94 protein-coding genes and 8 pseudogenes (2 of these 102 cut by a window edge) are annotated in these 115343 nt (G+C 45.7%); 42 read left to right on the forward strand and 60 right to left on the reverse strand.

From position 1 onward, the window contains the following. The 5 genes from D0A37_RS21515 to D0A37_RS21530 form a co-directional block, all read right to left on the reverse strand. On the reverse strand, positions 1-164 hold the 5' end (the start) of the coding sequence (locus D0A37_RS21515) for an ISAs1 family transposase (RefSeq protein ID WP_242716910.1). It extends 1096 nt beyond the left edge of the window; only the first 164 of its 1260 coding nucleotides appear in the window; it begins with the start codon at positions 162-164; the stop codon falls past the left edge of the window. 94 nt (positions 165-258) lie between these two features. After that, on the reverse strand, positions 259-459 hold the full coding sequence (locus D0A37_RS29550) for a helix-turn-helix domain-containing protein (RefSeq protein ID WP_445242556.1): 201 nt from the start codon (positions 457-459) through the stop codon (positions 259-261). Positions 460-586: 127 nt separating this feature from the next. Continuing rightward, the gene (locus D0A37_RS21520; protein ID WP_445242426.1) at positions 587-712 is read right to left on the reverse strand and encodes a winged helix-turn-helix domain-containing protein; all 126 of its coding nucleotides are present in this window, start codon (positions 710-712) and stop codon (positions 587-589) included. Positions 713-775: 63 nt separating this feature from the next. Then, positions 776-1180 (reverse strand): response regulator transcription factor, encoded by a 405-nt coding sequence (locus D0A37_RS21525; RefSeq protein WP_242717396.1) that lies wholly within the window; start codon positions 1178-1180, stop codon positions 776-778. 85 nt (positions 1181-1265) lie between these two features. Continuing rightward, the gene (locus D0A37_RS21530; protein ID WP_242717398.1) at positions 1266-1838 is read right to left on the reverse strand and encodes an ATP-binding protein; all 573 of its coding nucleotides are present in this window, start codon (positions 1836-1838) and stop codon (positions 1266-1268) included. A 223-nt stretch (positions 1839-2061) separates the two neighbouring features. Here D0A37_RS21530 and D0A37_RS21535 point away from each other — a divergent pair, with 223 nt between their 5' ends. Further along, complete coding sequence (locus D0A37_RS21535) at positions 2062-4467, forward strand: NACHT domain-containing protein (protein ID WP_242717400.1); 2406 nt, start codon at positions 2062-2064, stop codon at positions 4465-4467. Between the two features lie 169 nt (positions 4468-4636). On the opposite strand, the gene D0A37_RS21540 is transcribed toward D0A37_RS21535, so the two are convergent. From D0A37_RS21540 to D0A37_RS21550, 3 genes are all read right to left on the reverse strand, one after another. Continuing rightward, a complete protein-coding gene (locus D0A37_RS21540) occupies positions 4637-5242 on the reverse strand; it encodes an anti-sigma factor family protein (RefSeq protein WP_242717402.1) in 606 nt (201 codons plus the stop codon). Positions 5243-5382: 140 nt separating this feature from the next. Then, positions 5383-6042, reverse strand: a complete 660-nt coding sequence (locus D0A37_RS21545) for a sigma-70 family RNA polymerase sigma factor (protein WP_006631278.1) — start codon at positions 6040-6042, stop codon at positions 5383-5385. A gap of 115 nt (positions 6043-6157) precedes the next feature. Continuing rightward, positions 6158-6649 carry a molybdenum cofactor biosynthesis protein MoaE gene (locus D0A37_RS21550; RefSeq protein WP_242717404.1) on the reverse strand — a complete coding sequence of 164 codons (492 nt, stop codon included), beginning with the start codon at positions 6647-6649 and terminating at the stop codon, positions 6158-6160. A 633-nt stretch (positions 6650-7282) separates the two neighbouring features. Here D0A37_RS21550 and D0A37_RS21555 point away from each other — a divergent pair. After that, on the forward strand, positions 7283-7684 hold the full coding sequence (locus D0A37_RS21555) for an SH3 domain-containing protein (RefSeq protein ID WP_242717406.1): 402 nt from the start codon (positions 7283-7285) through the stop codon (positions 7682-7684). Between the two features lie 244 nt (positions 7685-7928). Here the strand turns inward: D0A37_RS21555 and D0A37_RS21560 are convergent, their stop codons facing one another. Continuing rightward, positions 7929-8909 (reverse strand): aspartate carbamoyltransferase catalytic subunit, encoded by a 981-nt coding sequence (locus tag D0A37_RS21560; RefSeq protein ID WP_242717408.1) that lies wholly within the window; start codon positions 8907-8909, stop codon positions 7929-7931. A 653-nt stretch (positions 8910-9562) separates the two neighbouring features. On the opposite strand from D0A37_RS21560, the gene D0A37_RS21565 reads away from it, so the two are divergent. Next, entirely contained in the window at positions 9563-9781 is a 219-nt protein-coding gene (locus tag D0A37_RS21565) for a DUF4327 family protein (protein ID WP_006631282.1), read from the forward strand. Between the two features lie 167 nt (positions 9782-9948). On the opposite strand, the gene D0A37_RS21570 is transcribed toward D0A37_RS21565, so the two are convergent. The 11 genes from D0A37_RS21570 to D0A37_RS21620 all read right to left on the reverse strand — a co-directional run bounded on the left by D0A37_RS21570 (position 9949) and on the right by D0A37_RS21620 (position 23569). Next, positions 9949-11190 (reverse strand): protein kinase domain-containing protein, encoded by a 1242-nt coding sequence (locus D0A37_RS21570; protein ID WP_242717410.1) that lies wholly within the window; start codon positions 11188-11190, stop codon positions 9949-9951. Positions 11191-12003: 813 nt separating this feature from the next. Then, on the reverse strand, positions 12004-14310 hold the full coding sequence (locus D0A37_RS21575; protein WP_242717412.1) for a serine/threonine phosphatase: 2307 nt from the start codon (positions 14308-14310) through the stop codon (positions 12004-12006). A gap of 617 nt (positions 14311-14927) precedes the next feature. Next, positions 14928-17483 (reverse strand): single-stranded-DNA-specific exonuclease RecJ, encoded by a 2556-nt coding sequence (locus tag D0A37_RS21580; protein WP_242717414.1) that lies wholly within the window; start codon positions 17481-17483, stop codon positions 14928-14930. Positions 17484-17691: 208 nt separating this feature from the next. Beyond that, positions 17692-18507 (reverse strand): PD-(D/E)XK nuclease family protein, encoded by an 816-nt coding sequence (locus D0A37_RS21585; RefSeq protein ID WP_242717416.1) that lies wholly within the window; start codon positions 18505-18507, stop codon positions 17692-17694. A 47-nt stretch (positions 18508-18554) separates the two neighbouring features. Next, a complete protein-coding gene (locus tag D0A37_RS21590) occupies positions 18555-18707 on the reverse strand; it encodes a hypothetical protein (protein ID WP_242717418.1) in 153 nt (50 codons plus the stop codon). Next, positions 18704-19066, reverse strand: a complete 363-nt coding sequence (locus tag D0A37_RS21595) for a ribbon-helix-helix domain-containing protein (protein ID WP_242717420.1) — start codon at positions 19064-19066, stop codon at positions 18704-18706. The genes D0A37_RS21590 and D0A37_RS21595 overlap by 4 nt, the downstream gene beginning before the upstream one ends. A 71-nt stretch (positions 19067-19137) precedes the next feature. Continuing rightward, positions 19138-19506 carry a DUF433 domain-containing protein gene (locus D0A37_RS21600; RefSeq protein ID WP_445242427.1) on the reverse strand — a complete coding sequence of 123 codons (369 nt, stop codon included), beginning with the start codon at positions 19504-19506 and terminating at the stop codon, positions 19138-19140. A 121-nt stretch (positions 19507-19627) separates the two neighbouring features. Next, positions 19628-20296 carry a Uma2 family endonuclease gene (locus tag D0A37_RS21605; protein ID WP_242717422.1) on the reverse strand — a complete coding sequence of 223 codons (669 nt, stop codon included), beginning with the start codon at positions 20294-20296 and terminating at the stop codon, positions 19628-19630. 215 nt (positions 20297-20511) lie between these two features. Beyond that, positions 20512-20772: a hypothetical protein gene (locus tag D0A37_RS21610; RefSeq protein WP_242717424.1), complete on the reverse strand. Its 261-nt coding sequence runs from the start codon at positions 20770-20772 to the stop codon at positions 20512-20514. Between the two features lie 321 nt (positions 20773-21093). Then, positions 21094-21678, reverse strand: coding sequence for a PAP/fibrillin family protein (locus tag D0A37_RS21615; RefSeq protein ID WP_242717426.1), 585 nt, complete (start codon positions 21676-21678; stop codon positions 21094-21096). A 214-nt stretch (positions 21679-21892) separates the two neighbouring features. Beyond that, the gene (locus D0A37_RS21620; protein WP_242717428.1) at positions 21893-23569 is read right to left on the reverse strand and encodes a glycosyltransferase family 4 protein; all 1677 of its coding nucleotides are present in this window, start codon (positions 23567-23569) and stop codon (positions 21893-21895) included. A 411-nt stretch (positions 23570-23980) separates the two neighbouring features. Between D0A37_RS21620 and D0A37_RS21625 the strand changes: the two genes are divergently transcribed. The 4 genes from D0A37_RS21625 (at position 23981) to D0A37_RS21635 (ending at position 26769) form a co-directional block, all read left to right on the forward strand. Next, positions 23981-24220: a DUF3134 domain-containing protein gene (locus D0A37_RS21625; protein WP_006631296.1), complete on the forward strand. Its 240-nt coding sequence runs from the start codon at positions 23981-23983 to the stop codon at positions 24218-24220. A 130-nt stretch (positions 24221-24350) separates the two neighbouring features. Next, positions 24351-25466 (forward strand): phospho-N-acetylmuramoyl-pentapeptide-transferase, encoded by a 1116-nt coding sequence (gene mraY, locus D0A37_RS21630; protein ID WP_242717430.1) that lies wholly within the window; start codon positions 24351-24353, stop codon positions 25464-25466. Between the two features lie 11 nt (positions 25467-25477). Further along, positions 25478-25609 carry a hypothetical protein gene (locus D0A37_RS29150; RefSeq protein WP_278187098.1) on the forward strand — a complete coding sequence of 44 codons (132 nt, stop codon included), beginning with the start codon at positions 25478-25480 and terminating at the stop codon, positions 25607-25609. 197 nt (positions 25610-25806) lie between these two features. Continuing rightward, the gene (locus tag D0A37_RS21635; protein ID WP_242717432.1) at positions 25807-26769 is read left to right on the forward strand and encodes a glycosyltransferase family 2 protein; all 963 of its coding nucleotides are present in this window, start codon (positions 25807-25809) and stop codon (positions 26767-26769) included. Positions 26770-26927: 158 nt separating this feature from the next. Here D0A37_RS21635 and D0A37_RS21640 read toward each other — a convergent pair whose 3' ends face one another. After that, positions 26928-27863: a DUF4214 domain-containing protein gene (locus tag D0A37_RS21640; RefSeq protein ID WP_242717434.1), complete on the reverse strand. Its 936-nt coding sequence runs from the start codon at positions 27861-27863 to the stop codon at positions 26928-26930. A gap of 569 nt (positions 27864-28432) precedes the next feature. Here D0A37_RS21640 and D0A37_RS21645 point away from each other — a divergent pair. The 5 genes from D0A37_RS21645 to D0A37_RS21665 all read left to right on the forward strand — a co-directional run bounded on the left by D0A37_RS21645 (position 28433) and on the right by D0A37_RS21665 (position 34829). Further along, positions 28433-30292 carry an NAD(P)H-quinone oxidoreductase subunit F gene (locus tag D0A37_RS21645; RefSeq protein ID WP_242717436.1) on the forward strand — a complete coding sequence of 620 codons (1860 nt, stop codon included), beginning with the start codon at positions 28433-28435 and terminating at the stop codon, positions 30290-30292. A gap of 104 nt (positions 30293-30396) precedes the next feature. Beyond that, entirely contained in the window at positions 30397-31116 is a 720-nt protein-coding gene (locus D0A37_RS21650; RefSeq protein ID WP_242717438.1) for a carbonic anhydrase, read from the forward strand. Between the two features lie 233 nt (positions 31117-31349). Then, a complete protein-coding gene (locus tag D0A37_RS21655) occupies positions 31350-32903 on the forward strand; it encodes an NADH-quinone oxidoreductase subunit M (protein WP_242717440.1) in 1554 nt (517 codons plus the stop codon). A 177-nt stretch (positions 32904-33080) separates the two neighbouring features. Continuing rightward, entirely contained in the window at positions 33081-34403 is a 1323-nt protein-coding gene (locus D0A37_RS21660; protein WP_242717442.1) for a CO2 hydration protein, read from the forward strand. Between the two features lie 219 nt (positions 34404-34622). Beyond that, entirely contained in the window at positions 34623-34829 is a 207-nt protein-coding gene (locus D0A37_RS21665) for a hypothetical protein (protein ID WP_190739154.1), read from the forward strand. Here the strand turns inward: D0A37_RS21665 and D0A37_RS21670 are convergent. Both D0A37_RS21670 and D0A37_RS21675 read right to left on the reverse strand, forming a co-directional pair. Beyond that, positions 34826-35044 carry a type II toxin-antitoxin system HicB family antitoxin gene (locus tag D0A37_RS21670; protein WP_242717443.1) on the reverse strand — a complete coding sequence of 73 codons (219 nt, stop codon included), beginning with the start codon at positions 35042-35044 and terminating at the stop codon, positions 34826-34828. The genes D0A37_RS21665 and D0A37_RS21670 overlap by 4 nt on opposite strands. 317 nt (positions 35045-35361) lie before the next feature. Continuing rightward, a complete protein-coding gene (locus D0A37_RS21675) occupies positions 35362-35832 on the reverse strand; it encodes a hypothetical protein (protein WP_242717444.1) in 471 nt (156 codons plus the stop codon). A gap of 181 nt (positions 35833-36013) precedes the next feature. Between D0A37_RS21675 and D0A37_RS21680 the strand changes: the two genes are divergently transcribed. The 3 genes from D0A37_RS21680 to D0A37_RS21690 all read left to right on the forward strand — a co-directional run bounded on the left by D0A37_RS21680 (position 36014) and on the right by D0A37_RS21690 (position 36853). After that, positions 36014-36226 carry a helix-turn-helix domain-containing protein gene (locus D0A37_RS21680; protein WP_006631307.1) on the forward strand — a complete coding sequence of 71 codons (213 nt, stop codon included), beginning with the start codon at positions 36014-36016 and terminating at the stop codon, positions 36224-36226. 78 nt (positions 36227-36304) lie between these two features. Further along, positions 36305-36517, forward strand: coding sequence for a helix-turn-helix domain-containing protein (locus D0A37_RS21685; protein ID WP_242717445.1), 213 nt, complete (start codon positions 36305-36307; stop codon positions 36515-36517). 192 nt (positions 36518-36709) lie between these two features. Further along, positions 36710-36853 carry a hypothetical protein gene (locus D0A37_RS21690; RefSeq protein ID WP_242717446.1) on the forward strand — a complete coding sequence of 48 codons (144 nt, stop codon included), beginning with the start codon at positions 36710-36712 and terminating at the stop codon, positions 36851-36853. 125 nt (positions 36854-36978) lie between these two features. On the opposite strand, the gene D0A37_RS21695 is transcribed toward D0A37_RS21690, so the two are convergent. The 3 genes from D0A37_RS21695 to psaA all read right to left on the reverse strand — a co-directional run bounded on the left by D0A37_RS21695 (position 36979) and on the right by psaA (position 44242). Further along, positions 36979-39207 carry an NACHT domain-containing protein gene (locus D0A37_RS21695; protein WP_242717447.1) on the reverse strand — a complete coding sequence of 743 codons (2229 nt, stop codon included), beginning with the start codon at positions 39205-39207 and terminating at the stop codon, positions 36979-36981. A gap of 401 nt (positions 39208-39608) precedes the next feature. Further along, positions 39609-41837: a photosystem I core protein PsaB gene (gene psaB, locus D0A37_RS21700; RefSeq protein ID WP_242717448.1), complete on the reverse strand. Its 2229-nt coding sequence runs from the start codon at positions 41835-41837 to the stop codon at positions 39609-39611. 110 nt (positions 41838-41947) lie between these two features. Beyond that, positions 41948-44242: a photosystem I core protein PsaA gene (gene psaA / locus D0A37_RS21705; RefSeq protein WP_242717450.1), complete on the reverse strand. Its 2295-nt coding sequence runs from the start codon at positions 44240-44242 to the stop codon at positions 41948-41950. Positions 44243-44884: 642 nt separating this feature from the next. On the opposite strand from psaA, the gene D0A37_RS21710 reads away from it, so the two are divergent. The 3 genes from D0A37_RS21710 to D0A37_RS21720 all read left to right on the forward strand — a co-directional run bounded on the left by D0A37_RS21710 (position 44885) and on the right by D0A37_RS21720 (position 48898). Next, positions 44885-46510 (forward strand): hypothetical protein, encoded by a 1626-nt coding sequence (locus tag D0A37_RS21710; RefSeq protein ID WP_242717452.1) that lies wholly within the window; start codon positions 44885-44887, stop codon positions 46508-46510. Between the two features lie 86 nt (positions 46511-46596). Continuing rightward, positions 46597-47565 (forward strand): arsenosugar biosynthesis arsenite methyltransferase ArsM, encoded by a 969-nt coding sequence (arsM, locus tag D0A37_RS21715; protein WP_242717454.1) that lies wholly within the window; start codon positions 46597-46599, stop codon positions 47563-47565. A gap of 175 nt (positions 47566-47740) precedes the next feature. Continuing rightward, a complete protein-coding gene (locus tag D0A37_RS21720) occupies positions 47741-48898 on the forward strand; it encodes a DNA cytosine methyltransferase (protein WP_242717456.1) in 1158 nt (385 codons plus the stop codon). Here D0A37_RS21720 and D0A37_RS21725 read toward each other — a convergent pair. Together D0A37_RS21725 and D0A37_RS21730 are read right to left on the reverse strand one after the other, a co-directional pair. Beyond that, a complete protein-coding gene (locus D0A37_RS21725; protein WP_242717458.1) occupies positions 48861-49610 on the reverse strand; it encodes a hypothetical protein in 750 nt (249 codons plus the stop codon). The genes D0A37_RS21720 and D0A37_RS21725 overlap by 38 nt on opposite strands. Next, positions 49588-49839, reverse strand: a complete 252-nt coding sequence (locus tag D0A37_RS21730) for a helix-turn-helix domain-containing protein (protein WP_242717460.1) — start codon at positions 49837-49839, stop codon at positions 49588-49590. Before D0A37_RS21730 ends, D0A37_RS21725 begins: the two co-directional genes overlap by 23 nt. Before the next feature lie 211 nt (positions 49840-50050). Here D0A37_RS21730 and D0A37_RS21735 point away from each other — a divergent pair, with 211 nt between their 5' ends. Beyond that, positions 50051-51691 (forward strand): thioredoxin-like domain-containing protein, encoded by a 1641-nt coding sequence (locus tag D0A37_RS21735; protein WP_242717462.1) that lies wholly within the window; start codon positions 50051-50053, stop codon positions 51689-51691. Between the two features lie 337 nt (positions 51692-52028). On the opposite strand, the gene D0A37_RS21740 is transcribed toward D0A37_RS21735, so the two are convergent. Further along, positions 52029-52829, reverse strand: a complete 801-nt coding sequence (locus tag D0A37_RS21740; protein WP_242717464.1) for a circadian clock KaiB family protein — start codon at positions 52827-52829, stop codon at positions 52029-52031. Between the two features lie 61 nt (positions 52830-52890). Continuing rightward, positions 52891-54165, reverse strand: coding sequence for a type IV pilus twitching motility protein PilT (locus tag D0A37_RS21745; protein ID WP_242717466.1), 1275 nt, complete (start codon positions 54163-54165; stop codon positions 52891-52893). 306 nt (positions 54166-54471) lie between these two features. On the opposite strand from D0A37_RS21745, the gene D0A37_RS21750 reads away from it, so the two are divergent. Next, positions 54472-55869 carry an amidase gene (locus D0A37_RS21750; RefSeq protein WP_242717468.1) on the forward strand — a complete coding sequence of 466 codons (1398 nt, stop codon included), beginning with the start codon at positions 54472-54474 and terminating at the stop codon, positions 55867-55869. A 37-nt stretch (positions 55870-55906) separates the two neighbouring features. Here D0A37_RS21750 and D0A37_RS21755 read toward each other — a convergent pair whose 3' ends face one another. After that, entirely contained in the window at positions 55907-56203 is a 297-nt protein-coding gene (locus D0A37_RS21755) for a hypothetical protein (protein WP_242725866.1), read from the reverse strand. On the opposite strand from D0A37_RS21755, the gene D0A37_RS21760 reads away from it, so the two are divergent. Beyond that, entirely contained in the window at positions 56202-58142 is a 1941-nt protein-coding gene (locus D0A37_RS21760) for a cation:proton antiporter domain-containing protein (RefSeq protein ID WP_445242428.1), read from the forward strand. The two genes, D0A37_RS21755 and D0A37_RS21760, sit on opposite strands and share 2 nt — an antisense overlap. A gap of 531 nt (positions 58143-58673) precedes the next feature. Then, positions 58674-60332, forward strand: a complete 1659-nt coding sequence (locus tag D0A37_RS21765; RefSeq protein ID WP_242717472.1) for an alpha/beta hydrolase — start codon at positions 58674-58676, stop codon at positions 60330-60332. Positions 60333-61286: 954 nt separating this feature from the next. Here D0A37_RS21765 and ilvC read toward each other — a convergent pair. Both ilvC and D0A37_RS21775 read right to left on the reverse strand, forming a co-directional pair. Then, positions 61287-62285 carry a ketol-acid reductoisomerase gene (gene ilvC, locus D0A37_RS21770; RefSeq protein ID WP_242717474.1) on the reverse strand — a complete coding sequence of 333 codons (999 nt, stop codon included), beginning with the start codon at positions 62283-62285 and terminating at the stop codon, positions 61287-61289. An 87-nt stretch (positions 62286-62372) separates the two neighbouring features. After that, the gene (locus D0A37_RS21775; protein ID WP_242717475.1) at positions 62373-62570 is read right to left on the reverse strand and encodes a hypothetical protein; all 198 of its coding nucleotides are present in this window, start codon (positions 62568-62570) and stop codon (positions 62373-62375) included. A 74-nt stretch (positions 62571-62644) separates the two neighbouring features. Here D0A37_RS21775 and gloA2 point away from each other — a divergent pair, with 74 nt between their 5' ends. Both gloA2 and D0A37_RS21785 read left to right on the forward strand, forming a co-directional pair. Beyond that, positions 62645-63031 carry an SMU1112c/YaeR family gloxylase I-like metalloprotein gene (gloA2, locus tag D0A37_RS21780; protein WP_242717477.1) on the forward strand — a complete coding sequence of 129 codons (387 nt, stop codon included), beginning with the start codon at positions 62645-62647 and terminating at the stop codon, positions 63029-63031. A 43-nt stretch (positions 63032-63074) separates the two neighbouring features. Further along, a complete protein-coding gene (locus tag D0A37_RS21785; protein ID WP_242717478.1) occupies positions 63075-64367 on the forward strand; it encodes an endonuclease/exonuclease/phosphatase family protein in 1293 nt (430 codons plus the stop codon). Here D0A37_RS21785 and D0A37_RS21790 read toward each other — a convergent pair. The 4 genes from D0A37_RS21790 to D0A37_RS21805 form a co-directional block, all read right to left on the reverse strand. Next, a complete protein-coding gene (locus D0A37_RS21790) occupies positions 64334-66016 on the reverse strand; it encodes a dynamin family protein (RefSeq protein WP_242717479.1) in 1683 nt (560 codons plus the stop codon). The genes D0A37_RS21785 and D0A37_RS21790 overlap by 34 nt on opposite strands. Positions 66017-66030: 14 nt before the next feature. Beyond that, entirely contained in the window at positions 66031-68109 is a 2079-nt protein-coding gene (locus tag D0A37_RS21795; protein WP_242717480.1) for a dynamin family protein, read from the reverse strand. Positions 68110-68142: 33 nt separating this feature from the next. Further along, positions 68143-68475, reverse strand: a complete 333-nt coding sequence (locus D0A37_RS21800) for a hypothetical protein (protein WP_242717481.1) — start codon at positions 68473-68475, stop codon at positions 68143-68145. Positions 68476-68681: 206 nt separating this feature from the next. Next, positions 68682-69203 carry a pentapeptide repeat-containing protein gene (locus D0A37_RS21805; protein ID WP_242717482.1) on the reverse strand — a complete coding sequence of 174 codons (522 nt, stop codon included), beginning with the start codon at positions 69201-69203 and terminating at the stop codon, positions 68682-68684. A gap of 227 nt (positions 69204-69430) precedes the next feature. On the opposite strand from D0A37_RS21805, the gene D0A37_RS21810 reads away from it, so the two are divergent. After that, on the forward strand, positions 69431-70969 hold the full coding sequence (locus D0A37_RS21810; RefSeq protein WP_242717484.1) for a SagB/ThcOx family dehydrogenase: 1539 nt from the start codon (positions 69431-69433) through the stop codon (positions 70967-70969). 90 nt (positions 70970-71059) lie between these two features. On the opposite strand, the gene D0A37_RS29155 is transcribed toward D0A37_RS21810, so the two are convergent. Beyond that, entirely contained in the window at positions 71060-71185 is a 126-nt protein-coding gene (locus D0A37_RS29155; RefSeq protein WP_278187099.1) for a hypothetical protein, read from the reverse strand. Between the two features lies 1 nt (position 71186). Here D0A37_RS29155 and D0A37_RS29160 point away from each other — a divergent pair, with 1 nt between their 5' ends. Further along, the gene (locus D0A37_RS29160; RefSeq protein ID WP_278187100.1) at positions 71187-71309 is read left to right on the forward strand and encodes a hypothetical protein; all 123 of its coding nucleotides are present in this window, start codon (positions 71187-71189) and stop codon (positions 71307-71309) included. After that, positions 71288-71410, forward strand: coding sequence for a hypothetical protein (locus D0A37_RS29165; protein ID WP_278187101.1), 123 nt, complete (start codon positions 71288-71290; stop codon positions 71408-71410). The genes D0A37_RS29160 and D0A37_RS29165 overlap by 22 nt, the downstream gene beginning before the upstream one ends. Before the next feature lie 214 nt (positions 71411-71624). On the opposite strand, the gene mnmE is transcribed toward D0A37_RS29165, so the two are convergent. Then, on the reverse strand, positions 71625-73010 hold the full coding sequence (gene mnmE / locus D0A37_RS21815) for a tRNA uridine-5-carboxymethylaminomethyl(34) synthesis GTPase MnmE (protein WP_242717486.1): 1386 nt from the start codon (positions 73008-73010) through the stop codon (positions 71625-71627). A 108-nt stretch (positions 73011-73118) separates the two neighbouring features. Next, positions 73119-73271 (reverse strand): hypothetical protein, encoded by a 153-nt coding sequence (locus D0A37_RS21820; protein WP_242717488.1) that lies wholly within the window; start codon positions 73269-73271, stop codon positions 73119-73121. 372 nt (positions 73272-73643) lie between these two features. Here D0A37_RS21820 and D0A37_RS21825 point away from each other — a divergent pair, with 372 nt between their 5' ends. Continuing rightward, positions 73644-75842, forward strand: coding sequence for a tetratricopeptide repeat protein (locus tag D0A37_RS21825; RefSeq protein ID WP_242717490.1), 2199 nt, complete (start codon positions 73644-73646; stop codon positions 75840-75842). After that, a complete protein-coding gene (locus tag D0A37_RS21830; RefSeq protein ID WP_242717492.1) occupies positions 75799-78213 on the forward strand; it encodes a serine/threonine-protein kinase in 2415 nt (804 codons plus the stop codon). Before D0A37_RS21825 ends, D0A37_RS21830 begins: the two co-directional genes overlap by 44 nt. 87 nt (positions 78214-78300) lie before the next feature. Here the strand turns inward: D0A37_RS21830 and D0A37_RS21835 are convergent, their stop codons facing one another. The 3 genes from D0A37_RS21835 to D0A37_RS21845 form a co-directional block, all read right to left on the reverse strand. Continuing rightward, a complete protein-coding gene (locus D0A37_RS21835; protein ID WP_242717494.1) occupies positions 78301-79728 on the reverse strand; it encodes a protein adenylyltransferase SelO in 1428 nt (475 codons plus the stop codon). Between the two features lie 320 nt (positions 79729-80048). Then, positions 80049-82505, reverse strand: coding sequence for a GH116 family glycosyl hydrolase (locus tag D0A37_RS21840; RefSeq protein ID WP_242717496.1), 2457 nt, complete (start codon positions 82503-82505; stop codon positions 80049-80051). A gap of 340 nt (positions 82506-82845) precedes the next feature. Next, positions 82846-83403, reverse strand: a complete 558-nt coding sequence (locus D0A37_RS21845) for a gamma carbonic anhydrase family protein (protein WP_242717498.1) — start codon at positions 83401-83403, stop codon at positions 82846-82848. Between the two features lie 102 nt (positions 83404-83505). On the opposite strand from D0A37_RS21845, the gene D0A37_RS21850 reads away from it, so the two are divergent. Together D0A37_RS21850 and D0A37_RS21855 are read left to right on the forward strand one after the other, a co-directional pair. Then, entirely contained in the window at positions 83506-84015 is a 510-nt protein-coding gene (locus D0A37_RS21850) for a TIGR02652 family protein (protein WP_242717500.1), read from the forward strand. Positions 84016-84230: 215 nt separating this feature from the next. Further along, positions 84231-84668 carry a VOC family protein gene (locus D0A37_RS21855; RefSeq protein WP_242717502.1) on the forward strand — a complete coding sequence of 146 codons (438 nt, stop codon included), beginning with the start codon at positions 84231-84233 and terminating at the stop codon, positions 84666-84668. A 294-nt stretch (positions 84669-84962) separates the two neighbouring features. On the opposite strand, the gene ctpB is transcribed toward D0A37_RS21855, so the two are convergent. Continuing rightward, positions 84963-86282 (reverse strand): carboxyl-terminal processing protease CtpB, encoded by a 1320-nt coding sequence (gene ctpB, locus D0A37_RS21860; protein ID WP_242717504.1) that lies wholly within the window; start codon positions 86280-86282, stop codon positions 84963-84965. Between the two features lie 196 nt (positions 86283-86478). On the opposite strand from ctpB, the gene D0A37_RS21865 reads away from it, so the two are divergent. Beyond that, entirely contained in the window at positions 86479-87324 is an 846-nt protein-coding gene (locus tag D0A37_RS21865) for a hypothetical protein (RefSeq protein WP_242717505.1), read from the forward strand. Positions 87325-87436: 112 nt separating this feature from the next. Here the strand turns inward: D0A37_RS21865 and D0A37_RS21870 are convergent, their stop codons facing one another. Beyond that, the gene (locus D0A37_RS21870; protein WP_242717506.1) at positions 87437-88006 is read right to left on the reverse strand and encodes a pseudouridine synthase; all 570 of its coding nucleotides are present in this window, start codon (positions 88004-88006) and stop codon (positions 87437-87439) included. 208 nt (positions 88007-88214) lie between these two features. On the opposite strand from D0A37_RS21870, the gene wecB reads away from it, so the two are divergent. Beyond that, the gene (gene wecB / locus D0A37_RS21875) at positions 88215-89327 is read left to right on the forward strand and encodes a non-hydrolyzing UDP-N-acetylglucosamine 2-epimerase (protein ID WP_242717507.1); all 1113 of its coding nucleotides are present in this window, start codon (positions 88215-88217) and stop codon (positions 89325-89327) included. 110 nt (positions 89328-89437) lie between these two features. Here the strand turns inward: wecB and D0A37_RS21880 are convergent, their stop codons facing one another. The 7 genes and pseudogenes from D0A37_RS21880 to D0A37_RS21910 form a co-directional block, all read right to left on the reverse strand. Then, positions 89438-90358, reverse strand: coding sequence for a TPM domain-containing protein (locus tag D0A37_RS21880; RefSeq protein WP_242717508.1), 921 nt, complete (start codon positions 90356-90358; stop codon positions 89438-89440). 432 nt (positions 90359-90790) lie between these two features. Continuing rightward, positions 90791-91312 carry a hypothetical protein gene (locus tag D0A37_RS21885; RefSeq protein ID WP_242717509.1) on the reverse strand — a complete coding sequence of 174 codons (522 nt, stop codon included), beginning with the start codon at positions 91310-91312 and terminating at the stop codon, positions 90791-90793. A gap of 8 nt (positions 91313-91320) precedes the next feature. Further along, positions 91321-91818: a TIGR00725 family protein gene (locus D0A37_RS21890; RefSeq protein WP_242717510.1), complete on the reverse strand. Its 498-nt coding sequence runs from the start codon at positions 91816-91818 to the stop codon at positions 91321-91323. A 414-nt stretch (positions 91819-92232) separates the two neighbouring features. Then, a complete protein-coding gene (locus tag D0A37_RS21895; protein ID WP_445242429.1) occupies positions 92233-96246 on the reverse strand; it encodes a S8 family serine peptidase in 4014 nt (1337 codons plus the stop codon). A gap of 225 nt (positions 96247-96471) precedes the next feature. Then, positions 96472-96669 (reverse strand): annotated as a pseudogene (locus D0A37_RS21900) (SLOG cluster 4 domain-containing protein); the annotation flags it as partial. A gap of 415 nt (positions 96670-97084) precedes the next feature. Next, positions 97085-99445: a pre-peptidase C-terminal domain-containing protein gene (locus tag D0A37_RS21905; protein ID WP_242717514.1), complete on the reverse strand. Its 2361-nt coding sequence runs from the start codon at positions 99443-99445 to the stop codon at positions 97085-97087. Between the two features lie 619 nt (positions 99446-100064). Continuing rightward, positions 100065-100949, reverse strand: coding sequence for a 4-hydroxybenzoate solanesyltransferase (locus D0A37_RS21910; protein ID WP_242717516.1), 885 nt, complete (start codon positions 100947-100949; stop codon positions 100065-100067). A 209-nt stretch (positions 100950-101158) separates the two neighbouring features. Here D0A37_RS21910 and D0A37_RS21915 point away from each other — a divergent pair, with 209 nt between their 5' ends. Next, positions 101159-102775 carry a Ppx/GppA phosphatase family protein gene (locus tag D0A37_RS21915; RefSeq protein WP_242717518.1) on the forward strand — a complete coding sequence of 539 codons (1617 nt, stop codon included), beginning with the start codon at positions 101159-101161 and terminating at the stop codon, positions 102773-102775. Between the two features lie 562 nt (positions 102776-103337). Here the strand turns inward: D0A37_RS21915 and D0A37_RS21920 are convergent. The 4 genes and pseudogenes from D0A37_RS21920 to D0A37_RS29555 all read right to left on the reverse strand — a co-directional run bounded on the left by D0A37_RS21920 (position 103338) and on the right by D0A37_RS29555 (position 107030). Beyond that, positions 103338-103760 (reverse strand): calcium-binding protein, encoded by a 423-nt coding sequence (locus D0A37_RS21920; RefSeq protein ID WP_242717520.1) that lies wholly within the window; start codon positions 103758-103760, stop codon positions 103338-103340. A 213-nt stretch (positions 103761-103973) separates the two neighbouring features. Beyond that, positions 103974-105070, reverse strand: a pseudogene (locus tag D0A37_RS21925) (ISAs1 family transposase). Between the two features lie 207 nt (positions 105071-105277). Then, positions 105278-106277, reverse strand: a protein-coding gene (locus tag D0A37_RS21930; RefSeq protein ID WP_242717522.1) for an IS630 family transposase whose coding sequence is annotated in 2 segments (ribosomal slippage) — positions 105278-106228 and positions 106230-106277 — 999 coding nt in all. Because the reading frame shifts where the segments join, the coding sequence is not laid out codon by codon here. A gap of 75 nt (positions 106278-106352) precedes the next feature. Next, positions 106353-107030, reverse strand: a complete 678-nt coding sequence (locus D0A37_RS29555) for a calcium-binding protein (protein ID WP_445242430.1) — start codon at positions 107028-107030, stop codon at positions 106353-106355. Positions 107031-107112: 82 nt separating this feature from the next. Between D0A37_RS29555 and D0A37_RS29560 the strand changes: the two genes are divergently transcribed. Both D0A37_RS29560 and D0A37_RS21940 read left to right on the forward strand, forming a co-directional pair. Continuing rightward, positions 107113-107994 carry a hypothetical protein gene (locus D0A37_RS29560; protein ID WP_445242431.1) on the forward strand — a complete coding sequence of 294 codons (882 nt, stop codon included), beginning with the start codon at positions 107113-107115 and terminating at the stop codon, positions 107992-107994. Between the two features lie 86 nt (positions 107995-108080). After that, a pseudogene (locus tag D0A37_RS21940) lies at positions 108081-108507 on the forward strand (IS1 family transposase); the annotation flags it as partial. Between the two features lie 37 nt (positions 108508-108544). On the opposite strand, the gene D0A37_RS21945 reads toward D0A37_RS21940, so the two are convergent. Further along, positions 108545-109615: an IS630 family transposase gene (locus D0A37_RS21945; RefSeq protein ID WP_242717524.1), complete on the reverse strand. Its 1071-nt coding sequence runs from the start codon at positions 109613-109615 to the stop codon at positions 108545-108547. A 98-nt stretch (positions 109616-109713) separates the two neighbouring features. Between D0A37_RS21945 and D0A37_RS21950 the strand changes: the two are divergent. Then, positions 109714-109993, forward strand: a pseudogene (locus D0A37_RS21950) (IS1 family transposase); the annotation flags it as partial. Here D0A37_RS21950 and D0A37_RS21955 read toward each other — a convergent pair. Both D0A37_RS21955 and D0A37_RS29565 read right to left on the reverse strand, forming a co-directional pair. After that, a complete protein-coding gene (locus tag D0A37_RS21955) occupies positions 109972-110247 on the reverse strand; it encodes an Ig-like domain-containing protein (RefSeq protein WP_242717526.1) in 276 nt (91 codons plus the stop codon). The pseudogene D0A37_RS21950 and the gene D0A37_RS21955 overlap by 22 nt on opposite strands. Positions 110248-110307: 60 nt before the next feature. Beyond that, positions 110308-110427: pseudogene (locus D0A37_RS29565) on the reverse strand (Ig-like domain-containing protein); the annotation flags it as partial. Between D0A37_RS29565 and D0A37_RS21960 the strand changes: the two are divergent. From D0A37_RS21960 to tnpC, 3 genes and pseudogenes are all read left to right on the forward strand, one after another. Beyond that, entirely contained in the window at positions 110410-110805 is a 396-nt protein-coding gene (locus tag D0A37_RS21960) for a helix-turn-helix domain-containing protein (protein WP_242717528.1), read from the forward strand. The pseudogene D0A37_RS29565 and the gene D0A37_RS21960 overlap by 18 nt on opposite strands. A 135-nt stretch (positions 110806-110940) precedes the next feature. After that, positions 110941-111683 (forward strand): annotated as a pseudogene (locus D0A37_RS21965) (IS1 family transposase). A gap of 17 nt (positions 111684-111700) precedes the next feature. Next, positions 111701-113135: pseudogene (gene tnpC, locus D0A37_RS21970) on the forward strand (IS66 family transposase); the annotation flags it as partial. A 186-nt stretch (positions 113136-113321) separates the two neighbouring features. On the opposite strand, the pseudogene D0A37_RS21975 reads toward tnpC, so the two are convergent. Then, positions 113322-114170 (reverse strand): annotated as a pseudogene (locus D0A37_RS21975) (IS630 family transposase). A gap of 67 nt (positions 114171-114237) precedes the next feature. On the opposite strand from D0A37_RS21975, the gene D0A37_RS21980 reads away from it, so the two are divergent. Together D0A37_RS21980 and D0A37_RS21985 are read left to right on the forward strand one after the other, a co-directional pair. Further along, positions 114238-115122, forward strand: coding sequence for an IS4 family transposase (locus tag D0A37_RS21980; protein WP_242717530.1), 885 nt, complete (start codon positions 114238-114240; stop codon positions 115120-115122). Next, positions 115123-115343: the 5' portion of a hypothetical protein gene (locus tag D0A37_RS21985; RefSeq protein ID WP_242717532.1), read on the forward strand. The gene runs 4 nt beyond the window's last position; 221 of the gene's 225 nt are visible here — the first part of the coding sequence; it begins with the start codon at positions 115123-115125; its stop codon lies off the right edge, out of view.

Consider the following 115343-nt stretch of genomic DNA (forward strand, 5'->3'; position numbering starts at 1 on the left):
AGTTGATGTTTCTTAGTTCGCTCGACTCTGGGGTCTTTAATATCTGCAAAATGTGCTACTAAACTTTGTTGAATATCTTGAATCTCTGCTACTTCCCGGAGCGGTAGTTGAGGAAGAGAGCTTTTTTTGCCAGAGGTAGATTTAATCTCAAAACCCTGAGACATAAAATGTATTCCTAAATATTTTATTGGGTGGCATTGTTGTCATCTCACTTATTTGACTCATTGTCAAGTACAATTTATACCAAATTAGATGAGCTTACCCTGCCTTAGCACCTCTTCCTGGTTTATTATAAAGTCCTATCATTCCCTTTAATTCCCACCGATTGAACCAGTTGTAGAGTGTCTTATAACTTATTCTAAAAATATTCATTAACTCTCCTTTTTTTACTCCTTGCGAAGCTAATATGAGGCAATGTGCTCTCTGACGTACCTGATGATGTCGGCTTTGGCGATGAATTCGAGTCGAGCAATTTAGACGAAAGAGGATTTATTTCCCTGATAAACAGCATATGAAATTCTAATTAACTCATAATTTTGCTGGGAATATCATTTTACTATGTATTTGTGTAATTAATTCTGTCTAACTACTTAACAACTTTCTGTTCTCCTGTGTCCTTGCAGTTCCACCCCCAACTTTTTTCGATTAGCTGTTGGCGACTCCAAGATTGACCAGAATGACTTGCCAAAAAATACAAGATATTAAATTCCAAGGCTGTTAACTTGATAATGCGATCGTTGAATGTTGCTTCCCGGCGCGCTGAATCGATCGCGAATTAATCGAATACAATACGTGATGAAGTGACAGGCCTCATCCGTCTCAACACAACTTCTATACGCATTGCCAACTCTGCCAAACCAAAGGGTTTACAGATATAGTCATCAGCACCTGCAGACAAGACTTTAAGTTTATCAGCTTCGTCTGTCCGGCTGCTTAGCATGATCACAAAAACATTAGTACGGCGTTGCATTTCCTGGCAGAGGTGATAGCCTGTAGTATCCGGTAAATTCCAATCGAGAATTACTAGCAGTGGCTTGAATTGCTCAAACAATTCTAAAGCCGACGCGCCATCGGCTGCCGAATCTACTTGATATTTCTGATTTAAAAAGCGATGAACTAGATTGCGGATGGCTGGGTCATCATCCACAACGAGAATCTTGGGAGTAGTATCAGTAGTCATCACAAAAAAGTTTATTTTTCTTGTCAATTTAAAGCTGGCAATTACAGCACAGCTTTAGTGAAGCGTAAATCCGACATCGTTCCAACTAATACAGATTTTTTTCCGGCAATTCTTCTTTCAACTTCGCTTGAATGTCAAAAGGCTCTCCCCAATCCCAAATTTTTACTTCTAGGTGTTCGTTAAATATCCTTATTTCAAGCTCTATCGGAGTTTCTAATGGCAGATTTTTGTGAGCGTGGCGCACAGCATTCGTAAACCCTTCAATCACAGCAAGTTTACACTGATGCAAAACGACTAGGGGAAGTGGTAGAGGATCTAACTGTTCAACCCACGATAAAACTTGAGCAACAGCCTTGATATCAGTATTTACTTGAAGGTTAATTTTGTGAAAATGCTGGTTACAAATTGGCTCGGAGTCGGGAACTCGTTGCTTTGGAAACCAGAAATTAAAGCTGGTTAAAACATCGAGCGCCCGCTTAAAAAAACCAGGGTGACTGCTGTCTTGGGATGGTACTAGACTAGGCTGCTGATAATATTTTACAATCAACAGACAGTTTCGACCGTCAGAAGTGCGGGTATAACTTAGCTCATCGGCAATTTTGCCAATAATTTTTATACCTATCCCACCTGACGGAATTTCATCTATGTTATCTATCATGGTGCTATCCTTTGTCATCATTTAATGTGTACTTTTTTACCTAAAAAAGAGAGTGGCATTCTAAACGATTAAGTTTGCATGATTTATGCCTGACTTTTCCCGTATGCCGTGCAGTTGTTGTCCTGATCATTTTCTCTTTTTTGCTCGGGTCTTGACAAACTCAGTTTGCGATCGCTAAACTGAGCGAAAACTGACATTGACAATTCGATAAGTAAATTATATAATGACCACCCTCAAAGCCTCTGAGGAGGGATTAGTAAAAATTAGGCAAGCTAGAAGAGAAAAGGGATCGACTATAGAAGACCCCAGATGGCTAGTAGAAGCTAGTCAAACATTAGAGCCCGATCGAACTTGGACAGAGGCCGGGCCTTATGCCGATGGCCTCTCGCTGCCGACTTGGAGGCGTTTTTTACGAGGACAAGAACCTATTAAAGCCAATGCTTTCAAGGCTTTCTGCACGGTTTTGCAGTTGAATTGGGAAGAAATTGTCGATCGTCCTCCTTTAGCCCCCCCTTACCAAGAGGGGGTTGGGGGGGTTAGAGATTTTTGTCAACAGCCTATTGATTCGGTAGTCGAAGAGATACGGCAAAAATGCCACAGCAAAATCCAACAGCTTTACAGCAAAATGCAACTGTTGGATATTGCACAGCCCGTTGATGTCAGCAACCTCTACGTTGAAGTCAACATTTTGGAGGAAATTAGCAGTTGGCAGCCGGGAGAAATTAGCGATTTACTGAGAGACTTCAACCCAGATGCGGATAACTTTAACCGCTTGGGTTTAGGCAAAGTACGCCAGAAACGAGTATCAGGATTGGATGCGGTGAAATCTCACTCTAAACTAATGGTACTCGGCAAACCTGGTTCCGGTAAAACTACTTTTTTGAAACACATCGCCATTCAGTGCGATCGCGCCAAATTTGAAGCCAACAAAATACCGATTTTTATCTCTCTCAAAACCTTTGCGGAAATCGCTAATGTTGACTTATTAGAATATATCAGCGACGAATTTGCCAGTTGCGGAGTTGAGGCGCGAGCGCAAACTGAATTCGTACTCAGTCAAGGCAGAGGCTTGATTTTATTGGACGGCTTAGATGAAGTGCCAGAATCAGATAGCGATGCAGTCGTCAGACAGATTCGTCAGTTTGTCCAAAAGTATTACAACAATCAGTTTATTATTACCTGTCGAATTGCCGCTTCTAAGTACAGATTTCACGACGAAGCCTTTACTTGTGTTGAGGTAGCCGATTTTAATAATAAGCAAATCGCTGCCTTTGCTCACAATTGGTTTGTGGCTTTTTCCCATAATCGGGAGGCAGGTAAAGCTTTAGCATCTCAATTTGTAGAGAAGCTAAAAATGAATAAAAATCAGCAAATCCGAGAACTGGCCGTAACGCCTATATTGTTGAATTTGACTTGTTTAGTATTCCAAGCCAAAGCAGATTTTCCATCCAACAGAGCCAAGTTGTACGAGGAAGGACTGGAAATTATGCTCAGAAAATGGGATGAAACCAGAGGCATTCAACGGGATGAAGTTTATCGCAACTTAAATTTTTCCCACAAGCAACATTTACTTGCTTTTGTGGCAGCTATTACTTTTGAACGGGGCGATTACTTTTTTGAAAAAAACACAGTTCAACAATTGATTGGCGACTATCTAGCTAACTTGCCCGATGGCACAACTGACCCCGTTAAGTTCGAGATCCATAGTGAGGTTGTGCTGAAGGCGATCGAGGCACAACATGGATTATTAGTGGAGAGGGCAAGAGGGATTTATTCGTTTTCTCATCTAACATTTCAAGAGTATTTCACTGCTACAGAAATAGTTAACAATTCCCCTCCACAAGCTTTGAGAAAACTCGTCAGCCACCTAACCGAGAAGCGTTGGCGAGAAGTATTGTTCTTAGCAGTTGGGATGTTGCCAAAAGCTGATGACTTGTTACTGTCAATGAAACAGCAAGTGGATGGACTGGTCGCTGAGGATGAGCAGTTGCAGCAGTTCCTAAGGTGGGTAAACCAAAAATCCCTTTCTGTTGATTTTCCTTACAAACCTGCGGCCGTGAGATTCTTTTACTTTTCCCTTCTTCCATCCCTTGAGCTTGCTCTTCATCGTAACCCTGAAAGTTTCCTTGACCCAGCCCTTTACCTTGCCGTTAAACATACCTTTGATCCTGCTATTGAAATTAGCCTGGATCTTGTTCTTGACCTTGCCATTTTGCCTGTACTCGACGGTGCTATTGACCCAGCCCTTAGTCTTGCCCACGACATTCTTCTTGTCCCTCTTGTTGAACCTGAATTAATGCAAGCACTGCAAGAACTTAAGAAACAGCTACCTCAGCCAGATGGTGACAAGGAAATATTTAGGCAATGGTGGCAAGCTAACGGACAAGTCTGGACTAGCGAATTAAGAAAAATCATCATTTCCTATCGCAATATAGGTCACGATTGGCAATTTACCGAACAGCAGAAGTCATTGCTAAGGAAGTATTACGATGCTAATAAAGTGCTGGTATATTGCCTCAATAGCGGTTGTAATGTATCTCCTGCTGTGCGGCAGGAAATTGAGGAGACATTGCTGTTACCGATCGCAAATCTGCAAAAAATCGGTGACAAGTGTGATCGCCCGCTCTAATTCCACTCGCTACCTACTCCGATATTAAGATGCGATCGCCCCACAATTCGTCATTCAAAGCCAGGAAAGTGCCAAAGGATATACCCACCTTGAAAAACTGGGAAAAACAGCAAAAAGCCCCCTTTTTTAGGGAGCTTAGCGACTTCCGTTATTGCTCAAAACAGAAATTCTACTGCGCCTTTGGCAATGACTTTTGAGGGGTTGCTACACCAACTTTGGGAATATCCATTATCGGTGCATTTACCCCAAGCATCAAATCGTTGGGATTAACAATCTCCACCAGAGGCTCGTTTAAAGCCATAATCAAACCGTCAGATTCAGCAGGAACAGGCGATCGAGCAAACTCGGGAGCAAACAATTGGCGGCCGCCACCGACACCAGACACCACCCCAATTAACAAAGCTGCGATCGCACCTCCACCCAACATCCAAGTTTGTTTCGGCTTGCGTTCCACCCGCTGCAAAACCTTCGTTGCCAACTCCTGTGCCGATTGTTCCGCAGCAGGCACCGGCATTGCCTGAAAACTCTGCTGCATCATCAGCAGTCGCGAGTACAAACGCTTCGTAGTGGGGTCATTTTTCAGCCATTCCTCAACTTGCCGGCGTTCTGCCGCCGTCACTTCGCCATCGAGGTAAGCACTCAGCAATTCAAATCGATCGCGCATCATAGTAGTTACATTCCCCTGGGGATAATTGTTGTTAGCTTGAGTTTCAGCGAGTGAATCCCCGATACCTTGCTGATTCTGATTTTTATCCGATTCAAAGTTATAATTCATATTTCAAAATTGCTTTAATTGGAGAAAGGACGCACCCGCGATTAGAATGATTTACTGCTTTTTTATATTTTAAAAGAGAAGTTTTGATGTGACAGCAAACATCACCAAATCTTCTTGCTCTGCCTCTAAAAGCACTATTGCTAATTACCATCGAGATATTTTTGCAATTCCAACTGCAATCTTTGGCGAGCTCTAGCAATTCTCGACTTGACAGTTCCCAGAGAAACTCCGGTCATTTCGGCTATTTCCTCATATGCTAAACCTTCTATTTCTCTTAAAACAATTGTCGTGCGGAATACTTCCGGCAAATCGGCGATCGCCACCCGCAACTGATCGTAAAATTCTCGAGTCGTCAAATCTTCATCAGGCCCCGGACTGTCGGCCGGAATTTCCCAATCTACCTCGCCATCTTCCAGAGCACGGGGTACGTCCAGCGACAGCGGAGTTCGCACCCGCTTGCGCTTCCGCAACTCATCGTAAAACAAATTAGTGGCGATGCGACTCAGCCAGCCCCGAAATTTAACCGGCTCTTGCAAGCGGTTAATATTGCGGTAGACCCGAATCCAGACTTCCTGAGCCAAGTCTGCTCGGTCTTGCCAGTCAGGGGCCAAGTGATAGAGTACCCTGTCTACGTGGGACTGATACCGCTTCAACAGTTCTGAAAAGGCAGTGCTCTCAGGTCGATTTCCTTCCTGACAACGCAATACCAAGTCATAATTAGAGAGTTTTTCGGCTGGCAATTGCACTCTTTGAACGGTCGCCACAACCGCAGACCAGGACACGGAAATAAAGTCGCTCATCGGTGGAATTGGCTCATCGAACATTCCACATTTGTTGACGCTAGCAGATCCCGATGGGTTCCCGCACTCGGAAACTGCGATCGGCTTGAGTCATCCGACAGTCAATGACTGCTTACTAATGCCCGACAACCTCGCACGCTCCTATACTAACCCAACTGCTAGACCCGTCGGCCCAATGTTCCTTTTTCCAAATCGGTACATTGTGTTTGAGCGTATCTATGGCGTACTGGCAAGCTGCAAAGGCCTCCCCCCGGTGGGGACAGCCAACAGCCACCAGTACGCTGATTTCGCCCACCTGCAAGTGTCCGACGCGGTGGTGAATCACGACCCGATTGACATCGATCCACTGGCGGCGGATTTCCGTAGCGATTTGCTGGAATACTCGCACGGCCATGGGTTCGTAGGCTTGATATTCTAGGGAAACTACAGCTTGACCGTCAGTTTGGTTGCGGACTGTACCGCTCATTATTACCACGGCTCCGTTCGCGGGGTCATCTGCCAAAGCGTATATTTCCTCTACAGACAACGGCGCTAAGGTAATGGCGAAGCTGTCTGATTCATGGCGTTGAGGAATTGTGCCGATCGAAAGTGCAGCGCTAGAGTTCATTGCCAAACAAGTGGTGGTGGAGAAGTTAATTGATCTTGACACAAATCCAGTCGCGATCAATCTTGCATCTTGGTTCGGGAAAGGGGGTGGCTAATGTTGAGACCCATCTCGTAGCACGGGCGAGAATCCGACGCCATTGCCCCGAACTTCTGCACAAGTGCGATCGGCTACAATATAACTCGCCCGAACCAAATTAAGAGCGTGATTGAAGACGAGCAGGATGCTTGTTAGATAAAATTAACTGCCGATATTGCTGTAGCAACTCAATAAATAAGCACACGCAAATAAGTAGTGTCATTGGCAACTCAGTATAATAAATCTCACACCCCAAGCGATTACTTTGTTCTTTTTTGAATGACACAGTTAACTTTAATTCTGGCCTTTTATCTTATCGGCGTCGCCAAAATTTTTAGCAGCAGATGTAAACTTTATTTATTTTTTTGTTCCGGAAAGCTACTTAGATGACATGATATACCTGTGCAGGGTTAAGGCAAATTGGCGGATACTAGGCAAAAGAAAACCGTAACGCCCTCATGTGCCTTTTATGAAACATAAGTTAATAGTTTGGTCTGTTAATTGAGGTTTCGACCTGAGTCTGCACCAATAAATGTTAAAAACAATTACGAGGAAACTATGGAAGCACTAGCATTGAGCCACTCTTTTGTTGCTTATGAATCTCCAGAGTCCGAACTCCAAGTCAAGTCCTTAGACGAGCTGGGCTTGAAAATTCCTAATTCTGCATGGGTAGGCGTTGCAGGTCTGGCAGTAGCTCTATCTGTTCTGGGTGTCGGTGGTGAAGCGCAAGCCGCAAGTTGCTACTCCCGCTGCGCCAAGAAAAGCCATCACGCCCATCACACCTACGCCAAAGTTGTTACGAATGGCGGCCGACTGAATATCCGCAAACACCCCGATAGCTGTTCTCATGTAATCGGCAAGTTACATTATGGCTCCCACGTCAAATTGACCGGTCGTTACAAAAACGGTTGGGCCCAAGTCAAAGGTGGCGGCTGGGTGTCTGCGTCCTGGCTTTCCTAACTCTTAACTAGAGCACTTTACATTTCTAGAAAGAGTTTTAATCGTTACCCGGCAATACTGGGTAACGATTATTTTAAAGAGATGATAGAGCCTGAAAATAATTGAATATCCGAAATTCATGACTAATATCGTTTCCTGTTGCATCGGAATAATAAAATCTAGTCAACCGTCAACAGTCAACCGTCAACAGTCAACCGTCAACAATCATGAGGATTGCAACCGGAATTGATAAACAACTAACAGCCTAAACTTTACCACCGCCGATCAGATAAAGTAATGCCATCCGCACCGCCACGCCGCTGGTAACTTGCTGAGAAATCAGGCTAAACTGGGCATCGTCCATCAAATCCGAACTAATTTCCACGCCGCGGTTAACCGGGCCTGGGTGCAACACCTTCACTTCCGGCTTGCAGAGTTTCAGTCGATCGCGCGTAATCCCGTACAAAGAATGGTACTCTCGTAAACTCGGCAGCAAATGCTCGCTCATCCGTTCCTTTTGCAGTCGCAAAGTCATCACAAAATCAGCATCGGCCAAAGCAGGTTCAAGCTGCCAGTGCAAAAATAATTTCCCTTCCCTACCATCGCCACACTCAGCAAACAACAGCGGCAGCAAAGTTGGCGGCCCGGCCAAATGAACCTCGGCCCCAGAAGCCGTTAGGCTCCAAATATTAGACCTAGCCACCCGCGAATGCAAGATATCCCCCACCACAGCAATTTTTTTGCCCGCTAAAAGTTCCAGCCGCGGACTTTCGCCATCTAAAAGAGAACAAATAGTAAATAAGTCTAGCAAACCTTGCGAGGGGTGTTCGTGCTGGCCGTCCCCAGCATTGAGAACGCTGACTCTCGAACCCAAGCGATCCATTTCCGAAGCAATCGTGCTGGGAACTCCAGCTTGTTCGTGCCGGATCACCATCAAATCCGTTCCCATCGCCAGATAAGTCTTAGCCGTATCCAGAATAGTCTCCCCCTTCGTCAGAGAAGAACTTCCCGGGGTAAAATTTAGCGTATCCGCTGACAGCCGCTTCGCCGCCAACTCAAAACTATTGCGCGTGCGGGTAGAAGGTTCAAAAAACAAATTCGCGACCACTTGACCCTGCAGGGCCGGCACTTTCTTCGTGCGGCGGCCGAGCACCTCCCGAAAACTGGCTGCTGTTTGCAGCACCGTATCGTATTCGTCCGAGGTAAAATCAGCCAGAGTGAGAATGTGTCGCCTTGTCCAAGTCATACAATTTTAGATTTTAGATTTTAGATTTTAGATTGACTCAATCAGGACGGACGATGGGTTTGGAACTTGCTTGTACGCCCGCTCTGCTGTCGCCTTTGAATGTTCGATCGACATTTAGGGATTGCGATCAACAGTATCCAACAATTTTTGATCGCTTTTGCGGTCAGTAGAGTTATAATCAGTTTATGTAGCTCAGATCCCAGTCTCACAGCGAACCCAGCGTCGAAGGTGAAACAGGTGTGGTTTACCCGCAGGAAAGCGGAAATTACGCTGTAGCAGCGAAAGAGCAGTAGTTGCAGTTTCTCCTACGCAAACTCAGCCTTGTCAAGAACAAGCCGAACGCAGCCCTTGCATCTACCACTATGTGGAAACAACTATGTGGAAACAATCGCGGCGGCCAACCTCCCACTGTCGATCGACAGCATATAGCGGGACATTTCAAAGATGATTAATTCTTTGAAGTCGGTCTTGACTCTTCAGTCCTGCTTATAGGCCCTTGTCAAAACGAACTCTGTTAAGATACAAGTTGAATATGTGGCTTCCCGACAAAAATCTACACGTATCTTGGCGAGACTGTTCTTGGCGAAACTGCGGTAAAAAGTGAGAGCTCGGAAGTGGTAATTACACAAGATTTAAACAATTCAAGAGGTATTATGAGCCAGCAGGTTATACAGCCGATGGTTAAGTTCCAACGTCAGGTGCATTCTCTCGTCACGTCTGACATTATCAAGCCGACAGACAGTATTTGGAAAATTGCTTTGCTTTACGGCGACGAATGGCCGTATTGGAAACAGCAATTGCTAGAGTTTGATTTTTCTATGCAAGACCCCGTGAGCGAGTTGATAGCTGTAGAAGCTTGGGACGAGGAATAACAGAGAAGACGGAGGACTGGGGTGTCGGAGAGAAATTTCGAGGCGATGGGCTTGCATTGTCTTTCATAAATTTTCCGTTGCTAACTTCTTCCCTCTTCCTTGTTCCCTCTTCTCTCTTCCCTCGTGCTAATGACGAATGACGAATGACTAATGACTTCTTCCTTTTGTTAAAGCGAAGCTGCTAAAGCTCGAGCTAATTGTGGAGCAGTTTGAAAGCGATCCCCAGGCTTAGCTGCCGTGGTTCGCAAAATGGTCTCCCGCAGCTTGGGGGCGATCGTCGGAATATTTTCGATCTTAAATCCGTAACCTCCAGCTATTTTCCCGTAAAAGTTTTGAGGGCTTTGGGCTGTCAGCAAAAAAATCAAAGTAGGCCCAATAGCATATAAATCCGACTGAGGGAGAGGCTGTCCACGGTCTTGTTCTGGTGCGGTGTAGCCTTCAACGCCGATGCGAGTGCCCGGAGGAGTGCCGATTTCTTTAACGGCACCAAAATCCAGCACTGTAATGCAATTGTCGCGGTGGCGCACCAGCAAATTAGCAGGTTTAATATCCCGGTGGACGATCGGGGGTTTTTGAGAGTGAATGTAGTCCAAAACGTCACAGGTTTGGATCATCCACTCTATTGCTTGTTGGGGAGCAACAGGGCCGCGGTTGTAGATGCGTTTTTCTAAATCCTCGCCGTGGAGCATTTCCATCACCAAGTATTTTTTGCCGCCTTCCACAAAAAAGTCAAAAAACTGAGGAATGCCCGGATGGTGGAGGGCCTTGAGAGTTTTAGCTTCACGTTCAAACAGTTCTTGAGCTTTGGCGATTTGAGCCATATCAGCATTCATTTCCTTGAGGACTACCAGAGATGCTGCGGGGGAACTTCCGGGTTGTTGAGCTTTCGCTTTATCTCGATCCCAGGCTAAAGTCGTTGTTCCCATACCGCCTTGGCCCAAAGTTCTCAGCACTTGGTAGTGGCGCACCGTGCGATCGACTTTAATCGGTTCGCCGCAGTGGATGCAGAATAAATTCCCCGGCGGGTTTCCCGCATGGGTACACCTGCGAGCAGCGAGATTGACGGTGGGGTTCGCCTCAATCTTGCCGCCGAGTTCAATAGTAATAACTTGGAAATGCAGAATTGGGCCGCCCCGCGCCAACTGGATCATGGCACCGTCGGATATCCAACCCTGGGACATGAGAATACCGTTAACCAAAGTGCCATTTGTCCCGGAATTGACTAAGTACCACTGACTGGATCTCCCGCTATTAACTCTTTGCAATTCCAGATGCTGCCGCGACACTAGAGAATTGGGTATCACAACGTGATTTTCAGGAGAGCGACCGATGCGAATAATGGACTCGCTCTCGAAACTCCACTGTTGTAGGGGGGTCTGTTTGTCTGGATCTAAAAGAGTCAGCAGCATTTTCGATTGATGTGGTTGAACTCCCTGATTTGGCAGTGAGAGTTGGCGGGAATTTACAAATTTGGGGCGTAGGGCTTTGAAAAATTAGCAATTAAAAATTAGTTATGAGCTTCACAGGGGAGTTTCACTAAAACTTTATAATATCCTGATTGTGATTAAAGATTGCATAAACAATTAAGTTATAAATAGTTTTGGGGGAACAATTATCCGTAAAAATTGACAGGGGTCGATCGCTCCTCCAAACACAGTCGATAGATTTAACAATTGCAACGACAAAAACTAGGTAAACAATCGCTAAACTTTTACGTAAATTTGATGTAGCAGCAGATTTTAATCTAAGCCCCACATATATATTTAGGGCGGACACTTCCCACCTATGCCCACCTTGCCCGGATAGCGATCGAGTATAAAACAGATTTCGCATCAACCTGCCTGCTGACTCACTTCATTTTAGTTGATTTTTTTTTCATTAGACTAACTATTTTTGTAATTGAAAGCTCTTTCAACTATGATGAATCAACTTACTATCAAGCCACTTTTTTCGGTAGATTTTCCGAAGCGAGTCTCAGAATTAAAGCTACGGATAAATGGTTGTTACTCCAAAGCTTTTCTGCAATCCTATGGGTCTGCAATCAGTTTTTGAGCAATCCCACCGAAGCTGTTTCAACACCGGATACCTAATAACAGAGCCAGCAGTAAAGCCTTGCCCGGAAACGGCAGAAGCTGTTTCCTTTCTCTGCAACAATTACAGGTTTAACCCAGGCTGTCACGGGGGAAAGCGCCACTTTTAAAAAAGTTGGCAGCATCCAAATTCTAAAATCGAAATGCGCCTACCTGTGCCCGAATGATAATTGCGGTGATATTGTCGTGACCGTTACGTTTGTTGCCCAGTTCAATCAACTGGGCAACTCCCTGGTCGAGATCAGCTTGGGCATTGAAAAGGGGTTCGAGAGTGTTCTGCCAGTGAGTTTCCAACAAATCATTATCTGTCAGGCCGTCAGAAGCCAAAATTAATAAGGTATCTTCGCACAAGTCTAAAAACTGCACGTCGGGCTTGAGAAAATTACTGTCTCGCGGGCCGAGTGCTTGAGTTAGTTGATAGGCGTCGGGACGGGCATAAGCAGTTTCCGGGTCAACCCCGCGCTTAATTTCGCGCTGACCTACTTCGTGGTCTGAGGTGATTTTTTCTAGGGTTTGTCCCTTTCTCAGTCGGTAGAGGCGGCTGTCGCCGACGTGGGCAACGGCGAATTGGGTGTCTTGAACTAAGACTGCGACTAGAGTTGTACCCATGCGGGCGCTGCCGGAGCGTCCGTCCTTTTGATTGATTTCAAAGATGGCTTTGTTGGCTAGCAGGACTCCCTCGCGGATGGTGTCTGCCGGAGGTAGTTGATTTTCCCAACGGGTTTGAAAGAATTCTCTGAGAGTTTCAGCCGCTAGTTGACTGGCTACTTCTCCGCTGTCGTGTCCCCCCATGCCGTCGCAGAGAATGTAAAGCCCTTTGGTTTTAAAGATGCGACCGAAGGAGCTTTCGAGTTTGTTGAGCTGAGTCCAGATGCTGAAGAAGTCTTCGTTGTGGTCGCGCGTGCGACCGACATCGGTGAGGCCTGCGTCCTCTAAGCTGTAAATTTGGAGTGGCATGGGCTGGGTTAATACTTCGCCAACCTCGGGGGGCGACTCGTGGGGGCCGCGGAAAGGCCGGCGCGTCGGGGTTGAGCTTGGTGAAGGTGCGGGTTGGAGTTCGAGGGGAACTGTTTCTAGGCGCGATCGCAATTCTTCGATTGTGTTAATCTCGCCTCTGTACATTTGTTGCAGCAGTTCGAGCAAGGCGCCAAAGTGAGTGCGATGATGATCGGACTGGCTAAATATCACCTGCCACAGTTGCCCTAAATCTACCAGTTGCAGGTTTGAGCCGGCGGGTTCGGGATAGAGGTATTGCAGCCGCAAAGAAGCTAAGGAAAAGGAAGAGTCGGGGTTGACTCGCAAATTTGTCAGTTCCAACAAGCTTTGCCGACAGCGCCAGGGTTCTAGGGCAGCCCAGAGTTCTGTCATTTCGTGGAGCCAGTATAAAATTTGCTGGGTGGAAGTTTCGGGTTGAATCCACCGTTCTACCAGCAGCGGCCATTGGGAGCAGTCTTCTAGCAGCAGGACTGCCTGTTCGTTGTCTGACCAGCTATCGTGAATGACTGGCAGGTTTTGAGAGAATTGCCACCGCAGTGCCAGATAAGGTTCAGCTATGCCTTGGCAAAGCTCTGCTAAGGCGGAATTGGTTGAATTTTCTCCGCGTTTGATTGCTGCGCTATAGGGGGATGTTCGTCTGGCGACGCTGGCAGAGTTGGCTGCTAGCATGGCTTTGAGGGGTGACATTTCCAGCGGCTGACAGTCCAATACTGTTACTGCTACTGTGTCTGAGCGTTTTCTCGGTGGCACGGTTTCTAGGAGTTGGTAGCGCTGCTGAGTGTCTAAATAAGCTCCGGCTGGCTGGGAAGGGATTAAATATTCTGAATTGGGGATGGGGAATTCTGGAGATGGAGGGGAGGTGTCAGCTATGTTTGGGCTGTCGGGGTTTTCGGTTGCTTCCTGGATTTGTTTAGGCTGTGGTGCGGTTGTAAAATTCTGCTCAGATGGGGTTATTTCGCGCTCGGGTGCTGTAGTAGAGCTTTTTTCTGTTGTTTGAAAGGAGGCTGGTGCGATCACCCGCACGGCTACCACAGAGTCTATTTGGGCGCTGCTGAATTCGCCGTTGCTTGGCTGCGGAGAAGTTGCTTCGACTGCTGTTGGGGGTTCGGCTGGGGTGGTGATTTCTGTTTTAATGGCGTCTGTGATTGCTTCAGGAGAGTTTTGGCGCGATGCGGTTTCTGGAACTATGTCTGGTTTTTGCCCAAACGCGGCTGGGGGTATGGTTGATTCGTCTGGCTCGACTGCTGGAAAATTCGATCGACCGCAGATAATGGCCCGCCACACTTGACCTGTTGCGACGCCGCAATTCTGACATTCTTTGGCGCTAAAAGCGACTTGGGCACCGCATTCGTGGCAAGGTTTGTAAATTAGGGAATTTCCGCATTGTTGACAAAACTTGTTTGGATTGGGATTTTCAAATTGGCAGCGGGGACAGAGAAGCATAGGGGTTTTAAATTGGAGATTGGCGATCGACGAGTTTGGCGGTGGGGAGTTTTGGGTTTTGGCCTGTGAGTTCGGAGTTATGAGTATGTGGCCTGACTCGCAACGGATAACTCCCATTGCCCTATGCCTTATTTTATCGGGATGAATTCAGAACTAAGATATTTCTTAGAACTGAGATATTGCATCCGTGTCGGGAATAAGCCCAAAAGCCAGATCCACAAAAACCTCTCTTGCTTCACAGGGTAAACAGCCAGCCCCACCGGTGGCAAGAGCGTGCGGGCCCAAGAAAAGTCAACTGATGACTGAAACTAATATTGTGCGTTTAATTCAGAATGATGGCAGATATTCAGTTAGAACTCACGCCCCGAGCACCATTCTGGCTTAACAGGCCTTTCGGGACTGTTCCACAAAGAGTAGATTTTCTTGTGGGCCGTTGCTCTTCTAGCCCGCCCATAAAAACCTTATTGAGAATTGTGTTAGATATCAGTTAGAACTCATATGTTGCACCATTCTCAATCAGAACAGGCAAGATGCCTGTTCCACAAGTGGATTTTCTTGTAGGGTGGGCCCCAGAGCCCGCCCATAAAAATCTTATTGAGAATTGTACAACATCTCAGTTAGAAGGGATTTGCTGTAGAATCTTCTTGGAAAACGGTCTCTCTGGCGATCGATTGAATGGTACAGAGGGGTACTTCACAGAAATATTTCCGCCGGAATTGTTCTTCGGAGACTGCTGCTAGGAATTGCGCTGCAAAACGCGCGGCAATCGGGGAATTTGGCACTGAGAATTGAATGGATTGGCTATCTAATAAGGGTTTGGGGATTTGTTCTGGCGCGTCTTCATGGTGTGGGGTTTCGGGTTGTCTGGCGATGTGGAAAGCTCGATCGCGATAATTGATTTTGAAACCGAGATATGTTAGGGTTTTGAACCCCAGTTGCAGCGATGTGTCGCTGATGCCGAGTTTTTGGCGGAGTTGTTGTCTGGTGACGGGTTTGTTGGTACGGCTGAGGTATTTGGCGATGCCGATTAGCTGTTGGCAGATTTGCTGTGGGGGTACGAGTGGGGGTAAAGTATAGGCGATCGCAAGTTTTTTCTGAGTGTGCTGTGCTTGCCGAAACCAGATCCGCAGTTCGTCCCAGCTTGCGGGGCATTCTTTGAGGACGATCGAGTTTTCGCGATCGACCTTTTCGGAATTGTAAACTAGATTGTCGATCGGCATTTGAGATTCTAAGTTTGTGCTAGCGCCTAATAACTCTTCCTCGTTATTTCTATTGCGCCAGTCTACAATCCAATCTATTTGAGTCTGAGAATTTATTGGGTTGTCTTCCGTGCGTTCTTGCACTGATACGAGGCGCACTTCATAGCGCGATTTGTAAGTATTAAAATCGAGTTCAACGGTGACATCGCAGCGGCCTTGGGGAACTTCATTTTGATTGTGTCCCCACCAAATGCCGGGAAATCCCGTATCGCTAGATTCATCCCTAATTGTAAATTCTGTTTTGATATATTCTACTTTTTGCCCTTTCAAATCCTTAATTTTTTGATTCCACAGATTGTCAAACCAGCAGTTTTCCATCAGCAATTTGGGAACCGGGTTGCCCATGCCACAAGGTTCGAGCAATTTTAATTCTTGAAATAAGTCTTTGCCTAATTCGGAGACAGTAATTTTTAGGTCGGCTTGAACGGGGGCTTTTGTTAAACTATCGATGCTGTATTGTTGTCGCAGTTGCTGATTTACCGCATCTGTAAATAGGGGGATATTTTCAACGGGAAGACTCAATCCGGCGGCGAAGGGATGACCGCCAAATCTCTGCAATAAATGCGCTTGGTCTTTGACTAATTGGTAAAGGTCAATTTGATTTGCGGAACGCGCCGAACCCCTGGCAATTTTGGATGGGGAAAGTGTTGGTGATTCTGAATCTAAGAAAGAGGTAAATTGCGTTTCCGGGGTATTTTCGTTAATTTCTTCGCTTCCTTCTGTGCTGAATAAAATCACGGGGCGGCCGTATTCTTGGGCGATTTGTCCCGCTACTAATCCTAATACTCCTACCGGCCATTGGGGGTCGCTGAGGACGATGACGCTAGTAGTTGAGAGGTCGAGTTTGGGTAATTTGGCGGCGGCATCTTTGGCAACATCTTTTTGTAAAGATTTGCGCCGGGAGTTGGCAATTTCGGTTAAATTTGCTAGTTCTTCGCAGCGTTTTTTGTCGCGGCTGGTGAGGAGTTCTACGCAGAAGCTGGCGTCACCTTGAATGCGGCTGACGGCGTTGATTCGGGGGCCGAGCCCGAAGGAAATGTCGGTTGGGCGATCGCCCGATCTTTTGCAGAGTTCGAGCAATTTTGCAACTCCCGGGCGGGTGGGATTTGCGATTTGTTTTTGCAGTTGTTGGATGCCGATTTGTGCTAGGTAGCGGCTGTCTCCTGTAAGTTGGACTAAATCGGCAATTAAGCCGATCGCTACTAATTCTAATAAATCTGCGATCGGGCGCTGCGGAATATCCGGTAATGTGTGATATAATGCTTCAACTAATTTGTAAGCTACTCCAACTCCTGAAAGGTTAAATAGTGGGTGGTTTGGCGGAAAGTAGCGGGGATTGATAATGGCTGTAGCTGGCGGGCGATCGTCGGGTAATGTATGATGATCGGTGATAATTGTATCGATGTTTAAGCTACTCGCATATTCGATTTCCGCGATGTTTGTACTGCCGGTATCGCAGGTAATAATTAAGCTAATTCCAGATTGTGCTAAGGCATCTATTCCCGGGGTATTGAGTCCGTGAGATTCGGTTAAGCGGTTGGGAATGTAATAAATTAGTTGGTCATTTTGAGCCAAAAATTCTCCCAGTCCGTCCCAAAGTACGGATGTTGAGGTAATGCCGTCGGCGTCGAAGTCTCCCCAAATTGCGACTTTTTCGCCGCTGTTTCGTGCTTCCTTGATTCTTTCTATCGCCCAGTTCATTTCTAGCCCGAATTCAAAGGGACTTGCTGGTTTGTAAAGTTTGGGATTTAAGAAACCAGGTATTTGTTCGGGATTTTGAATTCCTCTATACCAGAGAAGTGCAGCGGCATAGTTTCCGGGGAGTTCTGGTGCGTGGTTTCTGACAGCTTCGATCAGCCAATCAGGGGGTTGTGGTAAGGGTTGATTTTGCCAGTTGTGAGCGGTTTCTGTCATTCGATTTTAGATTTTAGATTTTTACCACAGATGAATCCGAGGGGGTTTTTGTATGTTAAATAAAACTTAAGCGAGTCACTGGTTCCCCGGCTCTGCGGGGGAACCGATTTCCCGATACTCTGCCTCGCTTACGAGCGGGAAAATTTCCGTATTGGCGTTACCAGGCAGAGCCTAGTAACGACTAAAATTTGGGGGGCTTGTTTATATATTAAATAAATATTTCCTCGATTATAGCAAGATTGGGCAGCCAATTGACGGGAGTTTCTGCAGACAGATTGGGTGAGAAAGCTGTGTTGTCTGTTGTGCGGTTGCAGCGAGTGGCAAATTGACAGGAATCGCAAAGATTGGAACTAATTTCTACTTGGGGTAAGAATTCGCCGCCTTCGGTATAGCGCTGTCGCCAGTCGGTTAGCTCCTGCAATAGGTGGGTTAAATCTTGTTTTGTGCGATCGTGTTCTGTTTGGTTGTAATAAAATGTGAGTTTTTGCGGCGGTTCTTCTCCTTGCAATTGTACAAACCAGTATGTCATGGAAACTTGTTCGGGGGAATAGTCGCTGGTTTCTACTAAGACGTATAAATAGAGGCGAGTTTGCCAACTTTCGGCTATCCATTTTGATTTTTGAGGGCGGGGATAGGTTTTCCAGTCGAGAATTTGGGCGGCGTTTGGTTCGGCTATTAGCAAGTCATAGATAACGGTGAATAGGTAGTCTTGGAAAATTAGGGTGCGGGGGTGTTCGGCTTGGCGAAAAATGTTGTCGCTCTTTTCTGAATCGGCGAAAAGTTCGGGTGCGGTGTTGATAAATGCTGCCACACAGCGTCCCAGTTCGGGGTCTTGTTGGATGATAAATTCAATGGGAAGTCCGAGTTCTCGCTGCTGCATTAATAGGTGAAAGTGGCTTCCCCAGGTGAGTTTTTCTTTGTGTTCTGGGGAGGCGGTGGTGGCTAGGAGTTCTAGGTAGCTGTGTTGGAATTTGCGGGGGCATTCTTCGAGAATTTTGAGTTGGGTTTGGGAGAGTCGGAGCATTTTTTGCGTGTGATATTGTTGGTTTTTGGTAGGTTTGGTGATACTGATTATTGCAATAAAACACGGCGATTCAAACCGCTACTATACAAACGAAGTTTCTCTCGCTTGAGACTAAAAAATAAAGATTGACGAGCGATGTAGTCGGCAATTTGCTCGATGTCTTGAATTGCGGGTTCGGTGAGGCGAAATTTGGGAGTCATGCTTCTGATGAACTGTAGCGTGATCGCAGGTTGGCGCGGATTTGTGACATTGCGATTGCACCGTCTACGACTTCACCACGTTGGGATGCTTGCTGGCCAATCAGTGCGTCTCGTTGAAGTTCTTGCAGTCGTCCTTGATAAATGTCTTCCTGTTGTTCCAAGAGTTGAAGGGCTGCGAGGATTACTTCGATCGCACTTTTGTATTTGCCAGTCGTGAGTTGACGCTGCACGAGGGCTTCGACTTCAGGTGACAAAACAATTTGCATGGCGCTTGAGAGGAGAAGTGTTGATTCTATTGTAGGCGATCGCACTTCAGTTAGATTTTTCGGATGAAAGGGCGATCGCCCTACACTTAGCATTATATAATTATCAATACCGTTAACGGCGAAGCGAATGCGTTTTGATACCTATATCCAGTCAATAAGGACATTCATATTGTTTGTCGCTGCTGCTTGTAGCTATAATCTTCGTCGCAGTCAATAGTACCGAACAATTCCAATACTTTTAGTTGTTTTCTCATGGCAGCTTTAACAAGAGGATGAATCAAGTCTTCAGGAATTCGATTGCGCTCAATATAAGTATTTATTTCTTCCTGGTTATCCAAATAAAAGCTCAGCGCGTCAAAAATTTGAGCTAATTTCAGGTGAGGTAAGTGCATCGGGATTTCTTCAGGAGTAATACCCAAACGCCACAATTCCACGATCGCCCGAACGGAAGTCCTCGTTCCTACGATAATTGGTTCGCCTTGCAAGATTTCAGGATGACTTGTGACATAACGCGAAACAGATTGTACAGTCATGGCAGATTAACAGGGCAGATATATTTTTATTATATGTTATGATTGAGGCTATAACTGTGTAAAAAATTAAGAGCGATTCCCTACGGGATAGCTACGCTTCACGCACTTTTCGCCAACCTTTCTACAACTTCCCAATTTGTTGAGCAAACCACATCGCTGCCGTCCCATTTCCCTCATTTAAAAGTTTCAAAGTCTCCGATAGTAAAGCAATTGGCAATCCCTCAAGTGCTCCGGAAATTTCGCATTCCTGATATTTCCCGTTTTCCTGCAAGCGAAATGCCAAAACTCTCTCGCCCTTAATATCTACTACCCAATACTCAGGAATTCCCAACGCAGCATACAACCGCTTTTTTTCATCTAAATCGCTGGCCAAAGTAGTATCGGCTATCTCCCCGACTAAATCGGGAACTCGCGACTGATTCAGATTAATTCGGCGAGGTTCCCCTTTTTGCCATTGGTGGAAATCTCCGCCGATGTATAAAACTTTATCTGGTGCACCCGCTCCCACTTTAGGTTTCTCAATTACACAACCGCTGAGAGAATCAAAAGTTTGTCCTATTTTGGTAGTAAACCACACAAAAAATATGATAGTAAACAGATCGTTAAATCTGGCGTGCTGAGGCCCTTCATTACCCATGTCTATCCAAAGATATCCTTCATAAAAAAATATTCTGGCTTCCTCCAAAGATGGATCTTCGCAGGCTGCTACATAATCTTCCCACGTCGCGGCTTGTGATTGGGGAATTTCACCCACTTGAGACACGATGAATTTTGCAGTTGTAGAAGTCATGATTTAAAAGCAAATTGACGATATTTTTATCCTAACTTAAGTCGCTATTTATAGCCGAAGGAAGAAGGAAGGCACTACACGGATACACGCATGAATTATCGAGTCTGAGTCATTCTTAAAAAGGAAGAAAATACAAGAAAGATCGACTTGCAGTCAGACGAAGGGGGCGGGCACGGGGGCACCGCCCCTACAAATGGCGATCGCAATCCTTGTGCTTATCGAATTGCTGTGGGCGCCGCAATTGGTACTTCTAAGTCTGGTTGCAAGTCAAAGACTACGACAAGCGTTGCTTGAGGCATCAGTTGACGCAGACACAGCAAGTGCCCGTCAGCATCTGATCGACTGCGAAATCGCCCCACAATCGCCTGCTGCATACTGGGCATGAGTTTGGCGATCGCCCAAGGGTAAAGGCGTTTTTGGTACGCGATCGCCCCAGGATTCGCTGCGAATCCCTGTTGATAACCGTTTTGTGGCATAATCGTGTTGTATTCGTAAGGAGTACACAAAAGGCGTTAGTAAGTTTCTTGGCGGGAATGTACTAACGCCTTTTCAATTAAAATTCAAGCATCTATCACAATAATTGTCAATTGTCAATTCTTAACGCTAAGTTTTAACGGTTATCCTATCTGAAGCTTTTATCGGCTATGGATTTGAGGGTTTTAGTAAGTGTTGAATTGTTGGCAAAAGTGATATATTTTTGATTTTTTACCGCAGATGAACGCGGATAAACGCGGATGAAAGAAAGATAAATTGAGAATGAGTTAAGGGGCGATCGCACTTAATCACAGCTCACAAAATCACTGTTTTGTCAAGACAAAAACACTTTCTTTATTCCCCCGTCCAATCCGCAAATCCTTATCCAAATAAGTAATATCCAGCCATCCCTGCTGTTCGCGAGTATCCAGCCCGAAATCTACAGCAGCGAACTTTTTCCCCGACTCAATCTCATTGATAAACTTCCCCGGAAATTCATAGCCAATCAACCTGCTTAAACCGAAAATCGCCCGCTCAAACTTGATCTGCACTCGACGTTCGGAAGTTGCCTCAAATCTCGCCGCTACACTGACAATTCCTTCCAAATAAGGCAAGCCGTAAAGTTCGCCAATGTTGTAAACTTTAGATTCTTTGACGCGGATAGATTGATAAATTTGACCCAATTTCACTAAGGGAAAACTGTCAAGATTCAGCAGTTCGCGGCTGGTGGTGTACAATAACCGCCACTCACCATTTAAAAGCTCTGCGGCTTCGACAGGGCGTGGTGTGGGGTTGTAATCTTCCAATTGGGCGATCGCGCTTAAAATCGCTTGTTGGTCGGTGGGAGTAGCCAGCAATCCTCGATTCTTACCAGCAATAATCTCTAAGAGTGCAGATTTTCTAAGCATGATTTTTTAAGAAGTAATAAGGAAAAAGGAAGGGGAAAGAAGGAAGAAGCAATTTGTTATTTGTAATAAGCTGTCTGGCATCTTGCACTGGATTTTTCAGGCGGGCGGGACGCCCAACCCTACTCCCCACAAGAATTTCATCAAACTTGACTGTAAAATTTAGATGCGACTGGGCTTAACCAATCACCAATAACTAATGATTAATGATTAATGATTAATCACTAATCACTAATATATCAAATTTCACCAAATAGAGTAGAGTCCGATAGAGGTCGGCTAATTCTTGCTCGTTTTTAACGTAGCGTCGGATAATTTCCCCCACGCTGATCGCACCTTCCTGCTTAATTGTATCCAATATCTCCATCTGAATGCTAACAGATCTTCTCCTATCCTCACCAAAACTGGTAAACCTAATTGTCTGTACCTGCTTTAAAAGTTCTGGTGTGGCGATCGCACCCAGACTCAGCATCATCTCATTGCTTAAACTTCTAGTCGCATAATTACCCAATACCCGAAACGGATCATCGCCTAGGGGATAAGGCGGTTTCCCGGGTTTTAAAGGTGCTGACTCCGGTGCCGCCAGGCGAATTTCTGCTAATTCCTGCCACAATTGTTCGTAAGCAGCAATTACTACTTTCCAATCATAAATTTCCCTCGCCCTTTGTCTCGCATTTTCCCCCATCCGCTTTCTCAATTCTGGGTTTTCAATTAATTGGCACAAGGCCAGGGTGCAAGCCTCAATGTCAACTGCTGTGGCGAGGGAAGTGTGACCCATGTAAGTCGGCCAATTTAAGCTGCCGTCAAGATAATTTAGGGCTAAATCTAAACAAGATTCTGGGGGCGGAATGAGTGTGGGAATGCGGAAGCCGTCTATTTCGTGGCGTACAGATTCTTTGTATCCGTTCCAATCGGAGACTATGGCCGGCAGTCCGTTCGCCATGGCTTCTATTGGTGTCAGTCCAAAGGATTCTTGAATGTTGTCGGAAAGCGAAATGAAAATGTCTGCCGCCGACCAAATATTTACTCTAATTTCCGGCTGTCTCCCATCTAAAAAAATAGCATTCACCGAGGGACAAAATATTTGCGCGCTAGTTTTAAAGTCGGGTTCTTCTCTCGGATCTTCGATCCAACCGGCTTGAATTAAATGGATTTTGGCTTTTGTGTGTTGTGAGGCCCGTTCTAGGGCGATGTACATGGGTACCGGATGAGCTTTTGCAGAAAAAGTCAATCGACCCACAAATAACACAACAATATCTTCGGGAGAAATGCCGAGTTCTTGCCGCAGTTGGTGGCGACTCTTAACTGCTTCCACACCCTGCGGAAACGCGCTGAAATCCACTCCTAGGGGAATAACGGGGAATTTGACCAAAATTTCCGGTTTACCGCCGTTACGCTGCGCTAAATATTCAGACCACTCCCTCATAACTCCCTCTACTGCTGTTTTCACGGCTGTAGAGGTGCAGATCAGGGCGTCCCAAGGCTGCATGGGTGCGGTTATCAAATCGCCGATCGCCCCCATGATGTATTTTGTACCGATCGTGTGAGTAACGCCACAAACGCTGTAGGCCCGCTGATCCACAAATCTGCGCGCCCAAACCATCTGTGACAGAACCGGATCGGGTCGGTAAATTGTGCCCGGTTGAGATAGCAAATCCGGTCGTTCCATTGGAATCCAGCGGACTTTCCGAGCTTTTTGCAGCCAAGGTTGGATGTGCGAACAAAACTCCTTAAAGGTTGTTTTGCTATCGGCGCAACAATAGAGAGAGTTAGCGGTTCCGTGTTGGACTAAGCTTTTGAGAAACCCTTCTCCGGCTGAATGACGCCCCAGAAGTTTTTGCCCTCCGGTGTGGTAACCCTCTTTGTTGTATAAAACCGCTGCCGTTGTATCCATTCTGAGATTTATTGCTTGAGAGTTGACTGAAGAAGCCAGAGGGCTTTCGGGATAAGGCTTTGATGAAAAATCAGGAGACTATTCTGAATCAATCGGTTGGAGTTAGGCAAGCTTGCAGAATATGATCGCGGCGTGTCCGGCGATATCTTAAAGACGATCGTCTCAGATTACAATGCTTACGGCTAAAGAAGGATTGGCAAGAGCGGATTTTAGTGTTATTCTGAGGCCCATGCTGGGGGCGATCGCCTTTTCGGTCTCCCATCTTATCCCATCCGGAACCAAACGGAGCCTGTGGTATAATGCTTTAGCCTTGCTAAATGCCCGATTTGCAAGTGCTTGATCAAAGGATCAGTTCGTCGGCAAAACGTTACCTCTACTCGATCGCGTCTTTGTCTTTAAAAACCGAGAATCATGTACAACCCATCTCTGCGTCAAATACCTCGCCACTTGCCTGCGGATGTAATTCCATTAAAGCAGCAATCTTCTCTTTTAGACTGGTTGGAATCTAACAATCGCCTGTTAGCAAGGGATGTCCAAGAACCCGACTATCTGCACGAAGAAGAAATTTCTGAACTGATGGCAGTTGACGACAGTCCTTACGATGATTTAGAAGAGGAAGTAGAAGAGGATGTGAGTGTAGGCGAAGAATAACTGGTAGAAGGGTGAAGGAATCAACCGGAAACAGGGAAGAAAAACTAAGAGATTTCTCAATCTCCTGTATCGCACCCTATTCCCCCATTTTCAATTGCTTATTCTCAAATAGTGTGTGGTGAGGAGTGTTATGGATAACTTTTTGGATGAGAAAATCCCTTTTAGTCTGCCCTTCAAACTTACAGGCAAGAATTTATTCCTGCTGCTAAGTTTGGGGATCGGCATTGTGGCGATAGGTTTAGATGGAGCAGCGGGTAGATTTTTGAATTTACCTGCATCCCTATTTATGCCGCTAGTTGTTTGTGCTTTAGTTGCGGCGGGGTTGGGCTATGCAGTTGTGCCCGTACTCCAGCAACTAAAAGCAGGACAAATAATTCGCGAAGACGGCCCCCAAGCTCATTTAAAAAAGGCGGGAACGCCGACAATGGGAGGCATCTTTTTTGTACCCGCAGGGGTCGCAGTTGCTTTGCTTTGGTCTAGATTTAACTCAGATGTTGTTGCCGTATCGGCTTTAACTTTAGCTTACGGTTTCATTGGCTGGATCGATGACTGGCAAATTCTGCGCCTCAAGTCGAATAAAGGTATTTCACCTCGGATGAAATTGGCTTTGCAAATAGGTTTTGCAGCTCTATTTTGTCTGTGGATGATGTTTCGTGAACCAGGTATTTCTACCAGCATTGCTTTGCCTTTCGGTTGGGTATTGCCTTTAGGTTTTCTGTTTTGGCCGCTGGCGGGTTTTGTGCTGGTAGCTGAAAGCAATGCTACGAATATTACCGACGGCGTTGACGGGTTGATGGGAGGTTTGGGGGCGATCGCACTTTTGGGATTGGGTGCATCTGTAGCCTCTACTTCGCCAGAATTAATGATATTTTGCGCCTGCACCAGTGGCAGTTGTCTCGGTTTCTTGGCACACAACCGCAATCCAGCCAAGGTGTTTATGGGTGATACAGGTGCTTTAGCTTTGGGTGGTGCGTTGGGTGCGGTAGGTTTATTAACAAATAGCCTTTGGATATTATTAATCATCAGCGGGATTTTCTTTATTGAAACGCTGTCAGTAATTGCTCAAGTAGGTTATTACAAAGCTACAAAAGGCCCGGATGGCATTGGCCAACGTTTGTTAAGAATGGCTCCGCTGCACCATCATCTAGAGTTGTGCGGCTGGTTAGAAACTCAGGTTGTTGGCATTTTTTATATAACTAATGGGGCGTTAGTGTTAATGATTTTGATGTTGACTAGCAACAGTTGAGAAGGGATTGCGTGACGGATTGTACAGGGGATGTAAGAGATATTTTCTACTACTTGAAAGAAACAGGCAAGATGCCTGTTCCACAAGAACTGAATGAAGTTGTGGAACAGGCATCTTGCCTGTTTAAGGCTCGGAACTTATAATTTGGAGAATTGATATCCCCAGTTAATGCAATGGAACTTAGTAACGCTTTTTAATTATTTGAAGAACCGCGAAGAGGGTTATAGGACACAGGAAGAACTACATTTGCTTATTTATCTTCCTTAGCCTCCTTAGCGCCTTCGCGGTTCGTTTAATCTTACTCAATATTAGTTATGCTATCGTTTACGGTTGTTTGTGAATGACTAAAACGTTTTTACCGGAGGTTTCGGTGGTTGTGCCTGTTTACAACGGCGAGATGGATTTGCCGCCGTTGATCGAGTGCCTGCGATCGCAAACTTATCCACCACACAGAGTAGAATATCTATTAGTAGACAACAACAGCCGCGATCGCACTTCAGCAATCATCGAAACAGCAGCTAAGTTCGATAAAATAACCATTCGCCACCTCAGTGAAAATCAGATTCAAAGTTCCTACGCCGCCCGCAATCAAGGAATTCGCGCATCAACAGGCGAAATCATTGCATTTACTGATGCAGACTGTCGCCCGGAATCTGACTGGCTGGAAAATTTAGTTAAGCCATTTATTGACTTAGAAATAGGAATTAGCGCTGGGGAAATACTCGCATTGCCCGGTAAAACTATTTTAGAACAACACGCCGATCGCCAAAATACTTTATCTCAAAAACATACTCTCGCTCATCCTTTTTCTCCCTACGGCCAAACCGCCAATTTAGCTGTACGGAGGCTCGTTTTACAACAAATAGGATTATTTCGCGCTTACCTCACCAGCGGCGGCGATGCTGACTTGTGTTGGCGGATTTTGCGGCAAACATCCTATAAATTACATTTTGCCGAAAATGCGATCGTCCGACACCGCCACCGTTCTACAATAAAACAGTTACAAAGTCAATGGTATCGGTACGGGGAATCTAATAAATACTTGCACGAACTCCACGGTGTCGATTTGATGCGAGAATTCACAACACAGGAATATTTTTACCGGCTGGCTAGGTGGCTGTTAAAGGAATTTCCGGTTGCGGCTGCCAAAAGTGCGTTAGCGAAGCCCTCGAAGAGGATCGACCGAGCGGACCTGGTAGATTTGTTTAATACGCCGATCGGTCTTTTGAATGTTAGGGCAAGGTCGATCGGACAGCGCCAAGCCAAACTTCCTTTAGCAGCTTGGGAAATCCCACAATTATAACTGTGCGTCCGTTATGCTTACATTTGTAGCGCTTAAATTTGTGGCAATTGAGACTGCCTTTCCTTGCCAGGTATCTGCTGGAACTGTTGCTCGTTACCAGGCTAGAGCCTGGTAACGCATATAGGCGAGGAAGAGCCTCCTTTTTAAATTTGTTGCGCTTAAACTTGTTGCAATTGAAACTGACCTTGCTGTGGAGATAGCGGGAACTGTGCTAATGAATTTGATATTCCTTTCCGCTTAGCTCTCAGGTATAATGCTGTTTGATAAAGTTCCAAATCTTCGCGATTGAGATGTATTAGCTCATTCATAATATGGCTGTCATACATGATACTTTTTACCACAGAGTTATAGCCATTATGCTTGTTTGTGTTTTCATAGGTTATTGAGATTTCTGGCCAATTTAACATCTCGCCCAGCTCGGTTAAATCATCTTTAAAAAATCCTTGGATTCCCACAAAATAAAAATCTGTGAGATTGCGACCCCCAACATATTGAGACATTTCATTGCGGAGCTGAGGAATCTTGGCAAATTCCACCAGATCTAAGTTTTTTTCTTGTACATAATTGTGCAAACTCTCATCTTCAGTACGGGGAAGACTTTTCCAAAAGAGATACAAGGAAATTAACCGCCGAATAGGATCTCTCAACCAGATTATTTCTTTTACTTGAGCAGGAGAGAAATATTTTCTCGAAGGAACATGACCGTGTATTACTTTTATTGTTTGCGGATCTACACCTTTACTTACTGCTAACGATTCATCCAAAAAACCAGCAATTTTATCTAGACCGTAAACCTGTGTTAAAGCTATAAAAAAAGTTGTTCCTGCCGTTTTTGGTATGTGGTATGACATTATCTCCAAACTTGGCAATCCTAAAATACTTTTTTGCCATTCACTTATAAAATTAAATTCCCGTGACTGCAAAAATGAGCTGAGGATTTCCGGCCGTGTAAGTTCGCCGTTTTGCAATTTATGAAGAAAGAAGCTTTTACCATAAGCGTCAGAATCGCGTTTCAAATAAACGCGGTAAACTTCTTCCACAAATGCTTCATTATCAAGTGGCTCAGTTCTTTGCAAAAAATACTTTTCGTTCATTGTTAGATCGTTATAAACTTTAGTAGGGTCAAAAAATAACCCCAAACATAGTATAAGCTGTGATCGTTTGTATTCAAGCGCGATTCATAAGTTTACGTATTTTAAGTGTTATTACTTATTAGGTTATCTGGTTAGTCGTTATTACTGGTTACCAGACTGGAACCTGGTAAAGCAGAGGGGCGAGCCCGATCCTCCTTTTTCGCTTTTATACAAGCGCTATTCATCAGTTTAGCTGTTTTAAGTATTATTACTTATTAAGTGTTCCTGTTACTCGTTACCAGGCTGGAGGCTGGTAACGCAGATAGGCGAGGAAGAGCCTCCATTTTCGCAAGCGAGGCTCTTCCTCTGGAGCTGGGTTCCTAGGCTCCAGCCTGGAAGTTAAATTTACTCCCTCTTAAGTATTTTTACTTATTAAAGTATCTTATGTATCGAATAACATAGTCGATAATTATTAACGCAAAACTTAATCTAAAATTAAGAACAATATTCCGATCGCGCCCGGTTAAACGACGATAACTCAGGCGGATTCTCAGAATTTTAAATTTTTGTAACCTTTACAGGTAATGCCAATGGCTCAAATCTTACTCCAGACCGTTTGGTTTATACCTTGCTATCCACTCATCGGCGGAGTTCTGTCGATGCTGTGGTTTCCGGCTGTTACCCGCCGCACCGGGCCAAGACCATCCGGTTATGTGAACGCCATATTAACCTTGTTTGCTTTCCTACACGGCGTCATCGCCCTGACAGCTATTTGGAACCAACCGGTGCAACACCAGTTGATTCCCTGGCTGAACGTAGCAGGTTTAGACTTAACCATTCCCGTGGAAATCTCTCCTGTCACCGTCGGGGCGACTGTTTTGATTACCGGACTGAACTTACTGGCGCAGGTTTATGCTTTCGGTTACATGGAAATGGACTGGGGCTGGGCTAGGTTCTTTTCCCTGATGGGGCTGTTTGAAGCCGGGATGTGCGGGTTGGTACTGTGCAATTCCCTGTTCTTCAGCTACATGATTTTGGAAGTTCTGACTTTGGGCACTTACCTGCTAGTCGGGCTGTGGTTCAATCAGTCTTTGGTGGTGACAGGAGCCCGCGACGCTTTCTTAACAAAGCGGGTGGGTGACTTATTCCTGCTGATGGGAGTAGTCGCCATTCTGCCGCTGGCTGGAACTTGGAATTTTGACGAGTTGGCGGTTTGGGCCCAGACTGCAAAACTTGACCCGACTGTAGCGACGCTGTTGACTTTAGCTTTGATTGCTGGCCCGATGGGTAAGTGCGCTCAGTTTCCCTTGCACCTGTGGCTGGATGAGGCGATGGAAGGCCCGCTACCGGCGACGATTTTGCGGAACACCGTAGTTGTGGAAACTGGTGCTTGGATTTTGATTAAGTTGCAGCCAGTGATTGCTTTGTCGCCGATCGGACTGAAGACAACTATTATTGTAGGCGCTGCGACGGCGGTTGGTGCTTCATTAATTGCGATCGCCCAAATCGACATCAAGCGCACGCTTTCCTATATAGTCAGCTCATACATGGGCTTAGTATTTATCGCCGTCGGCACTGGACAAACCCAAACAGCCCTGACATTGATATTTGCCTACACCTTGGCAATGGGTTTGCTGGTGATGAGCATCGGTTCGGTAGTTTGGAACAGCATCACTCAGGATGTCCGAGCTCTCGGCGGTTTGTGGGGAAAGCGGCCGATATCGGCGATATCGTTTATTGTCGGTAGCGCTGGATTGGTGGGACTGCCGCCCTTCGGCTGTTTCTGGGCTTTAGAAGACTTCACATCCGGGCTTTGGCAAACTCACCCTTTCTTGTTAGGAATAGTGCTGTTTGTAAACGGCGTCACTGCTTTTGGCTTAGTGCGGGTTTTCGGTTTAGTTTTTGGTGGCAAACCAAAACAAATGACCGAACGCTCGCCAGAAGTTCACTGGCCTTTCATCTTGCCGATGACTGTTTTAATGGGCTTTACTTTGCACGTCCCGCACTTACTGGCGACGTGGCAGTTATTGCCTGGGGCGAGTTTGAATTATACCGCCAGTGGACTGCTAGTTTTGTCAACGGCGATCGGTATCGGTGCAGGAGCATTTGTTTACCTGAACGAGAAATGGGAAAAACCGGTGCGAATTGGTTCTCAAGCCCTGCAAGACTTTTTTGCCTACGATTTTTACACTGCCCAACTTTACCGCGTGACAGTGATATTTGCAGTTGGTTTGGTTTCGCAAATCATCTCCTGGGTCGATCGCAATATTGTGGACGGATTCGTGAACTTAATCGGTTTTGCAACAGTTTTCGGCGGGCAAAGCCTCAAATACAACGTTAACGGTCAAACTCAGTTTTATGCCTTGACAATTCTGTTCGGAGTGGCAGTTTTGGGACTGCTCATAAGCTGGCCACTGCTAGGTCGCTTGTCGCTGATTGTAGGCGGGTAAAGAAATATAAGCTTGAAGATTTTAGGTGACAGTTTTAATCTAAAATCTAAAAAACCTGAAGTCTTGAACAAAGATTTCAAACTCATTCAAATAACGCAGCCTAAATGAACTCAAACAACAGACAATTCAATCTTTCCCGGCGCAATTCACTCAAATTTGTCGCAGGTGCTATTGGTACAGGGATACTCGCAGCACGAGCAGGGGCTGATTTGGCTGCACCCGAACCAGCAATTGCTCAAAATGACTTGGCTCCCGATGCAGCTCTGCAAAAGTTAATGGACGGGAACAAACGGTTTGTTGACAAAAAACGCCAAAGTCCCAACCAAGACTTTGGGCGCCTCACCGAAGTTGCCAAATCTCAAAAACCCTTTGCTGCTATTCTCGGCTGTGCAGATTCCCGCTTTCCTTCGGAAATTATCTTCGATCAAGGATTGGGAGATTTATTTGTCTGTCGCGTGGCCGGAAATGTGGCTACCCCAGAAGAAATTGGCAGCCTGGAATTTGGCACGCTGGTATTGGGAGCAAAAGTGCTTGTGGTAATCGGGCATAAAAGGTGCGGTGCGGTAGACGCAACCATCAAAGGAGCTCAAGTTCCCGGTCAAATTGCCAGTTTGCTAGACGCCATTAAGCCGGCTGTAGAAAGCTCGAAAGACCAAGCGGGCGACCGACTAGAAAATGCCTGTAAAGCGAATGTTAGGCTGCAAGCTAACAAATTGATAGCCTCTCCAGTAATCTCTAAATTAATTGAAGAGAATAAACTGAAAGTTGTTGGTGGATATTACGATTTAGACACGGGCACAGTCACTATTCTTTCTGAGTCTTGAGGGAATTTGGGATTGATAATTTGAGAGTTTAACATCTAATATCAAGTCCAGGTTCATTATTCCTCGAACTCTCGGCGATTGAAATCGCGTATTATACACAAACAAAGTCCGGATGGTGCGCGGACTAAGAGTAAGGGGAATCTTTAATCCGGATTTGCTATAAACTCTCAAATTATCAAAGAAAAGACAAGAGCCTGCAAAATAGATTCTTTACTCTTCACTCTTCATACATTATGCTTAGTGCCTTGCTCTGGTTGCCCGCGTTGGGCGCTGCGGTAGTCGGTTTCCTGCCCGGAAATATCAATGGGATGCGTCTGCGTTCAATAGCCTCGGCTTTTGCTGCTGCTATTTTCCTTTTGAATATCTGGCTTTTGACTCAATTCGCTCCGGCCAATTCGGGATTGCAATTTCAAGAATATTTGCCTTGGATTCCACAATTAGGTTTGAGCTACAACTTGGGCATTGACGGCTTGTCCTTGCCGCTGCTGGTTTTAAGTGCTTTGCTGACGCTATTAGTAATTTACGGCACTGGCGAAAAGATGGAGCGCCCCCAGCTTTACTATGCTTTGATTTTGCTGATCAATGCTGGTATTGCCGGAGCTTTGATGTCTCAAAATTTGCTGCTGTTTGTACTGTTTTACGAAGTAGAATTAATTCCTTTTTACCTGTTGATTGCGATTTGGGGCGGAAAGCAGCGGGAATACGCTGCCATGAAGTTTTTGATTTACACGGCTGTTTCGGGACTTTTGGTTTTAGCTGCATTTTTGGGTGTGGCTTGGCTGAGTGGTTCTTTAAATTTCGATTACAGTGCGATTACCACTCAAGAATTGCCATTGAGAACGCAGTTAATCCTGCTAACAATTCTGCTAATTGGGTTGGGAATTAAAATTCCCTTGGTGCCGCTGCATACTTGGCTACCGGATGCTTATGTCGAAGCTTCGCCAGCAACAGCAATTTTGCTGGGAGGGATTTTGGCGAAGTTGGGAACTTACGGTTTAGTACGGTTTGGCTTGCAGTTGTTTCCCGAAACTTGGTCAATTCTAGCCCCGGCTTTAGCGATAATCGGCACAGTGAGCGTGATGTACGGCGCTTTGAGCGCGATCGCCCAAAAAGACATCAAGCGCATGGTAGCCTATAGTTCGATCGGACATATGGGCTACATCCTCGTTGCCTGCGCCGCAGGTACGAAACTCGCCTTAATCGGCGCTGTGGGGCAAATGGTAAGCCACGGCTTAATTTTAGCTTTGCTATTTTATTTGGTAGGCATCATCGAAACCAAAGTTGGCACGCGGGATTTGGATGTACTCAACGGTTTGATGAACCCGATGCGGGGTTTACCCACTGCCAGTTCCCTGTTAGTTTTGGGCGGCATGGCAAGCGCCGGAATTCCGGGTTTGGTGGGTTTTATTGCCGAATTCTTAGTGTTTCAAGGCAGTTTTTCGATCTTTCCAATTCCAACTTTACTCTGCATTTTAGCTTCTGGTTTAACAGCAGTTTACTTTGTAATTCTGCTCAACCGCACCTGTTTTGGGAAGTTGGACAACGCCACGGCTTACTACCCTCCAGTTACGTTTGGTGAAAATATGCCGGCGCTGGTTTTGGCGGGCATAATTTTTGTGTTGGGAATTCAACCTGCTTGGCTGCTCAAGTGGAGCGAATCTACTACAAATGCGATCGTTGCTACTCTGCCGGCGGACAGAAATACCCAAGTTGCTATTAGCTATCCCCTAGAACGCTCGGATATGGAAATCGCGTCTACACAAACGAAGTCCGCCTCTGCAGACTAAGAATCTACTCGTTACCAGGCAGAGCCTGGTAACGCAGATCCGGAGGCTCTGCCTCCAATTTTACGGCTAGCGGGCCTGGATATCGGTTCCCAGGCTCTTCCTGGGAACCAGTTAAAGAATCGCAGCTTTTTGCAATAATTCAAAATATTTAGATTCACTCAATCAAAGGAAGAAACAATGGTACATACCCCTAATAAACCAGCAACTAAACTACCTCCTTCCAAACATGAATTTGCTGAGGTAATTCACAGACTAGAAGCCGGGGGAGCGATGATTCCAGATACGCCGGAAAATCTGATGCAAATCATCGCTATTTGGAAAGCTTACGCAGTGCCGATGGATTTCTACTGGCGGGATTTGCTTTACATCGCCGAACGGGTATTTTTACACCCGCTTCCTTTCTTTAAATACTTCTTGCCCCAGGAGTATTTAGACTTGCAAAATCACTATGCAGGCGACGGTGCAGATTTGCGGATATGGCGCGGGACTGGAAGCGCTCACCCTGAACTTTTGGAGTTCATGGAGAAGGGTGAAACTGGTAAAAGCCCGCGGCTGTTTCACCATTTGTGGCACGATCGCATTAACATGGAATTTGCCGAAGAGTGCATGAGGTCAATGCTTTGGCACCGGGGCTTGTACGTGCCGACCAATCAATTCGATCCTTATTTGGACAGTGAGGAATATAAGGCTAATGCCGATCGGGCAATTAAAGCTTACTTCAAAAAAAACCCGTTCATGCTGGGACTTCACAAAGCATTTCCAGAAATGTTTTTAGAACAATGTCGCCAAATGTCTTATTACAGCAATCTCGGTTTATTCTGGGAAGTCATGGCGCCGGTGTTTTTTGAGGTTTCCGACTTGTACGACGAAGGGAAAATTACGACAGTCCCTCAAGCTATGGATTTCCTAGTAAATGGCATATTTGCGATCGCCGGTCGTCCCATTTACCACCACGTTCAAATCGACGGCGAAACCTACGAAATCATCCCGAAATCTAAAGGTTTCACTTGGCTTTATGAAGCAGCGTTACCTTACGTGGAAGCTGTATTTTATCGCACTTCACCGTTCCGAGGAACCAAATCTTACAACGCTCAAGCTAAGGAAGTTCCTGACGACCAAAAAGACTTCCACTACGGAGTGCTTTATGCGGACAAATTCCCGGTAGGTACGGCGGGCATTCCGCCGACTTTGCTAGCACAAGATATGCTGCATTTCCTGCCGCCTTATTTGATGGATTTCTACAAACAGCGCTGTCGCGGCGAAGATGATATCCTCAATCAAATTGGGGTGACATTTCAGCGATCGATGTATTGCGTAACTTCGGCAGTGTTTCAAGCGTTGCGGACGGCTCTTTTGTATCCTTTGGATGACCCCAATCCGAAGCATTTGAAGGCAAATAGGGCATTCTTTGAGGCTCAGATCGATCGCTTCTGTCGCCCGGAATACGGCATGAAATATGCTGCGAAGCTCAAGAATATTCAGACTTCGGATTACAGGTAAAGGATGTTTTCGGGCGGGCTCTTCGGCCCAACCCCTACTCCCCACAAGAAACCGGATGTTTTGTGGAACAGGCATCTTGCCTGTTCTGAAGAAGAGTTCAAAATATCGGTTAAAAGCGACAGGAAAAAATGAGGTTTTTTTAAAGGGATTTCAAAATTAGCATAATACCAGTCCACCTACCAACAGATAACAAATAACAAATAACAAATAACCATAACTATGGACAGCAAAGATCTAGCCAAATATATCGAAGCAAAGGACGGGATTTCCAAACCTTGGCTGTTGGTGCAACTGCGGCTGAAAAAATTGCAAGAAAGGCGATCGGAGATTTCTGCTGAAGAGTATATGACAGAACTTACGGACATTCACAAAGATTTAATGAATCTGGGGGAATGGTGGCTGGGTATCGAGGATGAGGTTTTCTAGGCGATTTGAAGAATGCTAGGTGCGGGGATGGGTTCACCTTCTTCCTGCCAAGCTTCTAGATACATTTCGAGCACTTCTTCGCCATGTCGGATGGCTTCTTCGCGGGTTTGGCCGTGGGTACAGGGCATGACAACGCGATCGGCAAACTCTGGAATCGTCACGAGGAAAAGTTGATCCTCGTCAGACCATTGGACGATCATACTGTATCGATTCATGAATCTTCCTCCTTTAACTCGTCGAGTTCGGCTAACAATATTGCCAACTGCTTCTCTCTCATAGCGTGGCACATCATCTCCGTCTTTGCCTGGAATTGTTAATGTCTTCCCAATCAAAGGATGCTGCCATCTCTCATAGCTGCCTTATCCGCGTTTTGGCAAATAAATAAAGCCCTCACGGGTAATCTGAGCTTTTAACTCGCGAATTTTTCTAGGCATGGTGATTGTCCATTTTCTACCTCCATTTTCTCACTTAGCCATTTATTTTAATTTTTCCTTGGCCCATTCTGGCAGTTGGTTGCCCGGGCGATCGCACTTTAAAATTTCTCCATCAAATCTTTTTCTTGGGCATAGACATCTCGTAGCTGTTGCAGCGCCGCCCCAGAAATGACGGATTTAACAGTAGCCACCAATTGGCCCCACTCTAGCAATCTGTCAACTGAAACTGCTTTTTTGAACTTGTAGGTGTAGAATTTAGTCCAAAATGCTGGTGCTTGCTTGCTTTTCCAGCGTTTGTACCATCTGCCAAAATCTTGAGGTGCGATCGCATTTACTCCGACAATCGGCGGAAAATCGGCGTAGCTGACAAACCGGCTGATGCCTTTGGCGTGCACGTACACCATGTACCGACAGCATTCGATCCGGTAAATCTCGTCTGTTGAGATATTGAACAGGAGTGCAACTGTTTCTTCTGTGACAAATCTCGCCAGCGGATGCAGGATGGGAGATTTATGAATTATTCTCGATTCTGCGATCGTCCGCGATTTTGCTGGAGTTTCTGATATCATGGCTAGTACACCTCTGGATATGGTTAGTAGACTTCTGGATAAGGCAAATGCACTTTTTGATAGAAAGAAATAATCTGTCCAGATGAGGTTTTACAGACGATCGCCCTTTAGTTTTCCAGGCCGGGGGGCGATCGCTCTTTACATATAAAATTGTACGACGCAATTGCATCAACTGTCAAGCATGGGTTTAGTCAGGCTAAAAATTCGGGAACTAGCGGCGGAGAAGGGCTGGACGCTTAAGGAAGTATCCGATCGTTCCGGGGTAATTTATAGCACTGTCAGAAGCTATGCTCGTCGTCCTGAAATGGCAATGGTTGACTTTACTTGCCTGCGGAAGTTAGCTCGGACTTTTGATGTGATGATTGAGGATTTGGTTGAGGTTTTGGAGGAGTAGGTCGATCGGCCTTGAGCATTCTTTGCCAAAGTCATCTATTCTTAATGAGAAACCACGCAACTGTATAAACTATCAAGCATGGGTTTAGTAAGAATTAAAGTCAGAGAACTAGCCGCAGAGAAAGGTTGGACATTCAAGGAAGTTTCAGAACGTTCTGGGGTAATGTACAACACTGTCAAGCATTATGCCCGTTGTCCAGGGCTGACAACGGTTGACTTTACTTTGCTGCGGAAGTTAGCTCGCACTTTTGATGTGATGATTGAGGATTTGGTTGAGGTTTTGGAGGAGTAGGTCGATCTGCCTTTCCACATTTCCACTATAAGCCTTGTGTTTCGTCTTGTCAAGACGCGCTTAAGCATTTTGCATCGCAGCTAAAAGCTCAGCTTAAAGGTGCTAAGATTTAGTCAAAGTTGTTAATCTCCCGTTACCTTTGTGACTAGAGCCAGTACCGCCATCGGGGTGAGCCCCATAATTAAGGAACTTGTGCAGAAAAAGGCGCTTGCAACCCGACTAACGCTGAAGGAAATCATCTATGTCGGGATGCTGGCGATTGACGAGTTGGACGAAAAGCGCTTGCAAGAGTTGGCAGATAAAGTACATCAGATGCAGGTCAATGGCGAGATTTGAAGCTGAAGAAAACCAGGTGGGTGTCCAGAAACCGGGTTTTTACGAAAATCCTTCGTCGCAGTCGTCAGATTCAGCAAAAAACCCGGTTTCTTTGGTTGGAGTGCGTCCAGGACAGATCGAGAATCTCAAATGGTAGAATTCTCTGGAACTAACAACATCCGCGATTCTATTTCTTCCCAGGTTTTTGCTGATATTCTCACTGCTGCTTCTTTGCATTCGATGATGAGATGATTTGCAGATAAATAATCTCCCAGCGCCTCTGCTTCTTCCTTAGATAATTTGACTATTTCTGGATTGAGATGGAGTGCATGACACCAGGTATCTACAAGGCGATGGGCAAATGCTAAGTGTATTTGTTTATGCTGCTCACGATCGGGCAATTGCTTCTCAAGTTCTCTCAGTTGAGCAATTAGTTCAGTCCAGTTCACCTCCTTGAAGATTTTAAATTTTTTAAGTTCTTCGGCCAACGCGATGGCCAACGCGTTGGCGTCGGCGTTGGCGTCGGCGTTGGCGTAGGCGAGGGCGTTGGCGTAGGCGATGGCGAGGGCGGCGATGGCGGCGTTGGCGTTGGCGAGGGCGGCGTGGGCGATGGCCTTGGCGTTGGCGTTGGCGGCTTTGGCGGCGTGGGCTATGGCGTAGGCGGCGTAGGCGTAGGCGGCGTAGGCCTTGGCCTTGGTGTTGGCGTAGGCGAGGGCGTAGGCGATGGCGAGGGCGTTGGCGTAGGCGATGGCGAGGGCGATAGCGTTGGCGATCGCCACAGCACGTTTACCGACAGGCTTAAAATCACCTTCCGAGCCATTAGTCGCTGCCTCTGCCCATTGCAATAGCCCTTGCAACTTCGGCGTGTTAATGTACTTTTGAGCCTCTTTTTCCATTAACAGCAGCAAGTCATCAGCCCCATTTTTTGAACGCACCAACCCCGCTACCAACAAAAACACCTCTCGCCAGCGTCGATCGGAAAGATGATCGGTAACTAACTGCTCAATTAAATTATTATCAGCAATATATTGCGCCGTGAGATATTCCTGAAGCGTCAAGTGCGAAAACGAGTACACATCCTCAGCTCGTTCTACCAAAATCCCCTGTTGAACAGCAATAGCTTTCAGAACCGCCTCACCGTCTAAATGCTTCGGTGCATTCAAATTGCCTGCTAAAAAAGTTTTGATTTCCTCAACCACTTCTCGCTGCGAAAAAAACAGCTTATCAGTGTCAAAACCAGTATAAGCAATCTCCGATAACAAACTCTCCTCTAACTCCGTGCTGAGTCCTTGATAAATTTCATCTCGCAGAATCCGCTTTTCCGCCGCCCATTCTTCCAACAATATCCGCAAAGCGGATTTGTAAAGAACACTGCGATTATTAGGAAAATTTTGCGATCGATCGTAAGTCAGGCAGAGGAAAGTTAGCAATAATGGCGTGTGGGCTAACTCTTTAGCTGCTGCATATTCTGGCTTTTGCAATAACTCCCAACATTTTTGAGCCGTTCCCGCTTGTTTATCAACCTCAGACTGAAACCAGTTACCAATAAATTGCTCAATTTGAGTATCGTCAAAGTCTGCAAGTTTTACATCAGTAAAGCGTTGAAAGTTGTTTCTGTAAGCGGCTGTGCGACAAGAGACAATGAAGCTATTTTTATCATAGCGGTCAACAAAATTTTGAATTTTACTAATGACCTCATTTGTGTTGACTGTCGGCACTTCATCCAATCCATCCAGCAAGATTAACAGTTTTCCCTGCTCTAATGCCTTAGCGATAAATTGCTCAGAAGAGGGAAAGCCACAAATGCTAAACTCTTCAACAATTAATTTTTCTATGTCTATCTGGCTAGATGTAAAGCTTTTAAGTTCGATAAAAACAGGAATGCGATCGTGCTTAAATCCGCCTTTTTTGCCCTTCAGTGCTTCGAGTCCTATTTTCCGCAAAAATGTAGATTTTCCGGCTCCGGGCTGCCCTAAAACCATCAAATATTGCTTCTGATTAGCAATTTTTAGCCCTTCTTGCTTCTGGCAATCTTGCTGCTGAAAACTTCGCTTGTTTGCTTTGCGGTAAGCTTCTTCTAAATTTTGGATTGATTCAAAACTGCGGATTTCTTGCTCATCCAAAAACTGCACAGCAGTATAAACCGATTCTAATGGCACAGCCTCCCGCATTCCCAATGCTTTCAGAATGCCGTGACGCTTGAAGTAGCGTTTGCCGTATTCCCCTGATGCCGTGTAAATTAGCTGTTTAGTTTTCTCATCTAGCTTTTTCCCCATCGAGCCGAGAAACTTGCCACCAGTTTCAAAGACTGACTGGAAAATGGGGAGGGCGATACCGCTAACACAACTTATAGCAAAGGGTTCAATTCCTGTCATGGCAGTATTAATGAGGTTTTTATGATGGGACTTAGGCTCGTCGAGGTCAGAAACCGGGTTTGTTTATAGATCTCTAGTTTGACGCATCCAGCGCAGCTTGTCCTTGCTCAATGCTGCGATACACTAAATCCAGCACAGCAGAGGAGACTGGCCCAGTCTCAGCAATCCGCCCCAACGCAGAGTGTATTAGGACTTACGCATGGGGCAGAGAAACCGGGTTTTTTACGAAAAGAGGCGTTGCAGCCCGCAGATTAGGAAAAAAACCCGGTTTCGAGGAGTCGGAGTGAATATGTCCTGCCATACAAACTTACTCCTGCCCTTTCCATCAACCAAAATACAAAAAAATCCCCCGCCAGAAGGCGGGGGATTTTAGTTAATTACCTAGAAACCAGAGTTCAGAGTTACCCGAATTTCCCGGCCGTCGAGGCAATTACAAAGGCGGCGTAAGTGAGGATGTATCCCACAGTAAAGTGAGCCAAACCAACAACACGACCTTGGAGGATGGACAAAGCAACAGGCTTGTCTTTCCAGCGAACCAAGTTAGCCAAAGGAGTGCGCTCGTGAGCCCAAACCAAAGTCTCGATCAACTCTTGCCAGTAACCTCTCCAAGAGATCAGGAACATGAAACCAGTTGCCCAAACAAGGTGTCCGAATAAGAACATCCAGGCCCAGACAGACAAGTTGTTAGTACCATACGGGTTGTAACCGTTGATCAACTGAGCAGAATACAGCCAGAGGTAATCGCGGAACCAGCCCATCAGGTAGGTAGAAGACTCATTGAACTGAGCCACGTTACCTTGCCAGATGCCTAGGTGCTTCCAGTGCCAGTAGAACGTTACCCAACCCAGGGTGTTCAGCATCCAGAACATAGCCAGGAAGAAAGAGTCAAACGCAGCGACATCGCAAGTACCGCCACGGCCGGGGCCGTCGCAAGGGAAAGCATAGCCGAAGTCTTTCTTGTCCGGCATCAGCTTAGTACCGCGAGCGTCGAGAGCTCCCTTGACCAAGATCAATGTGGTGGTGTGCAAGCCTAGTGCGATCGCATGGTGAACCAAGAAATCGCCAGGTCCGATCGCCAAGAACAGAGAGTTAGTACCGCTGTTAATCGCATCCAACCAGCCTGGGAGCCATACGTTGCCGTAGTTCGGCCAAGCGGTAGAAGCAAGGCTGTCAGGGTTAGACAACAGCACGTCCATGCCGTAGAGAGCTTTTCCGTGAGCAGCTTGGATGAACTGTGCGAACACTGGTTCAATCAAGATTTGCTTTTCAGGAGTTCCGAAAGCGACTACAACGTCATTGTGAACGTACAGGCCGAGAGTGTGGAAGCCCAAGAACAGCGACACCCAGCTCAAGTGAGAGATAATCGCTTCTTTGTGCTGCAACACGCGATCGAGCACGTTGCCTTTATTTGCTTCAGGATCGTAGTCCCGCACCAAGAAGATAGCTCCGTGGGCGAAAGCGCCGACCATGATGAATCCAGCAATGTACTGGTGGTGGGTGTAAAGCGCAGCCTGAGTCGTGAAGTCCTTCGCCATGAAAGCGTAGGGAGGCATCGCGTACATATGCTGTGCTACCAAGGAGGTAATTACGCCCAAAGCAGCGAGGTGAATTCCCAGTTGGAAGTGCAGCGAGTTGTTGTAGGTTTCATACAACCCTTGGTGAGGCAAGTTGAACTGTCCTTCACTCTTGCCGCCGACCAAACCAGCCTTAGAATCCAACATCTCTTTGATGCTGTGACCGATACCGAAGTTAGTCCGGTACATATGACCGGCAACGATAAACAGAACTGCGATCGCCAAGTGGTGGTGAGCGATGTCTGTCAGCCACAGGGATTCTGTTTGAGGGTGGAAGCCACCCAAGAAAGTCAGAATTGCGGTTCCAGCGCCTTCGGAAGTACCGAAGACATGGTTCGCTGCATCTGGATTCTCGGCGTATACGCCCCAGTTACCACTGAAGAACGGAGCCAAACCAGCCGGGTGAGGCGGGGTTGACAGGAAGTTTTCCCAACCTACGTGCTGTCCGCGAGATTCGGGGATAGCAACGTGAACCATGTGACCAGTCCAAGCCAAAGAGCTGACACCGAACAAACCAGCCAAGTGGTGGTTGAGGCGAGATTCAGCATTTTTGAACCAAGACAAGCTAGGGCGGTACTTGGGTTGGAGGTGCAACCAACCTGCGAACAGGAAGACAGCGGCCAGCAGTAACAAGAAGATAGCTCCTTGATACAGGTCGGCATTTGTCCGAATCCCTTGGGTGAACCACCAATGGTAGACACCGGAGTAAGAGATGTCTACTGGGTTAGAAGCGCCCCCTTGAGTGAAAGCTTCTACTGCAGGAGCGCCGAATTGCGGGTCCCAAATCGCGTGAGCGATCGGGCGGACGTTTAGGGGGTCTTTAATCCACTGTTCAAAGTTACCTTGCCATGCTACGTGGAACAGGCTGCCCGATGTCCACAAGAAAATGATTGCTACGTGGCCGAAGTGAGAAGCAAAAATCTTTTGGTAAAGATTTTCTTCGGTCATGCCATCGTGGCTTTCAAAGTCGTGTGCTGTGGCAATCCCGTACCAGATCCGCCGTGTGGTCGGGTCTTGGGCAAGGTCTTGGCTAAATTTTGGAAATTTCGTTGCCATAAGCCTTGATTAATCCTGAATCCTGAACAAAATTGAAGGGATTCGGTTCGGAGTTTGGATTCAGGGTTTGAGATTCCTCCCAAATCCCGAATCCAAAACCTAGGGGTAGTTTACCCTACCGAAATGATTCGCGCTAGGAAAAATGCCCACGTAGTGACAATTCCTCCTAGGAGGTAGTGAGCTACACCCACAGCCCGACCCTGAATAATGCTCAGGGCGCGAGGCTGAATTGACGGAGCTACCTTGAGCTTGTTGTGAGCCCAAACAATCGACTCAATCAGTTCTTGCCAGTAGCCGCGGCCGCTGAACAGGAACATCAAGCTGAAGGCGAACACAAAGTGTCCGGCTAGGAACATCAGACCGTAGGCCGACAGTGCCGAACCGTAGGACTGAATTACCTGAGAAGCTTGCGCCCAGAGGAAGTCCCGCAGCCAGCCGTTAATCGTGATCGAACTTTGTGCGAAGTTGCCGCCGGTAATGTGAGAAATTGTGCCGTCTGGCGATACTGTTCCCCACACGTCCGACTGCATTTTCCAGCTAAAGTGGAAAATCACGATCGAGATGCAGTTGTACATCCAGAACAAGCCTAGGAACACATGATCCCAACCCGAAACTTGGCAGGTACCGCCACGGCCGGGGCCGTCGCAAGGGAACCGGAAGCCCAAGTTGCCTTTGTCAGGAATCAAGCGAGAACTGCGTGCAAACAACACGCCCTTCAAGAGAATCAGGACTGTAACGTGAATTGTGAAAGCGTGGATGTGGTGGATCATGAAATCCGCCGTACCCAACTCGATCGGCATCATCGCTACTTTGCCGGCGACTACTACTGCACCGCCACCAAAAGCGTGGCTTACGATGTCCGTAGCATTAGGCGCTGTTGTGCCCGGAGCCAAGGCGTGGATGTTTTGCACCCACTGGGCAAATATCGGACGCAACTGAATCCCGGTATCCGAGAACAAATCTTGAGGACGACCGAAAGCCCGCATCGTGTCGTTGTGAACGTACAAACCGAAGCTGTGGAAGCCCAAGAATATACAAACCCAGTTCAGGTGGGAAATGATCGCATCTCTATGACGGATCACACGATCGAGCAGGTTGTTGACGTTGCCGCTCGGTTCGTAGTCCCGCACCATGAAGATTGCCCCGTGAGCGGCTCCTCCAACGATCAGGAATCCGCCGATCCACATGTGGTGGGTGAAGATGGACAACTGAGTCGGGTAGTCGGTCGCGATGTACGGATACGGAGGCATCGCGTACATGTGGTGAGCCACGATGATGCTCAGAGAGCCCAACATTGCCAAGTTAATCGCCAGTTGCGCGTGCCAAGAAGTAGTCAGAATTTCGTAGAGACCTTTGTGACCTTCACCAGTGAAGGGGCCTTTGTGGTTCTCTAGAATTTCTTTCATGTTGTGGCCGATGCCCCAGTTCGTCCGGTACATATGACCAGCAACGATGAACAGCACTGCCAAAGCTAAGTGGTGGTGTGTTGTATCAGTCAGCCACAAACCGCCTGTGGTGGGGTTCAGACCGCCTTTGAAGGTCAGGAAGTCTGTGTATGCGCCCCAGTTCAGGGTGAAGAAGGGGGTTAAACCTTTAGCGAAACTCGGGTAGATGTCAGCCATCAAGCCCGGTGTCAAAATCCACTCGTGCGGCAGGGGGATGTCGGCAACTGTTTTGATCAGCTTGCCGCCGACTGTCAGCGGTGAACCTGCATCGATCGCGTCCATGCAAGCGTTGATCGGCAGCGAAACGTGAATCTGCTGTCCCGCGTAGCCCAAGCAGCCGCAGCCCAACAACACTGACAAGTGGTGGTTCATCATCGATTCCACGTTCTGGAACCATTCCAGTTTCGGAGCGCGGACGTGATAGTGGAACCAACCGGCAAACAGCATCAAAGCTGCCATTACCAGGGCGCCGATCGCAGTGCAGTATAGCTGGTATGAGTTAGTGATGCCGTTGGCGTGCCACCACTGGAACAGACCAGAGGTGATCTGAATCCCGTGAAAGCCGCCGCCTACATCTGCATTTAAAATTTCTTGACCAAAAATCGGCCAGACCACTTGAGCGCTAGGCTTGATGCCTGTAGGATTTGTCAGCCAAGCTTCGTAGTTGGAAAACTTCGCGCCGTGAAAGTACGCCCCGCTGATCCACACGAAGATTACTGCCAAGTGGCCGAAGTGAGCGCTAAAAATTTTGCGCGAAACATCTTCTAAGTCGCTGGTGTGACTGTCAAAGTCGTGAGCGTTAGCGTGGAGGTTCCAAATCCAAGTGGTGGTTTTTGGCCCCTTAGCTAGAGTGCGATCGAAATGACCTGGTTTTGACCACTTCTCGAAAGAAGTTGGAACCGGATTCTTATCGACTACTACTCTAACTTTTACCTCTCGCTCTGGAGGACTAATGGTCATGAAGACTCTCCTCTCGGTAAGACAAGGAACGAGAACTGAATACTGTACCTGACACTCCCCGCGCTTGATTAGGCGGGGGATTCTCGGGAAAGCCGACACTGCAATGCACTTCACTCTTTGCAGAGTTAGACGCAGGTGCATCGTCTACCCAAGCATTTTGCTTCTTTGAAGAAGCCAGTTTCCCAGTGTCGCTAACAATGTCCCTGGGTACTGCCAACTCTTCTCGCCAGATGAGCTGCCGATCTCGTCCTTGATCCAGACTTGATGCGACTGCTCCTTTTGAGGGAGTTTTATGAATTATAAGCTTGCTAGAGGAGTATTAATCGCTTGTTAACAATACTTAAAAAAGCCTCTATTCTTGATGTAATAACGCCTTTAAATCCCACAGTCCCTAAAAAAAGTCAAGGGGTACTGCCATTAACTTTACAAAACTCAAAGATAAGCTAATGGAGGAATACTTTTTTGTAGAGAGATGTTTCAGAAAACGGCAGCGGGGTTTATTAGTCCCAGAGGAGTAGTTGCCCGATCGGCCTCAATCCGGGGTCATACGGGCCTAGCGAATGCCCGATCGGCAATTCCCAAATACTCAATTCGGTTTTGGGCTATAGTTCCCTATGAGAAGGCTTCTAGGAGTATGGTTGCGTGATTGGCATCAATTGGCACAGAACGGTTGCGGGCAGGCTGCTGGCATTGTTGGCAGCAGTATTAATTTTGGGTTTAGCAAGTTGTGGCGCGGGCCATCCCGAATTGCCCAAATCAGCGAACAAGAGCGGCTCAGCTACCGCCCCGGTAAACAGGATCTCAGAGGTTTCTCCCCCAGAAGCCATTCAACAACTGCGTAAGGCTCTAGAAATCTACCAGCCTCAAATTAGTATTTTGAATCCATTACCTGACGAAGTGCTTCAGGATATAGATGTGTCTGTTCAGTTCCAAGTTAAGGGCTTGCCCATTTTCAAAGATCCAAACTTGGGTTTGGGTCCCCATCTGCAAGTTTTATTAGACAACCAACCTTATGCAGCAGTTTACGACATCAACCAACCTTTAACGCTGTCGAATTTACAACCCGGAACCCATACCCTGCAGGTGTTTGCCGCTCACCCTTGGGAAGAAAGCTTTAAAAACGAAGGTGCCGCGGCTCAAACCACCTTTCACGTTTTTACCAAAACTGACGACAATAATCCCCATCGAACATTGCCCCTATTAACGTACAACAGCCCCCAAGGCAGCTACGGCGCAGAACCCATCCTGCTCGACTTTTACTTGACAAATGCCCCCCCGCACCAAGTGGCGCAAGAAAATTCCCAAGATGAAATACTCGATTGGAAAATTAGAGCCACAGTCAACGGCGAAAGCTTTACGATCGACAAGTGGCAACCTATATATCTTAAAGGATTCAAATCAGGGAAAAACTGGGTACAGCTAGAATTAATTGACGAACGCGGAAATATCGTCAAAAACGCCTTTAATAATACAGCCAGACTGATCAATTACCAACCGCTCGGCCAAGACACTCTTTCAAAATTAGTGCGGGGCGAACTAACAACATCAGAAACTCGCGCTATAGTCGATCGTAGCTACCAAGCCCCCGAACCCGCACCAACCCCAACCCCGGAACCGACACCGACACCTGCATTAGAAAAAACACCAGTTGTCCAACCCTCACCAGCGGTTCCAGAAACCCCTGTTACCCCACCGACCTTAGAGCCCACAGTCGCTCCCGAAGTTGCTCCCATTCAAGTAATAGAACCGACACCGACAGCCACCCCCCAACTCGAAGCGCCCAAAATTGTAGAACCAGTTCAAGTAATAGAACCGACACCGACAGCCACCCCCCAACTCGAAGCACCGAAAATTGTAGAACCAGTTCAAGTAATAGAACCAACACCGACAGCAACTCCACCTTTACAAACCCCGGAAGTTGTTGCACCCGTTAAAATAATAGAACCGACCCCAACAGCATCTCCCCAAACAAAAAAACAGGAATATAAAGGATACTACAATCGGTTCCGCAACTTCTTGCGTGAAGATCCCCAACCTGCTACTCCTTCATATCCGCCAACCCTGCCAGAAATAACAGAAAAAGCTCCAGTACCAAAAGTAGTCGCTCCCGCGATACCAGAAGAGTCTCCCAATCTTGTACCGCCAACGCCACCAGTTGCCGCTGAAACTCCTAGCCAGCCAACCACCCAATTAGCCACTCCTGAAACAACAGTTTCCGAACCCGAAAATCAGCCAAAATCCGAACAAAAAGTCGAATTTGCCACCTAACAAAATCTTTCTGGGCTTCTTCGTGGCATGGGCGTCCCGCCCGTGCTCCATCTGCGGTCAAAAATCAAAAATTAGGACACTAAAAAATGACCTACCTCGAAACAGCAGCCAAATTCTACAGCGATGTGGCCGAAACACCCCAAATCGGACTTTGCTGCGTCCAAAGCAGTCCCTTGCAATTGCCAGGATTAAAAATTCCCGAACAAATGCAAGAAATGAATTACGGCTGCGGCACAACCGTTCACGCCGCCGAACTTGTCGGCAATCCCTTCGTGCTTTATGTAGGCGTCGGCGGCGGCTTGGAAGCACTACAATTTGCATATTTTTCGAGACACAAAGGAGCGGTTATTGCCGTCGATCCTGTTCCAGCAATGCGAGAGGCGGCTGCACGAAACTTGCAAATTGCCGCCCACGAAAATGATTGGTTTGATGCTAGTTTTGTGGAAATTATAGAAGGCGATGCTTTTGCGTTGCCGGTGCCGGATGCTTCTGTAGATGTTGTCGCCCAAAACTGCTTGTTTAATATCTTTGAACCGGCGGATTTAGCTAAAGCATTAAAAGAGACTTATCGGGTGTTAAAACCGGGTGGCAGGTTGTTGATGAGCGATCCGATCGCAACTCGACCAATTCCCCAGCATTTGAAAGAAGACGAACGCTTGCGGGCCTTGTGTTTGTCCGGTGCTTTGACATACAAAGAATATGTTCAACACCTTGTAGACGTAGGTTTTGGGCAAGTGGAAGTTCGGGCGCGCCGTCCTTACCGACTGCTGGACAAACACAATTATCAGTTAGATGCGGATTTGCTGTTAGAAAGCCTGGATTCGGTGTCTTTCAAAGTGGATGTACCGGATGACGGAGCTTGCATTTTCACTGGCAAGACGGCGATTTATACGGGATCTGAAGACCTGTTTGATGACGGGGCGGGTCACGTTTTGCAGCGAGGAGTTCCGGCGGCGGTGTGCGATAAAACTGCTGGGAAGTTGGGGGGATTAATGCCGGATAAGGTGTTAATTACGGATTCGACTTGGCATTATAACGGCGGCGGTTGCTGTTAGATTTTGTGTGGGTGAAGTCGATCGCAACTGCGATCGACCAGAATAAAATTAACGGTGTATTGGTTATTTGGGAAAATAATTGCATGGAAAAGCAAGCATAAAATTTAGCAGAAGCAAGAGACGCCAATTGCTGAAGTTGGTTGACAATAGCTTCCTAATACTATAGTATTCGATTATGACATATAAGACTCTTGACTTATTTTCTGGTGCGGGTGGCTTGACTACAGGATTTCACCTGGCTGGTTTTGAATCTTTATGTGCGATCGAGCTGGATGCGAAAGCTCTCGCGACCTATAAGCATAATTACCCAAACACCAAAATTGTTCATCAGGATATACGTGAGGTCAATCCTTTAGATTTGCGATTATGTTTGGGTTTGCAGAGAGAGGAACTAACAGCGTTGATAGGCGGCCCCCCATGCCAAGGATTTTCAAGAAATATTCCTGCTGACTATCGCTACCTCAGCGACTCTCGGAATCAGTTATATCGGACATTTTTAGAATTCGTAAAGGAATTTAGACCCCTTTACGTTGTTATGGAAAACGTACCTGAAATCTTGAAAGCTTATGGTGGTGTAGTTAAGAATGAAATTACACAGCAACTTGAGTCCCAAGGTTATAAAGTCACTTATGGTTCACTAAACTCCGCGCATTATGGAGTACCGCAGACCAGATCAAGGGCTTTTTTCCTGGCTAGTTTAGATAAACTACTTCAATTCCCTGAACCTACACACGCTGGCGAGATTAGAAGCGATTACAGAGCTACGAAATCTTGTTACCAACTTAGTCTCCTAAAATCAAACATTTCTTCAGTCATCACAGTTAGAGATGCGATTGGAGATTTGCCGTCATTGAACGCAGGAGACGAATATAATGCTGAAGTTTATCCTTTTCCACCCCAAACTGCGTACCAAGCAATGATACGTAATGGAAGTACGAAACTTTTCAATCACGTTGCTCGTGCTTTGAGTCCAATTCAAATGTCAAGAGTGCGTCTTCTTAGGGAAGGGCAAGATGCTAGAGACTTGCCACCGGAATTAGCTCCTAAAAAGCACTATAGCGGTGCATATGGAAGGCTGTACTGGGACAAACCAGCAAGAACTATCACAAGGTGGGTTTTCCATCCAGGATCTGGCAGGTTTTTTCATCCAACCCAGGATCGGACAATTACAATCCGTGAAGCTGCAAGATTGCACTCTTACCCAGATAACTTTCACTTTCTAGGAACATACACGGATATGGCTTCTCAAATAGGAGAATCAGTACCCCCACTTCTAGGTAAAGCAATAGCTGCATCTATTCTCCAAGTTCACTGTCAAAAGACTGTGTACTGAGTTGATCTTGCAAAGCTGAGAGAATAGTTTGCACATATCTATCAAGTGTAATACGAGTTCGCTTAACCCTGATGTGAACTGCTTCTGCAGGAATGGTTCTAGCTCTAAAAAGTTGCTTTTGATTCTTGTACCACACTAACTCTAGCTTACCTGCAACATTGCCTTGTAGGCCTGCTCCCGATCTTCCAGTAACTCTATCCACTGTCCAAGCCCAAGAAAAAGCATTTGGGTCAAGTGGATTAAGAGGGAATTCACAGTAAATATATTCATATCCTCTAATGGTTTTCAGCAGTATGCCTTCATAGCTATTGGTAATGCTCTGCGCTGCTTGACTCGATATAATTTTCTCGTTCCAATGCTGAACAATAGCTGCTCCGAGTTCAGCAGGTGAGGATTGTTCGGTCAAACCAGGAAAACCAAGTTTGGCAGCCTTTTTGATAACATCTGCTCTCTGAATGACAAACAAAAATGTATTGACAACAGTAAGACTATTCAGTTGAACAGATTTGAGTGACCAACCAGTTGCAGTCGTGGTGTCAACAGCATCATAGAGGAGTTTGCTACGTCCTAATGCTGGATCTGATAAAGGAATATGCTTGACATAATGAAAAATAGCTTCCCAAGTATAATCCTCTATCGAGCCTATAACTGGAGATGCAATGGTAGCAATAATGGCTTGCCTCAATCTTTCAATCTCGTTTTCCGTCAGCATTCAAGAGTTCCTCTACAACTCGTAAAAATTCACCCATTGTTATGTCCAGAGCATTTGTAATGTGACTAAGAACTCTAACAGATGGACTTTTCAGCCCTCGCTCAAGCTGGCTGATATAGGTTCTGTGCAGACCTGTGACTTCTCCCAGATATTCTTGTGACCAACGTTTCTCTATGCGACGACGTTGTATTTCTAGTCCTAAAGTTTGGTCTAATTTGCTAGGCTGCATAGAGAGAAATAGTAAGGTTTTGAATACAAAAGTTCTACAGACTAAAGTATTCAAGGTGACATATGAGCACTGAACTCACTCCCCTCTACTGGTAATGGCATCTTGGCTGTCTCCAAAAGCCCCGGTTTAGTAAGCTTTCTTCCCATCCTGCGAAACTTCCCGCTAAATTAAAGAAGTAAAAAAATCACTCACGTCCTACCCAGGAGATGCCATGCCTCGCGTCAGAGCACCAGAATTCCCCGGAAACTACCCCTGGCTAAACACCGAAAAACCTTTATCCATTGAATCCTTAAAAGGGCGCGTCGTCCTCCTTGACTTCTGGACATACTGCTGCATCAACTGCTTGCACGTCCTGCCCGACTTAAAATACCTCGAACAAAAATATAAAGATTCCCTCACGGTTATCGGCGTTCACTCGGCCAAATTTGAAAACGAAAAAGAAGTAGAAAACATCCGCCAAGCTATCCTCCGCTACGATATCGAACATCCTGTAATCGTTGACAGTGGCATGAAAGTTTGGCAAAACTATGCCGTTCGCGCTTGGCCGACTTTAATGGTGATCGATCCTGAAAGTTATGTCGTTGGGTTTGTTTCCGGCGAAGGCAATAGAGAAGCACTTGACGAATTAGTTGGCAAGTTAATTGCTGAATACAAAGATAAAAATGCGCTCAACTTTAAACAACTCCGTTTTAGCTTAGAAAAACAGCGCAAACCTGTATCAACACCGCTGGCTTTTCCCGGTAAAGTGCTGGCATTTGCGATCGGTGCAACGGAGGCAAAACAGCTTCACCCACAGGTTGCGCTTTTGGGCGAAATGAGTCAGGAAAATCAATCTGTAGATGAAACTGTATTGCCCGGGCCTGCTAATTCAGTCATACAAAACTTAGTGGGTTCTTGCTTATTTATTGCCGATTCCGGACACAATAGGATTGTTGTCAGCACCCTCGAAGGTGAGGTGCTGCACGTCATCGGTAGTGGCAAACCCGGTTTAACTGATGGGGACTTTGAAGAGGCTGAGTTTTTTGCACCTCAAGGTATGGCTTTTGATGCAGAAAGTCAAATTCTATATGTTGCTGATACGGAAAATCATGCTATCAGAAAGATTGATTTTACGACTCAACGGGTGGAAACTTTTGCTGGTACCGGCGAACAAAGTCACGAAATTTCACCCCGCAGCGGCAAGGGTTTAGAAACGCAATTGAATTCGCCTTGGGATTTAGAAAGAGTTGGAAATAGACTTTTTATTGCAATGGCGGGTTCCCACCAAATTTGGGAAATGCAGTTAGACACTGGCATGATTGGCACTTATGCGGGTATTGGCCGAGAGTCCTGTGTTGACGGCAATCTTGCAGAATCTGCTTTTTCTCAGCCCAGTGGCCTGTCTACCGATCGCTCGGAGTTGTTTGTTGCTGACAGCGAAATTAGTTCGATTCGCGCTGTGGGTATAGATGAAGACCCGAAGGTTCGCACTGTTTGCGGTAGCGGTGAATTGTTTGGTTTTGGGGATAAAGATGGTCGCGCTGATGAGGTAAGGTTGCAGCATTGTTTGGGTGTTGAATACGCTCAAAATTACCTATGGGTTGCTGATACTTACAATCATAAAATTAAGCGGATCGACCACCGGGGCGGTACGTGCAGAACTATGATTGGAGAGGGTAAAGCGGGTTTGGTTGACGCTAAAGGCCTTAAGGCTCGATTTTTTGAACCCTCAGGGTTGAGCGCGATCGGGCCTCACTTGTTTGTTGCTGATACCAACAATCATGTAATTCGGAGAGTTGAGTTGGATACGCTGGAAGTCACAACTTTGGATTTCCCCAATTTGTGCCCTCCCGATGTTTGTTTGCCTGAGTAAGCCGATCGACCTTTTTGACATCAGGCACGGTTTTCAATTCTCCTGATTGCCAGATTGATTGTGGTAAAGTAGGGTGTTCTTCGGCGCACCTTACCACAATTTTCAAGCCACGTAAGTTACCCTAATTATTCGCGGTGAGTGCATTGCCTTACCCGCAATTCACTCCTGGATGCAGAACCTCTATCTTTAGGATGTACGACCCAAGAATACCTGACCGATAAAGTAGAACGTCAAACCACTTTTTGCGTCCCTGACGGAATTACTAAATTTGTTAATTCCATCGCTACTAAAACCGCGATCGCCCGTATGAAATAATCGCAAAAATCCTCGCCCCAATCTAAAATTCCGAATAACTCAGCAGCCGCACTATTTTTTCATCATCATTCAATTCGCCAACAATTCGTCGCACGGGTTTCGGCCAGATTTTAATCAAAGTAGGAGTTGCTGAAATCTGATCTGCCTCAGCTTGGTCTGGATGTTTCAAAACATCAATTACTTTTAAAGTGTAGGGACGATCGAGACATTGCTCTAAAAACTGGTGCAAAGTTTCGAGGGTGCGTTCGGTGCTGGGGTTGCTGCCGGAAACAAACAGACGCAAAACGTACCCTTGAGTTTGTGGCGGTGGGGTGAGTGCTGTTGGTTTCACAAGCGGAGTCTGCTGCGATGGCGGGAAGTACAACGGAGGTACTATCGAAGCGATCGAGTCCGATCGACCTTCGGGGCTGGCATACTGTACAACTAAGTCGTGATTTTCCCAAAGTTCGGGGAATTGTTGGTGATAAGTAGCGATTGCCATCGGTTCGCACATTTCTTCGCTCCGGGGCTCCCAAACTAAGTCGCCAGTCCCAAAAATGGCATTCAGCAGCGTTTGATGTCGCAGCACGGGCGGGTAAGCCTCGGCAGCAACCCGCACCTGCCGATCGCCTGGATCGAGCCAGCAGTCAACGGTTGCCGTGTAGCAAGGTATCAGAAAATGCGGCGGTTCTGACAAACCGAGCATCTCCTGTAGAGCTACGCACAACTGCAAATGCCACCGAGTTTGCTTGCGGGGATCTATGCAATAGATTAAGTCTCCCCCTGGTGTAAACAGCGCAATGCCTTTGAAAATTTCTGGCAAAATCGGGCGATCGACTTTCAATTCAGTACACCAATAAAAGTTAACAGTTAACTGTTAACAGTTAACTGTTAACACTCCCCCTTTAGACTCGACCTCGAAGCATCTGAGCCATTTCGTTCGGGTACGGCGAGTTTTCTACACAAAGTTCTTCAGTAATCCGACCTTCTTGATAAAGGCCATAGAGCGACTTATTCATCGTCGTCATGCCTTCATAAGTATCTTTGATCATAATTTGATTAATTTCCTCATTCTGGCCCTTCAGAATGTATTCCTTAACCACGTCGGTATTGATCAAAACGTCGTGGAAAGCAGCCCGCTTCCCGTCTGTGGTTTTGCACAGCAGTTGAGCAATAATTGCCACTAGGGATTCGGAAAGTGAAACCCGTATGGCCTCCTGTTCTTCAGGCCCGAACATATCCAGAATCCGGTTCAGAGTTTTAATCGCACTGTTGGTGTGCAGGGTTCCTGCAACTAAGTGACCGGTCTGAGAGGCTTTGAGGGCGATTTCCACCGTCTCTCTGTCCCGAATTTCTCCTACTAGCATCATGTCCGGGTCTTGCCGCAGAGCGCCTTTGAGAGCGTTCATAAACTTCAGGGTGTGCCTGCCCACTTCCCGGTGCTTGATCAAGGATTTTTTGCTTTCGTGTACGAATTCTACCGGGTCTTCGATCGTGATGATATTGTAGGCTTTATTCTTATTGATGTAGTCGATCATCGCAGCCAAGGTGGTAGACTTACCCGAACCTGTCGGGCCCGTCACCAAAATCAGCCCTTTGTGGTAGCCGGATATTTTCTTAAAGACCTCCGGCAGCTTCAATTCCTCCAGTGTCATTATTTTGGCAGGAATTAGCCGCAGCACCATCGCCGGCCCGGCTAAGGAGTCCATGCAACTGATCCGAATCCGCACGAACCCGAAGTCGAAAGCGCCGTCAAAGTCTAGGGTTTTTTGGAAAATTTCAATTTCTTCATCGCTCATGCACTCGCGCAACCAGCCAAAAAACGTATCTAAATCGGTCGGTGGATAGCCGATGTCGGCAATTTCGCCTCGCGTGCGGAAGCGGGGCACTTCGTTTACGCCGAGGTGAAGGTCGGATACTCCTTCGTCTTTGGCTCGGAGGACGAGCTCTTTCAAAGTCGGAGGGCCGCCGTTGCTAGAGATCGGGTTTTTAGGTGTGGCGAAGGATTGCGGCGGCGGTGCTGGTGCTGGTGCTGGTGCTGGTGCTGGTGCGGGCGGCGGTGCGGGCGGCATTCCTGCTGCTCTGGGGGGCATCCCGGGAGCTGGAGGGCGGGGCATTCCTGGCGGTGGGGGAGCTCCGGGTACAGGCGGGCGAGGAGCTGGCGGATGCTGCTGTGTCATATGCGCTACCTTAAGTTGGTGAGAAGGCTGACTCGAACAGATGATTTGTGGGAGTGGGACAATCCCGATCGCCCGAAGAGCGTCTCTTGCACAAAAGCTTAACTGTTGTTCTCAGTCTATCGCAAGATCAGGTTCTACTGGTGCAATACCAAGGAAATATTCTGCCAATAGGAGGATGCGCTCACTTTCTATCTACGACCAAATAGGGATTTTCCACATTTTTGGATAATTTTTTTAATGGAAAGAGTTTTCCGCACTAACGCAGTATAAATTGATACTTCATCCAACTATTAAGGACTTAAACCGATGAATTCTGTCGATCGGGCTTTTACTCCAGCTCTGGAGTTGGCGGAGTCGATCCGCGCTCTGGAAGTGTCGCCTTTAGAAATTGTCAATCTGTACTTGGAACGGATTGAGCGATTAAACCCTGAGCTGGGCAGTTATTTTACAGTAACGGCCGAGCGGGCGATCGCCCTTGCTAAATCTCAAACCGAAAAACTAGCTGGATTAAACAAGCCACAGGAATTACCACCTTTTTTCGGAGTGCCGATCGCCATTAAAGACTTGACACCAGTTACGGGCGTTGCCTGTACCTACGGCACTCAGGCTTTGCTGGGCAACATCTCTGCCTACGACGAGTCAGTAGTATGGCGGATCAAAGCAGCAGGATTTAACATTCTGGGCAAAACAGCCACTTCTCAAATTGGCTCATTACCTTACACCGAACCAGAAGGTTTTCCACCCGCCCGCAATCCCTGGAATTTAGACTATACGCCGGGAGGTTCCAGCGGCGGCTCAGCGGCCGCTGTAGCAGCGGGTTTGTGCGCGATCGCCCAAGGTTCAGACGGCGGCGGTTCGATCCGAGGCCCAGCTTCCTGCTGCGGTTTAGTAGGCATTAAACCCTCGCGGGGGCGAGTTTCCTGGGCACCTGTCGGAGATTACCTCAGCGGCATTTCTGTCAACGGCCCCCTGGCGCGAACTGTAGCTGACGCCGCCGCACTTTTGGATGTGATGTCAGGCTACACAACAGGCGATCCGTACTGGGTACCAGATTCAAATCCGACGTTTTTAGAGGCTTCCCGTCAAAAGCAGGGCAAACTGCGAATTGCCTTTTCTACGACTATTTCCCCTGTGGGCGAGGCGGAGGCTATCTGCCAACAAGCGGTACTCGAAACCGTAAAATTATTGACTGATTTGGGTCACGATGTCGAACCTGGATGCCCTGATTTTACGGGTTTAATCGAACCGTTTATCGCAATTTGGCAGTCTGGGGCGGCGGCAAGCGGCATTCCAGGCCCTGCTTTGGAACCCATGAATCGCTGGCTGTTAGAAAGAACTATTTCGGCTGGGGAATATTTGCGGGCGGTGAATCAAATGCAGGTTATTTCACGGCGGATTGTGGGATTCTTTGAAAAATTTGATGTGTTAGTTTTGCCGACTTATATGCACTCCACAATCCGGGTTGGCGAGTGGGCTGATTTGAGTTTTGAAGAAACTTTGCAGCGCATCATTAATTGGATTGCTCCTTGTCCGCCATTTAATGCTAGCGGTTTGCCTGCGATCGCACTTCCTGCCATTTTAGATAACAACGGTTTGCCGGTGGGAATTCAAATTATCGGGCGGCCGGCTGCGGAAGCAACTTTAATTGCTTTAGCGGCGCAGATGGAAGCGGCGAAACCTTTCCCTGTTTTAGATTTTAAATAGGGAAGTGCAAGGGATAAAAGCACGTTTCCCTTTTTTATTATGGATATGCCAAATCATGACTTGTGCGCGGGGAACAAGAAATCCGGTTTATTGCCGCAATTTCTAGCCATCCCACCCATATTTGACCAATAAACCGAGTTTCTCCCGCCCAGTCATACTTATTACCAATTACGCTGTAATTAATTGAGAATACCTCTTTAGATTGATAGATATTTTGGTGATTTTCTTTTAAAAATGGTAGCAGTTCGCTGCCAATATTTAGGGTGAAATTTATGTTAACTTCCGGGCCGATTACCGCTCCCGTTCCCGTTTTCCTGGTTCTTTTAGCAATCATGCTACTTGCGCCACTGTTATTTGAGCGCTTGCGATTGCCGGGAATAGTCGGTTTAATTATTGCTGGCGTAATTGTTGGGCCCAACGGTCTCAATTTGTTGCAACGGGACGCTACTATTGTTTTGTTAGGTACTGTAGGATTGCTGTTTTTGATGTTCCTAGCGGGACTGGAAACTAGCCTCGATGACCTCAAACTCAATGCAGACAAAGCTGTCATATTTGGGTTGGCTACTTTTTCGCTACCGATGATATTGGGGACAGGAGCGATGCTGCTGTTGGGATATAGCTGGCTGGCTGCAATTTTAGTCGCTTCTTGTTTTGCTACGCATACACTTTTAGCGCTGCCAATTCTCACCAAATTGGGATTGATGCGAACTCAGACTATTACGGCGACTTTGGGGGGGACGTTAATTACGAATGTGTTGGGACTGTTGGTGCTGGCAATTGTTGTCAAAGCTTTCAAAGGAAATCTCACTCTCGATTTTTGGCTGTTTCTAATTCCATCTCTTGCTATCTACACTTTTGCTACTTTGTGGGGCGTCCCCAAAATCGGTCGCTGGTTTTTTAAGAAATTCGGACACGACGAAAATGCCGAATTTATATTTGTATTGGCGACCCTATTTCTAGTTTCTTACGCAGCCGAACTCATTGAAATTGAGGCAATTATTGGTGCCTTTTTATCGGGAATTGCCATAACTCAAATTATTCCAAAAATGAGTCCGCTGATGAATCGGATTGAGTTTATTGGCAATACGCTGTTTGTGCCGTTTTTTCTGATTTCGGTGGGGATGTTAATTGACCCGCTAATTTTGGTAAAGCAGCCGCAGTCTTTGTTGGTGGCGGCGGTGATGATTTTAGCAGAGGCGGTGAGCAAGTTTTTGGCAGCTTGGATACCGGGGAAATTATTTGGTTTTGAGTTTCCGAACATTATGGTAATGTTCGGTCTTTCTGGTGCTCAAGCTGCTTCTACTTTGGCTGCGATTACGGTTGCTTTTGAAATTAAATTGGTCGATCGCGTAACGGTGAACGGCATCATTGCCATGATTTTAGTAACTTGTGTCGCTTCTCCTTGGATTGTATCTCGGTGGGGTCAAGAAATGCAGCAGCCGGGGTCGAGTTTGCCGACTGCTACTGCGGGAAAGCATTCATGGGGAGAACGAGTTTTAGTGCCGGTTGCTAATCCCAATACGGAAGATAATTTGCTGCGCTTGGCTTTGATTTTAGCAAAAACATCTCAAGGAACTTTGCTGCCGCTGCATATTTTGTCCGATCGCGGGGAAGCAATTTCGCCCGCAGATAAAATGCAACAAACTCAACTTTTGACGGCTGCGGAAACTGTGGCCCATGCGGCTGCTTGTGCGGTTGAACCGATCGCAAGGATAGATGATGCGATCGATCGCGGAATTCTGCGGAGTGCAACCGAACGCGAGGCTAGTTTAATAGTTTGTGGTTGGAAGGGATTTTCTACGACACGCGACAATTTTTTTGGCAGCATCATTGACACTGTGATCAGGCGAGCGCCCGTACCCGTACTGATTGCTCGATTTCCCGATCCTCTCCAGAATACAGCCAGAATTATTTTGGCGGTAACTGACAGCGAGTTGACTCGGTTTGGATTTCAGGAAACCGTGGATATTGCTAAGAGTTTGGCCGAGGAACTCAAGGCGACTTTGCAAGTCTTGTTGGTGGCGACACAACGGGAAAAAAGCAAGAAAAGTGCGGCGGAGGTGGAAATTCTTTCTGAGATACCAGTAAATCGGGTGCGGGGAAATTTTATCAAGCTAGTTTCGCAGAATTTGTTAGAACACGATTTGCTGATTTTAACAACAATTTCTCACCAGAATTTGTGGGAAAAACCGGGAACTCTTAAAGAACCGGAAGCGATCGCCCGGATTCACCCAGATACTTCGATGCTTGTTGTTTATTTTCCTGTATCTTGAGGAATATTTTAATCGCAGATGATGTTATGAATCTGCATTCATCTGCGGTTAAGATTTAACCCTAATCCAACGGAATTGCTAGAACAAATTTCGCACCTCTTCCCGGTTCGGAAATACACTCGCTCATCCCACCGTGTTTTTCGGCAACACTTGGATAGCCCATAGATTAAAGCAATTCGGTATTTTTCCCTTACCACAATTGGGCTTCGTGCCTTAAACCAAACGCTCATCTTTGCTTGATAATTATGGCTAATAAGTTATCGCAGTCTAGATTTAATTGTAACTAGCCAATATAGCAATCCTCGCATCATTTGTGAATTTCTTACTTTCTCACAGTGGGTTCGGGGAGGGTTGGGGTGGGGTAAAAAATTTACGACTCCTGCAAGGATTGCTATAGAAGCATTATTATCGATCGGCAAGTAAATATGCCCAGAGGCCTTGACGATCGCGCCTCAAGCTAGACAATTTCTCGGCATCGGGGAGAATTTTGAGAATATGGTGATATATCTCCTCTCGTTCAATAACGTAAAAATGAGCATCAGACCAAATTTCAGATGGTTTTCTTCGGTGGCGAGTGTTTTGGGTTCGATCTCGATTAATCCTTTCAGCGACGGGACATCCCCTGTAAAAGCTGCAGAAACGGTTGTTGTCCGCAAAGGTATTTTAGAATCCTCGATATCGGTTGCAGATTTGCGGGAACTGGCAGAAACAGGAGAAGTCCCCACCAGGCTGCAAGCGTACGCCAATCTGCTGTCTGAGGAACAGCGGAGTAAAATCTTTAGGGCGCTGCAGGCGAAAATTCCCCTAAATGTAGTCGGTCTGAGCAACTTGCTAAATACGGGCATCGGCACTGCCATCCTGACGGATTTGACTACAGTGATACCCAGGCGCGACGGTGGGGGTGTGGAAGCGCTGCGAGCCGCTCTGCTGCTGGGAGCAAACGCGCCGGAAGGCTTATCGGTATTGAGTTTTATTGAATCTTATCCGAGCTCGCGGGTAGTTGTGGATCTCGATCGAGCTTTCACAGTTTTGGGAAATATGAACGCAAGTTTTTGGCAAACTCAGCGCTTTATGGCGGCGATCGCACCTCAGTTAGCACCAGTTAAACCCGCGTTTAACCTGTCTTTCGATCCCACCCAGCCCGGCCCTAATTTCGTGCAGGTACGGGCGCTAGATTTGAACGATAGCGCCCGCAATCGACCGATTGCAGTTGATGTGTATTGGTCGGAAGCTGCGACAGCCGACAAACCGACGATCGTCTTTTCTCACGGGTTGGGTTCTGTCCGCACGGATTTGCGCTACTTAGCCGAGCATTTGGCGTCTCACGGCTATGTGGTAGCAGCTTTAGAACATCCGGGAAGCAACGAGACGAATACCAATGCTGCGATGGCGGGTCAGTCTCCGTTGCTAGCTCCTCAAGAGTTTTTAGACCGTCCCAAAGACATCAGTTTTGTGCTCGACGAACTGACAAAATTGAACCAAACTGATGATAACTTGCAGGGGAAAATGGCGATCGACCCAGCCGTAATAATTGGCTATTCCTTTGGCGGCGCTACAGCCTTGTCCTTGGCGGGTGCCGAACTGCAATTGAGCGGACTCAAACAGCGGTGTCAGGGAGATTTGATTGGGTTCAGCTTAGGCGAAGGCATTCAGTGCGCGGCGGCCGGATTGCCCGAAGAACGGTATCAATTGCGGGATGGGAGAATTAAAAGGGCGATCGCCATGAATCCCATAACATCATTACTCTTTGGAGAAACGGGTTTGAGTTCAATTCAAATTCCCACATTAATAGTAGCATCTTCTGCCGACAAAACCACTCCCGCCTTAGCAGAACAAATTGCCGGATTCCCAAATATTCCCTCTCCCAAATGGCTAGTCGGTTTTGTAGGAGGAACCCACTTAAGTGTCAAAGATCCGAGTACAACTTTAGACCAACTTCGCAGACCTAGCACAGTAATTACAGGCGATGAAGTTGTTGGCGACCAAGCTGCTAGCATACGCAATTATATTAAAGCTGTAAGTTTGGCCATGGCCGCTCAACTGACTCCAGAAGCTGACCAATATGCAGTTTTTCTAACGCCAGAATACGCGCACTTTGCTTCGACATCGGCAATCCCGGTGCGCCTGGTAACAGAAATTTCCCCGGAGACTAATGCAGTAGTGCAAACTTTTATTCAACGGAATAAGTAGTCATTAGTCATTAAGTAGGTAAGCGCAAAAAAACCATAGTATCTTGTACACTCCTCGACCTCGAACATAATTATGTAGGGTGCGCCTAGCGCACCTTGTCGCTATAGCAATCATCGCATCATTTGTGAATTTCTTACGGACTCAGAGCGGGCTCGGGGAGGGTTGGGGTGGGGTAAAAAATTTACGACTCATTTAAGATTCCTAGATTAGTCATTAGCTAATAATCGGATGTCCGCTCCAACACCTATAATAAAGGTGTTTGTAGTGGTAGTTAGAGGGAACATCCTATTGCGACTAGCAGCCTTTTCTTTTGTATGCGCGGCCCCTTAGTTCCCAGGGGTGTATTTTTCTTCTTAAGCTGTTTCTGATATTTTTTGTCCGTGCCAGGGCAAAATATAACCAAGCGCTTTCACAAACTCTACTCCCGAACTGCCATGCCAAAAAAAAATCTTATCCCGCTATTGCTGCTGTTGGTAGCCCTGTTTACCCTTTACGGTGACACTTTAACTTTTCTTCCCAAACCTGTAAGAGATAGTAGCGTGGCAAGCCGAAAGTTCTTCGTGGGGTTGTGGCCAGATTGGTTGAGGCCGAGAGATTTCAACGAGAAAAGGCAAGAGGATATTGAAAAATTGCAAAAAAGTCCTAGTCCCCGTCGATAGTTTTGACCTACCAGCGAGAAACTCGGTTTCTCTAATAATACTTAGCCATTTTCTTGTAGGTTGGGTTAAGCGGAGCGAACCCTACGCTTCGCTTCGCCCAACAGTACGATTTTAGATTTTGGATTTTAGATTAGAGATTTTTTATCCACTCTCTAATCTGTAATCTATTAAACTTGAGATTTGAGATTTTCCTACAAGCGGTAAGGTGTGCAGTGCACACCCTACATAATTAGGTTCTGCGTCGAGGACTGTTTTAGATTGGTTCTCCCATCTAAAATCTCAAATCTAAAATTGATTAAGCGTGCTTTTTCAACCAGCTAAACATAGCTCGCAAATCTTTACCAACTTCTTCAATAGGATGTTCTGCTTCCTGACGGCGCATGGAGGTAAAGCCTGGTTTGCCTGCTTGGTTTTCCAGAACGAATTCGCGGGCAAATTGACCGGATTGAATTTCGCTGAGAATTTTCCGCATTTCGGCGCGGGTTTGATCCGTGACGATGCGGGGGCCGCGAGTTAAATCGCCGTATTCTGCGGTATTGGAGATGCTGTCGCGCATTTTGGCGAGGCCTCCTTCTACTACTAAGTCAACGATAAGTTTAACTTCGTGCAAACATTCAAAATAAGCTAATTCCGGTTGGTATCCGGCGTCAACTAAAGTTTCAAATCCAGCTTTAATTAATGCGCTCAAACCGCCGCACAAAACTACTTGTTCGCCAAAAAGATCCGTTTCTGTTTCTTCGCGGAAAGTGGTTTCCAGAATGCCGGCTCTGGTGCCGCCGATACCTTTAGCATAGGCCATTGCCCGATCGCGCGCTTGACCGGAAGCATCTTGATATACTGCAAACAAACTCGGAACACCTTCCCCTTGTTCGTAAGTCCGCCGCACCAAGTGTCCGGGGCCTTTGGGGGCAACCATTACTACGTCTACATTGGCAGGGGGAACAACTTGGCCGAAGTGAATGTTAAAACCGTGAGCAAATGCTAAAACATTTCCTTCAGAAAGGTGCGGTTCGATTTGTTCTTTGTAAATAGTTTTTTGAACTTCATCGGGCAATAAAATCATGATGAAGTCAGCGGCGGCTGCTGCTTTGTCTACCGGGTGAACTGTTAAGCCCGCGTCGGTTGCTTTGGCGGCGGATTTGCTACCGGGATACAAACCAACAACGACATTCATGCCGCTGTCTTTGAGGTTGAGGGCGTGGGCGTGTCCTTGGGAACCGTAGCCGATGATAGCAATCGTTTTGTTGGCTAAGAGGTCTAGGTTCGCGTCGGTGTCGTAATACATACGGGCCATAATCCTTGTCTCCTGAGATGCAAATTGGGTGATTGACTGCAAAACTCTCATTTTATCAAAGTAGGGTGCTTTTTTTGCAGAAATTTTTCAGATTAAGATTTGGGCGAGGGAAAATAAAGGTCGATCGCGCTGAATTTCCCAGGGTTTATCGCCGAGTCTGCGATCGTCAAATATAATTGTTAATAGCGTGCTGTGCATTTGAAAAAACCTCACATCTTGCACGAGTCTCAAGAACAGGCAAGATGCCTGTTCCACAAGAAAATTCACTCTTTGTGGAACAGGCATCTTGCCTGTTCCTAAAAAGCTTATTGAGAAGGGTGCAACATCTCAGAAAAACGCAACTAACTAACTTTTTTCAAATGAAAATAAAAGCAATACATCATGTGGCGATTATTTGCTCGGATTACGAAGCCTCGAAAAAATTTTATGTAGAAGTATTGGGATGTTCCATCATCAAAGAAACTTTCCGAACCGAGAGGAATTCTTACAAACTAGATTTGGGAGTCGGAAACGGCGACACTATTGAGCTTTTTTCATTTCCCGATCCTCCTGAAAGAGTTAACAATCCTGAAGCCTGCGGTTTGAGACATTTAGCTTTTGCAGTTGAGGACATAGAAGCATCCGTTGCTTACTTAAAATCTCAACAAGTAGAAGTAGAAAATATTCGCCTTGACGAGATTACCGAAAAACGGTTTACATTTTTCCGAGATCCCGACAACTTACCGTTAGAAATTTATGAAATTTAGACCCACATTACCCTCGGAAAAAGTTTAGCAGAAAAGATAAAAAATGGACTATATCATTAGAAACACAATCACGGTCGGATTGCCGACTTTAATGCTCTTTATCGCCATATTAGCTACAGGTAAAACAGGTAACGCCGCCGTTTGGTCGGGTTTGGTCAAAGTCGGCGGATCTTTTGGTATGCTGATTGGCTTATGTGTGTTGGTATTTATAGGATTTGTTGCCAATTCTGTTAGTTATTTTGTCGTAGATACCTTGTTGGTGAGATTTTATCAAAAGCGGCGAGAGTTGGAACAGCCAGAAGAACTGGTAATAGAAATTGATAAATTGCCGATTACCAACGACCTTAAAATCAAGCTCAAATGGGCGGTGATGCACAGCATCCCTCACAAAAACCTTAGTTTGAAGCACATAATCTTACAATGGTTTATTATCGCAGCAATTGTAAATGCCCTATTTTCCCTAGTCGGTTATTTAGGAAAATTCAACATTTTTTTTGAATTGAGTTCTCATTTTAAACTACAATATCTGCTGGTTGGTTTCTCTACTTTTATATTTTTCGCTCTGGTGCGCTCAAAAAAAAGATGGTTGTTAGTGAGCGCCTTTTGCATTGTTATTAATTTAGCGGAAATTGTTCCTTGGTATTTTCCAGCGCCAGCAGTTGCCGCAGCTACTCCCGGACACAACTTGCGGATTTTGCATTCAAATGTTTTAAGGAGTAATCGGCGATATTCTGAGGTGATCTCGCTGGTTAAAGCAGAACAACCTGATATCGCGGTTTTTGTAGAAGTCAACTCAACTTGGGCAAAACAGTTATCGGTTTTAAGCGAGATTTTTCCTTACTCTTCCAAGCAGCAAGAATCTGAGAGATTTGGCAGTGCAATATACAGCAAGCTGCCTTTAGAAAATTCCTCTGTTAAAGCCTTTTCAAATCAAAGAAAGAGCTTGTCGGCGGATGTTAAATTTCAAGGTAAAATCATTACTCTGATTCTTGCTCATCCGACTGTGCCAATCAAACCGGAGAGTTTTATCAATCGTAATAAACAGCTAGCAGCCATCGGCGAGTATGCAGCCCAAGTCAAAAATCCGCTGATTGTGGTTGGGGATTTAAATACCACAATGTGGTCGCCGTTCTACAAAAATATGGTAAAAACCGGAAATTTGCGAAATGCGCGATCGGGCTTTGGCATTTTACCGACTTGGCCGACTTTTATGCCGCTGGCTTATATTCCGATCGATCACTTTCTAGTCAGCAAAGAAATTGGTGTTTTAAAGATTCGTACTGGCCGCAATGTCGGTTCGGATCATTTGCCGTTAATTACAGATTTGGTCATTTGAAGGGATGATTCGATATTTTCTAACAAATTATTGATTAACTGTATCTGATATTGCTGAATATTTGTCTGTAGCGGCTCTTTGCTGTCTTGAAAACAGATAACTTTTCCGGCGATTTCCTTGTAGTGTTGCAGCATGGAAAAAGTATCGGTGCTGAAGCGAGCGAGATAGTTTTTAGCAGCCTCACTGCAAATTTCCTTTACTTGATTGAGATAAGCTTCTGACGATTCAGGCGGCTTTTCATACCCAGTTCTTTTATTCAAAATATAGCTAGCACCGCCGACTACTGCGGCTCCCACAGGCCCGCCCAACAGCCAACCTAAGCCGGTGGCGATCGCCACTGGAGCCACTTCGCCCTGGTTCGACTTTTGAGCTGGAGGTGGTGGCGGCTCTGGTAAACTAACTTGCGGGGATGGAGGAAACGAAATCAAAAGTGCGATCGGCTGTTCTTTCTCAAAGAATTCGCAAGCTTTATTTACCCATTCTGCGATGGTTTGCTGCTGATGTAAGACCTCTCGCTGAAATTTTAGCTTCCACGCATCAAAACTCCCTTCCTGAAGCGACAGCGCCATTTCCGATTGATAGCGCTGCAAAAATGTGGGCTGGTAAAGCCAAATCTCGAAGTCAGAAACGCTGGCTGAAAATCCTTTTGATATCAATTTTTCGGCTTTTTGTTTAATTTCAATTTTGTCTTTGTGCTTTTTTTGAGCTGCGGCTATTTCGGCAGCGACACTCTCAGCTTTCGCTCGGAGAGATTGGCAAATTTTAGTAGCTATAGTTTCAACTCTGGGCAACTTAACGGCTAGTTGTTCCTGTTGAGCTGCCACAATACTTTGCAAAGCCGATTCAAACATCGCAATTCCGGCAGTTTGGGCGGCCGCCACATCTCCTTTCAGTCTCGCCCTCAAAGCCGGCAAAGCATCAACGCGGTAGATATTGCTGATATTGTTCGGCAAATTGGAGCGAAAACTTTCGGCAACAAACAACAACCGATTGTAAACTTGTTTTTGGTCGTCTGGTTCGAGTAGATTGAGAAAATTGGCAACAAAGACGACAGTGTTGATGTTGCGATCGCTCAACCAATCTCTCAAGTTCTCTCGTTCGCCTAAAGTCATCAATTTGCGAGCATCTAAAACCTGCACAACTAAATCAGCCGTTAGCAATTTATCCCGAACCAAATTATCCTGTTGTTCCCGGTCATTGGTTCCCGGCAAATCCAGCAATTCCACACCTGTTTTCAGGAATGGATGGGGACAGTAAACATTAACGGCCGCCACATCATCCCGCATTTGTCTCGCGTCGTCAAGGATGGCATAGCGTTTCAAAACATCAGTCCCCGGTTCGCTAATTTCTGTGCCGTCTTTCAGGGTAATTTTTGCGTGCAATTCCTCGCCGTAGTTGACATAAATGGCAGCACCTGTAGTGGGCACGAGGTCGATCGGCAAAGCACGATTTCCAAGCAAAGCATTGAGCAAAGTTGACTTGCCGTAATTAAACGGGCCAAAGACAGCAATTTGAAAAGTTGGTTTGGCGAGATAGTCGCAGATTGAGGTTGTATCTCGATAAAGTTGGGAGTTTTTGTCAAGTTCGAGAATACCGAGTGCTGATTGGAGATTGTGGGTCAGGTTTTGATAAATTTCGGGTTGTTGCATATTGTTGTTTTATTTCATTTAGCGGATGCTAGGAAACCTTGATATAGCGATTCTATACTCTGCGACTGGGCAGAAACATCAGCATCCAATTTTGTCAACCGCTCAGATTCAGCCTGACAATTAATCTCGCGAGATTCCTTTTGCTCCAGCAAATTATCTAACTCTGCTTTCCGAGAATTAATATCAGCATTCATCCGAGCGCTCACTTCCCGCCCGTAAACATCAAAACACTCTTTTACAGCATCGTGAATCGGCTGCCACTGCTCTTGAGCCACCTGCGGCAGATATTTCACCAACTCTTTTTTCGCCGCTTTCACCAACTCTTTGCGAGCTCCGTCTGCTTGCAAAACCCCAACACCCATCCCCAACAAAGCCAAGTACAGCGGCCCTAAAACAATCCCCGTAAAACTAGCAAGAATCGTACTAACGCTTAACACAGTGATTAAATTCAGCAGGATATTTTTCCAATCAAAACCCGCTCCTGCCATTGCTACGCCCGCCAGATTTCCGGTCGTTAACGAGAACAATCCCATCGCCCATTTTGCCCAAGCTGGCGAGTTATCTTCGTTCGAGTTGCTGACTGCTGCTGGTATTTTTTGCCCGGTCAGTTTTTCGGTGATTTTTTCAGTCACTTTCGTGTAAGATGCTCCGTAATTTGCCGCACTTTTCGATAGCTGCGAAAATGCTGAATTCATCTCTTGTTCTGCCGTGAGAGTCCAAGCTGCTAGTTTGTCGTTGATGTACTGCTCTAATGCTTGTTTGAGCGATGCTTCAAAAGCTTCTCGCTTGCCTTGGCTGAAGAAATCGAGAAATCTCAGCTCTGGTTGATACCGCAAAAAGTCTGTTTCAAAGGTATTTTCTAATTTGAGAACGTAGGTGCGGAAAGAATCGGCGATCGCCCGCGATTTACTATCTCTAACTCCGATAATTTCTTGTTGAAAATTATCGCGAATGTGAGTCAGTTTTTTAAACTCCGGCTCAACTGAATTAATCTTTTCCTTCAACTCATTGACATCGCGATCGAGTAATGGTAAACGGCGCCCAACAGCTTCGCGGACGCGAGCAGAAATTTGACGCGCCAAAGTCCTCGCCGGACGCAATTCCGAAATCGCCCTTTCTTGCGTCAAAAACGTATTGAGGGCCGCCATAAACTCGGGAAAGCCAGTTCCTGCCAAATCCGCATCCGGGTTTTTCATCCGCAACCTGAGTGCCTTAAGTGAGGTAATTGGAAACACTCGCTCGTCGTAAATATCATGTCCTTCTGTTAAACAATATTCAGCCAAATTAACTTGGAAAACGCGCCGCAGTTTCGCTTCTGCTTCTGCCATTTCTTCAGGATCGTCCGGGTCAATCAAACTTTCCCGTACCTGATCCCAAGCATTGATCAGAAAGAAAATGCTCAAGCCGCGATTTTTGATGTAATTTTCTAGATAGCGTCTTTCCCCCATTGTGCAAGGCTGAGTTGCCCTGAGTACAAACAAAATAGCGTGGCAGTTGTTGATGTAACCCAGAGATAATTCATTGCGGGCTTCTGTATCGTTCAGTCCGGGACTGTCTACTATTTCTATCCCTTTTTCTAGCAAAGGTAAGGGATATTCTACTACGGCGCAGTCGATATCAGGAAATGCTGGTTTCTTTTCTTCTTCTAAGCGTTTTGCCTCAGCGGGGTCAATTGTGTAGTTCTGTTTAAAACTTTTAAAATCTAGCTGTTTTGGGCTTTTGCCGTCATTGAAATAAACGGTGACTTTTTTTTCTGAACCATAGCGCAAAATCGTCAGCAAAGCTGTACAGGGATTTACATCGCTGGGTAGTAAGTTTTCGCCGATTAACGCATTGAGAAAAGTGCTTTTTCCGCGTTTCATGTCGCCTAGCACTAGCAGCCGAAAGACTCCTTGGCGCAAGTTTTTACTGGCGACATCAATGTCAGCGTTGTCTGTTTCTAAACCGAGTTTTCCCGATGCTTCTCCTCCGGCTAATTCTGATTGGTTGATGGCGGTGGCGATGTTGCTGAGGCGAGTGGCAATGTCTCGGCGGACGGCGGCTACGCGCTCTAAATCGTTGAGAAAGTTGCTAGTTTCTACTTTAAGGTTCATGGGTGTTTCCTGATAGTTTCGTGCTTGAGCTTTTCAACTTCTGTCTTCTTCAATAAACATTTTGTAAGCTATCAAAGCAATTCCTCCAACTATCAGCGCAGTTGCCAGCCAAGATGCTATGCGAACTGCAACGACAACAGCAATGACAATGCCTGTAAATTGAGCGGCTGCTATAATTTTTCGGCGCCACTGTTTGAGTTTGCCCTTAGCTTGGCTGTCTGGTTCTTCGTACTTGCTCGTCCGATGTTCGGGCACTGAGCGGTCAATTTCGGATTCTAGTTCGCGGAGCCGAATTTCTTGTTCTCGTTTCCGCAGTTCTTGTTCTTTGTGCCGAAGTTCTCTTGCTTTTTTGTCGGGAGAATTCATAAATTTTACCCGGTTTGCCGGTGGCAAAGTGTGTTATTTATTGTCAATGTTGCGGAGGGATAAGTTTTTTACAACTGTAACTCACATTTTCCCCTGTGTCGATAGATGTTAAGAAATGTAAAAAAAGGCGATTCCCTACGGGATAGCTACGCTTCACGACCTTTTAAGCCGATCGCCCTCCGCCCTAAACGAGCCACTGCAAATCATCAATAGCCTTCGGGCCCGATAGTAGTGCGATCGCACTCCGCTTCCGACAAATCAACCAAGCGCGATCGAAATAAGTTGCAGCCCGCTAATTGAGCTTTGGTTAACTTTGCTTTCTCTAAATTAGCTCGGCTCAAATCCGCATATCTCAAATCGGCATTCGTTAAATCTGCATTGTACAAATCCGCACCTTGCAAATTGGCTTTCTGCAAATTCGCACCTTGCAAATTGGCGTGACGTAAATTTGCTCTTGATAAATTTGCTCTTGATAAAGTTGCTTCCGACAAGTTAGCTTGATAAAGTTGAATGTCGCCCAATTCAGCATCTTGCAAATCAGTTTTATAAAGATTGGCTTGACTTAAATTTCCGTAGGGCAAATAAGCTCGCTTCAGAACGCTACCAGAAAGATTTATTTCCGCCAAATCTGCTTGAAACAAGTTATCTTCACTTAAGTCAACGGCGTTAAAGTTTCGCTTGCCCTCAGCATACTGAGCCAGCAATTCCTCAGCGCTTAGCTTTTGCATTTTCACTCCTCATGACGACAGCTACTGCAGCCAATCCATAACAGTAATTAATGGTTATTATTCTGCGTATTTATACTTAGGCATATTCTTATGTTAAGCTTGTGTAACAACAGTCGCATTTTTTCTAAGATTTTTTTTATATTTGTAGATTTCTGCCTTGCTCGACCAGTAAGCGGTTAGTAAGGCCAAGATCGATCGAGAAACCAAAGCCAATCCTCTACTGAAATATGCCAGAACTTCCTCTCTCCATTGCTGAGCACTACCACGAACGGACAAAATACGACCCTGAAACCATTGCTGCTAAAAGCAAACAGCTAGATTGGACAGAGCAACCTGTGCCTTTCAAGGAATATAAAATTGGAGCGTATTTTGACCTCAAGCCCTATCTAAAAGACCCCTCGGAGGATGCCGATGCCGATCCCGATGCCGGTTGGTGGCATCGGTTATCCAGCTTGTTGCTGTGCAGCTACGGGTTGACGGCGAAAGTGCAGACGGTAGACGACAGCTACCTGTATTTGCGATCTGCACCGTCGGCGGGTGGACTCTACCCAGCAGAGGTTTATTTAATCTCCCGTGGCACTGCCCAGTTGCCGGCCGGACTCTACAACTATCAGTGCAGAACTCATTCACTTGTTCATTTTTGGGACAGTCAAGTTTGGCCGGTCTTGCAAGCCGCTTGTTTCCAGTCGCCAGCGCTAGAAAATACCCAATTGGCGATCGCCATTACCACTGTTTTTTTCCGTTCTTCTTGGCGTTACGAAGACCGAGCTTATCGGCGAATTTTTCTAGACACCGGCCATTTATTGAGTAATATCGAGTTAGCTTGCGCCGTCAACGATTACCGACCTCACCTGATTGGAGGATTCGCCGACGAAGCTGTCAATGAATTACTGTACATCGACTCGGAGCAAGAAGGAGCGATTTGTGTACTTGCTTTAGCCGACTTGCTAGATATTGACCAAAACTTGCCTAAATTTAAAACCGCTTTGCCCGGAAACACCACGACCGATTACCCGCAAATTTCCGAAGGTCAACTGTTAAAATACCTCCACAAAGCCACGCATTTAGAATCAGATCCTACCACAGTGGACGGCTGGAAAATTGATGAAAGTGAAGGGGAATTAGAGGATAAATACAATTTTCCCTTTTGTACTAAAGTTTCGACGGTCACTCCTTCGATTCCTTGGGGAGTGAACCTGGAAAGTTTAGAAAACACTATGCTCAAAAGGCGTTCGACCCGTGCTTATACAGGTGCTTCTTTGAGCTTGGGCGAACTGCTAGCTATGCTCGATTTTACTTACCAGCCCCAGCACTATATCGACCAAGGATTAGACGGTTATCCAGACTATTTCGATCTAAGTTTGATAGAAACTTTTATTGCTGTTTCGGGAGTGAATGGGTTAGAAGAAGGCTGTTACTATTACGCTCCGAAAGCTCAAGAATTACGGCAAATTCGGTTTAAAAATTTCCGCAGGGAGTTGCATTTTTTGTGCTTGGGGCAAGACTTGGGCAGAGATGCGGGGGCGCTGTTGTTTCACACGGCGGATTTGAACAGGGCTGTAGCAAAATATGGCGATCGAGTTTACCGCTATTTGCACATGGACGCGGGTCATTTGGGCCAGCGGTTGAATTTAGCAGCTATGCAACTGCGTTTGGGTGTCAGCGGTATCGGGGGCTTTTTTGACGATCGCGTCAATGACGTTCTCGGTATTCCTGCGGGTGAAGCTGTACTCTATATTACAAGTCTGGGAAGACCTCGATCGTGAGAATGACTTAGTTGTTATTTGTCAGTAGTATTGCTTCACTAAGCCCAGGCGCATCTAAATTTTACAGTCAAGTTTGATGAAATTAACATCTTACACCATTCTCAAGAACAGGCAAGATGCCTGTTCCACAAAGAGTGAAATTCGGTGTTCCACAAAGAGTGAAATTATTGTGGGGTGGGCGTCCCGCCCGCCCAAAAAATACAACAGAACAGGCAAGATGCCTGTTCCACAAAGAGTGAAATTTGGTGTTCCACAAAGAGTGAAATTATTGTGGGGTGGGCGTCCCGCCCGCCCAAAAAATACAACAGAACAGGCAAGATGCCTGTTCCACAAAGAGTAAAATTCGGTGTTCCACAAAGAGTGAAATTATTGTGGGGTGGGCGTCCCGCCCGCCCAAAAAATACAACAGAACAGGCAAGATGCCTGTTCCACCAAGAGTGAAATTCGGGGTTCCACAAAGAGTGAAATTCTTGTGGGGTGGGCGTCCCGCCCGCTCAAAAAATACAACTTAACAGGCAAGATGCCTGTTCCACAAAGAGTGAAATTCGGTGTTCCCCAAAGAGTGAAATTCTTGTGGGGTGGGCGTCCCGCCCGCCCAAAAAATACAACTTAAATGCGAGACAGCTTACCTATTTAATTTACTCTTTTTCTCTGACTATTTGCCAATGCAAAACCTGCTAAATATTCTGTCGAGCACTGATTCTGTGACTTCTTCGCCCGTAACTTCCCCCAATGCTTGAATTGCCCCGCGCAAATCTATTGTCCAGAAATCTAAAGGCAATTTGTTGCTAATAGTATCCGTGCATTGTTCTAGAGAAATTTTAGCTTTGGTTAAGGCTGCTGCTTGCCGCTGGTTGATTGCTAAATCTGAGTTTGCTGCTTGCAAATCTCCCGCACTGACGGCATCTAAGATTGCTGTTTCTAAGTCTTCTATGCCTCGATCGAGGGCGGCGGCGGCGGTAACTAGGGGGTGAATTTCAGGGGAAAAAGGTAATTTGGGGATGGTTTTTACTAGGTCGATTTTGTTGATAATTATAATTAGCTGGCGGTGCTTTACTTGTTCGTAAATTTCCGAATCTTCTTCTGTCCAACCAGATTCCGCGTCAATTGTCAACAACACTAAATCGGCTTGTTTTGCTGCGGCGCGCGATCGCTCAACGCCAATTTTTTCTACCTTGTCTTCGGTTTCTCGAATGCCCGCAGTATCGAGCACCTGCACCGGAATGCCGCCCACAACTAGCTGCGACTCTACCACATCCCGCGTCGTACCGGGCAAATCCGTGACGATCGCCCGATCGCTCTTACTCCACGCATTCAACAAACTCGATTTTCCCACATTCGGCCGCCCGACAATCGCTACTTTCAAACCAGTTCTCAACAATTCTCCACGATCTGCCGTTGCCAAAATTGTTGACAATTCCTCCAAAACATGATTTATTTCCAAAGAAGTTTTAGCTTCATCTAAAGGCGGCAAATCTTCCTCAAAATCAATTCTTGCCTCAATTTCTGCCAGCACGTCCAAACAAGTTGTTCTCAATTTGCGAATTGGCTGCGCTAATTTTCCTTGCAAACCAGCCAAAGCACTTTGTGCAGCAGCGGGCGATTTTGCTCCCACCAAATCAGAGATACTTTCAGCTTGAGTTAAATCGAGCCTCCCGTTCAAAAAAGCCCGCAGCGAAAACTCTCCCGGCCCCGCCAATCTCGCCCCATTTTCTAAACACAACTGCAAGACTTGCTGCACTGCCATAATACCGCCGTGACAGTGAAATTCCACCACATCTTCGCGAGTAAAAGAACGCGGTGCTTTCATGATTAGCAGCAAAGCTTCATCAACTAATTCTTGAGTTTTGGGGCGGCGGATGTGACCGTAAAGAATGCGGTGAGACTCCCAAATTTGCCGTCCTGGGGCGCAAAACAAAGTTTCGGCAATTTTTAAGGCTGCGGAACCGGAAACTCGCACAATGCCGACGCTGCCTTGTTGGGGAACTATGGCGGTGGCGATCGCTGCGATCGTTCCTCCTTTTGTTAGTGATTCAGACATTTTTATTATTCACACATTTAAAACTTCTCTCAATCTCCTGTTTTTGAGTATCAGGCAATTGCTTCTATGTCTTCGAGAGGAGAAATCTCTGGTTCCTCATTCAAAAAACTAAAATAGCCGCCAGGAAAGGGCAAGCTGCACGAGTTTCTGGGTCGGAGGGCAGGGAATATTTGGTAATATTTTTCCTAACCTCGGTAATTGCTCGTCGGCTGCCAGCGGTAAGATAACTTGAATTAAGGATTCAACCAGTTGTACCTTCATTTGACTGACCTCCCGATTAATTGTTAAATTATACATATCTCATTGACAGAATAAACAATTTCAGCGATTTTTTTGTAAGATATTAGAAGAGCGTAGCCACAGCGCTGGACTTGGCTCGCCCATCCGATCGCCCGTTTGCTCAGTCAGTCGATTTTAGATTTTAGATTTTAGATTTTAGATTAACTCCACAGATGAATCGGGGAGCTTCAACTCGGGTCTAAAATTTTGGGAGGCTAACGACTCCTGTGGGAAAGCAACTATCCGTTTTTGGGTGGGAGTCACGGCTCGATCGCACTTAAATTACTCAGCCACATATTTTGGCTATTCTGATTTCATGCGATAATGGAAAATTGATAGGGTAGAGGGCAAAGCATGATTGGTCAACTTCTAGACAGACGTTACCGCATCATTAAAGTCACAGACTCAAGTGAGGTGGGAAAAACTTATCTAGCAGCAGATACTCACCGTCCCGGGTATCCGCAATGCACGGTTAGAGAAATGCGGCTACCCGGCACAAGTTCACAAACTCCAGAATTAGTCAAAGTTATATTTCAAAGAAACGCCGAAATAATTGAAAAATTGGGAAAACACGACAAAATCCCGGAATTATTGGCGTATTTTGAGGAAAATCAAAGTTTATACTTAATTGAAGAATTTATTGCCGGCTCACCTTTAAGTCAAGAACTAATACCCGGTCAACCTTGGGAGGAAGACCAAGTAATTTGTCTGCTATCAGAAATATTAGAAATTTTGGTGTTCATACACGAAAAAGGTTTCATTCACCGCAGAATTCAACCAGACAGAGCGATCCGGCGCGAGTCAGACGGCAAATTTGTATTGGTAGACTTTAGCTTAGACAAAGAAATTAACCCGGAACTGGCTAACTGTCATTTGTTGTCGCAAACTTCCCCGAACTCTGTTAAACGGCATGAGGCAAAAAAACCGGATTTGGTGGCCCAGGAGTTATACGTGCCGATCGAGCAATTGATCGGCAACCCCCGGTACAATAGCGATATTTACGCTCTAGGTACGATCGCCCAGCTTGCCGTCACGGGACTCTCACCCAACGAACTGAGTGCCTTAAAAAACAACAAAAACGAAATTCCCTGGCGAAACCGGGCAACTTGTTCGCCTGCCCTAGCAGATATTATTGATCGAATGGTGCGCCCTGACTGCGAGGAACGCTATCAGGAGGCCGCCGAAGTTTTAGCAGACCTCAAACAAATCGCCGTAAAATTCGAGGTTGAGCCGCCGCCAGCCACAATCATCACGGACGCTATGAGTAAACCGCGAAGACAAAGCCCAACCAAACTGCTGCTGTTGGCTGCAACAGCCGCAGCTTTAATCTTGACGGCACTGATAATTTACTTGTGGCAGAGTCAAAGTCCGGCGAGGGCAAAAGAATTGTTAGCCCGCGGCGTTACCAAGGCGCAGCAAGGTGACACAACAGGCGCGATCGCCGATTATACTCAAGCGATCGCCTTGAATGCCAGCGATGCGGAAACTTACTACAAGCGGGCAAACGCTCGCTACGACATGGGCGCAACCGAGCAAGCAATACAGGATTACACGCAAGCAATTAAAGTCAATCCTAGCCACACCAAAGCTCTCTACAATCGAGGTATGGCGCACCTCGACATCGGCGACAAGCGGGGGGCCGTGGAAGATTTCACCCAAGTAGTGCGACTCAATCCCAGCGACGGTGAGGCATACTCTCAGCGGGGTTTAGCCTACTACGATTTGGGCGACTACCGCACGGCAATGGAAGACTACACTCAAGCAATTCGGCTCAGTCCCAACGATGCTACAGCATACAGCAATCGGGGTTTAGCTCGATCGGCCGCAGGCGACAAAACAGGAGCAATGGCTGATTTTACTCAAGCCCTTCAAATTAGCCCCAAACAAGCTGGCGTATACTACAGTCGTGGTCGAGCCAGGTTTAATCTGGCAGATTATCAAGGAGCGATGGAAGATTATACTAGGGCGATCGAATTGCAACCAGATCTCGCTGATGCTTATACCAATCGGTGCAGCGCTTACTTGAATTTGGCCACCTACGACAAAGCGATTGCAGATTGCACCGAAGGAATTCGCCTCGCTCCAAAAGATGAAGCAGCTTACAACAACCGCTGCATTGCTTATCTGAATTTAAAACAATATCAAAAAGCCAGCGAAGATTGCAGTTTGACGATCGGACTCAACGCCAACAATCCCAAAGCATACAGCAATCGAGGATTAGCTCGATCGGCTTCGGGAGACAAGCAGGGCGCTGTGGAAGATTTTACTCAAGCAATTCGGCTCAATCCCAGCGATGCAGTAGCTTACAGCAATCGCGGTACTATTTACTCAGAACTAAAAAATTACCCTTTAGCGGTTGAGGATTTCGCTCACTCGCTGCGGCTCAACCCCAAGAATGCTAGCGCTTTTTACAGCCGAGGCCTCGTCCGCCGCCAACTCAAAGACCGTGCTGGGGCGATCGAGGATTTTCAGAAAGCTGCAACGCTGTTTCTTGAACAAGGAAGAGCCGATGGTTTCCAAAAGGCACAAGCACAAATCAACGATCCTAAATAAGCTATTAATCACCAGTCAGATGTTAAAAAAAGAAGAAAAAAGGAACAAGGAAGAAGGAAGAAGGAAGGAGGAAGAAGGAAAAATTACCAATTCCCCGTTACCAACTCCCCGTTACCAACTCCCCGTTACCAATTCCCCATTACCCCCTCCCCGTTACCAATTCTCAATTCCCGATATGAACATGGTTGGTCAACTTTTAGACAGGCGTTATCGCGTAGTGCAAATTCTCAGTTCAGGAGCTTTTGGACAAACTTATTTAGCTGTCGATACTCGCCGTCCTGGCCACCCTCAATGTGTAGTCAAACAACTGCGTCCTCCCAGCAACACTTCCACAGTTCTTAAAACAGCTTACCGCTTATTTAAACAAGAAGCAGAAATATTAGAAAAGCTGGGAAAACACGATCAAATTCCATTTTTACTCGCTTATTTTGAAGAAGGCAATCAATTCTACCTCGTGGAAGAGTTTGTGCCCGGACACGCCCTAAATAGAGAAATTGTCGCCGGTCAACCTTGGCGGGAAGAACGAGTGCTGGATCTGTTGGAAGAAGTGTTACAACTTCTCGCCTTCGTACACTCTCAGGGAGTGATTCATCGCGATGTTAATCCCTCCAACTTAATCCGCCGCAAACCAGACGGCAAATTAGTTTTAATTGACTTCGGCTCGGTTAAAGAAGTTGCGAATCACGTCAGTGACTACGATACAGAATTTCCGCGCACCATTGCTACTGGAACTCCGGCTTATATGCCGATCGAACAATTTCAAGGCAACCCGCAATTTAGCAGCGACCTCTACGCAGTCGGGATGATGGCTGTCCAAGCTATTACGGGTTTGCCTGGTACGGATTTGCCCAAATTGCAAAATCCGAGTCCTTCTCACACGGGGGAAATTGTTTGGCGAAACCGAACTCAATGTTCTGTGGCACTAGCAAATATAATTGACAAAATGGTTTGTCACCAATTTGGCAAACGCTATCAATCTGCGGAGGAAGTGTTGGCAGGTCTCAGCAAGTTGAGAAACCGCCAAGAACCGATGAATACCGCTCAAAAGAAAAGTATTTCTCCCCTATTAGTTTCTTCTGAGAGTTTTTATTCACGTTTGGGAAGTCGATTTTGGTTGCTGATTGGGGCGGGCGTCGGGGCGGCAATACTTCTGATATTTCTGTTTAATTATAGGAGCAGACCGAATCCGACTAAAGCTAGGGAATATTACGAACAGGGAGTAGAAAACTCTCGCAATCAAGATGCGGATGCAGCTTTGCAGGCTTTTAATAAGTCCATTCAATTGAATCCTAAAAATGCTGAGAGTTTTTACCAGCGCGGTAATGCTAATTATGATTTAAAAAAATATCAAGAAGCAATTGCCGATTATTCTCAGGCGATCGCTCTCAATCCTAAATATGTTCAGGCTTATTTTAACCGTGGGCTCGCCCGTAACGATTTTAACGACAAGCGCGGGGCGATTGAGGATTACACTCAAGCTTTGAATCTCCAGCCCAATGATGCTGATACATATTATGAAAGAGGAATTGCTTATTTAGAACAGCAGGATTACAAGACGGCTATTCAGGATTTTAACGCAGTAATTCGGTTGCAGCCGAACCTTGTTAAAGCTTATCATTCGCGAGGGTTGGCTCGTGCTGGGAGCGCAGATTTGCAAGGAGCGATTGGAGATTATACTGAAGCAATTAAACTCGATGCTCAGAATGTTGATGCTTTCTACAGTCGAGGGAGAGCTCGCTTTCACTTAGGAGATTATCAGGGAGCTTTGGCGGATTATTCTCAGGTAATTGCGATCGATCCCAAGAGTGCAGATGCTTACGCTAATCGTTGTAGCACGCAGTTGAATTTGGGAGCGCATCGAGCGGCAATTGACGATTGTACTCAGGCAATTTCGCTGAGCGATGAGGATGGGGTTCCTTACAACAATCGCTGCATTGCTTATTTAAATTTGAAGGATTATCCGAAAGCAATTGCCGATTGTACTCAAGCGCTGAAAGTGAATCCGAATGATTATAATGCTTATAACAATCGTGCTTTAGCTCGCAGCTCAGGGGGTGACGCGCAGGGGGCGATCGCAGATTTTACAGCAGCAATCGGGTTCAATCCCAACAATGCTGAAGCTTACGCCAATCGCGCTAAGATTTACCAGCAGTTAAATAATTACAACAGTGCGATCGCCGATTACGTCCAAGCTATTCGGATCAATCCGAATTATGCTGCTGCTTACTACGGTAGAGGCATGGTTCGCCGCTCCTTGGGAGACAAAGCAGGAGCGATTAGCGATTTAGAAAAAGCCGGCAAAATGTTTCTAGATCAAGGACTTACCGGCGGTTACAAAGATGCACAATTTGAAATTGAAAAGCTCAAGTAGTCAGTTGTTAGTTGTTAGTTGTTAGTTGTGAGTCAACAGTCAACAGTCAACAGTCAACAGTCAACAACGCCCCATACCCAATTCCCTTTAAGAGTTTTGAAGTCTCTTCACCAACTCATAAAACGGTTCCCAATTATCATCAATAGCTATGGGTTCCCAAACAGCCTCAATCGTCGGCCTCAACAGCGATTGTTCGGGATTGTGCTTCCGCAACCTGTCCGCCATTTTGTCCATATCATCCGCCGACAAACTTTGCAAAACGTGATAATAAAACTCTCGCCAAGGTGCTATCAAGTCGGCCGGTTCCGCCTCAGCAAAAATTAGACTAGCATCATCTCGCCAAGCGCGATCGAACTGTCTTCGCAGTTGAAAAAAGAAATCGTGATACTCAACTTGAGACTCCGCCAGCATTTTAATTGTCACCTTCAACAACTCATCTCCCTCAGCTTCTGGCAAATCCTCAAATCCCAATCTATTGAGCATCAACCGCCGATAAGCTGCATTATAATAATCGCCAAACTTTGCCAAAGCCGCATCCATATCAACTTGAGGAATCGCCGCTGCTAGCGGTTCCTGGAGCTTCTGTAAATTCTCCCTACAAATAAACGGTTGATTGCCGTAACAATAAAGACCCGAATAGTCAAAATAAGCTGCTGTAAATTGCGGCTTGTAAGTGGGGATAAAAGCGAAAGGCCCGTAATCGAAACTTTCTCCCGTAATCGACATATTATCAGTATTTAGCACTGCGTGGCAAAATCCTGCCGCCATCCACTGAGCAACTAATTCAGCTACTCGCTGGACTAAATCTGCATAAAATAGCGCATACTTTTCCGGCGCTGAAAAACCAGCCTTGCTTGCTTCTAAATGCAGTTCTGGATAGTAATATTCAATAACAAAATCTAAAAGTTTTTTAGTTAAATCCGGGCGGCGGATATAGTACAATCTTTCAAAAGTTCCAAACCGAATGTGAGAATGACTGAAACGCACCATTACGGACGATCGCGTCGGAGATGGTTCGTCGCCTCGCCACAAATCCTCCCCAGTTTCAACTAAACTAAAACAGCGAGATGTCCGCACTCCCAACCGATGCAAAGCTTCGGCGGCTAAAACTTCGCGAATTCCCCCTTTGAGAGTAAGTCTACCGTCACCGCCCCGCGAGTAGGGAGTGCGGCCTGAACCTTTAGTGCCGAAGTCGTAAAGTCTGCCGTCAGTCCCGCGAACTTGGCCGTATAAGAAGCCTCTACCGTCACCTAAATTGGGGTTATATGCGTTGAATTGATAGCCGTGATAGCGGAGTGCGAGAAAGGGGCGGACACAGTGAAATTCGCCGAACGCTTCGATGAAATCTTGGTCGGTTACTTGTGCGGGGTCTAAACCCAATTTCGGCAATAATTCGTCGTTGCGGAACCGGAGAATGTGTTGCGGAAAATCGGCAGCAGGGACTTCATCAAAATAGTCGCCACCGAGGGATTCGATGGCGGGTTCGTAGTTGAGGGAAAGTAAGGGATTTGACATTTTTCTATTTTATCTTGAAATTGGCTATCACTCCAAATTATATACGGGTAAGGTGCGGACTGCATTGGTGTCAACAATCCCCTCAAACCCTTTATCTCTCTCGTTTATAGCCGAGTTCGTTCTCCCTCGCATCCCAGGGCTGTTTCATGCTCAAATTTTAGCCAAGCTGAAGTTTGAGCATGAAATATTAATGTCTTCCTCGAAGGTAAAAACTTTTTACGGTCAATTTTATTGATAGTTTAATTAACCGTTTTCCTTGCTAAAAAGGGAGTTTAAGGCTTAAATTTTAGTCGGATTCACCAGCTAATATACATTTTGCCCTATTTAAAATTCGTCAACACCCCGTAAATTGCCCAAATTGCCATCGCCCGCAAATAGTGACTCGCCCGAAAAGTCCCCCCCGCCGTAATCGCTTCCGGCGTGCGAAACTGCAACCCATTTTCATAAATCTGCTTCACCACCGCATCCGTCAATTTAAACGCTTTCTCCTCCATCCCCATCTGTACCAAAAAAGCAGCTAACCCAAAATTAATCCCTGTCCAAACTTCCAAAGGATGAGTCGCATTCGGATTTTCCGGCGAACCATTCAGCATCACCCCATTCGCCGCACCGAACTCGCCATCGTTGAACTTCAAAAAGCAAGAAGCGTACACAGTTTCTAAAGCACTGACTGCACATTCGGGCGGCACAATATCCGGCAATCCTAACAGTTTCGCGTAAAATTGACCGCACAGTTGGTCTGCCATCACCACTTCGGAATTACTCTCGCTGTCCAGACGGTAATATTGACCGTTCCACAGTTTTTCTTGATAGCTCGGTCTTGCTTGTAGCAGCCAACTGTGATATAATGCAATCTTTGCTTGAGGGTTAGGAATTATCTCCGGTGCTGCATCTTCCAAGATTTCGCCGATCGCGATCGCAGCCTCCAGCGCCGCCAACCACAAACCCCCGCAATATGCACTTATCCCCCGCATTTGCCAATCATCAAACGTCTGATCCGGTGCTCCAGAATTCTCAGGAATTCCGTCCCCATCCTTATCAAAAGTTTTCAGATAAGCCAAAGCCTCAACAATTGCCGGCCAACACTCTTGCAGAAACTCACAATCTGTGCCACCAGTCAATAGGAAATCCCGATAAACCTGCAACACAAAATCGCAAGGTAAATCCTTCCACAAATTGCAATCTTGATAGCTAGTATAATTCGTTTTCTCCCAAGGATGTTCGTTAGGAGCACCCAAATCGTGTGGCGTCGCACCGACAGCTTTTCTAATAGCCGAAGCTTGATTCCAGCCAATAATTCTCGGCGTATCGTCTCCCGCAGAAATTGCCCTAGCAAACGCTAAAACTACCGACTTTTCTAAATCCGGCCACAGCATCAACAAAGCAAAAGAACCGTAAAGCCGCACATCCAAACTTTCGTACCAGCGGTAATCAATACACTCCAAAACCGCAAATTGACCCTTGGGATCGCGTTCGTCAGCCGCACTCCAAAGAGTACCGCCGTCTGTCAGGGCGTATAACTCGTTAAACAAAGCCATTTTAAAACTATCTGACAAATCTTTCCGTTCTAAAATGGGTTTTTGCCAAGCTTCAATATTTTCGCGCCAAGTATCCGAATGCTTCATTGCAGTGCGAATAATCGGCCAAGCATTTTTGCCGTTGCGGCCAAAGAAATCCGTATAGCGGCGGTAGTACCAAACTCCCGATGCAAACTCAGTAACGGGCAAATCCCAAGCTATAATAAAGGGAATTTTGCGAGTTTTTCCCGGTCGAATAGTAAAGCGAACTGCGATCGCACAAGCCAACTGTTCTCCGGCTGCTGCGGCTGTCTCGTCATTGTCATCCAACAAGAAACCTTCAGCAGAAAAGTTGCGCCAAATATCGTCGCCGTTCCCCGCCGGGTTCCAGCGAGTTTGATAGAATACTTCTACCGCCGGATTAGTAATAGTTGCGATCGCCCATTGTCCATCCCCCTCTTGCGGTTCGTCCTCAGCAGTCAACCGCGTCATCACGCAACCTATCCGGTGAAAATCTTCCACCAACAAATTCAAATTTCCGGCACTTTCTCCCCACCGGGGTTGATAGTCATAAAATGGACTACCATCATCTCGCACCCTCACTTCCGGGGACTTATTAACATTAGTAAACCAACCGACAATATTCTCCCAAGTCAACATGATGCTGAGAGTTATCGGCGCATCTGTAGGATTGTGCGCCACCCATTCAAACATTGCTACTGGGTAACTGCTTTCTTGATAATTGTTCGGCAAAATTGGCGAAAACTGCTCGCAGCTTAATTGAGCCTGAAATACATTTTCGTAAACAAACCAACTGCGCGGATACAAAGCATGATAACTCCCTGAAGAATTAGACTCTTCCCCGGTTTTTTCTCCTTCTTCCCTTCTTCCTTCTTCCTTCTTCCTTCTTCCTTCGCAAGGATACCATTTCCAACTAGATAAACTGCCATCTGTAGGCGGTTCAGTGGACAGTGCAAAAGCTTGTTTCTTGCCTTGAGTTTCTTCAAAAACGCTGAACTGACAAGCGGGCAAACTGCGAAAAATGTGTTCGCCGCCGTCAATGTGCCAGAGGTTGAAGTCGCCACGGGACGATCGCCCGATGCAGCCGGCACCGAACCCGCCCAGAGGCATTCCGTGCCAGGGCCCGTCATCGAGATTGCTTGCGTAGCGGACTGTATAGGGATTCTCCCAACCGAGACCGATGGGACGTTTCCAGGTGTGCGGGGGGATGTTTGAAGTAGATGTGCGATCGTTATTCATGTCAATTGATTTTAGATTTTAGATTATCGATATAGGAATCTTTCAAAGATTAGGAGTTTTTTTGCGGTGTAAGCAATTATAAATCAATACTTTTTTGCTTAATTTTAATTACTCTAGTTTAGGATTTATGAGATGGTTCGATACGCTTAGAATGACAGATTTGCCCTGAAATGTGTAAGTATTGTACCTCAACAAAACTCATTAAGAGTAAGTCTTATAGTCCTGGACACACGGGCGATCGGAAACCAGGTTTTTTTCAGAATACTTCGTTACAGCCCGCAAAAACCGCAAGAAACCCGGTTATGAAGGTTTTTATGCGTCCAGGATAGTCCTGAAAACTTTATTCCTTCACCTCAGCAAATCCCAAATCAGTTCCTTTCCCCGCGTGTACCAAAGCCAACTTTTCGTAACGCTTAGCGTGTTCCACCAACTCCGCAGCTTCTTCCTCAGAGACATCCCGCAGGCGTTTGGCAGGCACTCCCGCAACTAGCGTGTGAGGGGGAACGTCCTTGGTGACAACCGCCCCTGCACCGACGATAGAGCCTCTGCCCACCCTCACTCCATCGAGGACGATCGCCCCAATCCCGATCAGGCAGCCCCGTTCAATGTAAGCTGAGTGAATCACGGCTCGGTGTCCCACTGTCACGAAATCTTCCAAAACAGTCGGTTTCCCCGGATCGCCGTGCAGAATGGCTCCATCTTGGATATTGGTACTTGAGCCGATCGCAATTCGCTCTATATCCGCCCGCACCACCGCCCCGTACCAGATACTAGCGCCCGCAGCCACCTCTACCCTGCCGATCACAACAGCGCCTTCACCGACAAAAGCCGCTTGGGATAGATCTGGCCTGGGCCAATAGGAAGGAAGTGCAGACAGAGATTCGTTGAGATTGCTCATTTGCGATCGTTATACTTCTAGCAGATTAGCTGGTTGTTGATACGGGATATAATAAATAGTATTTGGCACTTTTGCAGAGAAAATATGCTGGGACGCAAATAAATGATTGAAGTTGCCTTGCAATACCCGATGTTTGGCCCGGAAATTCAGTGTCCCCACTGTCGCCAAACAATTCCGGCTCTAACGCTAACGGATACCTATTTGTGTCCGCGTCACGGGGCATTTGAGGCAGATCCAAAAACGGGGGAACTGGTTCACCTTCAGTCTGGGCGGCACTGGCGCCGCTGGGAGAATGAATGGTATCGCCAGCACACGCACCCGGACGGGATTCGGTTTGAAATTCACGAAGCGCTCGATCGACTCTATACTCAAGGCTACCGAGCAACTCGCGTGATCGTTGCTCAACGCTATCGCGACTTAATCAGCGCTTATTTGGAACGCAGCACGCCTTGGCGCGGCCAAGCGGAATCGCCCCGGCCGAGACTGTACGGTTTGCCTGTGGATTTTAGCCCTGAGCCCCAAGAAGACCCTTGCTGGGAAGTGATTAATTTTGATTTGGAAAAAGAGCCGGGAGTTCCGATTAGATATCCTTATTTTCGGTTGTTTGAATAAGTGAAGGAAGAGGGAAGAAGGAAGAAGGAAGAGGGAAGAAGGAAGGGGGAAGAAGGAAGAAGGAAGAAAAAACAAGGCTCTATTACTTTTGGGCAACAGAGGCGATGTTTTTAATTCCGAGTTCCGAGTTTACCCTCTCAAATATAAAATCTCAAATCGCAATTCCTACTTCCCAGTCTAAAATCTAAAATCTAAAATCTAAAATCTAAAATCGAATGCACCACGCCTCGATTCGCACTGCTAACATACACCGAGCGATCGCCTTTTACGAACAGTTGGGATTTACTGTGAGCGATCGCTTTACCACAGGTTACACCCTAGCCTGTTGGATGGAAGGTCTCAACGGACGCATTGAACTAATTCAAATCCCGGAACCAAAACCTGCACCGGATGCTTTCGGAGACGAGCATTATGTTGGATATTATCATTTATCTTTTGATTTAACTGAGGCGACAACTGACTTGCCTAGCTGGTTGGAGTCTATGAAAGAACGTTTTGAGGAAGCTGCTAAAGACCAACCCAATCAGTTTCAACCTTTGAAAGTTTTATTAGAACCGACTCAACAGGCGATCGGGCAAAATGTTTACGAAGTAGCTTTTATTGCCGATACTGATGGTTTGCCTTTAGAGTTTATCCGGCGCATGAATGACTAATTAAGTCAGAGGTAAACACTTCAGAAATCCCATCAGCGTGCATCTGTGTTCATCTGCTGATATCTGCGGTTAAAAAATGCCAATCCCACTAATTTGCTTTAATCATGATATCAATTAACCAATAACTAAGTAGAAGAAAGAAGGAACAATGCTCATATAGCAAGCTTTTTAGCCATCTGTATCTTACGTTTAATTAGGTGGATTTACTTAAGAACCAATAAGTAATTAATAAAAACAAAACCCGCACCAGCGGGTTTCATCTTAAAGCTAATTGTTAATAAGTGCTAATTTCAACTACTTCTTAGGAACAACAACCTCATTAGCAGCAACGGGACGGGTCGAGGAAGCGGTAGTTTTCAAAAGTGCGATCGCCTGCGCGTAGCAAGGATCGTCCTGAGTCGCCACCAACATCGGTTTGTTAGCTAATTTCAGCTTTTGTTCGTCGGTGACTTCTACCTTAATATCGGGAGTAACCCCCTTTTGGCTGATATCGGTACCGCTGGGAGTATAGTAGTGCGCGATCGTCACCGCCAATCCCGAACCGTCAGCCAAAGAATGCACCGACTGCACCAAAGCTTTGCCAAAAGTTTGGCCGCCCATCACAGTTGCGCGTTTGTTGTCCTTCAGAGCACCGGCCAAAATCTCGCTGGCGCTGGCCGAATTGTCGTCCACCAGCACCACCAAAGGCTTATCAGTGATTGCAGTGCGGTTTGCCCGCATTTCCTGAGAATCACCCGCGCGATCGACTGTGCGGACGATCGCCCCTGTATCCATCCACATCCGAGCGATATCAATGCTCACTCGCAGCAACCCGCCGGGATTCCCCCGCAAATCCAAAACAAAAGCGTCAGCTTTCTGATCCGAGAGCTTTTTAATCGCCACCTGCATTTGTTCCCCGGCGTGGGAGCTAAACTCTTGCAAACGGATGTAACCGACATTCTGACCGCCTTCATTCTTGAGGCTGTAGCGAACCGCTGCTACCTCAATTCTCGCCCTAGTCAGAGTTATATCAAACTCGCTTTTGCCCTCACGAGCAATCCGCAGCGTGACTTTTGTGCCTTCGTCGCCCCGAATTATCTGAGCCGCATCCGAGACAGTCATGCCTTTGGTAGTTTTGCCGTCTATCACCAAAATTTTATCGCCCGCTAGAATCCCCGCCTTCAGGGCGGGGGAATTTTCCATGGGCTCGACTACGGTAATCACTTTCGTTTTCTCGTCTTCTTCGAGCCTCATCCCCACCCCTGTCAGTTCCCCAGAGGTTTGATTCGTCAGCGCTTCGTACTGCTTCGGGTCCATGAAGCGCGTGTACTGATCGTTTAATTTCTCTAGGGCTTTGCGGAGAGCGGTGTAGGCAGCTTCGCGAGAGGTATAGTTTTTGCTCAACAGTTCTTGGCGGGTCAATTGCCAGTCAGTCTTGTTAAAGCTGCCATCAACATACTCTCGGTTGACAATTTGCCAAGCTTCGTCTAAGACAGCTTTGGGGCTATCTTGAAGCTCGGCGCGGACTGATTGGCTCAGGCCGGGAACGAGTAAAGATATCGAAGCGGTTGTTGCCATCGCCCCACTGAACAGGGCTGCCTGTAATTTAGAAAAGCGTCTGCGGGCTTGATTCATTGAATTTGGCTCAATTCGATTTTAGATTTTTGATTTGAGATTTTATATTGCTAAAAAATCTCACACTACTACTTAAACTATTGTGTGGAGGCTCCACCATCCCTGTGGACAGTTTAACGAGATTTATTGTCGATCGCCAACCAATTATTACTCTCTTTCAATAAACTTAATTTAAAACTTGGATTTATAAAGTGCCGTGGAAGCTAAAATCGAACAATTTTCGCGTAAGTGGTTGAGCCTGCTCGTTAATGGAGTTATCGGTCTAGCAGCCCTGGCGGGCGTCGTCGCCATGCAGTCTAGCGGCCAGTTGGGCGGAATGTCCCCAGTTCGTGTTCAGGGGCAAAAGCCACTCTCTGCAATGTCTGCTGCCAGTTTCAAGCAAGCCGCACAGCAAGAAGCGCAGCAAGAAGCCTTGCGGCTGAGAATGCTCAAAGCTGTCCCTAGTTTTGGGTTTGATAATTTAATTGCAGATTGGACATTTCTCAAATTTTTGCAGTATTTTGGCGACGACGAAGCCCGAGATGTGACGGGCTACAACCTGAGCCAAGATTATTTTGACATAGTTACGCAGCGCGACCCGCGGTGGGCTGACATCTACCTGTTTCTTTCCACAGCTATTTCTTTTTACCAGGGAAAGCCTGAAACTGCGGTTAACTTTATAGAGCGTGGTACTAGGGCCCTTGCCGTTTCGCCGCAACTTCATTCCCAATCCTGGATAGTGTGGCGAACTAAAGGTCTTGATGAGTTGCTGCTGTTGGGGGATATTCCCGACTCAATTCGCTCCCACGAAATGGCCGCTGATTGGGTGGAAGGAAGCCCGGAAGGGCCGAAATTCGCGCCGATGTTTCGAGCAACTGCTGAGTATTTGCGCCGAGATCCCGATAGCGTGCCGGTGCTGTTTAAGGCTTGGAGCACAGTTTATGCTCAAACAACTGATAAGTTGGTGCGTCAAAGGGCGAAACAAGCTCTTGTCAAGTTGGGAGCTCAGGTGCAAAAAGATCAGGATGGAAACGAGAGTTTTATTTTGCCGCCTCGAAAGTAAGCAGAAGGAAGAAGGAAGAAGGAAGAAGGGAAATACAGCCGCAGTAATAGTTTCAGCTATCAAGAATGTCCTAAATGTCAAGACGGTTGACTGTAATTCCCCAATCTAAAATCTAAAATCTAAAATCAGCTTGAGTTAGTTCGCGCCATTCACCGGGTTTGAGGCCTTCCAGACGCAAATGCCCGATCGCACATCTGACTAGCCGCAGCGTCGGAAACCCTACTGCTGCGGTCATCCGGCGCACTTGGCGGTTGCGGCCTTCTGTGAGAGTCATTTCCAGCCAAGCTGTGGGCACGTTTTTGCGAAATCTAATCGGCGGTTCGCGGGGCGGCAAAGGTGGTTCTTCTAACAATAATTGCACTTTTGCCGATCGAGTCCGATAATCTTGAATTGTGACACCTGTCTGCAAAGCGGAGATCGCACTTGCATCGGGAATTCGTTCAACTTGCACCCAGTAAGTGCGGGGATGAGCGAATTTCGGGTCACTGAGGCGGTGCTGCATTTGTCCATCATCGGTTAGCAGCAACAAACCTTCACTATCGCGATCGAGCCTTCCTACTGCATAAATGTTAGGAATAGGAATATAGTCTTTGAGAGTGCTGCGTTTACTCTCGCTGGAGTTGTCAGTGAATTGAGTTAAAACATCGTATGGTTTATAAAATAGAATGTAACGATAAGCCATGACAATTAAACAATAAAAATGTACCAACAGTGCAACCAGAAACGATATAACTCCAAAAAAAAACACCTTCTATCTCTCTTCTCTCCTCTGCGCCCTCTGCGCCCTCTGCGGTTCATAAAAAAATAAATCTTATTAACCAACGATTTAAACCTGCTATAAAATATTGAGCCTTTAAAACCCTCACAAATCTCAACTACCCAATTTTACCATGCCCGAAGCCACACACCGCGTTTGCATCGTCTTGGGAACTCGCCCGGAAGCAATTAAACTAGCCCCAGTCATTCAACTGTTCAAAAGTTCGCCAACCTTTGACACCCAAGTAATTTTAACCGGTCAGCACCGAGAAATGGTCGAGCAAGTAATGCGAATGTTCGATCTAAAAGCCGATCGGGATTTAGCCATTATGCAGCACCAGCAAACCCTGACAGATATTACTTGTCGGAGTTTGCAAGGTTTAGAAGATTTGTTTAAAGAGTTACAGCCAAAAATTGTCTTAGTACAAGGCGACACAACCACAGCTTTTGCTGCTGCTTTGGCTGCATTTTACCAGAAAATACCAGTAGGTCACGTAGAAGCCGGTTTGCGGACAGACGACGTGTTCAATCCCTATCCCGAAGAGGCTAACAGACGGTTGATATCTCAGCTCACACGGCTGCATTTTGCGCCGACAGAGCTGGCCCAAGAGAATTTAGGGCGATCGGGCGTTTTGGGAGAAATTCACCGTACAGGCAACACAGTAATCGATGCTTTGCTTTCTGTCGCCAAACGCGAACCCGAATGCAACATTCCCTCTTTAGATTGGAGCAAATATCGCACTATCTTAGCAACAGTTCACCGCCGCGAAAATTGGGGAGAACCCTTACAAGGAATTGCTCACGCATTTCTCCAAATCTTAGAGAAATTTCCCGATACAGCCTTGCTCTTACCTCTACATCGAAATCCCACAGTCAGAGAACCTTTAAAAGCTCTTTTGGGCGACCATCCCAGAGTCTTTTTAACAGAACCTTTAGATTACGCAGAATTAGTAGGAGCGATTCAGAGATGTCATTTAATCCTCACAGATTCCGGCGGCTTGCAAGAGGAAGCACCTAGTTTGGGCAAGCCCGTTTTAGTATTACGAGAAACCACAGAAAGACCAGAGGCAATTTCTGCGGGTACTGCTAAACTCGTTGGTACTAATTCTGATATAATTACAGCAGCAGCGGTAGAGTTGCTGAGCAATTCCGAAGCTTACAACGCAATGGCAATGGCAATTAATCCCTTTGGGGACGGTTTAGCCGCCTCGCGGATTTTGAAAATTGTTGAAGAGTATTTTAGTTAGCTACCCCTCGATTATTCGGCGGTTTCAACCGCAACTACACTTGCCTCTCGTCCCCCCAGAGGGGGACTAATTCCTGCTAAAAAAACTCGGTTTCTGCCTCCCTTCCCGAATTAGTAACCCCCACCGCCACCGCCCCCACTGGAGTCGCCCCCGCCAAAGCTACCCCCGGAGTCGCTACTGCTACTGCTACTGCTGCAGTCACTACTGCTACTGCTGTAGCCACTACTGCTACTGCTGTAGTCACTGCTACTGCTGTTATGGGGCGAATAACGGCGGTGGGAGGGGGAAGGAGAGTTCCGAGAAAATAAGCTGCGAAATATATTAAAGATAAAGAAGCCAGGTACTAAGATGAATAACCCCAAAATGATTGAATTCGATAAATCTTCACCTGTGGACTTACTATTGCTAATAACTGGCGATTGACTAGGTATGGGTGACGGTTTCACCCCTTGAGATGGTACGATTGGAGCCAAAGGCAGCGTGGTTTGAGATTGAGCATTTACCATCGGAGTTTGTAAAACATTTACTAACGCCTTTGTCCCGGCTAATGTCCCCCCGTCAAAGTCCTGCTGTTTAAATCTGGGCGTAATTTCGGTTTCAATAATGCCCACTGCCTTAGCATCCGGCAAAATGGTTTGAATGCCCGAACCTGTTTCAATTTGAACGCGGCGTTCCCCCGACGAAATCAACAATAAAACTCCGTTATTTTTACCTTTTTTGCCAATACCCCAAAAGTTAAATAATTCTGTAGTAAATGCTTTTGGTGTCGCAGAGGGTTTAGTATCAGGCACTGTCACAACAGCGATTTCAGAGCCGTTTTTCGCCTCTAAATCCGAAATCATTTGATTTAGTTGAGTTTCGGTGCTGTCGCTGAGAATGTTTGCCTTGTCCGTTACCCAAGTGTTATTTACTTGACGGGGATTCGGTACTTCTTGTACTGTTATAGCTTGGCTCGCTACGGGAAATGCAATTGCCGAAAAGCACAGCAAACTGCTCCAGATTATTTGTTTGTTGCTAAATTGTAACTGCATAGCTTCAGTCTCCTGAATAGCTGCTAGTCTGAAATTGACATATATCTGTCCGCCTAATTACAATTCAATAACCAGCTCACTGTGATGTCAATTCATATTATTCAGAAGTTGAGTTCATAAAAATCATAATTGTAGGTGCGCCCTAAGCACTTTATTTATATTTATAGTCTAGGACGCAGGGGTGGCGAGAAAGCGGGTTTTTAACCAAAATAATTTAGGCCTTACGCAAGTCGCACATTAAACAAAAGTATGTAGTTGCGCTTCAGCGCTCTTTCCTAAGCTAAGAGCGCTGAAGCGCAACTACATACCTAAAATTTAACCCCTAGTTGTGACAATTGGTCTTAGTCCTATAATTGCTGAAAACCGTCAACCTCGGTTCAAAAACCCGGTTTCTTAGTGGGCGAGTGCGGGTGCGAACGAATGTAGATATTTTTAAGGAGAGGGAACTGGTGGCAGAAAATTGCGGCTGCCTTTATAACCAGATAAAATAGCCAGTTTTTCCAAAGAGTGCCGGCCCGTGTAATATTTACCCCGAATTTCCCAAGTGGGATAAGCTTTAATATTGGCAGCTTTGCACAAATCTGGTTGAGCATCTTGGCCTCTGGGGTCGCACTCAATGTAAGTAATCGCCGTAAATGCTTCTTTGCCGAAAAGTTCTTGTTGCGTGTGACAGTTAGGACACCAGTAAGCACCGTAGAGTCTAGCTTTGATTGTCTGCAAATGGGTTGCTAAAGCTATTTGATCCGGCACGGATTCGCTGCGAATAGGTGGCGCTTCTTGTTCGGTAACAGGCTGTGTGAAAGGGGGAGGAGGAGGGAGGGTTTGTGCTAATTTTTGAGTCGCTTTATTGCTGAAACTGAACTGTGCAATTCTTCCGTCTGCTTTGGTACTGACGAAAATCCCCAAAGCCAGGAAAATGCCGATCGCACAAAAGTTGAATTTGCTTACTCTCATCTTGGATTTCATCTTGAATTTACTAGGATTTCGCGAGCTTGATTCATAGCCTCTACAGCATTGTTTACCACAAAGATGTTAAATTGTGCTAAACCTTTAAAAAAAAGTTGACTTTCGGCGCTGTCATTTAACAAGATAACTTGTTTGTTAGCTTTGAGGGCGAGGGCAATTTCCGAAGCTGTCCCCGTTCCCATACCGCAGGCAATTATTACATCTGAAGAAAGAACGTTAATGTTATTTCTGGCGTTTCCCATATCGGTGACAATGGCAATATCTACAGCTTCAGAAATGCCGCGAGTGTCATTTCCCGGAAGGATGCCGACTGTTAAACCGTTAGCTGATTTTGCTCCTTTGTTGGCGGCATCCATGACGCCGACATTTCTGCCGCCAGTTAGCAATATCCATCCTGCTTCGGCGATGAGTTGTCCGAGTTGATAGGCGTTTTCTAAGTCGGTTGATGTGGCACTATCGCCCGGGCCCATGATGCCAATGATGATTTTTTTCATAGTTTTGGGGTGAATATATCGAATTCTTGAAAGATCGAGAGCCCTTCTGAATCTGGGTGATAAAAGGCTCTGGAGCTTTCTTAGCCAGATGCCGCATCCTCAACTCTGACAATCGCTTTTTATTTATTTTTATTCAGCAATAAAGCTATAAATTATACCTTAAGACCCTGCAGGGATAAAAAGCTTTTTAAAGGCATAATTTATTACTTTCAAAATAGAGTTTTCTGCGTAATTATGCTGTGTGACGCCCCAGGGTGTGGAATCTGGGTTGAAACCAATCCTATACAAATAAAGTCCGACAGGGTATTAATTCCCTGTCGGACTTTCTCAAAAACCCGGTTACTTCGCTAATTTTTACGATTTGGATTGACAGATCATCTTTCTATTATGCAGCGCCCATCCTTGAGGTTATCGTTAGATAAAGAAATTGGTAACGGGAATAGAGCCAGCAGGGGGCAACGTCCCGGTGGTTGTTAATTTGATCACTAAATCGCTACTCGCCTGAAAACCAGCAGTAGCATCATTAATGACAAGGTAATTACCAGCGATCGAGGCATTTGTAGCCACCACTAAAGCAGCGCTATTAATTCCTAGAGCTTGGTTTCCGGCTAATCCTCCATTAGCGTCGATAAACACTTGATCTACCAGAAGTTGTAAAGTGGTGGCAGTGCTATTATTGGCAGCACGGCTAAAGCTAGTAGGGGCATTCATTGCAGCTCCACCTTGGGTCAACAAGTCGATCTTATCAGTGCCGATCGCAAAGTCGTTAACGCGATCGCTGGCGGATACAGAGGATTGTCCAAACTGGAAAAGGTAAATATCGTTACCCAATCCGCCTGTAAGTTGGTCGGCTCCGGGTCCTCCGTTTAAACGATCATTACCCTCGTTACCATTAAGGATGTCGTTTCCAGCAGCCCCGTTGAGGTTGTCGTTGCCGGCCAATCCATTGAGGGTATTATTACCGGGGTTGCCGGTGATGACGTTGACTAAAGTATTTCCGGTGCCGTTAATCAGTGCGGTGCCTGTTAAAGTGAGGTTTTCACCATTTGCAGGTAAGGTGTAGGTGACGCCAGATTGCACTAAATCGATTCCTTGACCTGCAAGTTCACTGACGACATCTCCGGCATTATCCACAACGTAAATATCGTTACCCAATCCGCCCGTAAGTTGGTCGGCTCCGGGTCCTCCGTTTAAACGATCATTACCCTCGTTACCATTAAGGATGTCGTCTCCAGCAGCCCCGTTGAGGTTGTCGTTGCCGGCCAATCCATTGAGGGTATTATTACCGGGGTTGCCGGTGATGACGTTGGCTACAGTATTTCCGGTGCCGTTAATCCCAGCGATGCCTGTTAAAGTGAGGTTTTCAACTGCTGCAGGTAAGGTGTAGGTGACGCCAGATTGCACCAAGTCGGTTCCTTGAGCTGCAAGTTCACTGACGACATCTCCGGCATTATCGACAACGTAAATATCGTTACCCAATCCGCCTGTCAGTTGGTCGGCTCCGGGTCCTCCGTTTAAACGATCATTATCCTCGTTACCATTAAGGGTGTCGTTGCCTGCTGCTCCGTTGAGGGTGTCGTTGCCTGCCAATCCATTGATGGTATCTGGATTGGGAGTTCCGGTTAAGGTATCAGGGCCAGGAGTGCCATTAATAACCAGGGGTACAATATCGGGTGCAATATTAAGTTGAACCGAACCTGTAGCGTTGCTATAACCATCAACAGCTATTTGATAGGTTGTCCCGGCTGTCGCATTAAGGCTAAGCAGGCTAGTGTTATTCCCTCCCGCATCATCATCGGAGCCAATCAGACTGAGGTTATTAACCGCAGAACCCGTGAAAACCGACAGCCAAGTATCGAAACCACTGCCTATGGTGTCAATAGTAAAAGTCCCGCTACTCGGTGCTGTCCAAGACCACCAAACTGAGTTAGTGGTTGCACTTTGGCTAGGTTCACCGAATTCTCCGGTGGCTCCAATATTTGAGCCAGTTGTACTCACAGGTACGCCACTTAGTACAATCCGGTCGGCAAACTTATCATTCAAAACACTTGGGCCTGTAGTGGTGAAATTCCAAGTGCTATTTCCGGTAATACCAGCATAATTGTTGCCAGCTAAATCTTTAATTGCATCGTTGGCAATTTCCACGTAGTATTCTGTGTTTTGCCCTAAATCTGCTGCTGGGTTAATCGTGAGTTGACTGCCACTGACAGTGATATTAGCCGCAGTTGCTGGGATGGTTTCTACCACAGAATTATCAGAGACTTTCTTAATGATAAGATTGCCTGCACCTTTTTGAATGGCTTCGCTGAAGTTGATGACTAAGTCAGCACCAACGGCAACCCCTGTAGCATTATCAACGGGGTTGAAACTGCTGGCTGTGGGTGCGATGGTATCGCCAGTTGGAGCGATATTAAGTTGAATCTGACCGGTATAACTGCTATAACCATCAACAGCTATTTGATAGGTTGTCCCGGCTGTCGCCTCCAGGTTAAGCAGGCTAGTCAAATTCCCTCCCGCATCATCATCGGAGCCAATCAGACTGAGGTTATTAACCGCATCACCAGTGAAAACCGACAAGTAAGTATCGAAATTACTGTTTTTGGTGTCAATAGTAAAAGTCCCGCTACTAGGTGCTGTCCAAGACCACCACGCCGAGTTAGTGGTCCCATTTTGGGACGGTTCGCTTATTTCTCCTGTTGCTCCTAAATTTGAGCCTGTACCGTTGGCTGTTGCACCTGTCAAAGCAATTCGGTTGACAAAATCGTCATTGGCTGGAGGGGGAACGACAATATTAAGTTGAATCTCACCGGTATTACTGCTAAAACCATCAACAGCTATTTGATAGGTTGTCCCGGCTGTCGCATTCAGGCTAAGCAGGCTAGCATAATTCCCTCCCGCATCATCATCGGAGCCAATCAGACTGAGGTTATTAACCGCATCACCAGTGAAAACCGACAAGTAAGTATCGAAATTACTGTTTTTGGTGTCAATATTAAAAGTCCCGCTATTCGGTGCTGTCCAAGACCACCAAACTGAGTTAGTGGTTCCACTTTGGCTAGGTTCACCTACTTCTCCAGTGGCTCCAATATTTGAGCCGGTTGTACTCACAGGTACGCCACTTAGCACAATCCGGTTCGTAAAGTTATCATTGGCGCTCGATCCTGGTGGGGTAGAGCCCCCCAAAGCATTGTTAATGTTCAACCGACCCCCTGAAACCGTCTTACCACTAAGAGCAGAAATAGCATCAGTTCTTTCCAGCAGCCTGTTTTTAACTTGCTGTGCTGTCCAAGTCGGATTTTGAGACCACAGCAACGCCGCCGCGCCGGTGACATGGGGAGTTGCCATGGATGTCCCAGACAACAGGCCATAATTTCCTCCGGGTGTGGTGCTATAAATCTCAGAACCGGGCGCTCCTAAATCAACACTGGTTGGTCCAAAGTTGGAGAAATATGAGAGTCCATCCGTGTTGGTGGTTGAGGCAACAGAGATAATATTAGATAGATTGTAGCTGGCAGGATAAGAAGGATCTATGTCATTGTTCAGTCCGTCATTACCCGCCGCAGCAATAAATAAAGCTCCCTGTTGTCCGGCGGTATTGATGGCATCGGATAGGGCTTGACTGTAGCCTCCCCCACCCCAAGAGTTATTAGTAAGTTTGACGCCCTTCGCCGTAGCATAATTAATTGCCAAAATCGCATCAGATGTGCTGCCAAAACCACTATCATCTAAAAACTTAAGTGGCATAATCTTGGCATTCCAGGCAACCCCTGTCACTCCAACGCTGTTATTGCCTTTTCCGGCAATGGTTCCCGAAACATGGGTGCCATGTCCCTGCACATCCATCGGGTCATTGTCGTTATAGGCAAAGTCCCAGCCGCGAACATCATCAATATATCCGTTATTGTCGTTATCGATGCCATCTCCGGCGATTTCCCCTGGATTTGTCCAGATATTGCCCACTAAGTCGGGATGGTTGTAATCAACTCCTGTATCAATAACACCAATAACTGTGTTTGGGTTTCCCTGTTGAATATCCCACGCTTCGGAGGCATCGATGTCTGCATCGGCTGTTCCCCCAGTTTGACCTGTGTTGTTGAGTCCCCATAATTGGGAATAGCTAGGATCGTTGGGAGTTGTTGTTTGGGGTGTAATTGTTGCTAATTTTTCTTGAGTAGAACTCGTTGCTTGGACATCATCAAGGGTGATAATATAATCCGGCTCTATGTATTCAACGCGGGGATCATTTTTATAAGCGGATATTGTTTCTTCAACCTTTCCTGAAGGAATCTGCCAAATGTCAATCCCAAGTTGTGAGGCTTTGGTGACTTTTGTGACTCCGATTACTGCCTGCAAGTTGGTAATTGCACTTGAAGACGCGGTCGGCTTCAGTTTGAGTATTACACGATCTGATCTATAATTTGTAGCCATGACAGGTTAACCCTTCTATTGATAAAAAGATTGTGGGGATAGAAAATGGCATTTGTGCCATTTTCTATAGGTTGCAACTCTAAAAAGATTCTATTTCTTAGAATATCATGTAATCAACAAAAATAATATAAACTTTTATAAACCAGCACATAAATAATATCTCGGAAAAGTCTAATTCAATTGTATTAATTACTAAGTATATTTACATATAAAAATCCAGAAAAAGGGAGAAGAGCCGACTGTTAAACCGTTAGCTGATTTTGCTCCTTTGTTGGCGGCATCCATGACGCCGACATTCCTGCCGCCAGTTAGCAATATCCATCCTGCTTCGGCGATGAGTTGTCCGAGTTGATAGGCGTTTTCTAAGTCGGTTGATGTGGCACTATCGCCGGGACCCATGATGCCAATGATGATTTTTTTCATAGTTTTGGGGTGAATATATCGCATTCTTGAAAGAGCGAGAACCCTTCTGAATCTGGGTGAGAAATGGCTCTGGAGCTTTCTTAGCCAGATGTCGCATCCTCACCTGTCACAATCGCTTTTTATTTATTTTTATCCAGCAATAAAGCTATAAATTATACCTTAAGACCCTGCAAGGATAAAAAACTTTTTAAAGGCATAATTTATTACTTTCAAAATAGAGTTGTCTGCGTAATTATGCTGTGTGACACCCCAGGGTGTGGAATCTGGGTTGAAACCGAGCCTCTACAAACAAAGTCCGACAGCGAATTAATTCCCTGTCGGACTTTCTCGAAAAACCTGGTTACTTCGCTAATTTTTACGATTTGGATTGACAGATCATCCTTCGATTATGCAGCGCCAATCCTTGAGGTTATGGTTAGATAAAGAAATAGGTAACGGGAATAGAGCCAGCAGGGGGTAACGTCGCAGTGGTTGTTAATTTGATCACTAAATCGCTAGTCTCCTGAAAACCAGCATTAGCATTATTAATGACAAGGTAATTACCGGCGATCGAGGCATTAGTAGCCACAACTAAAGCAGCGCTATTAATTCCTAGAGCTTGGTCTCCGGCTAATCCTCCATTAGCGTCGATAAACACTTGATTTGCCAAAAGTTGTAAATTGGTGGCAGTGCTATTATTGGCAGCACGGCTAAAGCTACTAGGGGCATTCGCCGCGACTCCAGCTTGGGTCAACAAGTCGATTTTATCAATGTTGATCTCAAAGTCGTTAACGCTATCCGTGAGGGGTAGAGAGGACTGTCCAAAGTTGAAGACGAAAGTATCTGCACCCGTATTACCCGTTAGAATATCTCGACCGGCTCCCCCGTTGAGCGTATCCGAACCGGCTCCCCCGCTGAGCGTATCCGAATTGGCTCCCCCGTTGAGCCTATTATTGGCAGCGTTGCCTACAATAGTGTTGGCTAGAAGATTTCCGTCGCCGTTAAGCGCGGTGTCTCCTAAACGGAGTTTTTCAACTTGTGCACCTAAGGAGTAATCATTGAGGGTTGAGAGCACCTCGTCGATTCCTTGACCTGCAAGTTCAGTGATCAAATCTCCGGGATTATCCACAACGTAAAAATCGTTACCCAATCCGCCTGTCATTTGGTCGGCTCCGGGCCCTCCGTTTAAACGATCGTTACCCTCGTTACCATTAAGGATGTCGTCTCCAGCAGCCCCGTTGAGGTTGTCGTTGCCGGCCAATCCATTGAGGGTATTATTACCGGGGTTGCCGCTGATGATGTTGGCTACAGTATTTCCGGTGCCGTTAATCCCAGCGATGCCTGTTAAAGTGAGGTTTTCAACTTCGGCAAGTAAGGTGTAGGTGACGCCAGATTGCACCAAGTCGGTTCCTTGAGCTGCAAGTTCACTGACGACATCTCCGGCATTATCGACAACGTAAATATCGTTACCCAATCCGCCTGTCATTTGGTCGGCTCCGGGTCCTCCGTTTAAACGATCATTATCCTCGTTACCATTAAGGGTGTCGTTGCCTGCTGCTCCATTGATGGTGTCGTTGCCTGCCAATCCATTGATGATCTCTGGATTGGCAGTTCCGATTAAGTTATCAGGGTCAGGAGTGCCATTTCTCTCGGGTGGAGGGGGAGGGGCAATATTAAGTTGAATCGAACCTGTCCCACCCTGATAACCATCGACAGCTATTTGATAGGTTGTCCCGGCTGTCGCATTCAGGCTAAGCAGGCTAGTGTTATTCCCTCCCGCATCATCATCGAAGCCAATCCGAGTTAGGTTATTAACCGCAGAACCCGTATAAACCGACAACCAAGTATCGAAATTACTGTTTTTGGTGTCAATAGTAAAAGTCCCGGTACTCGGTGCTGTCCAAGACCACCATGCCGAGTTAGTTGTCCCACTTTGGGTAGGTTCACCTACTTCTCCGGTGGCTCCAGTATTTCTTCCTGTACCATTTGCTGTTACACCTGTCAAAGCAATTCGGTTGGCAAAATTGTCATTGGCTGGAGGGGGAACGGCAATATTAAGTTGAATCTCACCTATAGCGCTGCTAAAACCATCAACAGCTATTTGATAGGTTGTCCCGGCTGTCGCATTCAGGTTAAGCAGGCTAGTGTTATTCCCTCCACCATCATCATTGGAGCCAATCAGAGTTAGGTTATTAACCGCAGAACCCGTGAAAACCGACAAGTAAGTATCGAAATTACTGCTTCTGGTGTCAATATTAAAAGTCCCGGTACTGGGTGCTGTCCAAGACCACCATGCCGAGTTAGTTGTCCCACTTTGGGTAGGTTCACCTACTTCTCCGGTGGCTCCAATATTTGACCCTGTACCATTGGCTGTTACCCCTGTCAAAGCAATTCGGTTGACAAAATTGTCATTGGCTGGAGGGGGAGTGGTAATATTAAGTTGAATCGAACCTGTAGCGCTGCTAAAACCATCAACAGCTATTTGATAGGTTGTCCCGGCTGTTGCATCCAGGCTAAGCAGGCTAGTTGCATTCCCTCCGCCATCATCATTGGAGCCAATCAGACTGAGGTTATTAAGCGCAGAACCAGTGAAAACCGACAAGTAAGTATCGAAATTACTGCTTCTGGTGTCAATAGTAAAAGTCCGGGTAGCGGGTGCAGTCCAAGACCACCACTCCGAGTTAATTGTCCCACTTTGGGTAGGTTCACCTACTTCTCCTGTGGATCCAATATTTGAGCCTGTTGTACTCACGGGTACGCCAGTGAGCAAAGTTCGGTTAGCAAAGTTATCAGCCATAGTCTTTTTACCTTTTTTTCTGGGTGGTTACTTTTGTCTTGTCTCGCGTGTACTCATAATGCACGCGAATTCAACTAAATGAGCCAAACTTTACACAGTCTTTAAACTCCCTTAACTTTCCCCCGCTATGTATGTATCAGACAGCGCCGAATTTTTTTTGCGTTTTGTAATGAAACTTTACACAGAGTGTTTAATAACGAGTAGGAAATGGCACCGTTAGACATTTATTTTTTTGATATGAAAGTATTGTCTGTACCCAATTTCCATACCGACGGGATAAAAAACGTACTTGTTTATACTCATGAATTTAGTATAATTGAGTATAAAATTGTCTAATAAAGAAAAATCATACCAGTTTTTAGAAGCCCACGCATTCCTAATATCTCCGAACAGTTTAATTCAATTGGATTAATAAGTAAGTATATTTATGTATAATCCTGAAAAAGGGGGAATAAGCGATCGCTCGTCCCCCTTTTTCGGGGATGTGCAGCCGTTGGAGACTTCGATACAAAGCAGAGAGATAAAGGCTTTGAGGCTTAAATATATGTGAAGCTCTTCTGTCAAAATTGAATCATTCGAGTTTCAGACCCGTTTCCTGCGGGAAAAGCCCTACAAAAAACTAAAAAATCTCCCCAACAATCATCCCAGCCAATATGACAAACCCCACCCAAACATTTTGGCGAAAGATTTGACCGTAAACCGGCTTAGGAATATCCGCATTCCGCAGTTGACTATATTGCAAAAACCACAAAATCGCCGCCGCACACATTGCCATCCAAAAACCACTGTGCAAGTGCAAATTAATTCCCATTGCTGCTAACAAGCCGATAGTACCAACAAAGAAAAAACCCACAGCATTAGCGGCATTATCCCCGAAAAATATCGCGCTGGAATTCACCCCCAAACGCAAATCGTCTTCCCGATCGCTCATCGCATAAACTGTATCAAATCCCATCGTCCAAAACACGACTGCGCCCCACAGCAGCCAAGTCGCTAATTCTAATTGGTTAACGGCGGCGCTCCAACTAATTAAAACTGCAAAACCCCAGGCGATTGATAACACTAATTGTGGCACTGGAAAAAATCTTTTTGCTAAAGGATAGCAGATAATTACTGGTACAGCGGCGACGCACAGCCAGAAACTTAACGGATTAAGATAAAAAGCGAGAATTGCCGCACAAGCAAAGGAAATTAAAGCAACTCCTATTCCAGTTTGCACGGTGAGGGCGCGGGATGCTAGGGGGCGCGATCGCGTTCTTTCTACTTCGGGATCGATATCGCGATCCCACAAGTCGTTGATGACGCATCCAGCCGCACTCGTGGCTAACGTACCCAACACAATCACGCCCACCAATGCTGCGGGCGGCCTCCCGTCTGCTGCTAAAAAGACGGCCCAGAGGGCTGGAATCATTAAAATCAGCCTTCCTGCTGGTTTGTCCCATCTCAAAAGCCTCACGACGGTTAGCAATGTGGATTCGGGTTGGCGATCGGGCTCTGTAAGCATTTCGATTGTAGATTTGAGATTTTTAACTCTAAATTTTATCAAATTTTAGGCACAATCACTTACTATCTCTGCTGGCGATCGCACTTTTGCTGGAATTGAACCAGGTAAAAGTCTTGCCCCGTCAGCATTTCCCGATTTTTGCTAATTTAATAGAATGCCTAACTGGATTCGTGAAATAATCATAAATATCTGTCAACCCCCATACTCCAATGGTTAATTCACTTGCTTCTACGGAGTCAAATCGCATTATTGCTGCTATTGATATGGGTACTAACTCGTTTCATATGGTGGTGGCGCGAATCGATCCGAAATTACCCGCGTTTACGATTATTGCTAGAGAAAAAGATACGGTTCGGTTGGGCGATTGTGAGGTTAAGACAGGGTGCTTGAAGCCCGAGGTTATGGAAAGGGCGATCGCCACTCTGAGCCGTTTTCTAGATATTGCTAAAACTTTCAATGCTGAACAAATTATCGCTGTGGCTACGAGTGCGGTTCGGGAAGCTCCTAACGGGCGGGATTTTCTCAAACAAGTTGCTGAAGAATTAGACCTGAATGTGAGTTTAATTTCCGGTCAGGAAGAAGCGCGGAGAATTTATCTCGGCGTTCTTTCGGGTATGGAGTTTAACAATCAGTCCCAGGTGATTATTGATATTGGAGGCGGTTCTACGGAGTTGATTTTAGGAGACAGTTCTGAGCCTCGCTGTCTCACCAGTACAAAAATTGGTGCTGTTCGCTTAACAGGACAATTTGTCAAAACGGACCCGATTAGCAGGGAAGAGTTTGCTTATTTGCAAGCTTATATTCGGATTTCGCTGGAAAGACCGATCGACGAATTGCGATCTCAATTTCATGATGGCGAACCTTTGCGCTTGATTGGCACTGCTGGAACCATCGAAACTCTGGCTGCTATTAACGCTCGCGAAAAGTTCGGAACTGTTCCGAGTCCGCTGGCTGGATATCAGTTAAGTTTAAAAGATTTACGCGATTTAGTCAATCGCTTTCGCAAACTTTCTTATGCCGAAAGGTTGGCAATTCCAGGAATGTCGGACAAGCGGGCAGAAATTATTCTGGCAGGCGCTTTGATTTTGCAGGAAGCTATGACACTATTAGGAATTGAATCGCTGACTGTTTGCGATCGCTCTCTGAGAGAAGGTGTAATAGTTGACTGGATGCTGGCGCACGGTTTAATTGAAAACCGCTTGCGCTATCAAGGTTCAATCCGCCAGCGCAGCATTCTGCACATGGCTAACAAATATCAAGTCAATTTAGAACAAAGCGAAAGAACCGCAGCATTTGCGCTCAATTTTTTCGACCAAACTCAAGGAATTCTACACAATTGGGGAACCGAAGAACGCGAGTTGCTGTGGGCTGCCGCGATTCTGCACAACTGCGGTTTGTACGTCAGTCATTCAGCGCACCACAAGCATTCTTACTATTTAATTCGCAATGGTGAGTTATTGGGATACACTGAAACAGAGATTGAAGTAATTGCCAATTTGGCTCGCTATCACCGGAAGAATCCTCCTAAAAAAAAGCACGAAAATTTTATTGTTCTCCCGAAAAGTTACCGAGAATTCGTTAGTAAATTGCATCCTTTTCTGCGGTTAGCTGTGGCTTTAGATAGGCGTCAGATTGGCGCAATTTCTAATTTTAAATGCGAATACCGCCCGGAAGTTCGAGAGTTTCATTTGCGGCTGCAACCGCTCAATCCCGAAGACGATTGCGCTCTGGAACTCTGGAGTTTGGATTATAAAAAGCCGTCTTTTGAAGATGAGTACAATCTCAAATTAGTGGCAACTTTAGAGCCAACTCTGGTTCCGGTTTAAATAGGACGCAGAGCCGGGAAACGAGAAACTGTAGGGTGCGTACTTCGCACCATTAGTTTCAACTTAACCCCAAGTGTAGTAGCAATATTGTGTTTGACTCGATACTCCTCCCGATCGCCCTAGCCTGCCTTCAGAAGGCAGGGTGGATTAATTTTAGAGAGGATAAATCAATGCGATATGACTATTTGCTGACCCTATACGAAAGATTTAAGTAGTGTCTCATATCAAATCCGTTAGCATCGGAATAGTAAATTCGAGTTCACTGTTTACGGTTGACTGTTGACTGTTCACTGTCAACAGTCAACCGTAAACCGTCAACCGTAAACATCATTCCGGTGTAACCGGAAATGATATCATATATGGATATGAATAAAAGATTGTTGGTAAAACCCCTTCCTACAAGTATTGCAGTTTGTAGTAAGGACTTCAGTCCTGTATTTACCTAATACCAAATCAGGCTTTGATATCGCATTAATTCTTTAGTCCGTGAAGGACGTTCGGCGAAGCAAATGTCTTTCGCAGACTAAAGTTTGTTTAGAGGCGGTTTCAACCACCGTCTTATCTACAAACCAGGTAGCCCGATTAGTGTGAAATCCTGTTGAGTGATGAGATTAGCTGATACGCCGTTGAGGCTAGCTAAGATTTGATCTGTGTTGGCAATTTTGATAAAAGTTGTAGTGTTTTCTTCAACTATGCTGAGTCGATCGACCGTTAACCCTCCCGTCAAGATTAATAAATCTTCACCTTGCATACAATCAGCGATTACATCGCGGCCTTCTCCCGCAGTCAAGAAAAAGTAATCGCGCCCGCTTCCTCCTTGCAGCGTATCGTTTCCTAAATCTCCCATCAACCAGTCGTCGCCCATTCCCCGAATCAAAGTATCATCACCCTTACCCCCGTACAGAGTATCGCTACCGTCACCGCCCCACAATTGATCGGCATCTTCATTACCAAAAATTAAATCATTGCCACTACCGCCGCACAAATAATCTTTTTGACTGCTAGCATCCGCAGGGTAAACGCATCTAATTTAATTTGACAAAAAGGTGAATTTGTGCATTACTAAATAACTAAAAAAACCTTCTTAAAATCCTTAATTTTAACCCGACCTGAGCAGATAAAATCAGAACCTTAAGATTTTCTGAACTTCTTAAACCCGGATAATTTTTCTTTTTAGATAGGTATTAGATTTCGATCATTAACTGGCAGAGTTTAAAATTTTAACTAAATAATTATTGTCCATTGCCGCTCGATACCGTTTCATTTTTAGACTTTGTTTAGAAGTTTTTTCTTGTTTTAGTAAATTTATAGCACTCGCGACGTAGGAGAGCAAAATTTTCGGGAGAATGATCTTTGCGAATGCGACTCTTGTCTTCACAAAATGTAACATCGAGTGTCCAATGTAAGCTATTTTCAATGCCCCAATGACTGCGAATCGCCCCAGCAATTTTTTCAGCATTACTGCTTAAACTACTCAAGTAAAAACGAGCTTCAGTCGTGGTTTTATTCCACAGCCGTCGTTCACTAACTATCATGACAACTGTTTTTAATCCAGTCCATAATGCTTGATTATGGAGAGGTGGTAACTCAGATACATCAACAGTCCATACCTGTCTTTTTTCCACTCGGTGATGTCCAGCTTCTACTTGTTCATGATAGTTATACTCTCTATCTATATAATCTGATTTTTGGGCTAATTCAAACCATTCTTTTACGGCTTTATACAGGAGTGGTTGATTTCCTTTTAAAGCTACAATATAATCTCCTTTTTTCTTGATAATCAGAGATGTTATGTCTTTTTGACATCCCATAGCATCGATGGTTATTACACTTCCGGCAATTTCTAACATTTCTATTAATTCCGGAATTGCTGTGAGTTCGTTAGATTTTTGAGGGACTTTTTTTTGCCCTAAAACCAATTGATGAGATGAAGACCAGGCAGTAACTATATGTAGTGCTTTTTGCTGGTCATTTCGGTCATAAGATTGTTTCATTGTTTTGCCATCAATGGCAATCACGTTTAGTTCTAATTCCCCGACTATCGCATTTACCCAACTCAAAAAACATTCTTGAAACTGCTGCGGTTCAATTCGGGCAAATACTCGACTAAATGTGTCATGAGATGGTATACCATTCGGTAATTCTAGAAAGGTTTTTAACCATTCATATTTGGCGTTACCATAGGCTTCTATTGCCACCCATCCGTCTGCACCGCGTCTGGATACCTAGAATTGCAATCGATCTAATATCTTTGAGTAAGTGTTCTTTACTTCTTTCTATTCTTGGGTTGTTCAACTTGGCAAAATGTTCTCAAAAACTGGCATTTAAAATATTCATTGAACGCAATGAATCTGTTTGTTTTTGTTGGGAATTTACAGCTTTACTAAAACCTCTTGCCATTGATAGCACTCATAAACTACAACAAACTACATTGAATTTTAGTCGTATTTAACTGTAGCATATTTTGGGTTAAAGTTAAGGTGCGTTTACCCTGCTAAGTAGCTAGACAAAATTAATTACATAGTTTTCTCCAAATTCTTTCAGGATTTTTTCCACAGATGTTACAAAAGTTCCCCAACTCTTGTAAGCAGATATCTCAATCCATTCATACTTAATAAACCGCCATTTAATTTCAATTAAATTTAATTCATGAGAGTAAGAAGGCAACTCAAAAAGAGTAATATTACGTTGTTTCCACTCTTCAAGTTTGTCAACAATAGCATCACTGGTATGAATAGAAGCTTGATCTGTGACAATTACCGTTGGCTTATGTACTGCGGGTAAAAAAGCATCAATACAGGCACTAACTACATCTGAATTAATACCTTGAGATGAAATATAAGTTTCAAGATGGTTATTTCGATTCATGATTCCTAGTACATTCATTCGCTGACTACGACGACTAGGAATTGTTAAATATTCTCCGATATCTTGCCAGCCATAGGGGACACAGGGAATCATACAAAATCCCGTTTCATCCAAGTAATATAAATCAATCTTACCCTCATCATCCAATTGTTTTAATTCTTCTAATTGCGCCTTTTTATCTTGATATTCTTGGGCTGGAGGCTTTCCGGCAACTCCTTTACGCATACGATGCCAACTCATCTTCAGCATTTTTAGTATTCTTTGAATTGTTTTTATACTCGGACTTATCCCCCAGGCTTCTTGAACTTTTGGGCTAACCTTTTTTAATTGCCTTGGTTCTTGTTTGGCCCAGTCTTTGATTTGGGCTTTCTGCGAAGAGTTAAAGAGTGCCTTAGCACCTCTTCCTGGTTTATTATAAAGTCCTATCATTCCCTCTAATTCCCACCGATTGAACCCGTTGTAGAGTGTCTTATAACTTATTCTAAAAATATTCATTAACTCTCCTTTTTTTACTCCTTGCGAAGCTAATATGAGGCAATGTGCTCTCTGACGTACCTGATGATGTCGGCTTTGGCGATGAATTCGAGTCGAGCAATTTAGACGAAAGAGGATTTATTTCCCTGATAAACAGCATATGAAATTCTAATTAACTCATAATTTTGCCGGGAATATCATTCTACTATGTATTTGTGTAATTAATTCTGTCTAACTACTTAGCATCCGTCGCGATATTGTCAATATCTCCGAAAATCGTATCCTCGCCGTCGCCACCGCAGATGCTGTCATTTCCCAAATATGCAAACAGCAAATCATTGCCAGAATCGCCGCAAATTATATCGTTATTTTTGCCGCCATGTAAGGTATCATTGTCCTTGCCGCCGCTTAGAGTATCTTCGCTTTCTTGTCCGTACAAAACGTCGTTGCCGTTATTGCCAAAAAGCAAATCTTTTCCTGTCAAGTCACCGTCAGACGCATCAGAAGTGCCGCCAAATAAACTGTCATTACCTTCATCGCCAAGTAGGGTATCGTTGCCTTTGTCGCCCCAAACTACGTCATTATCTTTACCGGCGATCACCACATCATGATCTTTACCCGCATAAATAATGTCATTCCCAGCGTGGCCGACGAGATAGTCGTTATTTTCGTTGCCAAATATGGTGTCGCTGTCTGCATCCGCACCAACAGCAACTGGGCTAGCAAGGCCACCGTAAATATTGTCGTTGCCGAATAAGCCATTTAGCCAGTCGCTGCCATTAAAACCGTTGATGATGTCATTAATATCACTGCCGGTTAGAGTATCTTTACCGTCAGTACCGTTGAGGGTATTTTCAGGGATATTCGGGCCGGGAATGGAAGTGCGATCGGGTAAAGTGATTCGATCGTACATACCGTCTTCCGAAGCAGCAGGAATTAGCGCAGGTGTGGGGGTTTCGGTTGTTGGAGATGTGGTTGGGGCGATCGAATTCTGATTGGCGATCTGCGTTTCCCCAGGTTTAGCCGTCGGAATTGAAGTTTCCGCAGATATCGGAATTGGCGTCGGAATTGGTGTCGGAGTTTCCCCAGGCGTCGGAATTGGAGTTTCCGCAGGAATTGGCGTCGGAATTGGTGTCGGAATTGGAGTTTCCGCAGGCGTCGGAGTTTCCGCAGGAATTGGCGTCGGAATTGGTGTCGCAGTTTCCGCAGGCCTCGGAGTTTCCGCAGGCGTCGGAGTCGGAATTGGCGTCGCAGTTTCCGCAGGCGCCGGCGTCGGAGTTGGCGTCGGAGTTTCCGCAGGCGTCGGAGTTTCCGCAGGTGTCGGAGTTGGAGTTGGCGTCGGAGTTTCCGCAGGTGTCGGAGTCGGTGTCGGAGTTGGAGTTTCCGCAGGCGTCGGAGTTGGCGTCGGAGTTGCTGCAGGTGTCGGAGTCGGAATTGGCGCCGGAGTTGGAGTTTCCGCAGGCGTCGGCGTCGGTGTCGGAGTCGGTGTCAGAGTGGGAATTTCCGCAGGTGTCGGAGTCGGAGTTGGCGTCAGAGTTGGCGTCGGAATTGCCGCAGGTGTCGGTGTCGGAGTGGGAATTTCCGCAGGTGTCGGTGTCGGTGTCGGAGTGGGAATTTCCGCAGGTATCGGAGTCGGAGTTTCCGTAGGCGTCGGCGTCGGAGTTTCCGTAGGCGTCGGCGTCGGAGTTTCCGTAGGCGTCGGCGTCGGAGTTGGAATTTCCGTGGGAGTTGGAGTCGGAGTTTCCGTGGGAGTCGGAGTTGGAGTTTCCGTGGGAGTTGGAGTTGGAGTCGGAGTCGGAGTCGGAGTCGGAGGGTTATTGACAACAATGCTTGCCGTGACGATCGCAGAATCAGCTTTTCCGTCATTAGCTTTGTAGGTAAAAGAGTCGGCGTTGCTGAATTAGGGTATGATAAGGTTATAGTGCGAGCGCCAAAAAATAACACTTCAAAAAACGCAGAGCTTATGCAATGTCCTGAATGTCAATCAACTCATGTTAATAAAAATGGTCATAAAAAAGGTAAACAGAATTATATTTGTGTCGGTTGTGGCAGACAATTTATAGATTGCTATCAACCTCATAAAGGTTACTCGGAAGAAGTTAAACGTGAATGTCTCAAAATGTATGTCAATGGTATGGGTTTTCGAGCAATTGAGAGGATTAAAGGAGTACATCATACCAGCATTATAAATTGGGTCAAGCAAGTAGGAGAATTGCTCCCTGATGCTTACGAACCAGACACAATTCCCCGGGTGGGAGAACTTGATGAACTAGAAACGTTTGTTGGTCAAAAAAAATAAGCTTTGGCGAGCGACGGCAGTAAATCACTTTCAGCCAGGGATTTTAGGATGGGTATTGGGAGATCATAGTGCTATAACTTTTCGACAACTATAGCAATCCTAAATGATTTTCTATATCTAGAGCAATCCTAAATGATTTTCTGTGTGTAAGTATATTGACGTATTTTGGGGAAATCAAATTTATGTTCGTTAGTAAAAAACTCAAACAGAAACTTGACAATCTTAAAAGACCTACATAAATACCAATACTTTCTTAAAAAGTTTTTAGCTTGTAACCAAATATCTTCAACGGGGTTCTGTTGGGGAGCATTGGGAGCAAATAAAATACAAGTAATTGACCAATTAGCAGGTTCTTTGGCAGCATTGAGTTCTAATAAAAAGTCTCTAAATTCTCCATATTTATGATAACTAGCTCCATCCCAAATCAAGATAATCTTGCGATTTTTATATTTATCTTGTAAGTATTTTATGAATTTAACTGTTGATTTTCCATCACCAGATGGATGGCTCTGAACATGGAATTCTTTGCTTTGATAATTGAGTGCGCCAAAATAAGTTTGTCTATCTTTTTCATTGGTAATTGGGACTTCAATTCGGATTTGGGATTGACCCCAAACATAACCAGTCAGATCACCATGAAGTAGATGACATTCATCTAAAAACAATACTATTATTTCCCCAGACTCTATACCAGCCTTGTTTTTAAATAAAATATCGTTAATTTCTTCCGTCTTTTTTTTTACCAGTTCTTTATCAAATTTAGGATTAATTTTTTGAGTTTTTTTCCAACTAATTTTCGCCCGGTCAAAAAGTTCATAGTAACTCTGTTTTGATTTATATATCACACCAAATTCTTGTTCTAAATAAGTAACTAGCTCATCTAAATTCCAATATTCTTTATTTCTTAACCACTCGATTACTTCAGTATTTTGTAGAGCTGTTAAATACCCTTTTGACCCTTTATGTCCTAGTTTGATTCCGGCGATACCTTTGGTTTTAAATTGTTTTTTCCAATAACCAATAAAAAAATTACTTACACCTAAAATTTTGCTGATCTCATGGTAGATATTACCTGAGATCGCCATCCTTACAGCTATTGCTCGTTTTAGTTCTCTGGCATCTATATCGCTTTTAATGAAAGATTCTAAACAATCTATTTCTTTTTGCCTATCTTTTTGTTGCAGTTGTAAGTTATTCATTTTTTTATGGTCACGATCGAGTATTGCATATAATTGTATCACAATCATGATAATGATTTAGGATTGCTATATGGGAATTAGTTGGCAATTGGAAATGTTACTTTTATATCACAGATGGATGGCCAGTTTACCCCATGTTTATCCCAGATGGAGACCAAATTATCTGTAAAACTTACATGACCAGAGTAGAGGGCGAGAATACGCGACTACGACATTACGCAAGCCCGGCTTCATCGCAACACACTGTGCTATTCTAAGTCGGTAGAAATGCTTAAACATTCTATTCGGTTAGTAATTCATTATCTTAAGTTTTGGGATGTTCCGGTTCCCTATCCATCCTATGATTTCAATCGCCCTCAAACGAGGCAAATCGGGTAGCCCAAACATCCCTTGCCCGCACTTATCATACCTCTATTCAGCAACGCCAAAGAGTCTGTCCCTGCAAAACCAGCATTCGGAGTGTAACTGAAAGAACCGTTAGGGTTAAGGGCGATCGACCCTTGAGTCGGATTTGCCACCAAAATCGCAGTCAGCGGGTCATTTTCCCGGTCTGTATCGTTAATTAAGACTCCCAAACCCGTCATATTGAGGGGAGTATTAGAAGCAGTAGTATAGCTGTCAGAATTCGCCATAGGGGGGTTATTGTGGACGCTGACAGTCACGGTAGCCGATTCAGAGCTAACTATTCCGTCGCTGACTGTGTAGGTAAAGGTGTCTGTTCCAGAAAAGCCGACGTTATACCATTTTTTTAAAGATGTGATAGACTTGTGTAAAAAGTAAAGGAGAGAATTACAATGTCTGGTCGTCCTCATATAAAGATTACCGAATCTGTAGAAAGTTTGCGAGAAATACTCAAACAACAAAAAAGAATCCTAGCTTATAACAAAGTCCAAATGCTTTATTTGTTTCAGTCTAAACAAGTAGGAACTGTGCGGGAAGTATCGGCAGTTTTAGGTAAAAGTGAGGCGACAATTCATCGCTGGCTCTTTCAATATAAAAAGGGTGGTCTGGAAAATTTGTTAAAAAATCGCCAGGTTTTTGGTCGCCCAAAAAAGTTCTCAGTTGAAATAGCAGCTTCATTGCAACAAGAGTTGAGAGACCCCGAAGGATTTCAGAGTTATAAAGAAGTTCATCTTTGGCTCTGGTTGATTAAAGGAATAGCCAGTAGTTACCGGCTGTATATTCTTTAGTTAGAGGGCAATTAAAAAGGTAAGGATTCAGGTCAAAAAAGACTTAAGTGTCAAAAGCTGGTAAAATAAACGGTAGTGCTAAAGAGGAAAGGGTGAGAGAATAAAACTGTTGTAATGCTAACGTAGTTTGTCTTTATGTCTACTGCTTTACCTCTGTGTCCGAGTTGTCAGTCTGAATCTGTGATCAAAAACGGTCGAACTCGGCATCAGAAGCAAAATTATAAATGTCGAGATTGTGGACGGCAGTTTGTCGAAGATCCGCAGTGGCGGATGATTAGCAAGGAAACCAAAGCTATCGTTGATCGATTGCTCCTGGAGAAGGTGTCGCTAGCCGGGATTGCCCGTGCCTTGGGAATCTCACAACTGTGGGTGCAACACTACGTCAACGCCAAATACCAGCAGGTCAACAAGGAGGTGCAGGTGCGCCCAAAGCCGAAACGCCGTCTGACGGTGCAGATGGATGAACTGTGGTCGTTCGTCGGTGACAAAGGCAACAAGCAGTGGGTGTGGCTCGCTCTTGATGTTCAAACCCGTGAGATTGTCGGAGTTCACATCGGCGATCGTAGCGCAGAATCAGCACTCTTGGTTGTGGCAGTCACTGCCCCCGGTGTACCGCCTGCAGTGCGGTGATTTACAGCGATTTCTGGTCAGCCTATGCGGAGGTCTTACCCAGCAAACGGCATTGTGCAGTGGGCAAAGAAACAGGAAAAACTAGCTATATTGAACCCTTCAATTGCACTTTACGTCAGCGCGTGTCACGTCTAGTTCGTAAAACCTTGTCATTCTCAAAGAAGCTAGAGAACCACATTGGAGCAATCTGGTTATTCATTCACTACTACAATGCCTCGCTTCCTGTCTGCTCATCCTTTCCTGCTTAGGACTACCAAATAAACTAATGAAAAAGCCCGCAGCCACCAGACAGAAGGAAAAAACCGAAATAGAGCAGTTGAGCCAAGCTGAACTGGTAGAAATGGTGTTGGCGCTGCAAAAAATCATTGAAGAATTACAAGAAAAACTAGCTATTGCTACGGGAAAAGGTCGAACAACCAGTCAAACTTCATCAAAACCTCCATCAAGGGATCTGCTCCACAAACCAGAGAAACCAACAGTCAAACCAGAAGCAGACCAAAAAAAGAAACCAGGTGGACAACCAGGTCATCAGGGAAAAACCCGAAAAGGGTTTGGACGAGTAGACAGAACCGAAATTAGCTCACCCAACATCTGTCAAAATTGTGGTAGTCAAGAATTAAGTGAAGTAATTAACATCCACAGACAGCAAGTAGCAAGTCTAGTAGCAAAACCAATTGAAGTCGTCGAATATCAGACACAATCGTGTAAATGCCTAGAATGTGGTGCAGTAGTCAGAGGAGAACCACCCCTGGGAATAGTTCCAGGACAAGACTTGAGCGTTAATCTCCAAGCACTATTAGTTTGGCTGGGTAATTATGGGCATCTTTCCTACTCCAAGCTGACTGAGTTGTTGTGGGAACTCGGCAGGATTGAAGTGGGAGTAGGAACACTCCAAAAAACCAATCAACGAGTAGCAGCAGCAGTAGAGCCAGCGATAAATGCACTGTGGAAATGGGCACCTCTTCAATTAAATGTTCATGTAGATGAAACGCCGTGGTGTGTCATGGGGGTTAAAGAATGGTTATGGACAGCTAGGGGAGAAGGATTCTGTTTATTTCATGCCGCAGATACCAGGGGCCGTGTGGAACTAGAAACCATGCTGGGTAGAGAATTTGCTGGAGTCTTAAGCTCAGATGATTTCAGCGTTTATAATGGTGGGAAAGTCGCAGCCCAACAGAAGTGTCTGGCTCATTTACGACGGCATTTTAAGAGAGTGCTGGGACTTCCGGGTGACAATAATGCAGCAGTCGCTCAAATATTTCTTTCATTAATTGATGAAGCTTTTAGGGCCCATGAGTCCTGGCGAAAGACGAAGGAGCAACTCACCTACGACTCCTGGGCTCAGGATTTCAAAATACGATTGAATAAAGCCCTTGCCACTTGGTTGAACCAAGTTGGTTATGCTCTTCTGTTTGTTACTCAAATCCTTACGAGATAAAGCAAAACAGTGGTGGTATTTTCTGGATGACCCCTCGGTGCCTCCTGATAATAATTTAGCAGAACGTTCCCTACGCCTAGCTGTAACGAAACGGAAAGTTTCTGGCGGCTCTCGTTCGATGAAACGATTTGAGGAAACGGCGGATCTATTGAGTGTGATTCAAACATGTCGTTTTCAAGCTCGTTCAGTAATGGCTTTTTTCCGTGAGGCTATTTCTGCCCATTTTTGTGACTTGGCTATGCCTGATCTCATTCCCTTCTTTCAGACCTCTGGGGGGGTAACAACCAGCCTGAAACCCATACCTTTGTACGGATTGAGCCAATGTGTGCTAAAAAAAAATAGGCAGCATAATTGTTACACGCTTGCCTATCTAAAAAATAATGATACCAACATTCTACCTCATTCATTTAAAAAACCAACTATAGTCATTTCAAATAAAAAAGAGACACTATTGATCGCAGTAGGCACAGATGAGTTCATCTAAAGATGTGCCAGGAGGAGCATACATTCTGGCTCGCTTTAAGGCACTAAAATCGTGTTCAATATCGTTCAGGTAGGCGAGAATATTTTGGGAGAAAAAGAACTTGATGCTCCGTTTCCTCTACCAGTTCTCGAATGGCTGTTTTTCGATGAATCGGTGCATTATCCATGATTAAGATAGATGGCTGGGTCAGAGAGGGTAATAAATATAAAGATAACCACCCTTCAAAACCTTCTGCATTGAGGCTGCCCGTAAAAACCATTGGGGCAATTAAGTCCTTTTTTCCTTTCCTTCTTCCGGCTACTAGATTTTCTCTTTTCCCCCGTTTTCCTGACTTTTCACCCCAGATTTTTTTGCCTTTTTTTGACCAGCCTAATGCACAATCTTGAAACTCTTCAAATCCTGACTCATCAATAAAAACCAGACTTTGACTTCCCGATCCTTTAATTAATTCTCGGAGATATCTGTAGTATTTCATTCTTTCTTCTCGGTTTCTTTCCTGATAACGAAGTTGTTTTTTTTTCGAGTAATTTTCATTTCTTTAAGAGCATAAGATATGGCACTTGGTCTGACCCCAAACTTCTTGGCTCTGTCGATTAATCTGGCATCTGGGTTCTCTTTTACATCGTTTTCTAAGGCTTTCCAATCTAGCTTTCTCTTACGTCTTTTTACCTTGGTGGCTCTAAGGTCTGTCCGACCCAGCCACCGATATATCGTTGCCACAACTATCTGAAAAAGTCCGGTTGCTTGAGCGATACGACCGCCATTTTCTACATAATCCACTACTCTTTTTCTCAAATCAATACTGTAAGACATTTTCCTAGCGGGTTCACTATTTTTATTAATTTTACCTCATTTTTAAATAGTCTCATACTTATTTGAAATGACTATAAGTTCAGCTCAATTTAAACTGATTGGAATCTTGCTACCCTTGATACAATCAGAAAAACAAGTGAGATTAGAACGGCTCTCCCGGGTATTTCCCTATCCAATTACAACCGAAAGTCGGCGCAGAAAACTACAAATATTTCTGGATTTACCAAATTTAACTATCTCATTAATTTGGTTCCCATTAATTACTTATTGGTTGACCACTTATTGCCCCATTGGTACTCGTTTATCAAGATCAATCGACCGCAGTCAATGGGGGCGCATTAATCTCTTTATGGTTAGCCTGATCTGGGAGCGAAGAGCAATTCCATTATACTGGTCACTCTTGCCCAAATTGGGAAACAGTAGCTTCGAGTCACAGACTACCAATTTACAGCAAGTTTTACCATTATTTTCAGAATATAAAGTCATCGTTTTAGGAGACCGTGAATTTTGTTCTGTTGATTTGGGAAACTGGCTAAGGGAAAAGGGTGTATCTTTTTGTTTAAGACTGAAAAAGAATCATTGTATCGAAACGGAACATTTAGTTTGGCAACGGTTAGATGAATTAGGAATAGTACCAGGAACCTCTTTATATTGTCAGGGAAAAAGAGTGAGGAAAACTCGACCTGCGACCGGATTTGATATTGCTTGTAAGTGGAAAAGGAACTACGGGGGATGGAAGGTGGATGAAGCATGGTTTATTCTCACAGATTTAGGCTCATTACCAGCAGCCATCAATGCTTATAAGCAGCGGATGGGTATTGAAGAAATGTTCCGAGACTGTAAAACAGGAGGCTACGATCTTGAAGGAACTAGCTTAAAAGGAGACCGACTTATTAACATGATTTTGCTCATGACGCTCGCCTACAGTTCGGGAATATTTCAAGGCACTTAAATGAGAAAAAAACAGGTTCACGAATATGTATCTCGCCGCAAAGAACCTAAAAAAAAATATCGAAGACGGAGTACATTTGGTGTTGGTTTAGATGGAGAAAAGTGGGTCAATTATCTAGAACAATATTCTGACGAGGTAGAACAGTTAATGAAGTTAGCTCCAAATAAACGCCGCTTTTATCAACAAGGTATGCGGACTGCAACCCTTATACAGTCTATCTC

It is taken from the genome of Microcoleus vaginatus HSN003, from assembly GCF_022701255.1.
Taxonomy (GTDB): Bacteria; Cyanobacteriota; Cyanobacteriia; order Cyanobacteriales; family Microcoleaceae; genus Microcoleus; species Microcoleus vaginatus_B.

Bases quoted from the DNA above. Each gene is read 5' to 3' on its own strand.
- D0A37_RS21685 (WP_242717445.1), top strand. From the start codon at position 36,305: ATGGGTTTAGTAAGAATTAAAGTCAGAGAACTAGCCGCAGAGAAAGGT.
- D0A37_RS21820 (WP_242717488.1), bottom strand. From the start codon at position 73,271: ATGAAGGTACAACTGGTTGAATCCTTAATTCAAGTTATCTTACCGCTG.
- D0A37_RS21535 (WP_242717400.1), top strand. From the start codon at position 2,062: ATGACCACCCTCAAAGCCTCTGAGGAGGGATTAGTAAAAATTAGGCAA.
- D0A37_RS21890 (WP_242717510.1), bottom strand. From the start codon at position 91,818: ATGAAAAAAATCATCATTGGCATCATGGGCCCGGGCGATAGTGCCACA.
- D0A37_RS21525 (WP_242717396.1), bottom strand. From the start codon at position 1,180: ATGACTACTGATACTACTCCCAAGATTCTCGTTGTGGATGATGACCCA.
- D0A37_RS21800 (WP_242717481.1), bottom strand. From the start codon at position 68,475: ATGAATTCTCCCGACAAAAAAGCAAGAGAACTTCGGCACAAAGAACAA.
- D0A37_RS21945 (WP_242717524.1), bottom strand. From the start codon at position 109,615: ATGAATAACTTACAACTGCAACAAAAAGATAGGCAAAAAGAAATAGAT.
- D0A37_RS21810 (WP_242717484.1), top strand. From the start codon at position 69,431: ATGCCAGAACTTCCTCTCTCCATTGCTGAGCACTACCACGAACGGACA.
- D0A37_RS21795 (WP_242717480.1), bottom strand. From the start codon at position 68,109: ATGAACCTTAAAGTAGAAACTAGCAACTTTCTCAACGATTTAGAGCGC.
- D0A37_RS21915 (WP_242717518.1), top strand. From the start codon at position 101,159: ATGGTTAATTCACTTGCTTCTACGGAGTCAAATCGCATTATTGCTGCT.
- D0A37_RS21885 (WP_242717509.1), bottom strand. From the start codon at position 91,312: ATGAGAGTAAGCAAATTCAACTTTTGTGCGATCGGCATTTTCCTGGCT.
- D0A37_RS21720 (WP_242717456.1), top strand. From the start codon at position 47,741: ATGACATATAAGACTCTTGACTTATTTTCTGGTGCGGGTGGCTTGACT.
- D0A37_RS21550 (WP_242717404.1), bottom strand. From the start codon at position 6,649: ATGAACTCTAGCGCTGCACTTTCGATCGGCACAATTCCTCAACGCCAT.
- D0A37_RS21680 (WP_006631307.1), top strand. From the start codon at position 36,014: ATGGGTTTAGTCAGGCTAAAAATTCGGGAACTAGCGGCGGAGAAGGGC.
- D0A37_RS21605 (WP_242717422.1), bottom strand. From the start codon at position 20,296: ATGACTTCTACAACTGCAAAATTCATCGTGTCTCAAGTGGGTGAAATT.
- D0A37_RS21735 (WP_242717462.1), top strand. From the start codon at position 50,051: ATGCCTCGCGTCAGAGCACCAGAATTCCCCGGAAACTACCCCTGGCTA.
- D0A37_RS21565 (WP_006631282.1), top strand. From the start codon at position 9,563: ATGAGCCAGCAGGTTATACAGCCGATGGTTAAGTTCCAACGTCAGGTG.
- D0A37_RS21560 (WP_242717408.1), bottom strand. From the start codon at position 8,909: ATGACTTGGACAAGGCGACACATTCTCACTCTGGCTGATTTTACCTCG.
- mnmE (WP_242717486.1), bottom strand. From the start codon at position 73,010: ATGTCTGAATCACTAACAAAAGGAGGAACGATCGCAGCGATCGCCACC.
- D0A37_RS21635 (WP_242717432.1), top strand. From the start codon at position 25,807: ATGACTAAAACGTTTTTACCGGAGGTTTCGGTGGTTGTGCCTGTTTAC.
- D0A37_RS21625 (WP_006631296.1), top strand. From the start codon at position 23,981: ATGTACAACCCATCTCTGCGTCAAATACCTCGCCACTTGCCTGCGGAT.
- D0A37_RS21645 (WP_242717436.1), top strand. From the start codon at position 28,433: ATGGCTCAAATCTTACTCCAGACCGTTTGGTTTATACCTTGCTATCCA.
- arsM (WP_242717454.1), top strand. From the start codon at position 46,597: ATGACCTACCTCGAAACAGCAGCCAAATTCTACAGCGATGTGGCCGAA.
- D0A37_RS21655 (WP_242717440.1), top strand. From the start codon at position 31,350: ATGCTTAGTGCCTTGCTCTGGTTGCCCGCGTTGGGCGCTGCGGTAGTC.
- D0A37_RS21870 (WP_242717506.1), bottom strand. From the start codon at position 88,006: ATGGCTTATCGTTACATTCTATTTTATAAACCATACGATGTTTTAACT.
- D0A37_RS21775 (WP_242717475.1), bottom strand. From the start codon at position 62,570: ATGCCTGTTCCACAAAGAGTGAATTTTCTTGTGGAACAGGCATCTTGC.
- D0A37_RS21555 (WP_242717406.1), top strand. From the start codon at position 7,283: ATGGAAGCACTAGCATTGAGCCACTCTTTTGTTGCTTATGAATCTCCA.
- D0A37_RS21545 (WP_006631278.1), bottom strand. From the start codon at position 6,042: ATGAGCGACTTTATTTCCGTGTCCTGGTCTGCGGTTGTGGCGACCGTT.
- D0A37_RS21840 (WP_242717496.1), bottom strand. From the start codon at position 82,505: ATGAATAACGATCGCACATCTACTTCAAACATCCCCCCGCACACCTGG.
- D0A37_RS21610 (WP_242717424.1), bottom strand. From the start codon at position 20,772: ATGCCACAAAACGGTTATCAACAGGGATTCGCAGCGAATCCTGGGGCG.
- D0A37_RS21905 (WP_242717514.1), bottom strand. From the start codon at position 99,445: ATGGCTGATAACTTTGCTAACCGAACTTTGCTCACTGGCGTACCCGTG.
- D0A37_RS21640 (WP_242717434.1), bottom strand. From the start codon at position 27,863: ATGAACGAAAAGTATTTTTTGCAAAGAACTGAGCCACTTGATAATGAA.
- D0A37_RS21805 (WP_242717482.1), bottom strand. From the start codon at position 69,203: ATGCAAAAGCTAAGCGCTGAGGAATTGCTGGCTCAGTATGCTGAGGGC.
- D0A37_RS21960 (WP_242717528.1), top strand. From the start codon at position 110,410: ATGTCTGGTCGTCCTCATATAAAGATTACCGAATCTGTAGAAAGTTTG.
- D0A37_RS21750 (WP_242717468.1), top strand. From the start codon at position 54,472: ATGAATTCTGTCGATCGGGCTTTTACTCCAGCTCTGGAGTTGGCGGAG.
- psaB (WP_242717448.1), bottom strand. From the start codon at position 41,837: ATGGCAACGAAATTTCCAAAATTTAGCCAAGACCTTGCCCAAGACCCG.
- D0A37_RS29165 (WP_278187101.1), top strand. From the start codon at position 71,288: ATGCCTGTTCCACAAAGAGTAAAATTCGGTGTTCCACAAAGAGTGAAA.
- D0A37_RS21835 (WP_242717494.1), bottom strand. From the start codon at position 79,728: ATGTCAAATCCCTTACTTTCCCTCAACTACGAACCCGCCATCGAATCC.
- D0A37_RS21675 (WP_242717444.1), bottom strand. From the start codon at position 35,832: ATGATATCAGAAACTCCAGCAAAATCGCGGACGATCGCAGAATCGAGA.
- D0A37_RS21825 (WP_242717490.1), top strand. From the start codon at position 73,644: ATGATTGGTCAACTTCTAGACAGACGTTACCGCATCATTAAAGTCACA.
- ctpB (WP_242717504.1), bottom strand. From the start codon at position 86,282: ATGAATCAAGCCCGCAGACGCTTTTCTAAATTACAGGCAGCCCTGTTC.
- D0A37_RS21585 (WP_242717416.1), bottom strand. From the start codon at position 18,507: ATGCTCCGACTCTCCCAAACCCAACTCAAAATTCTCGAAGAATGCCCC.
- D0A37_RS21730 (WP_242717460.1), bottom strand. From the start codon at position 49,839: ATGCAGCCTAGCAAATTAGACCAAACTTTAGGACTAGAAATACAACGT.
- D0A37_RS21855 (WP_242717502.1), top strand. From the start codon at position 84,231: ATGCACCACGCCTCGATTCGCACTGCTAACATACACCGAGCGATCGCC.
- D0A37_RS21760 (WP_445242428.1), top strand. From the start codon at position 56,202: ATGCTACTTGCGCCACTGTTATTTGAGCGCTTGCGATTGCCGGGAATA.
- D0A37_RS21570 (WP_242717410.1), bottom strand. From the start codon at position 11,190: ATGCTGCTGACTCTTTTAGATCCAGACAAACAGACCCCCCTACAACAG.
- D0A37_RS21600 (WP_445242427.1), bottom strand. From the start codon at position 19,506: ATGACTGTACAATCTGTTTCGCGTTATGTCACAAGTCATCCTGAAATC.
- D0A37_RS21895 (WP_445242429.1), bottom strand. From the start codon at position 96,246: ATGGCTACAAATTATAGATCAGATCGTGTAATACTCAAACTGAAGCCG.
- D0A37_RS21665 (WP_190739154.1), top strand. From the start codon at position 34,623: ATGGACAGCAAAGATCTAGCCAAATATATCGAAGCAAAGGACGGGATT.
- D0A37_RS21575 (WP_242717412.1), bottom strand. From the start codon at position 14,310: ATGCTTCTCTGTCCCCGCTGCCAATTTGAAAATCCCAATCCAAACAAG.
- gloA2 (WP_242717477.1), top strand. From the start codon at position 62,645: ATGAAAATAAAAGCAATACATCATGTGGCGATTATTTGCTCGGATTAC.
- D0A37_RS21955 (WP_242717526.1), bottom strand. From the start codon at position 110,247: ATGGCGAATTCTGACAGCTATACTACTGCTTCTAATACTCCCCTCAAT.
- D0A37_RS21540 (WP_242717402.1), bottom strand. From the start codon at position 5,242: ATGAATTATAACTTTGAATCGGATAAAAATCAGAATCAGCAAGGTATC.
- D0A37_RS21845 (WP_242717498.1), bottom strand. From the start codon at position 83,403: ATGAGCAATCTCAACGAATCTCTGTCTGCACTTCCTTCCTATTGGCCC.
- D0A37_RS21785 (WP_242717478.1), top strand. From the start codon at position 63,075: ATGGACTATATCATTAGAAACACAATCACGGTCGGATTGCCGACTTTA.
- ilvC (WP_242717474.1), bottom strand. From the start codon at position 62,285: ATGGCCCGTATGTATTACGACACCGACGCGAACCTAGACCTCTTAGCC.
- D0A37_RS29555 (WP_445242430.1), bottom strand. From the start codon at position 107,030: ATGTACGATCGAATCACTTTACCCGATCGCACTTCCATTCCCGGCCCG.
- D0A37_RS21850 (WP_242717500.1), top strand. From the start codon at position 83,506: ATGATTGAAGTTGCCTTGCAATACCCGATGTTTGGCCCGGAAATTCAG.
- D0A37_RS21830 (WP_242717492.1), top strand. From the start codon at position 75,799: ATGGTTTCCAAAAGGCACAAGCACAAATCAACGATCCTAAATAAGCTA.
- D0A37_RS21580 (WP_242717414.1), bottom strand. From the start codon at position 17,483: ATGACAGAAACCGCTCACAACTGGCAAAATCAACCCTTACCACAACCC.
- D0A37_RS21650 (WP_242717438.1), top strand. From the start codon at position 30,397: ATGAACTCAAACAACAGACAATTCAATCTTTCCCGGCGCAATTCACTC.
- D0A37_RS21620 (WP_242717428.1), bottom strand. From the start codon at position 23,569: ATGGATACAACGGCAGCGGTTTTATACAACAAAGAGGGTTACCACACC.
- D0A37_RS21590 (WP_242717418.1), bottom strand. From the start codon at position 18,707: ATGACTCCCAAATTTCGCCTCACCGAACCCGCAATTCAAGACATCGAG.
- D0A37_RS21725 (WP_242717458.1), bottom strand. From the start codon at position 49,610: ATGCTGACGGAAAACGAGATTGAAAGATTGAGGCAAGCCATTATTGCT.
- D0A37_RS29160 (WP_278187100.1), top strand. From the start codon at position 71,187: ATGCCTGTTCCACAAAGAGTGAAATTTGGTGTTCCACAAAGAGTGAAA.
- D0A37_RS21745 (WP_242717466.1), bottom strand. From the start codon at position 54,165: ATGACACAGCAGCATCCGCCAGCTCCTCGCCCGCCTGTACCCGGAGCT.
- D0A37_RS21670 (WP_242717443.1), bottom strand. From the start codon at position 35,044: ATGAATCGATACAGTATGATCGTCCAATGGTCTGACGAGGATCAACTT.
- D0A37_RS21755 (WP_242725866.1), bottom strand. From the start codon at position 56,203: ATGATTGCTAAAAGAACCAGGAAAACGGGAACGGGAGCGGTAATCGGC.
- D0A37_RS21765 (WP_242717472.1), top strand. From the start codon at position 58,674: ATGAGCATCAGACCAAATTTCAGATGGTTTTCTTCGGTGGCGAGTGTT.
- D0A37_RS21615 (WP_242717426.1), bottom strand. From the start codon at position 21,678: ATGCTTAGAAAATCTGCACTCTTAGAGATTATTGCTGGTAAGAATCGA.
- mraY (WP_242717430.1), top strand. From the start codon at position 24,351: ATGGATAACTTTTTGGATGAGAAAATCCCTTTTAGTCTGCCCTTCAAA.
- D0A37_RS21910 (WP_242717516.1), bottom strand. From the start codon at position 100,949: ATGCTTACAGAGCCCGATCGCCAACCCGAATCCACATTGCTAACCGTC.
- D0A37_RS21595 (WP_242717420.1), bottom strand. From the start codon at position 19,066: ATGCTAAGTGTAGGGCGATCGCCCTTTCATCCGAAAAATCTAACTGAA.
- D0A37_RS21790 (WP_242717479.1), bottom strand. From the start codon at position 66,016: ATGCAACAACCCGAAATTTATCAAAACCTGACCCACAATCTCCAATCA.
- D0A37_RS21660 (WP_242717442.1), top strand. From the start codon at position 33,081: ATGGTACATACCCCTAATAAACCAGCAACTAAACTACCTCCTTCCAAA.
- D0A37_RS21980 (WP_242717530.1), top strand. From the start codon at position 114,238: ATGACTATAAGTTCAGCTCAATTTAAACTGATTGGAATCTTGCTACCC.
- D0A37_RS21695 (WP_242717447.1), bottom strand. From the start codon at position 39,207: ATGACAGGAATTGAACCCTTTGCTATAAGTTGTGTTAGCGGTATCGCC.
- psaA (WP_242717450.1), bottom strand. From the start codon at position 44,242: ATGACCATTAGTCCTCCAGAGCGAGAGGTAAAAGTTAGAGTAGTAGTC.
- D0A37_RS21530 (WP_242717398.1), bottom strand. From the start codon at position 1,838: ATGATAGATAACATAGATGAAATTCCGTCAGGTGGGATAGGTATAAAA.
- D0A37_RS21880 (WP_242717508.1), bottom strand. From the start codon at position 90,358: ATGCAGTTACAATTTAGCAACAAACAAATAATCTGGAGCAGTTTGCTG.
- wecB (WP_242717507.1), top strand. From the start codon at position 88,215: ATGCCCGAAGCCACACACCGCGTTTGCATCGTCTTGGGAACTCGCCCG.